The sequence below is a fragment of the Streptomyces sennicomposti genome (genome assembly GCF_019890635.1).
Lineage (GTDB): Bacteria > Actinomycetota > Actinomycetes > Streptomycetales > Streptomycetaceae > Streptomyces > Streptomyces sennicomposti.
In genome coordinates, this window is record NZ_JAIOAB010000004.1 from 55,818 (window position 1) to 166,715 (window position 110,898).

Genomic DNA, 110,898 nt, shown 5'->3' on the forward strand with positions numbered 1-110,898 from the left:
CCGCTGACGGAGAGCGACTCGGTGACGGTCGCCGCCATGGCGGCCATCTGCTTCTGCCGCTGGGTGGTGATCTTCTTGCGCTCGTTGCCGACGCGGCGGCTGATCCACACGAACACCGGGAGCAGGAGCAGCGAGACGACGGTCAGGCGCCAGTCGAGGGCGACCATCGCGACGATCGTGGCGACCACGCTGGTCAGGTTGGAGACCAGCGAGGTGGCGGTGGAGGTGACGGTGGCCTGCATGCCGCCGATGTCGTTGGCGATGCGCGACTGCACCTCGCCGGTGCGGGTGCGGGTGAAGAAGGCGAGCGACATGCGCTGCAGCCGGCCGTAGACGGCGGTGCGCAGGTCGTGCATGACGCGCTGGCCGACGGTCGTGGAGATCAGCGTCTGCAGGACGCCGAAGACGCTGGACAGGACGGCGCTGAGGATCATGCCCGCGGCGAGCAGGCTGAGCAGGCCGGTGCGGCCCTGCGGGATCGCGACGTCGAGCGTCTCCCTGAGCAGGAAGGGCGTGGCGACGGAGACCAGCGAGGAGGCTCCGACGAGCAGGCCGACGACGGCGAGGCGGCTGCGGTAGGGGCGGAACAGCCTCAGGATGCGCCGGACCTGCCGCGGCTGCTCCTTCGCGTCGGCGGGCGGGGTCCAGGAAGGTTGACGGTCGGGGTGCATGGGCTCCTACGAGGGGTGCGGGCGCCGTCCGGACAGCGCGGACGACGATGATTCACGGACTCTAGCTCATTGTTACCTATGCTCACAATGAACATGGTCCTGATATTGTTCCCGCATGAGCGACCCCGACGCCGACGGCCTCCTCGCCGAGCAGCTGCTCCGGCTCACCCGCCGGCTGCACCGCATCCAGAAGCGCCATCTGGAGGAGCACGCCCTGGGCATCACGCCGGCGCAGTCCCGGCTGCTGCGCACGCTGGCGCACTTCGGCGAGCCGCCGCGCATGGCGGATCTCGCCGAGGCCCTGGAGGTCGTGCCCCGCGCGGTCACGACACTGGTGGACGCCCTGGAGGCGGGCGGCAAGGTGCGCCGGGTCCCCGACCCGGCCAGCCGGCGGGTGATCCGCGTCGAACTCACCGACGACGGCCGCGGCGCACTGCGCCGGCTGCGCGGCGCCCGCCGGGCCGCCGCGGAGGAGATCCTGGCGCCTCTGACGGCCGAGCAGCGCGAGGCGCTCGGCGGACTCCTGGACACACTGGTGGGTACGGAGCCCGCACGGGAGCGTCGCTGCTGATCGCGGTGCTCGCGGGGCCGGGCCCCTGAGCCGCGGTGGCCGCGCGGGCCTCACTGCCGAGTCATAGCGCCTGCGGGGGCGTCACCGCTGAGTCACGCCCCTCGGTTCGGGCCACGCCGCTGAATCATGGCCGTCGGTTCGGGCCGCGCGGCCGAGTCACGGCTGCCGGCCCGTGCCTCGCCGCTGAGTCACGGGGGCGGGAAGGCGGGCGGTGCGGGACTCGGCTCCCGCGTCACGGCCGTCCGTGCCGGGAGCGCCGCCCGGTTCGCGCCCGGGAGGTCATGCCCGGAGGTTGACCTTGTCCCCCATCACCACCACGGGCTTGTCCTTGGGGTTCAGCGTGCGCAGCAGGTACTCCATCGCCGTCTCCGGAACGCTGACGCAGCCCAACGTGCCGTCGCCGTGGTCCAGATGCAGCCAGATGCCGCCGCCCTTGCTCTGCCCGAGGGGCCGGGTCGGGTCGTCGGGACGGGTGCCCCGCAGCCGGTTGTAGTCGATGGCGATCACGTAGTCGAAGTCGTGCCAGTGCGCCTCGTCCCAGTAGTACGGGGAGGCGAAGGCGTCCTCGTCCTGGGTGTACGGCAGCCGGGTGCCCGGGTCGTCGAGAATGCCGCCGGCGTCGGAGAGCGTGTACACGCCGACCGGGCTGCGCTCGTCGCCCTCGTGATGGTCGGTGGTCCAGCCGCGCTTGCCGTTGTGCGCGGGCCAGCTGCCGCTGCGCTGCCATGTCGTTCCCCGCTTCTCGTAGAGGACGAGCGTCGAGTCCGGGGAGTTCTCGCCGTCGCCGTAGACCGTCACGATCTGACGGGTGTCCGCCGGGATGCGCTGCCACAGCCGGTCACCGACACCGGGGACGTGGACCGGCTTCACGGTCGGACTCGGACTGGGTCGGGCGGTTCCCGAAGGACCGCCGGGTCTGGGCAGTTCCCGGTGCCGGACCTCTGCCCGCGTGTCACCGCACGCGGCCAGCGCCGTCAGAAGGAAACCGCAGGCCGCCACCGCGGCTGTCGCACGCCTTACACCACCTTTTCGCATGACCCCATGGTGGACACGCCGGACTCGGGTGATCTAGTCGAGATTGGACCAAATAGCCTTATCCGCTGCTTTTTGACTCTTTTGAAGTATGTCGTTCAGGCACTGAGGAGGGCTCACCTGCTAGGCGTGCCCACCGGACGGGAGGGCGCTCCGGCGCGGGCGCGTACTGCGGCGCAGGGGTGTGCGGGGCGCGGGCGGCACGTGCGCCGGCGCGGGTCGGCGACCACACCTGACGCCCCGTTCGAGCAGGGGCGTCCTGCGGGCCCGGGCAGGGCTGTCTCGCAGGTCCGGGCAGGGACGCCGTGCGGGTCCGGGCAGGGGGCGCCGTGCGGGGGCGGGCACGAGCGCCGCATGGCCGGCCCGGGTCCCTCGGCCCGGAAAACCGCTTGCTTTCCGCGACTGTGCGAAGCGAGGCTGTCACGGCTTGCCGCCGCCTTCTGCGGCCCGGCCCCCTTCCGCCCCTGACACGAGCCACTGGGACGTCATGCAGATTCAAGACCTTCCGTATCCCGACCCGGGCGTGCCCGACGCGCGCTCGGGTCCCCGATTCCTGTGGTGGCTGGGGCGGAACCAGCTCGGCGGCCAGCTGAAGGCACTGGCCTGGGGACTGCTGCACTTCGCCGCGGTCTCCGCCCTGCCCTTCTGCGTCGGCCTCGCCGTCCAGGCGGTCGTCGACCGCTCCGGCAAGCGCCTCGCCCTGACGGGGGGTCTGCTGTTGCTGGCCAGCGCCTGCAGCGCCCTCGGGGACGCCTTCCTGCACCGCGCCGCGGTCACCAACTGGATCACCGCGGCCGCCCGCGTCCAGCAGCTCCTCGCCCGCAAGGCGGCTCGGCTGGGCTCCGCCCTGACCCGGCGGGTCGCCGCCGGTGAGGTGGTGGCCGTCTCCACGGGTGACGTCGAGAAGATCGGCTGGTTCGTGGAGGCGGTGTCCCGGTTCACCGCCGCGGCCGTCACCATCGTGCTGGTCTGCGTCGCCCTCGTCGTCTACCAGCCGGCGCTCGGCGTCATCGTCGCCGTGGGACTGCCGGCGCTGGCGCTCGCGGTGCTGCCCCTGCTGCCCCGGGCCACCCGGCGCGCCGATCTGCAGCGCGAGAAGGCGGGCCGCGCCACCGAACTGGCTTCGGACACCGTCGCCGGTCTGCGGGTGCTGCGCGGCATCGGCGGCGAGGAACTGTTCCTCGACCGCTACCGCCGCGCCTCCCAGGAGGTACGGCGCGCCGCCGTCCACAGCGCCCGCATGTGGTCCCTGATCTCCGCGATCCAGGTGCTGCTGCCGGGCCTGCTGCTCATCGCCGTCGTCTGCTACGGCGTGCACCTGGCCCGCGAGGGCCGGATCACGGTCGGCGAACTCGTCACCGTCTACAGCTCGGTCATGGTCCTCACCTATCCGCTGCAGCACTTCCAGGAGATCGCCATGGCGTACTCCTTCTCCCGGCCGTCGGCCAAACGGGCCGCGCGGGTGCTGTCGCTGGAGCGCACCACGGGAGCGCAGGAGCCGGGGCAGCCACAGGAGCCGGAGAAAGCGCAGGAGCGGTCGCAGGAGACCACCGCGACCCGGGCGGCCGAGTCCGACGCCCCGTCAGGGGGCCTGTACGACCCGGCGAGCGGGCTGCACGTGCCCGCCGGGCTGCTGACCGCCGTGGTGTGCGGCGATCCCGACGCGGCGGGCCGACTGGCGGACCGGCTCGGCGGCCATCCCGCCGAGGCCCTGCCGGGCGCCTCGGTGCTGCTGGACGGCGCGCCTCTCGACGGACTCCCCCTGGACGCCGCGCGCACAGCGGTCCTGGTGCAGGACAAGGACCCGGTGCTGCTGTCGGGTTCGCTGCGCGAACTGCTCGACGTGCCCGCCTCGGGCGATGTCACCGTGAAGGCGGCGCTGGCGGCGGCGCAGTGCGGTGACGTACTGGACGCGCTCGCGCAGGCGTCGCTGGAGGCCGAGGACCCTATGGACGTCCGGATCACCGAGCGCGGCCGGTCCCTGTCCGGCGGCCAGCGCCAGCGTCTCGCCCTGGCCCGGTCCCTGGTCACCGATCCGGAGGTGCTCGTCCTGGACGAACCCACCTCGGCCGTCGACTCCCACACCGAGGCGCGGATCGCGGAGGGCCTGCGCACACTGCGGGCGGGCCGTACGACGGTCGTCCTCACCTCCTCGCCGCTGCTCCTGGAACGGGCCGACCGGGTGGTGCTCGTCCACGAGGGCGAGGTCGCGGCCGTGGGCGCGCACCGCGAGCTGCTGCGCACCGAGCCGCGGTACCGGTCCGTGGTGACGCGCGAGACGGACGAGGAACGCGCGAGGGTCGAGGCGCCGACCGACGAGGGGGCAGCGCGGTCCGCACCGGCCGCCGCGTCCGCACACGAGGCGGCCGCCCTGCGGGGCGTGCTGGAAGAGATCGAGGAGACCGCATGATCGGCGTGGCCCCGCCCGGCTACGACCCGGCGGCCCCGACGACGGCGAACACGCTGCCCGTCGGAGCCTCCGCCACCGTACGCGCGTACGTGCGTGAACTGCTGCGCCGGCACCGGCGTGCCTTCCTGCTCCTGATCACCGTCAACACGGTGGCCGTGCTGGCCTCCATGGTGGGTCCCTGGCTGCTGGGCGACCTGGTCGAGCGGGTCTCGGACGACGCCCGCGAGCTCCACCTGGGGCTCACCGCCGCGCTGTTCGTGCTCGCGCTGCTTCTCCAGGCCCTGTTCGTGCGTCAGGTGCGGCTGCGCGGCGCGGTGCTCGGCGAGCGGATGCTGGCGGACCTCAGGGAGGACTTCCTCGTGCGGTCGGTCGGCCTGCCGCCGGGTGTGGTGGAGCGGGCGGGCACCGGCGATCTGCTGTCCCGCATCACCACGGACATCGACCGGCTCGCCAACGCGATGCGCGAGGCCGTGCCGCAGCTGGCGATCGGCGTGGTGTGGGCGGCGCTGCTGCTGGGCGGTCTGGTCGTCGCCGCGCCGCCGCTCGCGGCGGCCGTGCTGCTCGCGCTGCCGCTGCTGGTGGCCGGCTGCCGCTGGTACTTCCGCAGGGCGCCGTCCGCCTACCGCTCGGAGGCCGCGGGCTACGCCGCCGTGGCCGCCGCGCTCGCCGAGACCGTCGACGCGGGCCGCACCGTGGAGGCGCACCGTCTCGGCGACCGCCGGATCGCCCTGTCGGAGCGACGGATCCGGGAGTGGACCGCGTGGGAGCGGTACACATTGTGGCTGCGGTCGGTGCTGATCCCGGTCATCAACCTCACCCATATGACGGTCCTCGCCTCGGTGCTGATGGTCGGCGGTGTGTTCGTCCTGCACGGCTGGGTGGGGGTCGGGCAGCTCACCACGGGCGCGCTCATCGCGCAGATGCTCGTCGACCCGGTGGGCCTGATCCTGCGCTGGTACGACGAGTTGCAGGTGGCGCAGGTGTCGCTGGCCCGGCTGGTGGGCGTCCGCGACATCGAGCCGGACGCCGGGGACCCCTCGATCGCTCCGGACGGCCGGGACGTGCGCGCGGACGAGGTGCGCTTCGGCTACCGCGAGGGCGTCGACGTCCTGCGCGAGGTCTCCCTGCGGGTGGCCCCGGGCACCCGGCTGGCCCTCGTCGGCCCCTCGGGCGCCGGCAAGTCCACCCTGGGGCGGCTGCTCGCCGGGATCTACGCGCCCCGGGCCGGCCAGGTCACCCTGGGCGGCGCCGAGCTGTCCCGGATGCCCACCGAGAAGGTCCGCTCCCATGTGGCCCTGGTCAACCAGGAGCACCACGTTTTCGTGGGCACCCTGCGCGACAACCTCCTGCTGGCCCGCGCCGACGCCGGCGACACGGAGCTGTGGTCCGCGCTGAGCGCGGTCGACGCCGACGACTGGGCCCGGGCCCTCGACAAGCAGCTCGACACCGAGGTCGGCTCGGGCGGGCTCGCGCTCACGCCCGCTCAGGCGCAGCAGATCGCGCTGGCCCGGCTGGTGCTGGCCGATCCGCACACACTGGTGCTGGACGAGGCGACCTCGCTCCTCGACCCGCGCGCGGCCCGGCATCTGGAACGATCGCTGGCCCGGGTCCTGGACGGCCGCACGGTCGTGGCCATCGCCCACCGGCTGCACACCGCCCACGACGCGGATCTCATCGCCGTGGTCGAGAACGGCCGGATCAGCGAACTGGGCGGTCACGACGAGCTGGTCGCGGCTAACGGTGCGTACGCGGCGCTGTGGCGGTCCTGGCACGGCTGACCGGCCGGCCGGGGCGGGTGACGGGCACCGGCCGGGGCCCCGCCGGGCCGGTCCTGCCGCCCCGGGCCGGGTGAGCGGTGGCAGACCCTGCCCGGCAGGACTCGGCCGGTGACGGCGCCCGGTGCTCGGCCCGGTGGCGCACGGCGGGCGCCGCCGGCCGGCCGGGGCGCGGGCGGGCCGCTCACGCCGTGCCGTTGCGCGGTGGCGAACAGGGGTGGAAGGCTGGGAAGCGGCAGCGGTTCGGGGAGCGCCCGGGAACCCCGTGGTTCCCACCGGGCGACGACCGTGCCCCGAGCACCGGCGGCCGGCCCCCGGCCGCGGTGAGAACGGGACCGTCCGCACCACCTGGAGGTATCCGTGGACAGCGCCGACGGATGGGGAGACGACGTCTACCAGCCCGACGACGACTCCGAGATCAAGGAAGACACCGGGGTCCTCGACTCGGAGGACACGCTGGAGTACGACGGTGTCGACGATCCCCTGGACCGCGGCTGGTCCCCTCCGGAGCGGCCGTGGGCGGTGGAGCACACCGGTGTGACCGCGGCGGAGGGCCGACAGGGTGAGACCCTGGACCAGCGCCTGGCCGAGGAGCTGCCCGACCTCGCCGCACCGGACGGCGACGGCATCGGCGACTACGACGGCGGGGACGGGGAACTCCTGGACGACGAGGTCGGCGCCGCCCGCTCCGGCCGGCTGGTCGCGCCCGACGAGGGCGCGCACGAGGACGAGGAGAGCGCCCTGGTCGCCACGGACGTGGGCATCGACGGCGCCGCCGCATCGGCCGAGGAGGCCGCGGTGCACGTCGTGGACGAGGACACCCTGTACGGCTGACCGAGGCCTCTGCGTGCCGCCGTCCCGGCCTCCCCCACCGCCGCACGAGGAGCACCCATGCAGCAGGACAAGCACCCCGACTACCACCCCGTGGTCTTCCGCGACCGCGCCGCCGGCTACGCGTTCCTGACCCGGTCCACCGCGACCAGCGAGCAGCGCATCGAGTGGGACGACGGGGAGACGTACCCGGTCGTGGACGTGGAGATCTCCTCGGAGAGCCATCCCTTCTACACCGGCAAGGCCCGCACGGTGGACACCGAGGGCCGTATCGCCCGGTTCGAGCGACGCTACGGCGGCGGAACGGGGCAGAACGCCGGCGACGCCCCCGCCTGACCGGCCGCCCGCGCGGGGGCCGGGCGCCCGGCCGGAGGCCGCGCGGCCACCGGGGCACGGTTCCTGGTGGGTCCGGTCCCGGCCGCCGGGCGGGCGCCTCAGATGAAGTTCAGCGCGGCCGCGCAGCCGATCCCGCCGAGCACCATGAAAACCGGCATCAGCACCTTCAGCTCGACCCAGCTGCCCGCCCGGAACCGCATGGCCTTCGGCGGGCCGATCGGGTACCAGCGCTTGCGGCCCACCGGTATCGGCCACAGGATCGGGCAGCCGGAGACGGTCAGGGCGTCCCCGATGTCGTGCACCAGCGCACCGAGCACGATCGGCAGCCCCAGCCAGAGGTACTCCTGGCCCGGTTCGGTGAACAGCCAGTCCGAGCCGTTGCCCGGCTTGTCCAGGATCCCGGCGAGGATCCAGGCGCTGGTCGCGGCCAGCAGCCACACCAGGATGTCGCTGCTGGAGCCGCGGGCCGCCCGCCACAGCAGGCCCTCGATGGCCAGCACCATATGGGCGAAGAGGATCGCGAGGACCGCCCACCGGCCTCCGGTGATCGCCGCCGCGGAGGCGCTCGCGCCGATCAGCACCGCCCACAGCCAGGTGTGCGTGAGCGTGCGGTGACCGCCGGAGCGGCGCGGGTCGCCCTTCTTGCGCGTCGCCTTGTAGACGGCGTAGGACAGCTTGTCGACGATCTCGCAGAGCCAGCGGGAGAGCGGTCCGAAGGCGCGCGAGATGGTGGCGGCCTTGTGGTCCAGGTCGGGGGCGAGTGCGGCGCCGGCGCAGATCAGCGCGCCGACGAGCAGCACCGGCCAGGGCATCGGGTGTCCTGCCGCCGCGGTCGCGGCTCCGACGCCGAGCCAGGCCGCTGCGCCCGACAGTGAGTGTGCTGGTCCCATCATGGCCGCTTCCCGCCCCATTCCTCGTGTGCCGCTGTCCAGTTGGCCCGCTGCGCTGTTCCCGCGTCGGCGACACAGCGTAGCGGTCGTGATCTTCGCTCCGGCATCCGATTCCCGCCCGGGCCGTGCGGCCAGGCAAGATGGGGGCGTGACCCTCATCGACCAGCTGCCGCCGACCGCCGACCCCGACGCCCTGTACGAAGCCTTCGAGTCGTGGGCCCAGGAGCGGGGCCTCACGCTCTACCCCCACCAGGAGGAGGCGCTGATCGAGGCGGTCTCCGGTGCGAACGTGATCGTGTCCACGCCCACCGGCTCCGGCAAGAGCATGATCGCCGCCGGCGCGCACTTCGCCGCCCTGGCCCGTGACGAGGTCACCTTCTACACGGCTCCGATCAAGGCGCTGGTGTCGGAGAAGTTCTTCGAGCTGTGCAAGATGTTCGGCACCGAGAACGTCGGCATGCTCACCGGCGACGCCTCGGTGAACGCCGACGCCCCGGTGATCTGCTGCACCGCCGAGGTGCTGGCGTCGATCGCGCTGCGCGACGGCAAGGACGCCGACGTCGGCCAGGTCGTGATGGACGAGTTCCACTTCTACGCGGAGCCGGACCGCGGCTGGGCGTGGCAGATCCCGCTGCTGGAGCTGCCGCAGGCGCAGTTCGTCCTGATGTCGGCGACGCTCGGCGACGTGTCCTTCTTCGAGAAGGACCTGACCCGCCGCACCGGCCGTCCGACGTCGGTGGTCCGCTCGGCGACCCGTCCGGTCCCGCTCTCCTACGAGTACCGGCGCACCCCCCTGACGGAGACGCTCACCGAACTGCTGCAGGCGCGGCAGGCGCCGGTGTACATCGTGCACTTCACCCAGGCCCAGGCCGTCGAGCGGGCGCAGGCGCTGATGAGCATCAACATGTGCTCGCGCGAGGAGAAGGACGAGATCGCCGAGCTGATCGGCAATTTCCGCTTCACCACGAAGTTCGGCCGCAACCTCTCCCGCTACGTGCGGCACGGCATCGGTGTGCACCACGCGGGGATGCTGCCGAAGTACCGGCGCCTGGTGGAGAAGCTGGCGCAGGCCGGTCTGCTGAAGGTGATCTGCGGTACGGACACGCTCGGCGTGGGCGTCAACGTCCCGATCCGCACGGTGCTGTTCACGGCGCTCACCAAGTACGACGGCAGCCGGGTGCGCACGCTGCGCGCCCGGGAGTTCCACCAGATCGCGGGCCGGGCCGGCCGGGCGGGCTTCGACACGGAGGGTTTCGTCGTCGCCCAGGCCCCCGAGCACGTCATCGAGAACGAGAAGGCGCTCGCCAAGGCGGGCGACGATCCGAAGAAGCGCCGCAAGGTGGTCCGCAAGAAGGCGCCGGAGGGTTTCGTCGCCTGGTCGGACACGACGTTCGACAAGCTCATCGCCTCCGAGCCGGAACCGCTGACCTCCCGGTTCCGGGTCACGCACACCATGCTGCTGTCGGTGATCGCCCGCCCGGGCAACGCCTTCGAGGCGATGCGGCACCTGCTGGAGGACAACCACGAGCCGCGCAAGCAGCAGTTGCGGCACATCCGGCGGGCGATCGCCATCTACCGCTCGCTGCTGGACGGCGGCATCGTCGAGAAGCTCGACCAGCCGGACGCGGAAGGCCGCATCGTCCGGCTGACGGTGGATCTGCAGCAGGACTTCGCCCTCAACCAGCCGCTGTCGACGTTCGCGCTGGCCGCGTTCGAGCTGCTGGACCCCGAGTCGCCGTCCTACGCGCTGGACATGGTCTCCGTGGTGGAGTCGACGCTGGACGACCCGCGGCAGATCCTGGTCGCCCAGCAGAACAAGGCGCGCGGTGAGGCGGTGGCCGCGATGAAGGCGGACGGCGTCGAGTACGAGGAGCGCATGGAGCGCCTCCAGGACGTCACCTACCCCAAGCCGCTGGAGGAGTTGCTCTTCCACGCCTACAACACGTACCGCAAGAGCCACCCGTGGGTGGGCGACCATCCGCTGTCGCCGAAGTCCGTGGTCCGGGACATGTACGAACGGGCGCTGACCTTCACGGAGTTGGTCTCCCACTACGAGCTGGCGCGCACGGAGGGCATCGTGCTGCGCTACCTGGCCAGCGCCTACAAGGCCCTGGAGCACACCGTCCCGGACGACCTGAAGTCGGAGGATCTGCAGGATCTGATCGCCTGGCTCGGTGAGATGGTGCGCCAGGTCGACTCCAGCCTGCTGGACGAGTGGGAGCAACTGGCCAACCCGGAGGTGATGACCGCCGAGGAGGCGCAGGAGAAGGCCGACCAGGTCAAGCCGGTCACCTCCAACGCGCGCGCCTTCCGCGTCCTGGTCCGCAACGCCATGTTCCGCCGGGTCGAGCTGGCCGCCCTCGACCAGGTGGAGGAGCTGGGCGAGATGGACGCCGAGTCCGGCTGGGACGCCGAGGCGTGGGGCCGGGCCATGGACGCGTACTGGGACGAGTACGAGGACCTCGGCACCGGTCCCGACGCCCGCGGCCCCAAGCTGCTGGTGATCACGGAGGAGCCGCAGCACGGGCTGTGGCGCGTGCGGCAGATCTTCGACGACCCCAACGGCGACCACGACTGGGGCATCAGCGCGGAGGTCGATCTCGCCGCCTCCGACGCCGAGGGCCGCGCGATCGTCCGGGTGACCGCCGTAGGACAGCTGTGAGCACAGGAGAATACCGCCCATGACGAACCCGGCCGACAGTCTCGTCGACCTGCTGGACCTCGAACAGATCGAGGTCGACATCTTCCGCGGCCGCAGCCCGCAGGAGTCCCTGCAACGGGTCTTCGGCGGGCAGGTGGCCGGCCAGGCGCTGGTCGCCGCCGGCCGCACCACGGACGGCGAGCGCCCGGTGCACTCGCTGCACGCGTACTTCCTGCGCCCCGGCCGGCCAGGGGTGCCGATCGTGTACCAGGTCGAACGGATACGGGACGGACGGTCCTTCACGACCCGCCGGGTCACCGCGGTGCAGCAGGGCCGCACGATCTTCAATCTGACCGCCTCCTTCCACAAGCCTGAACAGGGAAGTTTCGAGCACCAGTTGCCGCCGGCCCGCAAGGTCCCGGACCCGGAGTCCCTGCCGACGGTGGCGGAGGAGATCCAGGAGCATCTGGGCGCGCTGCCCGAGCAGCTGGAGCGCATGGCGCGCCGCCAGCCCTTCGACATCCGTTACGCGGACCGGCTGCGCTGGACCGCCGAGGAGGTGCGGGACGCCGAGCCGCGCAGCGCGGTGTGGATGCGTGCGGTGGGCCCGCTGGGCGACGACCCGCTGGTGCACACGTGCGCGTTGACCTACGCCAGCGACATGACTCTGCTCGACGCGGTGCGGCTGCCGGTCGAGCCGCTGTGGGGGCCGCGGGGCTTCGACATGGCGTCGCTGGACCACGCCATGTGGTTCCACCGGCCCTTCCGCGCGGACGAGTGGTTCCTGTACGACCAGGAGTCGCCGATCGCGACGGGCGGCCGGGGCCTGGCCCGCGGGCGGATCTACGACACGGAGGGTCGTCTGCTCGTGTCGGTGGTCCAGGAAGGACTGTTCCGCTCGCTGTAGCCACCGGCCCGCCGTCGGCCGGACGCGCACCGGTCGCGGGCGCCGGTCACCTGGGTGCGGCGCCTCTGCGGAAGATCCGGCCCAGCAGGCCGTGCGGTCGTCCCGGGACGTGTGCCGCTCGGGCCTGCGCGGGGCGATGCGCGCACCGGTCGGCGCGCTGACCGGGGGCGGCCCGGTCGGCCTCCGTGCTCGAGCTCCGGTGCGGGTGCGGCGCCCCCGCGGCGCCGCGGTCGCCGTGCCGGGGTGCCGGGCGGGGTGCGGGCCGGTGGGCTCGGGCCTCGGTCACCGCTCGTGCCAGCTCGGCCCGCAGCCAGTCGATCTCGTCGGCGTCCTGCGCCGTCGTGATCCGCTCCGTGAGGTGGGCCGCGGGTGATCCCGGCGCCCCGTGGGCTTCCGTGCGTGGCCGAAAGCGGTTCAGATGGGCGCGTTCATAGGGGTCGGTGACGATCTCAGAGACCTGGAACCGGTCCAGCAGGGAGGCCACCGCCGCCGCCCGCTCCCATGGGCCCTCGGCCCGGCGCAGCAGGAAGCCGAGGCGCCGGCACCGCCAGTTGCGCGGGCGCAGGTCCACCCTCGCGTCCAGCTGGTCGCGCAGGGTCTCGGGCAGCGGCTTGCTCAGCAGCTCGGCGTGTTCGGCGGCGGCCGCGAACTCGCGCAGGTCGTCGGCCAGATAGCGCCAGACCACGGCCCGGTACCGGTTGAGGTAGAAGGCCACCGGCACGACCAGGCCAAGGCGGGCCAGCCGTGTGAACCTCGCGGCGGTGATCTCCAGGATCGCCGCACCGTCCTTGGTCCCCACGGTCTCCACACGCTTCCGCAGCGCCTCCGGGAAGTCCTCCCGGCCGAGCAGCCTCTGGACCTCGGCCCGGGCGACCCGCCGCCCGCCCCCGCCCTCGTCGGGCAGGGTGCGGATGTGGCCGAGATCGACGGCCAGGTCGAACTCGCTCCGCTTCAGGCCGAGTTCGCGGGCCGCCCGGCTCTGGGTGAAGGGCGCCTCGCGCGGCCCGGCGGCCGGGCGCGCCGTGGTCGTGACCTTGGTCGTGATCTCGTGCGCGATGGTCTTGTTCTCGGGCGTGATGGTGTTGCCGGACATGTCCGTGCCCCCGTCGAGTGTGTGGCCGGCGCCGTCTGCGCTCGCCTGCGAAAAACCGTAGCCGGTGGCGAAGATCTGCGTGCGAGCCTGTGGATAACTCACGAGGTGCGACGAAAATGCAGGTCAGAGGCCTGACGGTGCATCGTCTCCCGGTCGGCGTGCGTCCACGTCGAGGTGCTCGCCGACTCGGTTCACCAGCAGAGTCATCTCGTATCCGATCTGGCCGATGTCGGCCTCGGCGCCGCTGAGGACGCACAGGCAGCTGCCGGCTCCCGCCGCCGTCACGAACAGCACGGCCTCGTCGAACTCGACCATCGTCTGCCGCACCGAGCCCGCCCCGAAGTGCCGCCCCGAGCCCTTGGCGAGGCTGTGCAGTCCGGACGAGACGGCGGCGAGATGCTCCGCGTCCTCGCGTCGCAGGCCAGTGCTCGCGCCCGTGACCAGTCCGTCGTTCGACAGCACCAGGGCGTGCCGTACGTGCTCCACCCGTTCGGTCAGATCGTCGAGCAGCCAGCCGAGTGTCTGGTTGTGCGCCATGCCGCGGTCTCCCCCCGTGGTCTCCTCCCCCGTGGCCCGGAGGAATCTCCCGCCAGCCTTCCCCACCGTCGCCGTGGCGGCAAGCAAGATGGGCACATGGCACAGAACATGACCGATGAGGAATGGCGGGCCTTCGTCTCGTCCGGCACGCGTACCGGCAAGCTGTCGACCGTCCGGGCCGACGGGAGCCCGCATGTCGCGCCGATCTGGTTCCTGCTCGACGGGGACGACGTGGTGTTCAACACCGGCAAGGAGACCGTGAAAGGCCGGAATCTGGCGCGCGACGACCGGGTCGCCCTGTGCGTGGACGACGACCGGCCGCCGTTCAGCTTCGTGGTGCTGCAGGGGCGTGCCCGGCTGTCCAAGGACCTGGACGAGCTGCGCCACTGGGCCGCCCGGATCGGTGGCCGGTACATGGGAGAGGGCCGGGCGGAGGAGTTCGGGGAGCGCAACGGCGTCCCGGGCGAGCTTCTGGTCCGGGTCAGGGTCGACAAGGTGGTCGCGGTCCGGGACCTGGCGGACTGAGGCGGGGCGGACACGCAGCCCGTGGTCCGGTGGGGAGGGCAGGCGAGGACCGGTTCGCACGGCAGCGGCGTCCGCGCCGATCCGGGTGACGCGGGTGCGACGTGCTCGTGATGACGACCGTGGCGCCGGTTCGGGCGGTCGGACCGGGTTTTCCCTCCATGTGACCGACTCGGCCGCCCGGACCGCCCGTACGGTCGCGCTTCGAGTGCCGAATGTGCGACCGCGCCGTGCGCTCCAATAAGGGATCATGCGGTCATGAGCGAGGATCACACCCACGTCCGGGAGTTCTTCACCGCACGCGCGGCCGACTGGGACAGCAAGTTCCCGGACGACGGCCCGGCCTACGCGGCGGCGGTCACAGAACTCGGGCTGCGCGAGGGCGATCGTGTGCTCGACGCGGGATGCGGCACCGGGCGCGCCCTGCCTCCGCTGCGCGCCGCGGTGGGCGCCTCGGGCGTCGTCGTGGGCGTCGATCTCACCCCGGCCATGCTGGACGCCGCCGTACGGGCCGGCCGGGACCGGGACGGGCGGCTGCTGCTCGCCGATGTCGGTGCGCTGCCGCTGAGGTCCCGGTCCCTCGACGCCGTGTTCGCCGCGGGCCTCGTCGCGCACCTTCCCGATCCCGCCCGCAATCTGCGGGAGTTGCGGCGTGTGGTGCGCCGCGGCGGCACGCTGGCGCTGTTCCACCCGATCGGGCGGGCGGCGCTCGCGGCACGGCAGGGACGCCGGCTCACGCCGGACGATCTGCGCGCCGAGCCCAATCTCCGTCCGCTGCTCGCCGCTTCCGGGTGGCGTATGACGTCCTACGCCGACGAGGACGCCCGTTTCCTGGCGCTGGCGGTGCGCGAGGACTGACGCCGGCTCGGCAGGAGGGTGCTCAGAGGCTTCCGGCGACGGCCGCCGTGAACACGTCGGGGTTGTCGAACATGATGTTGTGAGCGGCGCCGGGCACCGTCACCACACGCACTCCCGCGGCTTCGAGGCCGCCTGTGTCCGGCAACTCGCCACTGTGCTCGCCCTGCAGGTAGAGCCGGTCGACGGGGAGCGCTTCGAGGATCGCGCGCATCGTGGGGTCCGAGCCGCGCCGCAGGCCCACCGCGCTGCGGTGCAGGGCGCGCGGGTCGGTCAGCCGCATGGTCGCCGCCCACAGGGGGCCGACGCTGTGCAGCACGCGCGCGTAGCCGCCGTCGACGAACGACTCCTCCTCGAAGGAGGCGATGCCGCTGCTGCCCGCCGTGGGCGGCGGGGACGGGTCGAGGTTGGCCTCCGCGAGCACCAGCCGGGAGACGAGGTCGGGTCTGCGGTGGGCCAGCACGATCGCGACGGCGCCGCCCATGCTGTGCCCTATCAGTTCGCAGCCGGTCAGCTCCGCCGTGTCCAGCGCGGCGGCCAGGGCGTCCGCGTGGTCCTCCAGCGTGTAGCCGAAGTGTGCGGGCCGGTCGCTGATCCCGTGTCCCGGCAGGTCGACGAAGAGGCTGCGCCGGCCCGCAAGTTCGGGACGGGCCGCGATGTGCGCGTGGTACACGGAGGAGACCGAGCCCAGTCCGTGCACATAGACCCGCGCGGGTTGTTCCCCGGGCACCTCCGTCCAGCGGATTCGGCTGCCGCGGCCGTCGAACTCGGCCTGTCTCATGTGGTCCTCTCCCTCCCTGACGCGCCGCCGCTCCGATCAGCGCCCTCCTGAGGATACATCGGTAACGAGGTATTGCTCATGCGATACACACAGGAGTCGATGTACTTCGCTCGTGCGAGAGAATGCGGGCATGCTGGAACTGGCGATCCTCGGTTTCCTTTACGACACCCCGCTGCACGGGTACAAGCTGCGCAAACGCATCACGGCGCTGACAGGGCACGTGCGGCCCGTCGCCGAGAGCACCCTCTACCCGGCGATCAAGCGGCTGGAGAAGGCGGGGCTGCTGGAGCGGGCCACCGAGCCGGGAGCCGTGGCCGCGCCGCGCCACGTCCTCACGCTCACCGGGGACGGCCGAAGCGAGCTGCGCCGCCGGCTCGCCGAGCCGGTGCAGCGGGACATCACCGACGAGAACCGCTGGTTCACCGTCCTGGCCTTCCTCAGGCACCTCGCGGACCCCGCCGCCCAGACGGCCGTGCTGCGGCGCAGGCTGGCTTTTCTGGAGACGCCCGCCAGCTTCTTCTACGAGGGCGACCGGCCGCTGCGCGCCGAGGAACTGGACGACCCGTTCCGGCGCGGCATCCTCACCGTCGCGCGGGCCACGACGCAGGCCGAACTGGCGTGGCTGCGGGCCACGATCGACTCACTGGAGGGCGTCGCCCGCTGAACCGCCGGTGTGCCGCACGGGGCACCCCCTCAGGCCGGGGACCGGGTGGGTGCCGAGGTCGGCCACCCGGTAGCCGTCGGGGTAACTCTTGATCTCCCAGTTCTGCCGCGCGAAGTGCGGGGCCCGGCGCGGTGGCAGCAGGCGCACCGCCCGGCCCCGGGCGCGCACCGCGCGGTGCACGAAGGCGCGGGTGAGGGCGGTCGGCGGCTCGTAGCGGAAAGCGTTCAGCAGGGGTTCGTCGAGCAGCGCGAGGGTGGCCCGGCGCAGCAGGGGCGCGAGGGGGCGCGGGTACCAGGAGGTCATCAGGTCGAGGGTCGCGTCGGAGACCTTGCGGGACCTCTCGTCCCAGCCGAAGTTCAGTTCCTCGTAGGCGTCGAGGTGGGCTTCGAACTCCTCGTACGTCTCGGGGACGTCCTTGATGCCCATGTGCCGGCCGAGGGTGCGGTAGTGGACGGCGGACGCGACGATCTCGTGGCGGGAGAGCCTGCGCCATCCGTAGGCGTCGATCCAGCGCTTGGGCACCACGACGAAGGTGCAGAGGACGTAGCGCATGTCGTCGTTGCTGATGTCGTAGCTGCGGTGCATCTGGTTGATGCGCCGGATGGCGGTGCGGCCCGCATCGGTGGCGAAGCCGTGTTCGACGATGGTGTCGAGGAGCAGGGACGTGTCGTCGTAGCGCTTCTGCGTGCGGTCGGTCAGCTCCGCGGTCTCGGCGAGCAGCCGGCCGATGCTCGGGACTGCGTAGGTCCGGTAGAGGGCCAGTTCCAGGGCGCGGGTGATGTCCCAGGGGAACTCGTAGGCGACGGTGAGCCGGTAGATCTCCGAAGCGTCGGCCACCGGATCCATGCGGCGGATCTGCTCCAGCCGTTCGAACCGCTTCGTCACGCCGTGCCCCTTCTGCCGTCGGTGCTCCAACTCTACGTGCGGCAGCGGAAGATGCGCGGTCGGCGCGGGGAATCACATGCGGACCGGGGGCGGCTCGGCGAGGCAGCGGCCCGGGGTGTCTCCGCAGCCGCCGGTGTCCGGGGTCAGCGAGCCCGCCCGTCGCGCGCCGAACACCTCGGCATGGGAGCAAGGCGGGTCGCCGCGGGCGCTGCCGGGCCTTCCCGCGCCCTGACAGGATGCGGCGACGACGGCCGTTTCGCCCCCGTCCGGATGGAAAACTGCAGGTCCCGATGGTCGAGGAGTCGTGACAAGCGGCTTGCGGTCGCACTAGGGTGCGCGCCGTTGGACGAACCGAGGGAGGCCTGGATGGCCGGGACGGACGAGGAAGCCGTCGCCGCCGCGGACGACGCGCTCTATGTGCTCACGGCGGTACTGCTGACGCCCGCGCAGTTCCCGAGCGTGCTCGGCGACGACTACCCGGAGGCCTGCGCCGCCCTCGGGCTGGCGCCGTCGGCCGACGGGTACGGTCTGGTGCTGGGACAGGACGGCGCCGGGGCGCGGTGGACCGTCGTCGTCGACGACGTCTCGCTGGTCGCCGTCGCGATCGCCTCCTGGGACTGCGGCATGGAGTACGACCTGTCGCCCGACGAGCGCTCGGTCGTAGCCGCTCTGCCGGGCTGGCCCCTCGCCGTCGCTGTCGCGGCCCCCGGCGTGCCCGCGCCGCACGACCCGGACCCGAGTACGGCGGACGGGCCGCTGCTGACGCCGCCGGACACCGCCGTCTGGGGTTCGGCGCAGCGGCGTCTGGGCGCCGACGAGATCGCGCGGCAGTGGACGGTGTGGCGGGACCGGATCGCCGACGGCTCGGCTCCCGGGCCGGGGGCGGACCCGGCGGAGCGATCCGGCGCGGATGCGGCCCCGGAACCGGGGACAGCCCCGGATGCGGCACCGGAGCCGGGAGCGGCCCGAGAACAGGCTCCCGAGTCGGGCGACGGCTCCCCGGACGCGCCCGCCACGGGGGCCACGCCCCTGAGACACCTCGGCGTCCGGCGCGTCCTGGCGGAGGCCCGCGCCTACCTGGACTCACCGCCGCCGCTGGGCCGGGTCAGGTCGTCCTTCGCCCCGGGCGACGCCCGGACGCTGCGCGCCGACGGTCCGGGCTGGTCGCTGGTGGCCCGCACCGACGACATGGCCTTCGTGCTCCTGGACGAGGAGCCCGGGGAGGTCCTGCCGGTCGGCCGGGGCCCGGAGCTGCCCGGCCTGCTCGAAGCCCTGGACAAGCTCGCGGTCCGCCCGCACTGATCCGGCCGCCGGCGGCCCCTCAGCGTCCGAGTTCCTTGCGGGTGACCCGGCGCAGTCTCCGCCGCTGCGAGGGGTCCAGCGTGAGGTAGGCGGCGGTCGGGACTCCCAGGACGATCAGGAGGACGGCCCACAACGGCAGCCAGATCCACAGGATCAGCCCGACCGCCACACCGCCGACCGCGATCTTCGCTCTCTTCGACATCTGTCGCCTCCTTCGCGGCCACTGCCGCTCTCTGTCGTGGAAACGGCTCCGCGCTCCCGACGGTTCCGGACCCCACCCCTGAGAAGCCCCGGAGACATCCTGGCGCCGACCCCTACGGGTCACGGCCGGAACACCGTGGGCGCGCGGGGCCGGGCGTACCGCGGCCTACGGCGTCCTGAGGTCCGCGCCCACCTCGTGCAGGTGCCGCAGAGCCTGCCGGTAGGAGTCGAGGAGACCGGTCTCCGTGTAGGGGATTCCCACGTCACGGCAGTGGGCGCGCACGAGAGGCTGCGCCAGCCGCAGGTGCGGTCGCGGCATGCTGGGGAACAGGTGGTGCTCGATCTGGTAGTTCAGGCCGCCCAGGAACCAGTCCGTCACGACCCCGCCCCGGATGTTGCGCGAGGTGAGCACCTGGCGGCGCAGATGTCCCCAGCGCTCCCCGTCCGGGTCGGGCATCTCCATGCCCTTGTGGTTGGGCGCGAAGGCGAGACCGAGATGCAGGCCGAACAGCGCCTGGTGGAGTGCGGCGAAGGCCAGGGCCTTGCCGGGCGACAGGACGGTGAGCAGCAGCCCCGAGTAGGCCGCGACATGGGCCACGAGCAGTGCGCCCTCCACCAGGCGCTCGCGCGGCGGCTGCCGGCGCAGGTCCTGGAAGCTGTGCACCTTCAGGGCGACGCCCTCCAGGAGGGTGAGCGGGAAGAACAGCCAGGCCTGGTTGCGGGTGAGCCAGCGGCGCAGACCCTGGCGGTCGCCGGCCTGGTCGCCGGAGAACACCAGCACGTCGGCGGCGACGTCGGGGTCCTTGTCGACGTGGTTGGGATTGGCGTGGTGCCGGTTGTGCTTCGCGTTCCACCAGGCGTAGCTCAGCCCGAGCAGCAGGTTGCCGTGCACCAGCCCGATCAGCCGGCCGATGTCCTTGTCGCCGGTGATCTGCGCGTGGCCCGCGTCGTGGCCTATGAACGCGGTGCGGGCGAAGAGCACGGCGAGCGGCACGGCGAGGAGCAACGCCCACCAGGAGTCGCCGGCCAGCACCAGCCCGGTGACGACGGCGGCCAGGGCGAGCGCGTTGCCGGCGACGACACGCGCGTACCAGGCGTGACGTCGTTTCAGGAGCCCTCGGGCCTGGACCGTGCGCAGCAGGGGTGCGAACTCACTGCCGGCGGACGGTCCGCCGGTCCTTGCTTCAAAACCGTCCGCGACGGCGGCGGGCTGGGGCATGGTGAGGTCTCCGGCTCTCTCGGCAACGGCCTGACCTGGAGAAACGTACGGATCGGAGGCCGGTGACGGCCATGGCGCCAGCACCCCGGTGCGCGCGGGGGCCAGCCCCGCGCGCGTGAGGGGGGTTGACGGCACCCGTAGGGGTGTGGCCTCCCGCAGCGCCCTTCGGCGCGTTCCCGGTCGACCGTCGGAGTGCTGTACCCTCAGCGACTCCACCCCCACTAGTCAAATTTGAGGAATCGGCGTCTCCGTGCAGAGGACTTCCTTGACACCACCGAGCGAGACTTCCGAACTGGCCGACTGCTGTGCCGTGTTCGTGCCCGGCGATCCGGCGCGCACCGGCCGGGTCGCCTTCTGGCGCCCGGACGGCGGTGCGCCCGCGGCGACCGGTCGGACGGCCGCGGCCGAACTGACGGTGGCCCTGCCCCGGGACGGCGGCGTGGCGAGCGTGACCGTGCCTGCCGTCACGCTCCCCCTGTCGGCGGCCCTGCCGTTGCTCACGCGCACGCGTGCCACCGGGCGAGGCCATCGGGCGACCGTGTTCTGGGGCGCGGCGGCCCTGCTGGGCATGCATTTCACGGCGCGCGGCCTGCTGCTGCCGGGCCTGTCGGCCGAGGACCACGACGCCTGGCGCGCGGCTCCCCTGTGGGAGGGCGACGCCGAGCAGGTCCGGATGCTGGCCGCCGCGATGCCGCCGGAGGCGCACGCCGTCCCGCTCGACGGCGCCGGGGACATACGGCTGCCCGATCCGGAGCGTCTGCTGCGGGCCTTCTTGGACGCCGTAGCCGACACCCTGCCCCGCTCCCCCGCTGCTCCGCTCCTGGCGGGCGGGCCGGCGTACGCCGCGCGTGAGCCGCAGCGCGTGCCCGAGCAGCGGGCCTGGGCCGCCGAAGTGGCCGCGGGCCACGACGCGGGCGTACAGGTCTCGTTGCGCGTCGAGATGACGCATCCGGCGGAGACGGAGCGGGACCGCCCGGAGCCGCGGTTCCGGGCGGTGCTGCAGGTGCACGGCGTCAGCGGTCCCGCGCGGGTGGCCGACGCCGCCGAGGTCTGGGCCGGACAGAGCGCCCCGGGCGGTGCGGGGGCCTGGGGCGAACCGTTCGGTCCGCAGGCGCGGACGGACGTCCTGCTCGCGCTGCGGCGCGCGGCCCGGGCCTGGCCCGCCCTGTCACCGCTGCTGTCGGCGGCCGTGCCGGACGCCGTCGAACTCGCCGCCGACGAGGTCGCCGACCTCCTCGGCGAGGGCGTGCGCCGGCTCGCCGCAGCCGGTGTGGACGTGCACCGGCCGGCGGAGCTGGCCCTCGGGCTGACCTCGGGGGTGAGCATCGGGTCGCCGTCCGACGCCGCGGAGGGTCCCGGCGGCGCCCCGTCGACGCCCCGGACGGCCCTGTCCGCCGACCCCCTTCTGCCCTTGGACCAGTGGTTCTCGCTGGGCGGTCGGCGTCTGACGCGCGAGGAGGTGGACCGCCTGGCGGAGGCCGAGCGCCCCTTGGTGCGGCTGCGCGGCCGGTGGGTGCTCGTGGACCCCGACGAACTGCGCCGGGCGCAGAGGCTCCGGGACCGGAAGATCACCGCCGTGGAGGCGCTGGGCGCCGCTCTGACGGGCTCCGCCGAGATCGACGGCCGCACCGTCGAGGTCCGGTCCACGGGATGGCTGTCGGATCTGCGGGACCGGCTGACGGGGCCGCGGGCGCAGGAGCCCGTCGCGCAGCCCGCCGCGCTGCGGGCCCGGTTGCGCGACTACCAGCTGCGCGGGCTGGGCTGGCTGGTCCGGATGACGGAGTCGGGGCTGGGCTGCTGCCTGGCCGACGACATGGGGCTCGGCAAGACGATCACGCTGATCGCGCTGCATCTGCACCGGCAGGGCGATCCGGCGACCGCCGGGCCCACCCTCGTGGTGTGTCCGACGTCGCTGATGGGCAACTGGCAGCGGGAGATTGAGCGGTTCGCGCCAGGCACGCCGGTGCGGCGCTTCCACGGCGCCCGGCGCGACCTGGCCGACCTGGCCGACGGCGCGTTCGTGCTGACCACCTACGGGACGATGCGGCTGGACGCGCAGCGGCTCGCCGACGTGACGTGGGGCATGGTCGTGGCGGACGAGGCGCAGCATGTCAAGAACCCGTACTCGGCCACCGCCCGGCAGCTGCGCGCCATCGGCGCACGCGCGCGCGTGGCGCTCACCGGCACCCCGGTGGAGAACAATCTGTCGGAGCTGTGGGCGATCCTGGACTGGGCGACGCCGGGCCTGCTGGGCCGGCTCGGGGCCTTCCGCGCCCGCTACGCGCAGGCCGTGGAGAGCGGACGCGATCCGGTCGCCGCCGAGCGGCTCGCCCGGCTGGTCGGCCCGTTCCTGCTGCGCCGCCGCAAGTCCGACCCGGGCATCGCGCCCGAACTGCCGCCCAAGACCGAGACCGACCACGCCGTGTCCCTCACCGCGGAGCAGACGGGCCTGTACGAGGCGCTGGTGCGCGAGACGCTCGCGGAGATCTCCGGCGCGGGCGAAATGGCGCGGCGCGGCCTCGTGGTGAAGCTGCTGACCGGGCTGAAGCAGATCTGCAACCATCCGGCGCAGTTCCTCAAGGAGGACCGGCCGAGGATCGCCGGCCGCTCCGGGAAGCTCGAACTGCTGGACGAGTTGCTGAGCACCATTCTCGCCGAGGGCGCCGGTGTCCTGGTGTTCACGCAGTACGTGCGGATGGCGCGGCTGATCGAACGGCATCTGGCGGCACGCGGCGTGCCGTCGCAGTTCCTGCACGGCGGCACTCCGGTGGCCGAGCGGGAGGCCATGGTGCGGCGGTTCCAGGACGGTGAGGCGCCGGTGTTCCTGCTGTCGCTGAAGGCGGCCGGCACCGGGCTCAACCTCACGCGCGCGGAGCACGTCGTGCACTACGACCGCTGGTGGAACCCGGCGGTCGAGGCGCAGGCCACCGACCGGGCGTACCGGATCGGGCAGAGCCGGCCCGTGCAGGTGCACCGGCTGATCGCCGAGGGGACGGTCGAGGACCGTATCGCAGGCCTGTTGCGCCGCAAGCAGGACCTGGCCGAGACGGTCCTCGGGACGGGCGAGGCCGCGCTCACCGAACTGACCGATGCCGAGCTGGCCGAGCTGGTGCGGCTGCGAGGGGGAACCCGATGACGGAGCACGACACCGCCGTGGAGCGGACGTTCGAGGCGCTGCCGCCCGCGCACGGACGCGGTTTCGCCGAGACCTGGTGGGGTCTGGCGTGGCTGAAGGCGCTGGAGGAGACGGCCCTGGACGGCCGTCAGGTGCGGGCGGGCCGCCGGCTCGCCCGGGCCGGCGCCGTGGGCGCAGTGTCGGTGCGGCCGGGCCGGGTCACGGCCGTGGTGCGCGACCGTGACGGCACGGCGCACCGCGCGGACGTCCTGCTGGAACGGCTGTCGGACGAGCAGTGGTCGGGGTTCCTGGACGTGGCCGTCGAGCGCTCCGGGCATCTGGCGGCGCTGCTGGACCGTGAACTGCCGCCGCACCTCGTGGAGGACGCGGCGGCCGCCGGGATCGAGTTGCTGCCCGGGATCGGTGACCTCGAACCGGAGTGCGACTGCGGCGTCTGGGACCACTGCGGGCACACGGCGGCGCTCTGCCACCTGGTGGCGCGGCTGCTGGACCGCGATCCCTTCGTGCTGCTGCTGATGCGCGGGCGCGACGAGCGCGCCCTGCTCGGCGAGCTGCGTGCCCGTGACACCGCCGCCGCCACGGACACCGGCGAACCGCCCGCTCCGGACGGCGTGGACGCGGCGGACGCCTATGCGGCGGGACGCGCGCTGCCCGCGCTGCCGCCGCTGCCCGCCGTGCCCGGGACGCCGGGCCCGCCGCCCTCCTTGAGCACGGGGACGGCCCCGGCGCCCGGCGTCGATCCGGACGCGCTGGAGTCGCTGGCCGCGCAGGCCGTCGCGGCGGCGCACCGCTGCCTCGCCGTGGCGCTGGAGGGCTCGTCCGGAGAGGAGGCGCCGGACCGGTCCCCGCGCGCCGCCGGGCTCGGTCTCCACCTGACAGCGGCTCAGGACGCCGTGCGGCTGGCCGTGGGCGTGACCGACGCCGCGGCCCTGCGCCGGCTGGCCGAGGGGTCGGGGCGCGGCGGTGAGGAGCTGGCGCGGGCCGTGCGAGCCTGGCGGCTGGGCGGTGCGACGGGGCTGTCCGTGCTGGAGGAGGAGTGGACGGTGGAGGGCGAGGCGCGGGCACGCGCGCGTGCCGCCCTGGAGTCCGCCTGGGAGGAGGACGAGCGACCGTCCCTGCGCGCCAGGGGCAACCGGTGGACCGTCGTCGGCGCGGACCGCCAGCTCCGGCTGGACCGGGACGGCCTGTGGTGGCCGTACCGGAGGGAAGAGGGCCATTGGACGCCGGTCGGCGGCCCGGCCCGGGACCCGGCGACGGCCCTGGCCGTGGCGGAGGGCGACACGGGGCGGGAAGGCCAGGAAGGGCCGGAGAAGGCCTGAGGCGTGGGGCGTGGGGCGTGGGGCGTGGGGCCTGCCGGGGCCGTACCGGCAGGGATCGCTAGGGACAGAAGCAGTCCGACCGACGCAGGTCGCCCGCTGTTCACCGCTCCGACGCCGGGCGTTGCGCACGGGAGCCGACTCTGGCGGCTGTCAGCACACTTGTCTCTCAGGAGGCCCGATGTCCCCGCACGCCCCCGGCCGGCGCCGCGTCCACCGTCGTCTCGCGGCGGGAGTCCCGCTCGCCCTCGTCGCCGCCCTCACGGCCCAGAGCGCCGAGGCGGCCGCACCGGCCGGGACGGACCTTGCCGAAAGCGGCGGCCGAGGCGCTCATGTCGTCCGTACGGCGACGCTCGGCGACATACCGCTCGGCGCGTTCAGCAACGCCCTGCTGCCCGGCACCGTGAGCGACGACCGGGGCGTGGACCTCGGCGGCATCGGCAGCGACGTCTACCCGGCGGGCCGCAAGGGCGAGTTCTGGACGGTCACCGACCGCGGGCCCAACGGCCAGATCAAGGTCGACGGCAAGAAGCGCCGTACCTTCCCGGTGCCGGGCTTCGACCCGGCGATCGTGAAGATCCGGGTGACCGGGGACACGGTGCGGGTGCTCGACGCGATCCCCCTGACCACGTCCTCGGGCAAGCCGGTCACCGGCCTGTCCAACCAGGCGGGCCGCGACGAGGCGCCGTACTCCTACGACGCCTCGACGCCGCTGGCCTACGATCCGGACGGCCTGGACACGGAGGGCATCGTGCGGGCCGCGGACGGCACGTTCTGGCTCGTCGACGAGTACGGGCCCTCGCTCGTCCACGTCTCCGCGCGCGGGAGGGTGCTCGCGCGCTACGTGCCCAAGGGGCTCGGTCTCCAGGGCGCCGGCTATCCGGTCGTGGAGGCGCTGCCGTCCGTGCTGCTGCACCGGAAGATCAACCGGGGTTTCGAAGGGCTCGCCCTGCTGCCGGACGGCGACCTGGTGATGGCCCTGCAGAGCCCGCTGTCGCTGCCCGACGCGGACGCGGGGGACGCCTCGCGCACGACCCGGCTGCTGCGCTTCTCGCCGCGCAAGCGGGCGGTGACCGCCGAGTACGCCTACCGGTTCGACCCGGTGAACGTGGTCGATCCGAGCGAGGACGACACCTCCGAGCTGAAGATCTCCTCCGTGGTCGCCGTGGGCCGTGACCGGCTGCTGGTGGAGGAGCGCACCGACAAGGCGGCGCGGCTGCAGGTGGTGCGGCTGGAGCGCTCGGCGGACATCCTCGGGAGCCGCTGGGACGACGACACCGCCGCCCCGTCGCTGGAGCAGCTCGACGACCCCGCTGCCGCGGGCGTACCGGTGCTCGCCAAGCGCCTGGTCGTCGATCTGGGCACGGTGGCGGGCGTGCCGGGGAAGATCGAGGGCGTCGCGCGCGTGGACGACCGCACGCTCGCCCTGGTCAACGACAACGACTTCGGGATGACGGACGGGTCGGGCGCGTTCGACGCGCACGGCCGGCTGGTGGACAGCGGGGTCGAGACGACGGTGACCTACGTGCGGCTGCCGCACCGCATCTGACGACGCACCGGCGGGGAGGCCGTGGGGCACGCGCGCGTGCCCCACGGCCTTCGTGTGTCCGGGGTCAGCCCCGGGCGCCCAGCAGGTGGTCCATCGCCAACTGGTCCAGCCGCTCGAAGGCCATCCCGCGCGCGGCGGCGGCGTCGACGTCGAAGTCCTCGAAGGCCGAGCCGTCCGCGAGCAGCGCCTGCAGGCCGTCCGCGGCCGTGGGCTGCGCCAGTTCGTCCAGGCGCGAGGCGCGCAGGGCCTCCTGGACCTCCGGGTCGGCCCGGAAGGCGGCGGCGCGCTCCTTGAGGATGAGGTAGTTGCGCATGCAGCCGGCCGCCGACGCCCACACGCCGTCGAGGTCCTCGGTGCGCGGCGGCTTGAAGTCGAAGTGCCGCGGGCCCTCGTAGCCGGCGCTCTCCAGCAGGTCGACCAGCCAGAAGGCGGCGCGCAGGTCGCCGGCGCCGAAGCGCAGGTCCTGGTCGTACTTGATGCCGGACTGGCCGTTGAGGTCGATGTGGAAGAGCTTGCCGGCCCACAGGGCCTGGGCGATGCCGTGCGGGAAGTTGAGGCCGGCCATCTGCTCGTGGCCCACCTCGGGGTTGACGCCGTACAGCTCCGGGCGCTCCAGGCGCTCGATGAACGCCAGCGCGTGGCCGACGGTGGGCAGCAGGATGTCGCCGCGCGGCTCGTTGGGCTTGGGCTCGATGGCGAAGCGCAGGTCGTAGCCCTGGGCGGTGACGTACTCGCCGAGGAGGTCGAACGCCTCCTTCATGCGGTCGAGGGCGGCGCGGACGTCCTTGGCGGCGCCGGACTCGGCGCCCTCGCGGCCGCCCCAGGCCACGTACGTCTTCGCGCCCAGCTCGGCCGCCAGGTCGATGTTGCGGATCGTCTTGCGCAGTGCGTAGCGGCGCACGTCGCGGTCGTTGGCGGTGAACGCGCCGTCCTTGAAGACGGGGTGCGTGAAGAGGTTGGTGGTGGCCATCGGCACGGTCATGCCGGTCGCGTCGAGCGCCTGCCGGAAGCGCTTGATGTGCGACTCGCGCTCGGTCTCGGAGGCCCCGAAGGGGATCAGGTCGTCGTCGTGGAAGGTCACTCCGTGGGCGCCCAGCTCGGCCAGGCGCCGCACCGTCTCGACCGGGTCGAGGGCGCCGCGGGTGGCGTCGCCGAACGGGTCCCGTCCCTGCCAGCCGACGGTCCACAGGCCGAAGGTGAACCTGTCCTCGGGGGTGGGCTGGTAGTTCATGCCGCGGCTCCTTGCTCGCTTGCGACTATTTCGTCATGGCGATTTACAAATTAGTATGCCGACGCGTCCCTGGGAAGGGACAGGAGGGGCCCGACCTTGGATCCACCCCGTCGGCGGGACCCCCGCAATCCATAGAACCGCTGGTCAGATGCGGTGAGCCGCGAAAATGAGGGAGAGCCGATGTCAGCAGCCGAGGGTCCGCTCGTCGTCGGTGTGGACTCGTCCACCCAGTCCACCAAGGTGCTCGTCGTCGACGCGGCCACCGGTCGCGTCGTGGCGAGCGGCCAGGCGGCGCACACCGTCTCCGGCGGGGCCGGCCGCGAGAGCGACCCGCGCCAGTGGTGGGACGCGCTGCGCGCGGCGCTGCACCAGTGCGGGGAGGCGGCGCACGAGGCCGCCGCCGTGTCGGTCGCCGGCCAGCAGCACGGACTGGTCACCCTGGACGCGCAGGGCGACCCGGTACGGCCCGCGCTGCTGTGGAACGACGTGCGCTCGGCCCCGCAGGCCCGGCGGCTGGTGGCGGAGCTGGGCGGCGGGAAGGCGTGGGCGGAGCGCACCGGCAGTGTGCCGGGCGCCTCCTTCACGGTCACGAAGTGGGCCTGGCTCGCCGAGAACGAGCCAGAGGCGGCGCGGTCGACGGCGGCGGTGCGCCTGCCGCACGACTACCTCACCGAGCGGCTGACGGGGCAGGGCACCACCGACCGGGGCGACGCCTCGGGTACGGGCTGGTGGGCGTCGGCGACCGAGACCTACGACGAGGAGATCCTCGGCCGCGTCGGCCTCGACCCGGCGCTGCTGCCCCGTGTGGCACGGCCCGGCGAGGTGGCGGGCACCGTGCGCGACGGCCACGACCTGCCCTTCTCCAAGGGCACCCTGGTAGCGCCCGGCACCGGCGACAACGCCGCCGCCGCGCTCGGTCTCGGGCTGCGTCCCGGCACGCCGGTGCTCAGCCTCGGCACCTCCGGCACGGTGTACGCGGTGTCCGTGCACCGGCCCGCCGATCCGTCGGGCACCGTGGCGGGCTTCGCCGACGCGCGCGGCGACTGGCTGCCGCTGGCCTGCACCCTGAACTGCACGCTCGCCGTGGACCGGATCGCCGCCCTGCTCGGCCGGGACCGGGAGGCGGTGGAACCGGGCGGCGCCGTCACCCTGCTCCCCTTCCTGGACGGCGAGCGCACCCCGAACCTCCCGGACGCCTCCGGACTGCTGCACGGACTGCGCCACGACACCACGGCGGGCCAGCTGCTCCAGGCGGCCTACGACGGCGCCGTGCACTCCCTGCTGGGCGCGCTGGACCTGGTCCTCGACCAGGACGCCGACCGCACCACTCCCCTGCTGCTGATCGGCGGCGGCGCCCGCGGCACGGCCTGGCAGCAGACCGTACGGCGGCTGTCGGGCCGGCCGGTCCAGGTGCCGCAGGCCCGGGAGCTGGTCGCGCTGGGCGCGGCGGCACAGGCGGCGGGCCTGCTGACCGGCGAGGACCCGGCCGCGGTCGCCCGCCGCTGGAAGACGGCAGACGGCCCGGTGCTGGCGGCCGTGGAGCGGGACGAGGCGACGCTCGCGCGGATCTCCGGGGTACTCTCCGACGCGTCCCCGCTGCTGGAGCGGGCGGCGCGGACCCACTGACGGGCGCCGGCGGGCGCCCGCCGGCCGGACACCGACCGAGGACGACGGAGGCATGAGCGCACCGCTGCACGAACCCCACCCGGCCGGTCCCCGGCGCGCGCTGCCCGACACCCAGCAGGGCATGCGGCGGCGCAATCTGGCCCGGGTCATGCACACCGTCAGTGCCGAGGGGCCCCTGTCGAGGGCGGCGGTGGCCTCCCGCATCGGGCTGACGCGTGCGGCGGTCTCCACCCTGGTGGACGAGCTGATCCGGTCGGGGCTGCTGGAGGAGCTGGGTCCCGAGCGGCCCGGCCGGGTGGGCAGGCCGGGTTCGGCGCTCGCCGTCAGCGGACGCGGTCCGGCCGGGGTCGGCGCCGAGGTCGGTGTCGACCACCTGGCGGCCTGCGTGGTCGATCTGCGGGGCGAGGTGCGGGCGCGGGCCGTACGGCACGGCACGAACCGCGGCCGCTCCCCCGAGCCGGTGGCCGAGGAGCTCACCGCGCTGATATCCCAGGTCGTCGCCGAGGCGGAGGCGCAGGGCCTGTGGCCGGCGGGGCTCGCCGTCGCCGTGCCCGGTCTGATCGCGCGGGACGGCCGCACGGTCGTGCGGGCGCCCAACCTCGACTGGCACGACACCGATCTGAGCGCCCTGCTGCCGGACGAGTTCGGCCCGGCGGTGGACAACGAGGCGAACTTCGGCGCCCTGGCGGAACTGTGGCTCGGCGAGGGCACGCCGCAGGACTTCCTGCATGTGTCGGCGGAGATCGGCATCGGCGCGGCCGTGGTGGTCGACGGCCGGCTGCTGCGCGGAACGCGCGGTTTCGCGGGCGAACTGGGGCACGTCCCGGTCGAACCGGAGGGGCCCGCCTGCCCGTGCGGCGGACGCGGCTGCCTGGAGCAGTACGCGGGCGAGGAGGCCGTGCTGCGGGCGGCCGGCCTGACCGCGGGCGAGGGCCGGGTGGGCCTGCTCGCCACCCGCGCCGCCGAGGGCGACGAAGCGGTACGGCGGGCGCTGCGCGACGCCGGCCGGGCCCTCGGGATCGCTCTGACCGGCGCGGTCAACCTGCTCGACCCCGAGGCCGTCGTGCTGGGCGGCGCGCTGGCCGGACTCGCGCCCTGGCTCCTGCCGGCGCTGGAGGCCGAACTCGACCGGCGCACCGCCGGTCCCGCCTGCCCGGTGTCCGTCTCCCGGTTCGGCCCCGAAGGTCCGCTGCTGGGGGCCGCTCATTCGGTGATCCGGACCGTCCTCGACGACCCCGCGGCGGTCGCCGGACGCGCCTGACAGCGCGTCACTCACCCGTTCGGGTGGCCGAGTTGTCCACAAGTCGCGGCCTGTCCACCGATCTCCGCCGCGCTCTTCTGCCCAACCCCTGAGCGCCGTACCGTGATGCACGCGAGACGCCGCCCCCGGGCCCGGGACGGCGGCACGCGGCGCGGACGGACACGGCGTACGTACGTCGGCGCGAACCCGCCACACGCGTGCGGCCGGGCTCCGCGAGGAGCGGCCGGCCGTGCGCGACACTCGCCGCACCGACCGGCATCGCCACGCGCAGTCGAGCACCCGCACGCGCCCACGCAGTCGAGCACACCAAGAGGACGCCCACGAGAAAGGTGATCGCCCATGGACCGCGCCGGACCCCCGCCCAGCAGACGGCGGATCATCAAGGGCGCCGCCGCCCTGGCCGCCGTCCCCAGCGTCTTACTCCCCGCCGCCCACGCGGTCGCCCGTCCACGGCCGGCCGCACGCTCCGAGGCCACCGCCTACCCGCCCGTGGAGTGGCAGCCGGCGAGCACCGCCAACTACACGGCCTCCAACCGGCCCACCAGCTACTCCCTCGACCGAGTGATCATCCACATCACTCAGGAGACCTACGCCAACACGCTGGCCATCTTCCAGAACCCGCAGAAGAAAGTGTCCGCGCACTATCTCGTCCGGTCCGCCGACGGACACATCGCGCAGTGCGTGAGCGAGGCGAACATCGCCTGGCACGCGGGCAACTGGGACTACAACACGCGCAGCATCGGCATCGAGCACGAGGGCTGGGTGGACCAGCCCGCCTACTTCACCAACGCCCTGTACGCCGAGTCGGCCCGGCTCACCGCGGCCGTCTGCGACCGCTACGGCATCCCCAAGGACCGCGCCCACATCATCGGGCACTACGAGGTGCCGGGCACCGACCACACCGACCCCGGGCCGAACTGGGACTGGGTCCGCTACATAAGGATGGTCAACTTCTCCTGACGGCGCCCGCCCCCGGGCTGCGGGAACGGCCGCCCGGGGGCGCGGCGCGGGACCGGGCGACCGCATCCCGCGCCGCCCTGCCGGGCGCTGCGCGTGCGACGGACCTGCGGCTGGAGCACGCTGGAGAAGCGCCCTCGGTCCACGTGCCGCGGCGGCGCACCGGCTCGCGGCCCGAAGGAGGTCCCAGTGGTGCACGGCGATCCGGGCCGGCCCGTGGACGAGACCTCGGCGGCCATGCTGCAGGCCCTGTTCACCAGCTCGCCCGTCGGGCTCCACCTGCTCGACCCGGATCTGCGGGTGGTGCGGCTGAACACGGCGACGCCCGCCACCCGGGGCGTGGCCCCGGACGACGTCGTCGGCCGGCCGATCCGCGACGTCTACCGCATGGTCGAGGGCAACGAGGCGGAGATCGTCCTCCAGGACGTGCTGGAGACCGGCGAGCCGCTGTGGCAGCACATCATCCGCGCACGGATCAAGGGAGAGGAGCCGGAACACCGCTATTTCGAGATCACCGCACTGCGGCTGGAGGGCGGCGACCACAAGGTGCTCGGTCTGGCGGTCACCGTTATCGACGTCACCGAACGCGAGCTGAGCCGCTCCCGCGCCGAGGTGCTCGACGCCGTGCGGCGGCAGGTGGGGCGCACCCTCGATCCGGCGGTGACCGGGTCGGAGCTGGTCTCCGCACTGGTTCCGGAGTTCGCCGACGTCGCGATCGTCGAGGTGGTGGACTCGGTGATCCGCGGCGACGAACCGCCGCCGGCGCCCATGCCGCCGGGGACGCCGCTGATGCGCACCGCGTTCCGCAGCGGCGAGGCGCACCCGCCGCAGGCCTTCCCGGTGGGCGAGGTGCGCCGGCTGCCGGCGCCGACGCCGTTCACCCAGGCGCTGAGCGATCTGCGCCCCCGGGTGGTACCGCTGCGCCCGGGTGCGCCGTGGATGCCCGTCGATCCGGCCCGCACGGAGGCGATGCACTCCTCCCGCTCCCACACGCTGCTGGTGGTGCCGCTGGCGCTGCGCGACGCGGTGCTGGGTCTGGTCAGTCTGTACCGGGCCGGGGAGTCGCCGCCGTTCGACACGGGCGACCGGCAGCTGGCGGTGGAGCTGGCCGCGCACACCGCCCTGGGCATCGACAACGCGCGCCGCTTCATCCGCGAGCACACCGTGGCCGCCACCGTCCAGCGTCAGCTGCTGCCCCGCAGGCCCGAGGCCCACACCTCGCTGGAGACCTCGTACCTGTCGGTCACGGGCGCCGATCCGGGCGCCTGGTACGACTCGATCGCCCTGTCCGGGGCGCGGACCGCGCTGGTGGTCGGCAACGTCTCGGGGCGGGGGCTGAACGCGGCGGCCACCATGGGCCAGCTGCGCACGGTCGTACGGTCCCTGGCGGCGTTCGACCTCGCGCCGGACGAGTTGCTGGCCCGGCTGCACGACACGGCGCTCGAGCTGGCCTACGAGCGGGCGAACCTGCCGCTGGGCGATCCGCTGCGCCGGGAGGCGCTGACCGCGAACTGCGTGTACGCCGTGCACGACCCGCTGGCCGGGACCTGCGTGATGGCGACGGCCGGGCGGCTGGCGCCGGTCGTGGTCCGCCCCGGCCACCGCGTCACCGTGCCGGACACCCCGTCCGGGCCGTGTCTGGGCGCGACGGAGGACGCGCCGTTCGCGACGGCCGAGTTCGAGGTGCCGCCCGGCAGCGTGCTGGTCTTCACCAGCGACCCGGTGGTCACCGACTACCTGGCGGACTCCTCCCCGCAGCTGCGGTCAGCGGCCAAGTACGCGGAGCGGCCGCTGCGGGATTTGTGCGACGCCGTCGTGTACGCCCTTCCCGACGGGCTGGGCGCGGGCGACGCCGCGGTGATCATCGCGCGGACCCGGGCCTTCCCGGAGTCCGGCTTCGTCACCTGGCGGCTGGAGGCCGACCGCACCTCGGTCGCCACCGCACGGCGTCACGCCCGCCGGCAGCTCGCCGACTGGGGCGTGGACGAGGAGACGTCGTTCAACACCCAGCTGATCGTCAGCGAACTCGTCACCAACGCGGTCCGGTACGGGACGCCGCCCATCGAGGTGCGGCTGATCCACGACCGCACGCTCACCTGCGAGGTGCGCGACGCCAGTCCGGCGGCGCCGCACCTGCGGCACGCGCATGTGGCCGACGAGGGCGGACGCGGGCTGTTCCTCACCGCTCAGGTGGCGCAGTCGTGGGGCATCAGATACTCGCCCACGGGCAAGACCGTCTGGACCGAGCAGTCCCTCCCGGACCACGGCGAGCAGTCCCTCCCGGACCGTCACTGACACCGGGCGCGGCCGGGCCGCCCGGGATGCAGTCCCGCCCCGCGCCGGATCCCTTCGCCTCGCCGTACCTTGCATTCCTTCGCCCCCTTCCCCGTCCCCTCGCTACGCTGGCCCGGCCAGAGCCGCGTCCCCTGCCCGACCGACCACCGGAGCCGCCCCATGCACGTCCGCCGCGTCGTACCCAACGTCCGCTCGCGGGAGTTCGAGGAGAGCGCGCGGTTCTACGGGCTGCTGGGATTCGAGGAGGTCATGAACCACGGCTGGATCGTGACGCTCGCCCCGGCCGCCAACCCCGCCGCGCAGATCAGCTTCATGGACGAGGATCTGACCGCCCCCGTCGCGCCGGACCTGAGCGTCGAGGTGGACGACGTCGACGCGGCCTACGCGCTCCTGGTGGAACGCGGCGCGGAGATCGTGCATCCGCTCACCGACGAGGAGTGGGGCGTGCGCCGCTTCTTCGTCCGGGACCCGAACGGGCGTGTGGTCAACGTCCTCGGCCACCGCTGACGGCGGGAAAGACCCTCGCGGTCCGGTGCGGTTCAGGGGCGCAGGCTGCTGACGATCTGCGCGGTGGCCAGCAGGCCCTCGTGGATGGTGGGCGCCATGCTGGAGTCGGCCAGGAAGAAGCCGAGCATGCCGCAGACCAGGGCGTGCGAGAACTTCAGCGCGCAGTTGCGCACGAAGATGATCGCCAGGATCGCGAGCAACAGCACCACAGAGATGGAAATCGCCATCGTCAGCCTCCTCCGCCACGCCCACTTCGCGGCTTTCGGCGGCAAGTGTGACGTAGCGGGGGGTTCGTCCGGGCGGCTGACGTGTCGGCCGAACGTGTGGTTCTGGGCCCGGCCCGGCTCCCGCCGTATGACCGTCCCGGCCGGGGCGGCCACACGGTGGGGTGCGCGTCAGGGGGCCTGGAGGTCCACCAGGCCGGCCAGCGCCTCGCGGTGGGCGCCCGCGGTCCCGTAGGCGAGGGAATCGGCCTTGGCCCGCTTCAGATACAGATGGACCGGGTGTTCCCAGGTCATGCCGATGCCGCCGTGCAGTTGCAGCGCCTCCTCGGCGGCGTGGACGGCGACCGGGGCGGCGTAGGCCTGGGCGACGGCGGCGGCCACGTCGGCGTCCTCGTCGCGCGCGAGGGCGTCGGCGGCGTTGCGGGCGGCGGCGCGGAGGTTGACGACTTCCAGCCACAGCTGGGCGAGCCGGTGCTTGAGCGCCTGGAAGCCGCCGACCGGCCGGTTGAACTGCTTGCGTTCCTTCAGATAGCGCACGGTCTCGGTCAACGACCAGTCCGCGAGGCCGAACTGCTCGGAGGCGAGCAGTCCCGCGGCGGCGCGCAGCGCGCGGCGCACGGCGGGCCCGGCGTCGCCGACGCGGCGGCCGGCGGCGCCGTCGAGCCGTACGGCGGCCACCGGGCGGGTCAGGTCGAGGGACACCTGTCCGGTGACGGTCACCGCGTCGGAGTCCACCGCGTACAGGCCGCCGTCCTCGGCCGGGACCAGCAGAACGTCGGCGGCGGCCGCGTCCGCGATGCCGGTCAACTCCCCGTGCAGGACGCCGTCCTGGACGCGTACGGCGGGGAAAGCGGCGCCGGGGGCCAGGTGCAGGGCGACCGCGAGGACGCCGACGGTGCGGCCGGAGGCAAGCCGGGCGAGCAGTTCCTCCTCGCCGCAGGCCAGCAGCGCCTCGGTGGCGACGACGGCACTGGTGAGATACGGGACCGGAGCGACCGCACGGCCCAACTCCTCCAGGACGACGGCCGCTTCGCGGTGCGTGGCGCCCTGCCCACCCTGCTCCTCGGGCACCAGCAGACCGGCAAGACCCATGCCCTCGGCGAGCGACTTCCACAGCGCGAGATCGTGCGGCGCCTCCGACTCGGCGCGCGCCAGCACGCCCGCCGCGTCGCAGTGGTCCGTGAGCAGGTCGCGGACCGCGGCGCGCAGCGCCTCTTCCTCCTCGGAGTAGAGAAGATCGGTCATCGGGCCAGGTCCTTCCAGGCGACGTCCTTGTCGGTGCGCGGCTCGGCGGGCAGGCCCAGGACGCGTTCGGCGACGATGTTCAGCAGGATCTCGCTGGTGCCGCCCTCGATGCTGTTGCCCTTGGCGCGCAGATAGCGGTATCCGGCGTCGCGGCCGGTGAAGTCGACCAGTTCGGGGCGGCGCATGGTCCAGTCGTCGTACAACAGGCCTTCTTCGCCGCGCAGTTCGACCTCCAGGCCGCTGATCTCCTGGTTGAGGCGGGCGAAGGCGAGTTTCATGCCCGAGCCCTCGTAACCGGGCTGGCCGGCGGCGAGTTGCTGGCGCAGGCGTTCGGCGGTGAGCCGGGAGACCTCGGCCTCCACCCACAGCCTCAGCAGCCGCTGGTGCAGGTCGTGGGTGCGCAGTTCCGGGCGTTCGCGCCAGGTCTTCGCCACCGGGCCGATCATGCCGCCCTCACGGGGCAGCCGCATGCCGCCGATGGAGACCCGCTCGTTCATCAGCGTGGTCTGCGCGACCCGCCAGCCCTCGCCGACGCCGCCCAGGCGGTGGGAGTCGGGGATGCGGACGCCGGTGAGGAAGACCTCGTTGAACTCGGCCTCGCCGGTGATCTGGCGCAGCGGCCGGACCTCGACGCCGGGGTCGCTCATGTCGCACAGGAAGTAGGTGATGCCCTGGTGCTTGGGCAGATCCGGGTCGGTGCGCGCGATGAGGATGGCCCAGCGGGCGACATGGGCGCTGGAGGTCCACACCTTCTGCCCGTCGACCACCCAGTCGTCGCCGTCGCGGACGGCGCGGGTGCCGAGGGCGGCCAGGTCGGAGCCGGCGCCGGGCTCGCTGAACAGCTGGCACCACACCTCCTGGCCGGTCCACAGGGGCCGCAGGAAGCGCCGCTGCTGCTCCTCGGTGCCGTAGCGCAGGATGGTCGGGGCGGCCATGCCCAGGCCGATGCCGATGCGGCGCGGGTCGTTGTCGGGGGCGCCGGCCGCCTCCAGCTCGGCGTCCACGACGGCCTGGAGCGAGCGCGGGGCGCCGAGTCCGCCGAGGCCCTCCGGGTAGTGCACCCAGGCGAGGCCCGCGTCGAACCGGGCTTCGAGGAAGGTCTGCCGGTCGGTCGCGGCGGGTGGGTGGGCGGCCAGCAGTTCCTGGGTGCGGCGGCGCAGTCCGGCCGCGTCGAGGCGGCGTTCGGTCATCCGGCGGCTCCGTTCTCCAGCGCGGGCACCACGGCGATGCGGCCGGTGGTGACACCGTCGGCGACCCGCTGCACGGCACGCGCGGCGCCGGCCAGCGGCACCCGCTCGCTCACCAGCGGCCTGATCGCGCCCCGGGCGGCGAGTTCGGTGAGCTGCTCGTGGCAGTGCTGGACCAGCTTCGGGTTCTTGAAGTTGTACAGGCCCCAGTGCAGGCCGAGGATCGAGTAGTTCTTCACCAGCGCGTGGTTCAGGGCGGGGCTGGGGATGGTGCCGCTGGCGAAGCCCACGACGACGATCCGGCCCTCGAAGGCGACCGTCTTGGCGGACTGGGTGTAGGCCGCGCCGCCGACCGGGTCGTAGACCACGTCCGCGCCCCGGCCGCCGGTGGCCTCCTTGACGGCGGCGACGACGTCCTCGGCGTGCCGGTCGACGACCGCGTCACAGCCCAGTTCACGGGCCGCGGCGGCCTTGTCCGGGCCGCCGACGACACCGATGACGGTGGCGCCGGCCGCCTTGCCGAGTTGGACGGCCGCACTGCCGACGCCGCCCGCGGCGGCATGCACGAGCAGCGTCTCGCCGGCCTCCAGGCGCGCCCGGCGGTGCAGGCCGAACCAGCCCGTCTGGTAGCCGATGTGCAGGGCCGCCGCCTCGGCGTCGTCCAGGGCCTCGGGGGCGGGCAGCAGGGCCGCGGCGTCCGCGACGGCGTACTCGGCGAAACCGCCGTGCGGCAGCGCCGGGTTGGCGATCACCCGGCGGCCGTCCTCGGTCTCGCCGCAGATCTCCACGCCCGGGGTGAAGGGCAGCGGCGGGCGGACCTGGTACTGGCCGCGGCACAGCAGCGCGTCCGGGAAGTTGATGTTGGCGGCACGCACCTTCAGCAGGACCTGGCCGTCGCCGGGCGCGGGCCGCTCGGTCTCCTCCAGCCGCATCACCTCGCTCGGTTCGCCGTTCTCGTGCACTCGCCATGCCTGCATGCGCCGCCTCCACGGGTGACTGCTTCGTCGGACCGGGTCGTCCGCATACTAAGCGGTTGCTTGCCGATCGCGGAACCCATGACCCGGCCCGATCCCCGCGCCGGGTCAGTCGTTATCGGCAGGGCGGCTCGGTCGCGCCCGTACGTGCATGCGCTCGCCCTGCGGTCCGAACAGGCTCAGGAACTCCACCGGCCCCTCCCCCGTCGAGCCGAACCAGTGCGGCACACGTGTGTCGAACTCCGCCGCCTCGCCCGCCCCGAGCACCACGTCGTGCTCCCCCAGCACCAGCCGCAGCCTGCCGGAGAGCACGTACAGCCATTCGTAGCCCTCGTGGGTGCGCGGGTCGGGCTCCAGCTTGCGCTGGGGTTCGAGCACCTTGTACGCCTGCAGGCCGCCCGGCTGGCGGGTGAGCGGCCAGTGGGTGCGCCCGCCGCGCACGATCGGCTTCCGGGCGCGCACCCGGGGGTCGTCGACCGGCGGCGCGCCGACCAGTTCGTCGAGCGGCACCTGATGGGCCTGCGCGATCGGCAGCAGCAGTTCCAGGCTGGGTTTGCGCAGGCCGGACTCCAGCCGCGAGAGGGTCGAGACGGAGATGCCGGTCGTCTCCGAGAGGGCCGCGAGGGTCACCTCGCGCTCCTTGCGGAGCCGGCGGAGCCTCGCCCCCACACCCGCCAGTACGTCGTCGGTACTCATAGCGACATTGCAGGTTCGGCAAAGACGTTTGTCAATCCGGCAGCTCCTCGGCGACCGTCGTGCGCGGAGGTGGTCATCGTGAGCGAGAAGACCGGACAGAGCGGGAAGAGCGGGACCGAGAGGGCCGGGCAGGCGGCGGGAGCCGTGGAGACCGTGGGGGCCGCGGAGACCGATCGGGCCGGGGCGTACGAGGTGGTCGTGGTCGGTGGCGGGGCGGCCGGGCTGTCCGCCGCGCTGGTCCTGGGACGAGCCCGGCGTCGCACCCTGGTCGTGGACGCGGGCGAGCCGCGCAACGCACCCTCCGCGCACCTGCAGGGATTCCTGTCGCGCGACGGCATGCCCCCGGCCGAACTGCTGGCCGTGGGCCGCGAGGAGATCGCGCGGTACGGGGTCGAGCTGGTCCGGGACCAGGCGGTGGACGCCGTACGGGATGCCGGCGGGGAGTTCGACGTGACCCTGGCGGGCGGGCGCACGGTGCACGCCCGGCAGCTGGTCGTCGCGACCGGGCTGAAGGACGAGCTGCCGAAGGTGGTGGGGCTCGCCGAGCGCTTCGGCCGGGACGTGCTGCACTGCCCGTACTGCCATGGCTGGGAGGTGCGCGACCAGGCCTTCGGGGTGCTGGCCACGACGGCGCTGAGCGTGCACCAGGCGCTGATGGTGACCCAGTGGTCCAAGGACGTGACCCTGTTCCTGCACGAGGTGGACGAGGCCGAGCTGTCCGACGACGATCTGCGCCGGCTGGCCGCGGCGGGGGTCGCCGTGGTGCCGGGGAGGGTGACGGAGGTCGTGGTCGAGGACGACCGGCTGACCGGGGTCCGGCTCGCCGACGGGACGGCGCACGCCCGCGAGGCGCTGTTCGTCGCGCCGCGCGCCGTGCCGCGCAACGACCTGCTGCGGCGGCTCGGCGCCGAGCTGCGCGAGACGCCGTTCGGCGCGTACCCGGTGATCGACGAGCGCGGGCTGACCAGCGTGCCCGGGCTGTGGGCGGCGGGCAACGCGAGCGGCTTCGCCGAGCAGGTGATCAACGCGGCCAGCCGGGGCTACCGGGCCGGCGCGGCGATCAACGGCGAACTGCTGTTCGCCGACCTCGACACGGCGGTGGCCGCCCGGAGCGGGGCGGCGACGGGGGCGTAGCAGCCCGGGCACGGCGCGGGGGGCGCGGTCCGCGGGCGCCGGTCCGCGGACGCCGCGCCTCGGTGCCGGGCCGCCGTGCCGTACCGCCGTGCCAGGCCCCGCCGTGCACGGGCCGCAGGCCGCAGGCCGCAGGCCGGCCAGACGCGCCCCAGGCGCGGACCGCGCACCGGCCGGGCCGAGAGGCCGCGCACCGGCCGGGCCGAGACGCGCACCGAATCACCACGCCGCCCGCCCGCCCCAGCCGCCCCGCACGGGCTGCGGGGCGAAGCGCAGGCCGGGCGCGGTGCCCGTGCGCGCCGTGCGCGGAGGCCGCCTCGCACGGGGCGGACGGACGGCCGAGCGGACGGACGCGCAGGCAGACGGCCGGGCGGCCAGGCGGGCGGCCGAGCGGTCGGCCGGACCGACGAGTGGACGGCCGAGCAGGCAGACGAGCGAGCGGACGGACAGACGGACGGCCAAGCCGCCGGGCGGGCGGATAGGCAGGCGGACGGACAGGCAGCCGGGCGGACAGACGGCCGGGCGGGCGGACAAGCAGGAGGTCGGCCGGTCAGACGGACGGCCGAGTGGTCGGGTGGGCAGCCGGCGGCCGGACCGACGAGCAGGCGGTCCGACGGACGGCCTGGCAGGCCGACAGGCGAGGGTGCGGCAGCGGTGCGCAGGTGTGGGGTGTCCCTCTCCGGTGCACCATGACTGCATGTTGCTCGCCCGGCTGGCACAGGTGTCGCGGGAGGTCGCGGCCACCTCGGCGCGGTCCCGGAAGACCGCCCTGCTCGCGGAGTTGTTCCGGGAGGCGGAGGCGGACGACGTGCCGATCGTCATCCCGTATCTGGCGGGACGGCTGCCGCAGGGCCGGCTCGGCGTCGGCTGGAAGGTGCTTGGCCGCCGGGTCGCGCCGGCCGCCGAGCCGTCCCTCACCGTGGCCGAGGTGGACGCCCGGCTCAGCGAGCTGGGCAAGGTGTCGGGACCCGGCTCGCAGGCGGAACGCACCCGTATCGTGGGCGAGTTGATGGCGGCGGCCACCGAGGACGAGCAGCGGTTCCTGCTGGGGCTGCTCACCGGCGAGGTCCGGCAGGGCGCGCTGGACGCACTCGCCGTGGAGGGGCTGGCGCAGGCGACGGGCGCGCCGCCCGCGGACGTGCGCCGGGCGGTGATGCTGGCCGGGTCGCTGCAACCGGTGGCCCGGGCGCTGCTCGCGGACGGCCCGCCGGCCCTGGACCGCTTCCGGCTCACCGTGGGCCGCCCGGTGCTGCCGATGCTCGCGCACAGCGCCTCCTCGGTGGCCGAGGCGGTCGACAAGCTCGGCGCGTGCGCCGTGGAGGAGAAGCTGGACGGCATCCGCGTCCAGGTGCACCGCGACGGCGACACCGTCCGCGTCCACACCCGCACCCTGGACGACATCACCGACCGGCTGCCGGAGGTGACCGCGGCGGCGCTGGAGCTGGCCGGCGAGCGGTTCATCCTGGACGGCGAGGTGATCTCGTTCGGCGCGGACGGCCGCCCGCGTTCGTTCCAGGAGACCGCCGGCCGCGTCGGCTCCCGGCTGGACGTGGCGACGGCCGCCGCGGCGGTCCCCGTCTCGCCCGTCTTCTTCGACGTGCTGTCGGTCGGCGACCGCGACCTGCTGGACCTGCCGTTCACCGAGCGGCACGCCGAGCTGGCCCGGCTGGTCCCGGAGCCGATGCGGGCGCGGCGGACGCTGGTCGCCGGGCCTGAGGAGGTCCGGCGGGCCGAGGACTTCCTCGCCGAGACCCTGGAACGCGGCCACGAGGGCGTGGTCGTCAAGGCCCTGGACGCCCCCTACAGCGCGGGGCGGCGCGGCGCGTCCTGGCTGAAGGTCAAGCCCGTGCACACGCTCGACCTCGTGGTCCTGGCCGCCGAGTGGGGCCACGGCCGCCGTACCGGCAGGCTGTCCAACCTGCACCTGGGCGCCCGCGGCGCCGACGGCGGCTTCGTGATGCTCGGCAAGACGTTCAAGGGCATGACCGACACGATGCTGGCCTGGCAGACCGAGCGGCTGCGGGAGCTGGCGGTGGAGGAGCGGAGCTGGGGCGTGACCGTGCGCCCGGAGCTGGTCGTCGAGATCGCCTACGACGGCCTGCAGCGCTCCACGCGCTACCCGGCCGGCGTCACGCTCCGCTTCGCCCGGGTCGTGCGCTACCGGGAGGACAAACGCCCCGAGGAGGCGGACACCGTGGAGACGCTGCTGGCGGCACACCCGGAGGTACGGCCGTGACGGACCGGCGGGACGAGCGGCACGAGCACGACGAGCGGGACCGGCGAGACCAGAGCGGGAAGCCGGATGACGATGACACGGTCCAGCCGGACGGCCCGGACCGGCCCGACCGGCCCGACCAGCCCGATCAATCCGACCGGCCCGACCAATCCGACCGGCCCGACCGCCCGGAGGCCCCGCACCCCCCGGAGGCCCCGCACCGCCACCGCGACCAGCGCGGCAAACGCAGCGCCGGACTGCTGCTGTTCCGCCGCCCCGGCGACGGTCTGGAGGTCCTGCTCGGGCACATGGGCGGTCCGCTGTGGGCCCGGCGGGACGTGGGCGCCTGGACGGTGCCCAAGGGCGAGTACACCCCGGACGAGCCCGCCTGGACGGCCGCCCGGCGCGAGTTCCAGGAGGAACTGGGGCTCGCGCCGCCCGACGGCGAGGCGGTGCCGCTCGGCGAGGTCCGGCAGGCGAACGGCAAGATCGTGACCGCCTGGGCGGTGGAGGGCGACCTCGATCCGGCGGCGATCACTCCGGGTACGTTCTCCATGGAGTGGCCGCCGCGGTCCGGGCGCATCGCCCAGTTCCCGGAGATCGACCGGGTGGAGTGGCTCGGCCTCGACCGGGCGCGCGAGGTGATCGTGAAGGCGCAGGCCGCGTTTCTGGACCGGTTGGCTGAGCACTCGCGCTGAGGAGGGCCCACGCGTTGCGGCCGGCACCGCGGCGCGCGAAGGTCGAAGCACAGCCCGCTCCCAGGGAGGTCAGTCATGTCCATCGCCACGGTGAACCCGGCCAACGGCGAGACGCTCAAGACGTACGAGGCCATGGACGAGGAGGAGATCGAACGCCGGCTCCAGCTCGCCGAGGCCACCTTCCGCACGTACCGGACGACCTCCTTCGCCGAGCGGGCCCGGCTGCTGAACAGGGCCGCCGATCTGCTGGACGAGGACCGGCAGGAGATCGCCCGGGTCATGACGACGGAGATGGGCAAGCCGGTCAAGCAGGCCCGCGCCGAGGCGGCCAAGTGCGCCAAGGCGATGCGCTGGTACGCCGAGCGCGCCGAGGGGCTGCTCGCCGACGAGGAGCCCGCCGAGTCCGATGTGAAGGACTCCGGGGCCTCCCGGGCGCTGGTCCGCTACCGGCCGCTCGGCCCGGTGCTGGCCGTGATGCCGTGGAACTTCCCGCTGTGGCAGGTGGTGCGGTTCGCGGCGCCCGCGCTGATGGCCGGCAACGTCGGGCTGCTCAAGCACGCCTCCAACGTGCCGCAGACCGCGCTGTACCTGGAGGACCTGTTCCACCGGGCCGGTTTCACCGAGGGCTGCTTCCAGACCCTGCTGATCGGCTCCGGCGCGGTGGACGACATCCTGCGCGACGAGCGGGTCAGGGCGGCCACGCTCACCGGCAGCGAGCCGGCCGGGCGCGCGGTGGCTTCCACGGCCGGGGAGATGATCAAGAAGACGGTGCTGGAGCTGGGCGGCAGCGACCCGTTCGTCGTGATGCCGTCGGCCGACGTGGACCGGGCCGCCGAGGTGGCGGTGACCGCGCGGGTGCAGAACAACGGGCAGTCGTGCATCGCCGCGAAGCGGTTCATCGTGCACACGGACGTCTACGACGCCTTCGCCGAGCGGTTCACCGCCGGGATGGAGGCGCTGAAGGTGGGCGATCCGATGCGCGAGGAGACGGAGGTCGGGCCGCTCTCCAGCGAGCGCGGCCGGGCGGACCTGGAGGAGCTGGTGGACGACGCCCGGCGCAGCGGGGCGCGGGTGCTGTGCGGTGGCGAACGGCCCGAGGGCCCCGGCTGGTACTACCCGCCGACCGTGCTGGCCGGCGTCACCCGGGAGATGCGCATCCACCGCGAGGAGGCCTTCGGCCCGGTCGCCACGCTGTACCGGGCGGACGACTTGGACGAGGCGGTGCTGATCGCCAACGACTCGCCGTTCGGCCTGAGTTCGAACGTGTGGACGCGCGACGAGAGCGAGGTCGACCGGTTCGTGCGGGATCTGGAGGCCGGCGGCGTCTACGTCAACGGGATGACCGCCTCGCATCCGGCGCTGCCGTTCGGCGGGGTGAAGCGCTCGGGGTACGGGCGTGAGCTGTCCGGGCACGGAATCCGCGAGTTCTGCAACATCACCACGGTATGGCACGGGGCGTGAGGCTTCCGCGGCTACGATCGCCTTTGTGAACCGCGAAGTGACTCTCCCTCTGATCGTCGACGACCGCGGTACGCTCCAGGTGGCCGCGGCCGACGTGAGCAAGCTGCTGCGGACGGTGGGCGGCCGGTGGCTGCGTCTGGTGGAGGCCGGGCAGGAGGGCCTCGACGAGGACACGGTGGCCGCTCTCACCATCGAACTGGCCAAGCTGGCCGACCGGATCGACGTGGCGTGCATCGCCCACAGCAGCGGGACGACCCCCTAGGACCGCCGTCCTCGGCCGCCGGCTCCCTCCGCTCCCCCGCCGCCTCCGGCGGCGTACCGAAGCGGCAGCCGCCCCCGCGCGCCGGACGACGCCACACCGCCCCGGGGCGGGACACCACGCCCGCGGACGCCGCGCGCACGGAGCCGCACCGACACCGTACCGACGCCGTCCCCGCCGACTCCGCGCGCAGCGCACGCCCCCACCATCCCCGACCGGGCGGGCCGGACGGCCGCCGACGCCCCGCGGACCCGTCGGCGGCCGTTCGGCTGTGTGCGCTCGGCGGCGCGGGAAGCGGGGCCCGGCTCGCCGTGCATCGGCCACCGGTCGGCCGGACCGGACGGCCGCCGTCGGCCGGCCGGTCCGCGCAAGGGCTCTGACCTGCGGTTTCCTCGCGACTGAAGGACCCTCACCGTCCCGCCGCGCGGCCCCGCCGGCCCGCTCCGCGGCCGGACCTCCGTCGCCGGATTGGAGTAGTCCGGCGAGAGATCGTCGCTCTCCCGGGCGAAGGTGGGTGGACCACCCTTCTGGGTGCACAACCCTCTGACCGGGGGGCTACCGGCCTTCCGGAAGGCGAAAGCAGGCACGGCTCATGGCGACTTTGTGCAGACCTTCGGTGTCCGTTCCAGAGCACGTCATCACGATGGAGGAAACGCTCGACCTCGCGCGTTCCCGCCACGCGGACCACCCGCAACTCCCGCTGGCCCTCCGGCTGATCGAGAACACCGGTGTGCGCACCCGGCACATCGTGCAGCCCATCGAAGAGACCTTGAAGCACCCGGGCTTCGAGGCGCGCAACAAGCTCTACGAGCGGGAGGCGAAGTCCCGCGTCCCCGCCGTCATCCAGCGGGCGCTCGACGACGCCGAACTCCTGACCACCGACATCGACGTCATCATCTACGTCTCCTGCACGGGCTTCATGATGCCCTCGCTGACGGCGTGGCTGATCAACGAGATGGCGTTCGACTCGACCACCCGTCAGATACCCATAGCCCAGCTCGGTTGTGCGGCGGGCGGCGCGGCGATCAACCGGGCCCACGACTTCTGCACGGCCTACCCCGACGCCAACGCGCTCATCGTGGCCTGCGAGTTCTGCTCGCTGTGCTACCAGCCGACCGACCTCGGCGTCGGCTCGCTCCTGTCCAACGGGCTGTTCGGCGACGGCATCGCCGCCGCCGTGGTCCGCGGCACCGGCGGCACCGGCGTCCGGCTGGAGCGCAACGGCTCGTACCTGATCCCCAAGACCGAGGACTGGATCGCGTACGACGTCCGGGAGACGGGCTTCCACTTCCTGCTGGACAAGCGGGTGCCCACCACGATGGAGCCGCTCGCCCCGGCCCTCCAGGACCTCGCCGGGATGCACGCGTGGGACGCGTCCGACCTGGACTTCTACGTCATCCACGCGGGCGGCCCGCGGATCCTCGACGACCTCAGCAAGTTCCTGAAGGTCGAACCGCACGCGTTCCGGTTCAGCCGGGCCACGCTCACCGAGTACGGCAACATCGCCAGCGCCGTCGTGCTGGACGCGCTGCGCCGGCTCTTCGACGAGGGCGTGCCCGAGGACGGCGCGCGCGGTCTGCTCGCCGGGTTCGGCCCCGGCATCACCGCGGAGATGTCGCTGGGCAGCTGGCAGAACGGGGGCCGGGCATGAGCGAGAGCGTGCTCACCACGACCTCGACCGACGCGGCCCCGACGGGCACGGCCACGACGTGTCCGGCCACGGGCCTGCCCCCGGTCCGGCACTGGCCGGCCCGCGATCTGACCGGCGTCGACTTCGACCCGGTGCTGGCCGAGCTGATGGAGGAGGGCCCGGTCACCCGGATCGAGCTGCCCAACGGCGAGGGCTGGGCGTGGCTGGTGACCCGCATGGAGGATGTGCGGCTGGTCGCCAACGACCCCCGGTTCAGCCGGGAGGCGGTCATGGACCGGCAGGTCACCCGGCTGGCCCCGCACTTCATCCCGAGCCGGGGCGCGGTCGGCTTCCTGGACCCGCCCGACCACAACCGGCTGCGCCGCTCGGTCGCCCCCGCCTTCACGGCGCGGGGGGTGGAGCGGGTGCGGGACAGCTCCCGGCGGATGCTGGACGAGATGGTCACCGAACTCATCGCGGCCGGCCCGCCCGCCGACCTCACCAGCGCGGTGCTCAGCCCGTTCCCGATCGCGGTGATCTGCGAGCTGATGGGGGTGCCCGCCGCCGACCGGCACGGCATGCACACCTGGACGCAGCTGATCCTGTCCTCCGCGCACGGCGCCGAGGTCAGCGAGCGGGCCAAGGAGGAGATGGGCGCGTACTTCGCGGAGCTGATCGACGCGCGCGCCGACAGCACCGAGGAGGACGTGGCCTCGCTGCTCGGCGCCGCCGTCGGGCGCCGGGAGATCACCCTGGAGGAGGCCGTGGGTCTCGCGGTGCTGCTCCAGATCGGCGGCGAGGCGGTCACCAACAACAGCGGGCAGATGTTCTACCTCCTGCTGACCCGTCCCGAGCTGGCCGACCGGCTGCGCGCGGACCGGGCGATCCGCCCGCAGGCGATCGACGAGCTGCTGCGCTACATCCCGCACCGCAACGCGGTCGGGCTGTCCCGGATCGCGCTGGAGGACGTGGAGATCCAGGGGGTGCGGATCCGGGCGGGCGACGCGGTCTACGTGTCGTACCTGGCCGCCAACCGCGACCCGGAGGTCTTCGCCGACCCGGAGGAGATCGACTTCACGCGCAGTCCCAACCCGCACGTGGCCTTCGGCTTCGGCCCGCACTACTGCCCCGGCGGCCAGCTGGCCCGGATGGAGTCGGAGCTGCTGGTCGACGCCCTCCTGGACCGGCTGCCGGGGCTGCGCCTGTCGGTGCCGCCGGGTCAGGTGCCGTTCAAGAAGGGCGCGTTGATCCGCGGGCCCGAGGCCCTGCCCGTGACCTGGTGAGGTGCCCATGACGACCATCGAGCCACCGATCACCGCGATCGAGGTCCCCCCGGCCACCGGCGCCGACGGGCTGCTCGTGCCACCGGGGCACGGCCGGGTCGTCGAGACGGCCGCGCAGCGCGTGACGTACAAGGTGACCGGCTCGCACTCGCGGGCGGCCTCGACCTTCGAGGTGGAGGTCCCGCCGGGCTTCGACGTCGGCGCCCATGTGCACACGCGCAGCGAGGAGTTGTTCTACGTGCTGGAGGGCGAGCTGGACGTGCTCGCCTTCGAGCCGCGGGTGCGGACCCCGGACAACTGGCAGCGGTGGGAGTCCAGCTCCGGCCGGCGCGTGGTGCGGGCCACTCCGGGCACGGTCATCGTGGTGCCCCCGGGTTGCCCGCACGCGTTCGCCAACCCCACCCAGAGCCCGGCGAAGATGTTCTTCCAGGCCTCCCCGCCGCCGGACCACGAGCGGTACTTCGACGAACTGCTGGAGATCCTCGGCAGCGGCGGCCCGCCGGACCTGGAGGCCATCGAGGCGCTGCGCAAGCGGTACGACATCGAGCAGCTGACGCCGCTCAGGCACCGCTGACGCCCGGCCGGCGGTACGGCCGTGCGCCCCGCCCGTGTCCGACGGGCGGGGCGCACGCGCGTGCGGATCTCCTGGCGGACCGCTAGCGGATCGGCAGGCCCGAGATCGTGCGGGCGATCACCAGCCGCTGGATCTCGCTGGTGCCTTCGAAGATCGTGTAGATGGCGGCGTCGCGGTGCATCCGCTCCACCGGGTACTCGCGGGTGTAGCCGTTGCCGCCGAGGATCTGGATGGCCTGCGCGGTCACCTTCTTGGCGGTCTCGCTGGCGAACAGCTTGGACATCGAGCCCTCGGCGGCGGTGAACGGCTTGCCGTTGATCGCCATCCAGGAGGCCCGCCACACCATCAGACGCGCCGCGTCGACGGAGGTGGCCATGTCGGCGAGCTGGAAGGCGACGCCCTGGTTGTCGATGATCGGCCGGCCGAACTGCTCGCGGGTCCTGGCGTAGTCGAGGGCGACCTCGTAGGCGGCGCGGGCGGTGCCCACGGCCATGGCGCCGACGGCCGGGCGGGACGCCTCGAAGGTGGCCATCGCCGCGTTCTTGACGCGCTCGCCGCCCTTCTTGGCCTTCTCGCGGGCGCGGGCGAGGCGCTCGTCCAGCTTCTCCTTGCCGCCGAGCAGGCAGGAGCCGGGGACGCGCACGTTGTCGAGGATCACCTCGGCGGTGTGCGAGGCGCGGATGCCGTGCTTCTTGAACTTCTGCCCCTGGGAACAGCCCGGCGTGTTCGGCGGGATGATGAAGGAGGCGTGGCCCTTGGAGCCGAGTTCCGGGTCGACGGAGGCGACGACGACGTGGACGTTGGCGATGCCGCCGTTGGTCGCCCACGTCTTGGTGCCGTTGATCACCCACTCGTCCTTGGCCTCGTCGTAGACGGCGCGGGTGCGCATGGAGGCCACGTCGGAGCCGGCGTCGGGCTCGGAGGAGCAGAAGGCGGCGACCTTCACGTCGTTGGCGTCGCCGTACATCTGCGGGATCCAGGTGCCGATCTGCTCCTCGGTGCCGTTGGCGAGGACGCCGACGGCGGCCAGGCCGGTGCCGACGATCGACAGGGCGATACCGGCGTCGCCCCAGAACAGCTCCTCCATGGCCATCGGGATGCCGAGGCCGGTGGAGTCGAAGTACTGCTGGGCGTAGAAGTCCAGGGAGTAGATGCCGACCTTGGCGGCCTCCTGGATGACCGGCCAGGGAGTCTCCTCACGCTCGTCCCATTCGGCGGCCGCGGGCCGGATGACGTCGGCGGCGAAGCCGTGCAGCCAGTCCCGGACCTCCTTCTGTTCGTCGTTGAGCTCCATGGTGAACTCGGCCATGTCCCCTCCAGCGGCGCACAGGCTTGTTACTTGCGGTAACGCTACTGTGTTACCGACGAGTAGGAAAAGTCAAATCACCTAGTCTCGTCAGTAGCCCGTTCGAGGCGCCGAGGCCGGTCAGTGTTAGTTTGCGCAGGCGTCACCGAATCAGCACGGGTGGGGAGAGATCATGGACACCACGCAGCGGACCGATCAGCAGCGGTCCGCCGACCGCCGACGGCGCGAGCTGCTGGAAGCCGCCGACCGGGTGGTGCTGCGCGACGGCCCGCAGGCCTCGATGAACGCCATCGCGGCCGAGGCCGGCATCACCAAGCCGATCCTCTACCGCCACTTCGGCGACAAGGGCGGCCTGTACGCCGCCCTCGCCCAGCGGCACACCGACGCCCTGCTCGACTCGCTGCGGGCGGCGCTGGACGCCCCGGCCGAGCGGCGCGAGCGGGTCGAGTCGACGCTGGAGACCTATCTGGCGGCCATAGAGGCCCGCCCGCAGGTGTACCGGTTCCTGATGCATCCGGCGGAGGGCGGCCAGGGCGGCGACCAGGGCTTCGACGTCGGCAAGCACTCCGCGCCGCTGCTGCGCCGGATGGGCGAGGAGCTGGCGCAGGTGATCGAGGAGCGGCTCGACCTCGGACCGGGCAGCCAGCAGCTGGCCCGGGTCTGGGGCCACGGCATCGTCGGCATGATGCACGCGGCCGGCGACTGGTGGCTGGGCGAGCGCCCGTGCTCGCGCACGGAGCTGGTGTGCAGCCTCGCCGACCTGCTGTGGGGACGCCTCGCGGCGGCCGGCGACAAGGTCGGCGGCCCCGGCTTCTGAGCCCCCGCTCCCCCTCCCCCGGAGCCCCGCCCGACGGGCCGGACCCGCGTCCGCGCCCCGGCGGCCTTGACCCTGCGACCTCGCTCCCAAGGCGCTCACGCCCTGCGGCCTCTCTCCCGAGGTGCCCGCTCCCGGCGACCTGGCTCCCGAGATGCCCGCTCCCGGCTCAGCCTCGGCCTCCCGCCGTCGGCGGCCCTGCGGCGGCTCGCCGGACCCGCGGGCCCGGCGGAGGTTCAGCCCGACCGGACCGATTCCGGCATCTCACTTCACACGTGCTCAATTCCGGCGGCACGGCCCCGGTTCCACGGCGCCCGCGCCGCCTGTCGGAGCACCTTGCGCCGGCGCCATCCCGTGAGATGGTCCACATACAGGCGGCCGTCCAGATGGTCGCACTCGTGCTGGAGGCATCGGGCGAAGAAGCCGGTGCCCTCCACGGTGACCGGCTCCCCGGCGACCGTGAACCCCTCGACGACCGCGCGGTCGTGGCGCTCGACGCCCGCCTCCAGGCCGGGCAGGGACAGACAGCCCTCCGGGCCGCGGAAGAGCAGTCCGTCGGCGGCCACCAGCCGCGGGTTCACCAGGTGCCCCAGGTGCCGTACGTCCTCGTCGTCCGGGCAGTCGTAGACGAACACCCTGAGGTCGAGGCCCACCTGGTTCGCGGCCAGTCCGACGCCCCGGGCGGCGTACATCGTCGCGAACAAGTCCTCCACCAGCGCGGCCAGTTCGGGGCCGAATTCGGTGACCTCGCGGCAGGGCGCCGCCAGGGCCGCGTCGCCGAGGAGGGTGAGGGGCCGCACGCGCCCGCGGGCGCCCGGGATCGAGCCGTTTCGCATGGCGGCAAGGGTACGGTCCTGGTGAACGCGCGAAGGGCGCGCGGGCGCCGCGACCGTGCCGGGGTTCGGGAGCACGATCGGATCTCGATAGGCTGAGGTCCACACCACGTTGCCGGATGGCTCAGGCGCGGCGCGTACGCAAGGAGGATCGAGAACTGATGGCAGGCAACTCGGACCCGCTCACGCCGCGGGCCAAGCTGGCCGTGACCGCGGGCAAGGCGGTCGCGGCGGCATCGCGCGCCGCGGGGCGCGGCAGCGGTTCGGTGATCGGGGGCCGGGTGGCGCTCAAGCTCGATCCCGACCTGCTGGCCCGGCTCGCGCAGAACCTGGACGTCGTCCTGGTGTCGGCGACCAACGGCAAGACGACCACGACCCGGCTCATCGCGGAGGCGCTGCGGGCGGCCGGACCGGTGGTCTCCAACGCGCTCGGCGCGAACATGCCGGCGGGCATCACCTCGGCGCTGGCGGGCGGCTCGGACGCCAAGTTCGCGGTGATAGAGGTCGACGAGAAGTACCTCGCGGGCGTCGCCCGGGACACCGACCCCAAGTGCATCGCGCTGCTCAACCTCTCCCGCGACCAGTTGGACCGGGCCGCCGAGACCCGGATGCTCGCCGAGAACTGGCGCGAGGGCCTGGCCGGCTGCAAGGCCGTGGTGGTCGCCAACTGCGACGACCCGCTGGTCGTGTGGGCCGCGTCCTCCTCCCCCAACGTCATCTGGGTGGCGGCCGGGCAGATGTGGAAGGACGACGCCTGGTCGTGCCCGTCGTGCGGCGGCGTGATGCAGCGCCCCGGCGACGACTGGTACTGCAACGAGTGCGGTTTCCGCCGGCCCACCCCGAGCTGGGCCCTGTCCGGCGACCACGTGCTGGACCCGCACGGCTCGGCCTGGCCGATCCACCTCCAGCTGCCGGGCCGCGCCAACAAGGCCAACGCCGCCTCGTCCGCGGCCGTCGCCGCCGTCTTCGGGGTGCCGCCGCAGGTCGCCCTGGAGCGGATGTACCAGGTGCAGGCGGTGGCGGGCCGCTACGACGTGGTGCAGTTCATGAACCGCGACCTCAGGCTGCTGCTGGCGAAGAACCCGGCCGGCTGGCTGGAGACGTTCTCGCTGATCGACCCGCCGCCGGCCCCGGTGATCCTGTCGGTGAACGCGCGCGGCGCCGACGGCACCGACACCTCGTGGCTGTGGGACGTGGACTACACCCGGCTGACCGGCCACCCCCTCTTCGTGATCGGCGACCGCAAGCTGGACCTCGCGGTGCGGCTGGAGGTCGCGAACCAGCACTTCCAGGTCTGCGAGAACCTCGACCAGGCGGTGCAGCAGGCGCCGCCCGGCCGGATCGAGGTCATCGCCAACTACACCGCGTTCCAGGACCTGCGCCGCCGCGTCGGCAACTGACCACGAAGGACGATCACTTCATGAGCGACAACCAACTGCGGCTGGTGTGGATCTACCCGGACCTGCTCAGCACCTACGGCGACCAGGGCAACGCGCTCGTCGTGGAGCGCCGGGCCCGGCAGCGCGGCCTGGACGTGGCCCGGCTGGACGTGCGCAGCGACCAGCCGATCCCGACCTCCGGCGACATCTACCTGATCGGCGGCGGCGAGGACCGGCCGCAGCGGCTGGCGGCGGAGCGGCTGCGCCGCGACGGGCACCTGTACCAGGCCGTGCAGAACGGCGCGATCGTCTTCTCGGTCTGCGCCGGCTACCAGATCCTCGGCCACGAGTTCGTCAACGACCTCGGCCAGCGCGAGCCGGGTCTCGGCCTGCTCGACGTGGTGTCGGTGCGCGGTGAGGGCGAGCGCTGCGTGGGCGACGTGCTCGGGGACATCGACCCGCGGCTCGGGCTGCCGCCGCTGACCGGGTTCGAGAACCACCAGGGCGTCACCCACCTCGGCCCCACCGCCCGCCCGTTCGCCCAGGTCCGCATCGGCAGGGGCAACGGCACGGGCGACGGCACGGAGGGCGCGTACAACGACACCGTGTTCGGCACGTACATGCACGGGCCCGTGCTCGCCCGCAACCCGCAGATCGCGGACCTGCTGCTGAAGCTGGCGCTGGACGTCAACGCGCTGCCGCCGATCGACGACCACTGGTACGAGGCGCTCCGCGACGAGCGCATCGCGGCGGCGCAGCAGCCCGCGTGACCGGCGTCCCGCCGCGCGGCGGCCCGTCCGGGCGGTGACCCGGCGGCGATCCGCGCAGCAGGAAACGGTTCTTCTCCACGGCCCTCCCGGCCCGGTCCCGACCGTGCGTACACCGGCCCGTCAGCATGCGGCAACCAGCCCGTCTGACGGGCCGTACGCACAGGTGAGCGGCCCCGTCCAGCAGGCGGACGCATGCTGCGGCCCTCCCCCCTGCTGCCGTTAGGGTGGCGGGGATCGAGCCGGACAGCGCGGTCCGGTCCCGTGCCCATGTGGAGAAGGTTGTTCGGGCTATGCGCATTGGTGTCCTCACGTCCGGCGGCGACTGCCCCGGTCTGAACGCCGTCATCCGGTCCGTCGTGCACCGTGCGGTCGCCGACCACGGCGACGAGGTCATCGGCTTCCGGGACGGCTGGAAGGGCCTTCTGGAGTGCGACTACCTCAAGCTCGACCTCGACGCCGTCGGCGGCATCCTGGCCCGCGGCGGCACCATCCTCGGCTCCTCCCGGGTCCGCCCCGAGCATCTGCGCGACGGCGTGGAGCGGGCCAAGGGGCATGTGCGGGAGCTGGGGCTCGACGCGATCATCCCGATCGGCGGTGAGGGCACGCTCAAGGCGGCCCGGCTGCTGTCGGACAACGGCCTGCCCATCGTGGGCGTGCCGAAGACCATCGACAACGACATCGCCGTCACCGACGTCACCTTCGGCTTCGACACCGCCGTGACCGTCGCCACCGAGGCGCTGGACCGGCTGAAGACCACCGCCGAGTCGCACCAGCGGATGCTGATCGTGGAGGTCATGGGCCGCCACACCGGCTGGATCGCGCTCCAGTCCGGCATGGCGGCCGGCGCGCACGCCGTGGTCGTGCCCGAGCGGCCCTTCGACATCGAGGAGCTGGCGCGGAAGGTCGGCGAGCGCTTCGAGGCCGGCAAGCGGTTCGCGATCGTCGTCGCCGCGGAGGGCGCCAAGCCGCTGCCCGGCACCATGGACTTCGACGAGGGCGGCAAGGACGTCTACGGCCACGAGCGGTTCGCCGGCATCGCCCGGCAGCTCTCCATCGAGCTGGAGGAGCGCCTCGGCAAGGAGGCCCGGCCGGTCATCCTCGGGCACGTCCAGCGCGGCGGCACCCCGACGGCGTACGACCGGGTGCTGGCGACCCGGTTCGGCTGGCACGCGGTGGAGGCGGTGCACCGCGGGGAGTTCGGCCGGATGACCGCGCTGCGGGGCACCGACATCGTGATGGTGTCGCTGGCCGAGGCCGTGGAGACCCTGAAGACGGTCCCCGCGGACCGGTACGCCGAGGCGGAGTGCGTGCTGTAGGACACGTGCGGGCCCGAGCCGCCCCCGGTCGCGAGCGCGGCCGGGGGCGGTTCTAGTCTGGGTGCGGACAGACAGCTGGGGACAGACGGCTGCGGATGCGCACAGCTGTGGTTCAACAGCGCACAACCCCCACGAATCAGGAGCCGGCGGATGGATCACAGCGGGCACGGCATGACCATGGATCTGCCGCCGTTCACGCTGGGACGCGGCCTCGAGTGGTCCACGGACCCGTTCTTCCTCGTCGCCTGCCTGCTCGGGCTCGCCCTGTACGGGTGGGGCGTGGTGCGGCTGCGGCGCCGCGGCGACTCCTGGCCGGTGGGCCGGACCGTCGCGTACGTCGTCGGTGTGCTGACCGTGCTGCTGACGATGTGCACCGGGCTGAACGACTACGGCATGGTCATGTTCAGCGTGCACATGGTGCAGCACATGGTGATCAGCATGCTGTCGCCGATCCTGATCCTGCTGGGCGCGCCGGTCACCCTGGCGCTGCGGGCGCTGCCGGTGGCGGGGCGGGGCCGCAAGGGTCCGCGCGAGCTGCTGCTGGCCCTGCTGCACAGCCGCTACATGCGGATCGTGACGCACCCGGCGTTCACCATCCCGATGTTCATCGCGAGCCTGTACGCGCTCTACTTCACGCCGCTGTTCGACTTCCTGATGGGGTCGCGGGCGGGGCACATCGCGATGATGGTGCACTTCCTCGCGGTCGGTGTGGCGTTCTTCTGGCCGATCATGGGCGTGGACCCGGGGCCGCACCGGCCGGGCTATCTGATGCGGATGCTGGAGCTGTTCGCGGGCATGCCGTTCCACGCGTTCTTCGGCATCGCGCTGATGATGGGCTCCACCCCGATGGTGAAGACCTTCGAGAACCCGCCCGCCTCGCTCGGCATCGACGCCCTGTCCGACCAGAGCGCGGCCGGCGGCATCGCCTGGGCGTTCAGCGAGGTGCCCTCGGTGCTGGTGCTGCTGGCGCTGCTGTTCCAGTGGTACCGCTCCGAGCAGCGGCAGGCCAAGCGCACGGACCGGGCCGCGGACCGCGACGGCGACAAGGAGCTGGCGGCGTACAACGCCTATCTGGCGTCGCTCAACGCGCGCGGGAACTGACCTCCCCGCGCCCCGGCCCTCCCGCGCGCCTGCGCCGCCCCCGCCCCGCCCCGCCCCGCGCCCGCGCCTCTCCGGCCGCGCGTCCGCGCCGCGCCGCCCCGCGCCCCCGCGCTCCGTTCGCGCACTTGTGGCGCCCCGGAGGTGAAACGAGGGCACCATGGAGGGGAGGCGGACGTGAGGAGGGGTGTCGTGATGCCCGGTTCGACGGACGGTTCCACGAGAGCCATGGGGGCGCTCACGGTGGGCGCCCTGGTGGTGGTGTCGGCCTATTCGGTGGCGATGGGCGCCAACGGGTGGCTGTGGTTCGGGTGGGTCGTGCTGGGGCTGGTGACGCTGGGCATGGTGGTCACCCACGGCTCCTGAGGCGGGCCGGACGCGCGCGGTTCCCCGGGCCGTCGGTCACGGTCGTCCGGCCGCTCAGTCGCCCGTGAGGTTCCCGAGCCGGCCGGCCGAGTGGACGCCGGGCTGGTACTTGGGCAGCCGGACGGTGATCTTCATCCCGGCGCCGGGCGCGGTCTCCAGGACCAGGCCGTGGTCGTCGCCGTACACCTGGCGCAGCCGGTCGTCGACGTTGGACAGGCCGATGCCGCCGGAGGGGCTGTCCTCGCCGGCCAGGATGCGGTGCAACAGCCGCGGGTCCATGCCGGCGCCGTCGTCCTCGATGACGACCAGGGCCTCGGCGCCCGCGTCCCGTGCGGTGATGCGGATGCGGCAGGTGCCGGCCTTGCCCTCCAGACCGTGCTTGACGGCGTTCTCCACCAGCGGCTGCAGGCACAGGAACGGCAGGGCGACCGGCAGCACCTCGGGGGCGATCTGCAGCGTCACCGCGAGCCGGTCGCCGAAGCGGGCCCGCACCAGCGCCAGGTAGTGCTCGATGGCGTGCAGTTCGTCGGCGAGCGTGGTGAAGTCGCCGTGCCGGCGGAACGAGTAGCGGGTGAAGTCGGCGAACTCCAGCAGCAGCTCGCGGGCGCGCTCGGGGTCGGTGCGCACGAACGAGGCGATCACGGCGAGCGAGTTGTAGACGAAGTGCGGCGAGATCTGGGCGCGCAGGGCCTTGATCTCGGCCTCGATCAGCCGGGTGCGGGAGCGGTCGAGGTCGGCGAGTTCCAGCTGGACGGAGACGAACCGGGCGACCTCGGCGGCGGCGCGTACCAGGACGGCGGACTCGCCCGGCGCGCAGGCCACCAGGGCGCCGTGCACGCGGTCGTCCACGGTGAGCGGGGCGACGACCGCCCAGCGCACCGGGCAGTCGGGGGTGGCGCAGTCGAGGCGGAAGGCCTCGCCGCGCCCGGTGTCCAGGGGCCCGGCGAGGCGTTCCATGATCGCGTCGCGGTGGTGGGCGCCGACGCCGTCCCAGGCCAGGACGCGCCGGTCGTCGGTGAGGCAGAGGGCGTCGGTGCCGAGCAGGGTGCGCAGCCGCGGGGCCGACTTGCCGGCGGTCTCCTCGGTGAGTCCGGCGCGCAGCGGGGGCGCGGCGAGGGAGGCGGTGTGCAGGGTGCGGAAGGTGGCGTGCTCGACGGGGGTGCCGAGGCCGCCGAGGCCCGGCGGGCGGGCGGTGCGCCGGCCGAGCCAGAACCCGGCGGCCAGCAGCGGCAGCACGGCGACGCACAGTCCGGCGAGGAATCCGCTCATGCCTTCGCCTCCGCGCCGAGTTCCTCGGGCAGGTGGAACCGGGCCAGGACGGCCGCCGTCCCGGCGGGGACCCTGCCGGGGGTGGCGAGGGAGACCAGCACCATGGTGAGGAAGCCGAGGGGCACCGACCACAGGGCGGGCCAGGCGAGCAGCGCGTGCAGCGGTCCGCTCCCCGCGAGGCCGGCCATCGTCGCGGTGACGGCGACGAGCGCGGCGCCGCCGCCCACGAGCATGCCGGCGGCCGCGCCGGGCGGGGTGAGCCGCCGCCACCAGATGCCGAGGACGAGCAGCGGGCAGAAGGAGGAGGCGGAGACGGCGAAGGCGAGGCCGACCGCGTCGGCGACGGGCAGCGAGCCGACCAGGACGCTCGCGGCCAGCGGCACGGCCATCGCGAGCGCGGTGCCGAGCCGGAAGTGCCGTACGCCGCGTGCGGGCAGGTGGCCGCGCGAGGGCAGCACGTCCTGGGTGAGCACTCCGGCCACCGCCATGGTGAGGCCGGAGGCGGTGGACAGGAACGCGGCGAAGGCGCCGCCGGCGACGAGCGCGCCCAGCAGGTCGCCGCCGAGGCCGCCGAGCACGCGGTCGGGCAGCAGCAGGACGGCGGCGTCGGCGTTGCCGGTGAGGGTCAGCTCGGGGGCGTAGAGGCGGCCGAGGGCGCCGTAGAGGGGCGGCAGCAGGTAGAAGGCGCCGAGCAGGCCGAGGACGGCGACGGTGGTGCGGCGGGCGGCGACGCCGTGCGGGCTGGTGTAGAAGCGGACGACGACGTGGGGCAGGCCCATGGTGCCGAGGAAGGTGGCGAGGATCAGGCCGTAGGTGGCGTACAGCGGGCGTTCCTCGCGGCCGGTGGCGAGCGAGGCGGACATGCCGCCGGTGCCGGGGCGGCCGGCCTCGGGGACGGTGGTGCCGGCGGCGAAGGTGAGGCGGGTGCCGCGTTCGACGTGGTGGGGGCCGGCGGGCAGGGTGACCGGACGGTCGTGCAGGGCGCGGCCGTCGACGGCGCCGCTGACGGTGACGGTCAGCGGGCGCTCCAGCCGCAGGTCGAGGGTGGAGTCGACGCGGACGGTGCGCTGTTCGCGGAAGGCGGCCGGTTCGGCGAAGGCGCGCCGGGGCGCGCCGTCGTGCTGCCAGGCGACGGCGAGGAAGAGGACGGGGACCAGCAGGGCGGTCAGTTTCAGCCAGTACTGGAAGGCCTGGACGAAGGTGATGCTGCGCATGCCGCCGGCGGCGACCGTGGCGACCACGACGACGGCGACGATGACCCCGCCGAGCGCGGCGGGCGCCCCGGTGAGCACGGCGAGGGTCAGTCCGGCGCCCTGGAGCTGGGGCAGCAGGTAGAGCCAGCCGACGCCGACGACGAAGCCGCCCGCGAGCCGGCGCACGCCCTGGGAGGCGAGCCGGGCCTCGGCGAAGTCGGGCAGCGTGTAGGCGCCGGAGCGGCGCAGCGGGGCGGCGACGAACAGCAGCAGGACGAGGTAGCCGGCGGTGTAGCCGACCGGGTACCAGAGCATGTCGGGGCCCTGGACGAGGACCAGTCCGGCGATGCCGAGGAAGGAGGCGGCGGAGAGGTACTCGCCGCTGATGGCGGCGGCGTTCAGGCGCGGGCCGACGGTGCGGGAGGCGACGTAGAAGTCGGAGGTGGTGCGGGAGATGCGCAGGCCGAACGCGCCGACGAGGACGGTGGCGACGACGACGAGGGCGACGGCGGGGACGGTGTAGGCGGAGTTCACGTGCGGGCGGCCTCAGCGGTCCTCGACGAGCCGGACGAAGTCGCGTTCGTTGCGTTCGGCGCGGCGCACGTACCAGCGGGCGAGCAGGACGAGGGGGGCGTAGAGGCAGAAGCCGAGGACCGCCCACTTCAGGCGGCGGGCCTCGGGGGCGGCGGCGAAGACCAGCGGCAGCGGGCCGACGAGCAGCACGAGGACCGCGAACACCGCGAGGGCGGTGCGCAGTTGGCTGCGCATGAGGGAGCGGACGTAGGTGTGGCCGAGGGTGGTCTGCTCGTCGATCTCGGTGCGCGGCCGGTAGTGGCCCGGGGCCCGGCGGGTGCGGCGGGGCGGCCCGGTGACGACGACCCGGCGTTCGCCGGCGTCCTGCGGCATGGCGTACGTCCCCCTAGCGCGCGGTGCCGCGCATCAGCAGGTCCCGCAGCTCGCGTGCGTGGCGGCGGCTGACCTGGAGTTCCTCGCCGCCGACCAGCACGCTCACCGAGCCGGCGTCCAGGCGGAGTTCGCCGATGTGGCGCAGGGCGACCAGATGGCGGCGGTGGATGCGGACGAAGCCGCGCCCGCGCCAGCGTTCCTCCAGGGTGGACAGCGGGATGCGGACGAGGTGGGCGCCCTGGGGGGTGTGCAGACGGGCGTAGTCGCCGCGGGCCTCGACGTGGGTGATGTCGTCCACGGCGACGAACCGGGTGACGCCGCCGAGTTCGACGGGCAGGTGGTCCGGGTCGCCTTCGCTCACCGGTATCCGGGGCGCGGCGGCGCGCAGCTGGTCGGCGCGGCGCACGGCCTCGGCCAGGCGTTCGCGGCGGACGGGTTTGAGCACGTAGTCGACGGCCTTGAGGTCGAAGGCCTGCACGGCGAAGTCCTCGTGGGCGGTGACGAACACGATCAGCGGCGGGGCGGCGAAGCCGGTGAGCAGCCGGGCCAGGTCGAGGCCGTCGAGGCCGGGCATCTGGATGTCGAGGAAGACGACGTCGACGGCGTCGGGTCCGTCCGGGCCGCTCTCGAGCGCCCGGTTGATGCGGCGCAGCGCCTCGGTGGCGTCGCCGGCCCCTTCGGCGGCGGCGATGCGGGGGTCGGCGTTGAGCAGGTAGAGCAGTTCCTCGAGCGAGGGGCGTTCGTCGTCGACGGCGAGGGCGCGCAGCATGAACGTGGAGTGTAGGGGTCAGAGCGCGGCCTGGACATGTGCCGGGCACGGGCGTTCGCGCTGGATACAGTGCCGACATGAACAGCAGGCCCGCGCCGTTCGACGACCTCGACCGGAAGATCCTCACCGCCCTGATGGCGAACGCCCGTACGAGTTTCGCGGAGATCGGGGCGGGCGTCGGGCTGTCGGCGACGGCCGTGAAGCGGCGGGTGGACCGGCTGCGCGAGGCGGGCGTGATCACCGGGTTCACGGCCACGGTGAAGCCGTCGGCGATGGGCTGGCGCACGGAGGCGTACGTCGAGGTGTACTGCGAGGGCGCGGCGCCGCCGAGGCGGCTGGCGGAGGTGGTGCGCAACCATCCGGAGATCACGGCGGCGATGACGGTGACCGGCGGCGCGGACGCGCTGCTGCATGTGCGGGCGCGGGACGTGGAGCACTTCGAGGAGGTGCTGGAGCGGATCCGCACGGAGCCGTTCATCCGCAAGACGATCAGCGTGATGGTGCTCTCCCATCTGCTGCCGGACAGTCCGGAGGCCGGTGCCAGCCATCCCGCGCCGCAGTGACGCAACGCTCGTGCGCGGGAGCGGGTGAAGACGCAGCGATGCTGCACGGACACGCAGGGTTCGTTTCTTGTCGTCCGTGACGGCCGCTTCCTACCTTGGTGTCACCCCTCAGTCGACACCCGGAAGCGGAGGAACCCCTCTGTGTCCACACCGCGTGTGCCGCGCCGGCGGCGCTTCCTCGTCTGCGAACCCAGACACTTCGCCGTGCAGTACGCGATCAACCCCTGGATGCGTCCGGACCGTCCCGTGGACGTCCCACTCGCCCAGGCCCAGTGGCGGGCGCTGATCGACGCCTACCGCGCCCACGGTCACACCGTCCAGACCGTGGAACCCGTGCCCGGCCTGCCGGACATGGTCTTCGCCGCCAACGCGGCCGTCGTCGTCGGCGGGCGCGTCTTCGGCTCCCTGTTCAAGGCGCCCGAACGGCGCCCGGAGTCGGCGCCCTACGACACCTGGTTCAAGTCGGCCGGCTTCGACGTCTATCGCCCCGAGTCGGTGTGCGAGGGCGAGGGCGACTTCGTCCCGGCGGGCCGCTGGGTGCTGGCCGGCACCGGCTTCCGCACCACCCGGGAGGCCCATCGCGAGGCACAGGAATTCCTGGGCGTCCCGGTGATCGGCCTGACCCTGGTGGACCCGTACTTCTACCACCTGGACACGGCGCTGTTCGTCCTCGACGACGAGAACATCGCCTACTACCCGGAGGCCTTCTCGCCCGGCAGCCGCGAGGTGCTGGCCCGGCTCTACCCGGACGCGGTGATCGCCACCCGCGAGGACGCGATGGCCTTCGGGCTGAACTCCGTCTCCGACGGCCGCCACGTGTTCGTCTCCCCCGGTGCGACGGCGCTCGCCGAGCAACTGGCGCACCATGGATATCTGCCCGTCCCCGTCGACCTGTCCGAGTTCCACAAGGCGGGCGGCGGCATCAAGTGCTGCACCCAGGAGATCCGCTCATGACCGCACCCGCACGCGCCCGCACCTCCGACGAGCTGATCCGCGCCGAGGAGCCGGTGCTCGCGCACAACTATCACCCGCTGCCGGTGGTCGTCGCCCACGCGGAGGGCGCCTGGGTGGAGGACGTGGAGGGCCGCCGCTACCTGGACATGCTGGCCGGCTACTCGGCGCTGAACTTCGGCCACCGCCACCCCGCGCTGATCGAGGCGGCGTACCGCCAGCTCGACCGGCTCACCCTCACCTCGCGCGCCTTCCACAACGACAAGCTCGCCGGCTTCGCCGAGCGGCTGGCGCGGCTGACCGGCCAGGACATGGTGCTGCCGATGAACACCGGCGCGGAGGCGGTGGAGAGCGGCATCAAGGTCGCCCGCAAGTGGGCGTACGAGGTCAAGGGGGTGCCCGCCGACCGGGCGACGATCGTGGTCGCGGCGGACAACTTCCACGGCCGTACGACGACGATCGTCAGCTTCTCGACCGACGAGACGGCGCGGTCCGGGTTCGGGCCGTTCACGCCGGGCTTCCGGATCGTGCCCTACAACGACCTGGCGGCCCTGGAGGCCGCGATCGACGAGACGACGGCGGCGGTGCTGATCGAGCCCGTCCAGGGCGAGGCCGGCGTGATCGTCCCGGACGACGGCTATCTGACCGGGGTGCGGGAGCTGACCCGCCGGGCGGGCTGCCTCTTCGTCGCGGACGAGATCCAGTCGGGCCTCGGCCGCACCGGGCGCACCCTCGCCGTCGAGCACGAGAACGTCGTCCCGGACGTGGTGCTGCTCGGCAAGGCGCTGGGCGGCGGCATCGTGCCGGTGTCCGCGGTGGTCGGCAGCCGTGAGGCGCTCGGCGTGCTGCGGCCGGGCGAGCACGGCTCGACGTTCGGCGGCAACCCGCTGGCCGCCGCCGTCGGCACGGCGGTGGTCGAGCTGCTGGAGACCGGCGAGTTCCAGCGCCGGGCCGCCGAGCTGGGGGCCGTGCTGCGCGAGGGGCTGACCGATCTGGTCGGCCGGGGCGTGGTCGGGTTCCGCTCGCGCGGGCTGTGGGCGGGCGTCGACGTGGACCCGGCCATCGGCACCGGCCGGGAGATCAGCGAGCGTCTGATGCGCGAGGGCATCCTCGCCAAGGACACCCACGGCTCCACGATCCGCCTGGCCCCGCCGCTGACGATCACGGAGACCGAACTGCGCTCGGCCCTCGGCACGTTGGCGAAGGTGCTCGCCGCCTGAGCACCGGCCGCACCGGGGCCGCGAGAGCGGTGGCCCGGTACGCCGGCCGGGAGTGACCCGGTACGCCGGCCGGGGGCGTCCCGACGCGGGGCGCCCCCTTCGACGTGCCGGCCTACTGGTTGGACCTGGCCGCGCTGATGTCCCCGAGCGCCGAGTCGGGGTCCCGCTCGATGGCCAGGTCCCCGATGGAGAGGATGCCCACAGCGTGTCCGTGGTCGACGACCGGGACCCGGCGCACGGAGTGCTCGCGCATCAGCCGTACCGCCTGGTCGACGTCCTCGTCGGGGGTGATGGTGACGATGTCGCCGCTGCACGCCGAGGCCACGGTGCGCTGCTCCTGGTCGCCGCCCTCGGCGAGCGAACGCACCACCAGGTCGCGGTCGCTGACCAGGCCGCGCAGCTCGTCGCCCTCGGTCACCAGGACGATGCCGATGTCCTCGTCGCGCATCTTCTGGGCGACCGCCGTCACCGAGGTCTGGGGCTCCACCGTCACCAGTCGGCTGGTCATGATGTCGCGTACGTGCTGAGCCATGGCGCCTCCCTTCGTCAGGTCATGCGGTGCCGTTCACCGCGTGGCCCGACGCCGGGTACCCGGGCCGGGCCACGCCGCACCCGATATCCGGAAGGGAACGTTCCGTTCGCCCGGCCGGATGCGGGTACCCGGCGGCGAGACGGCACTTCCTGAGGAGATGAACTTCCATGCTGCTCATCGGCCTGCTGCTCCTCGCGGCCACCGCCGCGTTCGTCGTTCTGGCCATCGCGGGCAACATGTCCGGCGGGCCCGGTTACCCGGTGTCGGTGCTGGGCAACCACATCGCCACCATGAGCCCTCTCGCCCTCTTCAGCGCCGGACTCGCCCTCGCCCTGATCTTCTGTCTGGGGATGCTGCTCTTCCTGGGCACCGCGAACCACCGCCGGCGCAGCCACAAGGTGGCGCGGAACTACGGCCGGACGGGCGGCAGCACGATGGACGACACGACGCGCCCGGACGACCGGCGCTACCCCTGACTACCGGTCCCGCCCGGTCGGCCCCGGCCTCTTCCGGCCGGGGCTGCGGGAAGCCTTCGGTCAGTGGTAGGCGTGCACCACCGCGTGGCCCTTGCCCCGGCCGATCATCCACCGGTTGACCGGAGTGGTCAGCACGAAGGCCAGGGCGAGGGAGAGCACCAGCGACACCCAGAACAGGGCGTCGGAGAGTCCCGCGTCCATCGCGCCCGGGACGCCCACCATCACCGTGTTGTCGATCAGTTCCATCACCGCGATGGACACCGTGTCGGCGGCGAGGGCGACCTTGAGGGCCTGCCGCAGGGGGACCCCGGCGCGCAGCACTCCGCGCATGGTCAGCGCGTAGCCGAAGACGAAGGCCAGCGCGATCGAGACGACGACCGTGGCCGCGTTGTGCAGTCCGGCGGCCGCGCCCACGACCATGCCGAGCACCTCGCCGATCGCACAGCCGGTCAGGCAGTGCAACGTGGCCTGCGCGGCCGTGCGCCAGGAGGCGCCCGCCGGTGCGTGATGGTGTCCCTCGTGACGAGGTCCCTCGTGGTGGTGCGCCCCGTGATCGTGTGCCGGGTGTGTCATCGTCATCCTCCCCTTGCCGATGAGGTCTCTCCGGACGCAACAAGGTACCCCCTGGGGGTATTCCGGGCCAGGGTGTCAAGGCGGCGGAGCCCCTCCGGGGCAGCCCGGTCGTACGGCTGCCCCGGAGGGTGCGGCGGGAAGGGGACGGAGCGGGAGGGGGCGGTGGGACTACCGCTCGCCGAGCATCTTCCTCATGCCGGCGATCTCGGCCGACTGCGAGACGACGATCGACTTCGCCAGTGCCGTGGCCGGTCCGTAGGCCCCCTTGGCCTGCTCGGTGCGCGCCATGTCGAGCGCGCCCTCGTGGTGGCCGATCATCATCCGCAGGAACGCCCGGTCGAAGACGTCGCCGGACATCTTCTCCAGCCCGCTCATCTCGGCGTCCGACATCATGCCGGGCATCGCGGGCATCGCGGGCATCGACGCGGCGGAGTGGCCCGAGCCCGAGTGGTCCATGCCCGGCATGTCCGCCGTCCCGGAGGCGTCGGCCTCGGGGACGCTCGCGCCCCAGGCCTTCAGCCAGCCGGTCATGGTGGCGATCTCCGGGTCCTGGGCTTTCTCGATCCGCGCGGCGAGGTCCTTGACCTGCTGCGACCTCGCCCGGGTGGGCGCGAGGCCGGCCATCGCGACGGCCTGGCGGTGGTGCGGGATCATCTGCTGCGCGAAGGTGACGTCCTGCGCGTTGTGGCCGGTGCGCCCGGCGGAGGGGGCGGCACTGGCGGTCGTGCCGTGGCCCGAGTGGGCCGATCGGCTCGGGGGCGTGGAGTCGCCGCCGCAGGCGGTCAGCACGAGCGCGGCGGTCGTCGCCGCGGCCAGCGCGGCGCTGCGGCGGAGAAGGGAACGGCGAAGCGGGGAACGGCGGATGGCCATGAGTGGGATTGCTCCTTGTGCGGCCCGCGTGCGGGCACGCGGGGACGACGGATCATGAGACGGGACCGGAGCACGTCACCCCTGGTGGGGCGGCGTGCGGGCGTCTCTAGATCCGCAGGAGCTGGAGTTCGGCCAGATCGGGCGGCGCCCGTCCGCCGGCCGGTTCGGCCGCCGGACCGGTGCGGGCCACGGCCGGCGCCGGGGCGGTGAGGCCCGGCGCGGGCAGCGGCGCGGGCGGCGCGTACGACGCGGAGGTTCCGGCCGCCGCGCAGGTGCCGCCGGCGTGCGTCATCGCCGTACCGCCGGAGTCCGACGCGCCGGACGACGGCCGGCAGGTCTCGTCCCGAAGCATCGGCGCACGGCCGGCGCCGGCCGGGTGGCGCATGGGCGCGGTGGCGTGGCCGGAGGCGGCCAGGGCCGTCATCGCGCCGTGTTCGCCCGAGGCGGGCATCCCTGCGGGCGACAACGCGTGCATCGCGAACACCCCGGCCAGCACGGCCAGGACGAGCAGCGCCCGTCCGGCGCGGCTCGTCGCGGAGCGGATGCGGGCGCCGGACGACACGCGCCCATCGTACGGAGTGCGCCGCGCCGTCCTTCGGACACCCCCGCGCGCGTCCCCGGACTCCCCCGGTGACACGTCCCGCTCTCCCCGGTGGCACCGGGCGGTCAGGACTCCTGCCGCCGACGCCGCCGTCGCAGCAGATGCCGGGCCACCAGCGCGGCGACGAGGACGCCGAGCCCGGTGAGCACGTACACCTCGTACCGGCTGATGGTGTCGTAGACGGCGCCGATGTTGCTGCCGGCGAAGTAGGCGAGGGTCACCCACATGCCCACCCACAGCGCCGCGCCGAGCGCGTTGAAGGCCAGGAAGCGCAGCCAGTGCATCCCGGTGGTGCCGGCGATGATGCCGTTGGCCTGGCGCAGTCCCTCGACGAAGCGGGCCACGGTGACGACCTTGCCGCCGTGCCGGGTGAAGAAGCGCTCGGCCGACGCGAACCGCTCCGGCGTCAGGAAGACGTACTTCCCCCAGCGGTGCACGAACGCGCGGCCCCCGAAGTGGCCGATCAGATAGCCGATGTTGTCGCCGATCACGGCGGCGGCGAACGCGATCAGCCCCACCGCCACGACGTTCAGCTCGCCCGCCCCCGCGTACACGCCCGCCGCGATCAGGATCGTCTCGCCGGGCGCGGGGATGCCGAAGTCCTCGACGAAGACGACGCCGCCGACGGCCCAGTAGCCGTAGTGGGCGAGCAGCGGTGCCAGGTGCTCCAGCGGACCCGGAAGCGGAGGGGCCATGGTCACCACCGTACGTCGCCGGGTGCGCGGGTTCCGGCAGCCGCCGCGCGCCCGGTTCCGCGCGCCCCGGCCCGCCCTTACACTTGCACCCCGCAACACAGAGGTTGACCTGCGAGAACGCGGCAGTCGGGCGGACCCCGCGCGAGTGAGGAGCGACCCTCTTGTTCTACTACTTGCTCAAATACGTCCTGCTGGGGCCGCTGCTGCGGGTCGTCTTCCGGCCCCGGATCGAAGGACTGGAGCATGTGCCGGCGTCCGGTCCGGCCATCGTCGCGGGCAACCATCTCTCGTTCTCGGACCACTTCCTGATGCCCGCGATCCTCAGACGGCGCATCACCTTCCTGGCGAAGGCGGAGTACTTCACGGGTCCCGGCCTCAAGGGCAGGCTCACCGCGGCCTTCTTCCGCAGCGCCGGGCAGATCCCGGTCGACCGGTCCGGCAAGGAGGCGGGCCGGGCCGCGATCCGGGAGGGGCTCGGGGTGCTGCGCCGGGGCGAACTCCTCGGCATCTATCCCGAGGGCACGCGCTCGCCCGACGGCCGGCTCTACAAGGGCAAGGTCGGGGTCGCGGTGATGGCGATCGAGGCGGGGGTGCCGGTCGTGCCGTGCGCGATGATCGGCACGTTCGAGGCGCAGCCGCCGGGCCGGGTCGTGCCGCGCATCAGGCCGGTGGTGATCCGCTTCGGCGAGCCCCTGGACTTCTCCCGGTTCGCCGGGATGACGGAGCAGAAGGCGGTCCTGCGCGCCGTCACGGACGAGATCATGTACGCGATCCTGTCGCTGTCGGGGCAGGAGTACGTCGACCGGTACGCGGCCGTGGCCAAGGCCGAGCGGCCGGACCGGGAGGCCGCGGCGAAGGCCGAACGGAGACGCGGACTCCCGCGCCCGCCGCGGGGGTGACGCCACCGCGGTGCGGCTCGTCCGGTGCGCACCGCCCGTCCGGTGCGCACCGCTCGCACGCCGGACACGGCTCGTACGGCCGGATACGTGTCGTGCCCGGACACGGCTCCTGCCCGGACACGCCGAAGGGGCGGCCGGAGTCACCGGCCGCCCCTCGGCGGACGCGCGTCGCGGCGGGTGCCGTTACGGCTTCGGCGTGACGTGCGGGGCGCAGGTCACGTCCGCGCGGTCCACCTTGCCGCTGAGCAGATAGGCGTCGACCCGCTCGTTGATGCACGGGTTGACCAGACCGGTGACGCCGTGGGAGCCGGCGTCCTTCTCGGTGATCAGACGCGAGCCCTTGAAGCGCTGGTGCAGTTCGACGGCGCCCTCGTAGGGGGTGGCCGCGTCCCGCGTGGACTGCACGATCAGCACCGGCGGCAGGCCCTTGCCGGTCTTGACGTTCACCGGGGTCTGCTGTTTGACCGGCCAGGTGGCGCAGGGCAGGTTCATCCAGGCGTTGGCCCAGGTCATGAACGGGTACTTGGCGTTCAGCCGCGTGTTGTCCCGGTCCCACTTGTTCCAGCTGGTGGGCCACTTGGCGTCGGTGCACTCGACGGCCGTGTAGACGGCGTTGCCGTTCTCCGAGGAGATGTTGCCCGCGGTGTCGGACATGTCCGGGGCGGCGGCGTCGACGAGGGCCTGGGTGTCGCCGGCGAAGTACTTGCTGAACACCGTGGCGACCGGGACCCACGAGGAGTCGTAGTACGGGGCGCTCTGGAAGAAGGAGAGCAGCTCGGCCGGGCCGACCACGCCGCCGATCGGGTTCTTCTTCGCGGCGGCGCGCAGCTGGAGCCACTTGGCCTGGACGGCGGCGCGGGTGGTGCCCAGGTGGAAGGCGGCGTCGTTCTTGGCGACCCAGTCCTCCCAGTCCTGCCAGCGGCCGTCGAAGGCGATGTCCTGGTTGAGGTTGGCCTCGTACCAGATGTTGTCGCGGTCCGGGTTGACGACGCTGTCCACGATCATCCGGCGGACGTGGCCCGGGAACAGGGTGCCGTAGACGGCGCCGAGGTAGGTGCCGTAGGAGACGCCGAGGTAGTTGATCTTCTTCTCGCCGAGCGCGGCCCGGATGACGTCCAGGTCACGGGCGGTGTTCGGGGTCGTCATCTGCTGGAGCATCGCCTTGCCGGTGCGCTCCAGGCAGCCGTCGGCGTACTCGCGGGCCAGCTTGCGCTGGGCGCGCTTGTCGGCCTCGGAGTCCGGGACCGGGTCCATCTTGGGCGCCTTGACGAACTCCTGCGGGTCGATGCAGGAGATCGGCGTGGAGTGGCCGACGCCGCGCGGGTCGAAGCCGACGAAGTCGTAGGCCTTGGCGACGTTGGTCCACAGGGGGTTCTTGGCCGTGACGCGGGTCGGGAAGCGCAGGCCCGAGCCGCCCGGACCGCCCGGGTTGTAGACGAGGGCGCCCTGGCGCTCCTGCTTCGTGCCGGTGTTGCCGATGCGGTCGACGGCGAGCTTGATCTGCTTGCCGTAGGGGTGGGCGTAGTCGAGCGGCACCGAGACGTAGCCGCACTGGATGGGCTTGGCGAGCCCCCAGTCGGCGGGACAGTCCTGCCAGTCGATGCCGGCCTTGGCGGCGCGGTCCGCGGCGACGGCGGCGCCGCGGGCCTCGCGGTCCTGGCCGTGGCGGCTGTCCGCACTGGCCGCGGGGGCCGCCACGGCGCCCGCTATCAGGGTCGCCGTGACGAGCGCGCCGGCCGAACCGAGCGCCAGGACCCGGTTCTTCGGTCTGATGTCCCTCAAGTGGGACCTCCCCGTACATCGTTGCGAATGGGTACGGGGATCCTTCCGGCTGTGAGGTGGCTGAGAACAGGGGTCGTTGACCTTCTTTGCCAATCCGATAACCGGCGCGGCGTGTTCCGCTCAGCGGAGATCCCCCGGCGGCCCGGCGCAGGCCCTGTCCAGCTCGGTCAGCGCCTCGTCCAGCAGGCGGCGCAGCCGCAGCGCGTCGGGGGCGACCGCGCTGACCAGAGCGGCCGGTCCGGCCAGCGGGACCAGGGCGGCGCCCTCGCCCAGAACGCGCGCCGCGACCGGGGCGCGGGCGAACTCGGGCCGTACGAGGACGAGTTGCCCCATGGCGCGGTGGCCCGCCAGGACCGCGGGTCCGTCCCAGCCGCCCGGTGCGCCCGGACCGCAGGCCAACTCCTGGTCCAGCACGGTCCGTCCGCCGATCCGGACGGCAAGACGGCTGGTGAGCCTGCCGGGTTGCTCGGCGGCGCGGCCCAGCACCTGTTCCTCGCGCAGGACGAGCCGGGCGGTGGGGGCCAGGTCGGCGCGCGTGGTGACATACAGGTCGCTGCCGTGGGCGGAGATCAACTGCTCGGGCAGCCAGTGCAGTTCGCCGCCGTCGGCGACGGTGAGCCGGACGTCGTAGCGGGCCGGGCCCGGCACCTGGCCGGGCAGGGCGATGGTGGCCGCCGCCGATCCGATCCGCAGCCGGGCCCCGGCCTCCACGCGCGCGTCCACGGTGAGGCGGTCGCCGCCGAGGGGGCCGCTCATCGCGCCGACCAGCAGGACCCGCGCCTCGGCGCCGCTTCCCCGGGTGCGGCGCGGCGCGAGCGGCCCCTCGCCCGCCAGCACGGGCAGGGCGGTGCCGCCCCGGCCGTCGTGGCGGGCGACGATCCGCGCGGTGGCGCGGACCCCCGCGGAGGTGGTCGGCTGGGGGGCGTCGGCCGCGGGGGCCGCCCGCACGGCGGTCGTGGTGGCCGCCCGCGCGGCGCTCGCCGCCTCCGGGGGCAGCGTCGCAGTCGGTGAAGTGGCCGGTGCGACCGCTGCGGCCTGGGGGCTCGCGGCCGTCGTCATGCCTGCGCCGTCCACGCCGCGTGCCGCTGCCGTACCCAGCCGGCGACCTCCGCGACCCCGCTCTCGCCGCGCAACGACTGGAACACGACCGGCAGTTCGCCGCGGGCGGCCTTGGCGTCGGCGGCCATCCGCGCCAGGTCGGAGCCGACGTACGGCGCGAGGTCGGTCTTGTTGACGACGAGCAGGTCGGCGGTGGTGACGCCGGGGCCGCCCTTGCGCGGGATGTCGTCGCCGCCGGCCACGTCGATCACGAAGATCTGCGCGTCCACAAGTCCCTTGGAGAAGGTCGCGGTGAGGTTGTCCCCGCCGGACTCCAGGAGGATCAGGTCCAGCGGTCCGACCGCGTCCTCCAGGTCCTCGACCGCCTCCAGGTTGGCGGAGATGTCGTCCCGGATCGCCGTGTGCGGGCAGGCGCCCGTCTCCACGGCGGTGATCCGCTCGGGCGGCAGCACCGCCTCGCGCAGCAGGAACTCGGCGTCCTCGCGCGTGTAGATGTCGTTGGTGACGACGGCGAGCGACAGTTCGTCGCGCAGCGCCCGGCACAGGGCGGCGACGGTCGCGGTCTTCCCGGACCCGACGGGCCCGCCGAGACCGATCCGGACGGCCCGGCGGGTGCCGTCGGGCCGGTGCGCGTCGGCGCTCACGGCGGGGGTGGCGGGGTGGGAGTGATCGAGATGCATGACACGGCTCCAGTGGTCGGCCCGGAGGGGCCCGGCGCTCTGTCCGGCCCGTCGGCGGACGGGACGGAGGGCGGCGGCCGGGCTCCGGGGTACGGAGGGGGCACAGGCCCGGGGTCGGAAGGAAGAGGGACGGCGGGCGCACGTCCCCGGGACGAGGAAGGACGAAGCGGTGGGGCGTGGGCCCCTGGGGCGATGAGGGGACGGACAGCGGGACAGCGGGGCGTGAGTGAGCCCTTGGAGACAGGGCGGGACGGTGCGCGCGGTCTAGGACGCGAACAGCCGTACCGGCCAGGCGGCATGCGCCTCCGCTGCGATCTCCAGCAGCGGCGCGGAGCACGCGGGCAGCGCGTCCACGCCCTCGGCGGCGACCCGCCGGGCCGCCGCGACCGCCCGCTCGACGACCTGGTCCAGCTCGGGTGCCAGCCGGGCCAGTACGGCCGTCGCGTCGAACGGGTCCAGGCTGAGCAGGCGTACGGTCGCCGTGGCCGGTCCGCTCACGCTCTCGTACGCCGCGCAGTACGCCGCCTCCTCGGGCCCGAGTCCGGCGGCCCGCGCCGTGAGCCCGAGCACCACCGGCTGGTGGGCGCCCTTGGGGAACTCCCGTGCCAGTGCGTCGAGTTCGGGCGCGGGCCAGGTCGCCCGGGCGGCCCGCATCAGCTGCCGCCCGAGCTTGCGGGCGGCCAGCCGCAGTGCGGGCGACGGGGTCCGCGCGTCGGCCGCCGCGTCCAGTTCCACCGGGTCGCGGCCGAGGGCTGCGGCGCCGGCGAGGGCGGCCGCGACCAGCCCCGCCGTGTGCAACCGCCCCCGGCAGAAGTCCGCGAGGTCCGCCACGCCGGTGATCCGCCCGGCCCGGACCGCCGCCTCGGCCCCGCCGGAGTGCGCGTGCCCGCCGGCGGGGAAGCGGCCGTCGGCCAGGACGAGAAGTGCTGCCCTTGACATCGGCGCCGCCCTCAGAAGAGGAAGTAACGCTGGGCCATGGGCAGTTCGGCGGCCGGCACGGACTCGATCAGCTCGCCGTCGACGCGCACGGCGAAGCTGTCGGGATCGATGGCGACATCGGGCCGCGCGTCGTTCTCGCGCATGTCCGCCTTGGTCACCGCGCGCGTCGAGGCGATGGCGACGAAGCGCTTGCCGAGGCCCAGCCGGTCCGGCAGCCCGTCCTCGATGGCCAGCGGGGCCACGAAGTTGACCGAGTTGGCCGCGGGCGCCCGGCCGACCGCCCCGTACATCGGACGCGGCAGGACAGGCTGCGGGGTCGGGATGGAGGCGTTGGCGTCGCCCATCTGCGCGTACGCGATCTGGCCGCCCTTGATGACGAGGAGCGGCTTGACCCCGAAGAACGCGGGCTCCCACAGCACCAGGTCGGCGAGCTTGCCGGTCCGCACGGAGCCGATCTCGCGGTCCAGGCCCTGCGCGACGGCCGGGTTGATCGTGTACTTGGCGACATAGCGCCGTACCCGGTGGTTGTCGGCGCGCCCGTCGCCCGGCAGCGCGCCGCGCCGCCGCTTCATGACGTGCGCGGTCTGCCAGGTCCGCAGGATCACCTCGCCGACCCGGCCCATGGCCTGGGAGTCGGAGGAGATGATCGAGATCGCGCCCAGGTCGTGCAGCACGTCCTCGGCGCCGATGGTGGAGGGCCGGATCCGCGACTCGGCGAACGCCAGGTCCTCGGGCACCGCCGGGTTGAGGTGGTGGCACACCATCAGCATGTCGAGGTGTTCCTCGGCGGTGTTGACGGTGAAGGGCCGGGTCGGGTTGGTGGAGCTCGGCAGCACGTTGGGCTCGGAGACCACGGTCATGATGTCCGGGGCGTGCCCGCCGCCCGCGCCCTCGGTGTGGTAGCTGTGGATGCCGCGGCCGGCGATCGCGGCCAGCGTGTCGCCCACGAACCCGGCCTCGTTGAGGGTGTCGGTGTGGATGGCGACCTGGACGCCGGTCCGGTCGGCGACGGTGAGCGAGGCGTCGATGGCCGCGGGCGTGCAGCCCCAGTCCTCGTGCAGCTTCAGGCCCAGGGCGCCGCCGCGGATCTGGGACAGCATCGCCTCGTGCGAGACGGTGTTGCCCTTGCCGAGCAGACCGATGTTGAGCGGGTACGCCTCCAGCGCCTCCAGGGTCCGGGCCAGGTGCCAGGGGCCGGGGGTGACGGTGGTCGCCTTGGAGCCCTCGGCCGGTCCGGTGCCGCCGCCCACGAGGGTGGTGATGCCGGAGGCGAGCGCCTCGTCGGCGATCTGGGGGCAGATGAAGTGGACGTGGGCGTCGATGGCGCCGGCGGTGAGGATGCGGCCGTTGCCCGCGATGATCTCGGTCTCCGGGCCGAGGATCAGGTCCGGGTGGACGCCGTCCATGGTGTCGGGGTTGCCCGCCTTGCCGATGCCGGTGATCCGGCCGTCGCGGATGCCGACGTCGGCCTTGACGATCCCCCAGTGGTCGATGACCACCACGCCGGTGATCACGGTGTCGGGGGCGCCCTCCGCGCGGGTGACGCGCGACTGGCCCATGGACTCGCGGACGACCTTGCCGCCGCCGAAGACGGCCTCATCGCCGGCGAGCCCGGGGCCGCCGCTGCGGTCCTCCTCGATCTCGATAATCAGGTCGGTGTCGGCGAGCCGGATGCGGTCGCCGGTGGTGGGGCCGAACAGGTCGGCGTAGGCGGGGCGCGAGATCTCAGGCATCGAGGGCGCCTCCGGTCTCGCCGCGCAGTCCGGGCACGATACGGGCGCCGGCGATCGGCACGAGGGCGACCTCGACGGGGATGCCGGGCTCGAAGCGCACGGCGGTCCCGGCGGCGATGTCCAGCCGCTTGCCGCGCGCGGCGGCGCGGTCGAACTCCAGGCCGGGGTTGGCCTCGGCGAAGTGGTAGTGCGAGCCGACCTGGACGGGGCGGTCGGCGGCGTTGAGCACGGTCAGCCAGGTGACCTCGCGGCCCTCGTTGCAGACGATCGGGCCGTCGGCGAACAGGATCTCTCCGGGAATCACTGCCCTCTCCCCTCAGACGATCGGCTCGTGGACGGTGACGAGCTTGGTGCCGTCCGGGAAGGTGGCCTCCACCTGGACGTCGTGGATCAGCTCGGGGATGCCCTCCATGACGTCGTCCCTGGTCAGCACCTTGCGTCCGGAGGCCATCAGCTCGGCGACGGTACGGCCGTCGCGGGCGCCCTCGAGGATGTGCGACGTGATGAGGGCGATCGCCTCGGGGTGGTTCAGCTTCAGTCCACGGGCCCTGCGCCGCTCGGCCACGTCGGCCGCCACATGGATGAGCAGTCTCTCTTGTTCGTGCGGGGTCAGTTGCATGGGCCCACCTCACAGTCCTCGCTCCGGACCGTGCGGGGTCCGGTTGCCGCAGCCACCGCGACGGGACAGGTCTAACACAGGGACGGATCGCCCGATCTTCGACAATCCGGACGGAAAAACCGCAGGTGGCGTGGATCGGCAGGCTAGTTCGTCGGAGTTTCAACGACGTTAACCAGACCTTGGACGTTCCATGACCGGGAGCTGGGACGCGGCATACCGACGGCCCGCGCTGCTCCGTCCGTGGCACCGCCGCCGGGCGAGGCGCACGGGGAGCACGGCACCACGGCGCGCACCCTCCCCCCGGACGGAGCCACCGGCTCTACGGAGCCCGCTGTTCCGCCGCGAGGCCGAGGCTCCCCGGCTCGGCGTGCGCCGACGGCACGTCCCCGGCGCCGGAGACCGCTTCGAGCGTCTGCCCGGCGGGCTCCCGGCACCCCTCCAGACGGCGCAGATCGGCCGCGGAGACCAGGGCGACCAGCGGCTTGCCGTGCCGGGTCACCACGACGCGCTCACCGGCGTAGACCACCCGGTTGATCAGGTCGGCGAGTTCGGCCCGGGCGCGCGTCACCGGAATCTCGTAGGCCATGTCCCCACTTTACGGACCGGACACTGCACGGACACGTCAACTCCACCGGCGCGGCCGTACGGCGCTCAGGACCGCGCGCGACCCGTGGAGCAGTGTGCCGAGCAGCGGTCGAGCGCCCGCCTCAGCTCCTCCAGCTCGGTGTCGGACAGGGCGCCGCCCTGCGCGAACTTCAGGACGTGCTCGGCGACCGTGCGCACCTTCGTGTTGGTGTGCTGAGAGACCTCGCGCAGGACCCGCCAGGCGTCGTCGGGCGGGATCCGGCCGAAGGCCACCACGGCGCCGATGGCCTGGTCGATGACGGCGTGCGAGGTCAGGGCACGCTGCAACTGGTCGATCTCCTCATGCAGCCGTTCGTGTTCCAGCACCAGATCGGTGGTGGACAGCAGCTGGAGGGGGTGCCGCCTGGACATCGCGAAGAACACCATTGCAGATCCCCTGGGTCGTCGAGCGGCCGGAGTTCCACCTCCAGCTTGCTCCAGGAGAGCGACGCGCACGACCGGAAGCCGACCGGCGCAAGGGTGCCGCCGGGTTGTGTACGTCCTGTACGTTCTCGACACGCGCGCCCCCGCGCGGGGGCGCGCGAGGACCGAGGACCGTCGCACGGAGGGCTGCGCCATGGACCGACCGTCCGCCCGCCGGATCACTCCGGAGGCCGCGGAGCGCGTGAGCGGGACCGTTCGGACGCCCGCGCCCCGGACGCCCGCGCCCAGGACGCCCGCCGCGGGCGTGGACGCGGGGTGAGCCGCCGATGCCGCCGCTCGACCCTCCCGATCCGCCCGGACCGCCCGGACCGCCCGCCGGGCCGCCCTCGGAACCGCCGTTGCCGGCGCTGACCCGCGCCGAGTCGGAGCTGATCGACCGTTACCTCGCCGCGGTGGATCTGCTGGGCCGGATCAATCCGGGGCGCCACGAGGACACCTACAGCGGCCTGAGGGCCGCTCAGGCGCTCGTCCGCGCGGCGGCCGAACTGCGGGACGCGCTCGCGCTGATGCACCGGCGGGGCGAGACCGAACTGCACACCGCCACCCTGGCGCGGGCGCTGCGCGCGCTCGACGGCGAGCGGCGGGCGGCCCGCGTCACCCTGCCTCCCGCGGAGGCGAGTTGACGTGTCGACAGCCGTGCCCCCGTCGTGCCCGCGGACGCGCCCCGGACGCTCCCCCGGTGCGCTCGCACCGCCGACGGAGCCGACACTCGCGGGCGGGCGCCGAAACGGACCAAATGACGTACCGCCTTTCGGCGTAGATACACACCCTTTTTCGGCGTCTCCGCGGTTGCGCAACGCGCTTGCACGGATGGCGGAATGAGCTGTTCCGCCGCTGGTCCGGGCCTCGTCGCGGGAGGACACAGTCGTTCGAGCGCGCGAGTGTCCACCCGAACGGGTGAGTGGTGAGTAACAACACAAATCCTCGGTTCCGTTGGGATTTTCGGACATCCGTAGGTGAAGATCCCTGTCTGACGACAAGCCCCCGCCACAGCGGCGGGGCGGTCCGGGCGGACGCCGAGTCCTGCCGCCGCACGGACGACCGGTCGACGGGAGTGGATCGGCAGGAGTGGAGGACCCAAGCACGACGGGTCGCCGGAACGGTCACGCCATGGCCGGGCCGAGCAGCCCTTGGGGTGAAGCCGCAGCGATGCGGCCGGGCAACTTCGCCAGCCCGAATCCGACAGGTCATCCTTCACAGGCGGCTGACGAAGGGTTGCGCATGACTGCGCTCAATCGTGTCCCGTCGTTCATGGCCCGGGCCGGCACGGCCTCGGCCCTGACCATCGCCGCCGTCGGCGGTTCGATCGTGGTGCCCGGCGCCGCCTCCGACGCCTCGGCCGCGACTCTCGCGACGAAGGCGCTCCAGATCGCCGCGTCCAAGAAGGGCTCGCCCTACCAGTGGGGCGCCACGGGCCCGCGGCGGTTCGACTGCTCCGGACTCACGCTGTACTCGTTCAAGCGGGCCGGCAAGAAGCTGCCCCGCACGGCCGAGCAGCAGTACAACAGGACCCGCCACATCTCGGCGGGCAGCCGCCGCGCCGGCGACCTGGTGTTCTTCCACTCGGGCTCGTACGTCTACCACGTCGGCATCTACGCCGGCGCGGGCAAGATCTGGCACGCGCCGAAGACCGGGGACGTGGTGCGGCTGCAGAAGATCTGGACGAAGAGCGTGTGGTACGGGCGGGTCAGCTGACCCGCCCGAGGGCGGCGACGGCCCCGGTGACCGCCCGTCACCACCCTCGGGATGGCCCGCCGCCGCGCCCTCGCACTCTGCCGCTCCGGGCCGGTCCGGCCGCCGGTGCGGCGCGCCGACCGGCGCGTCGGCCGCAGGCTCGCGTCCGACGCGGTCCACCGGCCGACGCGGCCGAGGACCGTGGGCGGGGACGGCCGCGGACCGCCCACCGGCCGGGACACGGCCCGCCCGGGCCCGTCCCGGCGGCCGGGACGGCCCGCACCCGAGCAGGGGTCCGCTCCGGCCGTACGCCGACCGGCGTCGCGGCCACGAGGCTCCGGCCGGGATGGTCACGAACCGGGATTGGTCACGGGCCGGGATGGTCACGAACCGTCAGCGGCCACGCCCGCCCACCGCCCACCGTCTGCCGTCTGCCGTCTGCCGTCTGCCGTCTGCCGTCTGCCGTCTGCCGACCGTCGCGGACCGTCCGGCCACTCGTGCTGCCACGGCCGCCGACCGTCCCGCCAGGGTGACCGGAGCCGACCCGGCGTCCCGGTCACCGGCCCCGGCCCCAGGCCGACGCGGTCGCGGACTGCCCTGCCGCCACGGCCCCTGCGGCACCCGGGCCGCCACTCGGGCCGCAAGGGTCCCCGGTCGGCTCCCCGGCCGCCGCCGCCCTCCACATCTGCCCCAGCCCCCGCCGTACTTCGCCCGCGGAGCGCCCCAAGCGCCCGCCCTCCGTGGGTCCGCGCCCCCGAAACGCGCGCCTCCCAAAACGCGCGCCCCTGAAACGCGCCTCCGACGCGCCCCCGAGGGCCGAGCACCGGCCCCGAAGCGTCCGCCTCCGCAGGAAGCCCAGGACGCCCCCGCCCCGCCCCGGCAGGCCCCGCCCGGGCGCGCGCCCGCCGGCGCGGCTCAGCTAGCCGTCGCCGGGCGGTGGTCCCGTGGGGTCCACGGGAGTTCGATGCAGACCGTCTTGCCGCCCTCGCGGGTGGCTCTCACGCTCAGTCTGCCGCCGCACTCCGCGGCGAGCCACCGGATGATCACCATGCCCCGGCCGTTGTCCTGCTGGACGGCGGCCGGCAGCCGCTTGGGGAACCGGGGGTGGCTGTCGGTCACCCCGATGCGCAGCAGCTCGTCCCGCTCCAGGGCGAGGTCGACCGTGAAGGTGGGCGACTGCCCGAGGGTGTGCTGGACGGCGTTGGTGGCGAGTTCCGAGACGATGAGCCGCACGGTGTCGGCGGTCTCCGTCTGCGCCGGCAGACCCCACTCCGACAGGGTGTCCACCGCGTAGGAGCGGGCGGCGGAGACCGAGGCGGGCTCGCTCGGCAGAGTGACGGATGCTTCCAGAAGGTCTGCCATGGCGATGTCGTCCCTTTCCCACGGGGCCGTGGTCCGACACGGAGCGGATGGTTCGAGTACGGTCCCGGACTGGTGCTTCGCCGTCAGACTGCCATCACCGCGCGGGTCCTGGTGGCGATCCACCGAGATATGCATATATCTGTCGCTCGAAGCGGTGAACTCTGCGACGGCCGACCGTATGCGGCAGGGCTCGCTTCGCACCCGCGGGAGCCGGTCCCGCCCGGCGCGGCGCGGGCCGTCGCGGTCCGTCGCGGGGAGCCGGAGGGGAAGGAGAGCCCATGCAGCACGGTCCCGTGGTGCGCCGCCGCAAACTGGGCGCCGAACTGCGCGCACTGCGCACCGGCGCGGGTCTCACCAGCGGGCAGGCGGCCCGGCTGGTGGGCTGGCACCAGTCGAAGGTGAGCCGGATCGAGACCGGCACCAGCGGTGCGAAGCCGGCCGACGTGCGGCTGCTGCTGGACGCCTACGACGTCCACGACGCGCAGCTGCGCCGCCTGCTGCTGGCCCTGGCCGGCTCCGAGGACGGCGACGGCCGGCACCGCTGGTGGCACGCCTACCGCGGGGTCCTGCCGCCGACCTACCGGGACTTCATCAGCCTGGAGTCGCAGGCGACCGCGATGCGCACCCTGGAGACCACGGTCGTGCCGGGACTGCTGCAGACGCCCGAGTACGCCCGTGCGGTGACCCGGGCCGCCGTGGACGGGCTCGACGAGGAGCGGCTGGACGCGCTGGTCGAGGTCCGCCTCGCCCGCCAGCACGTCCTGCGGGCCGATCCGCCGCTGGAGCTGAACGCGGTGCTCGACGAGGCCGTACTGCATCGTGAGGTGGGCGGCCCTGAGGTCATGGCGCGCCAGCTGGAGCGGCTGGAGGAGGCGGCGCGGCTCCCGCAGGTGCGGTTGCAGGTACTGCCGTTCTCCGCCGGGGCGCACATCGGCGTCACCGGCCCTTTCGTCATCTTCTCCTTTTCTCACACTACTGATCTGGATGTGGTCGTTCTCGACCACTTGACGAGTAGCCACCATCTCGATCGGAAAGAAGACCTAGAGGCCTACACCGAGGCCTTCGACGCTCTTCGGTTCCACGCTCTGTCGGCCGAGGACTCGTCGGACTTCATCGCCGGGATGCGCCAGACCATGTGACGGCGCGCGACCGAACAAGGAGGCATCATGTCCGCTCCGCCGCGGCACGTACCTTCCAGCGCCGATCTCCACGGTGTGCGGTGGCTGCGCAGCAGCTACAGCACGGGAGCGAACAACTGTGTGGAGACCGCCCGACCGGCCTCGGGGCCGGGCGCCGGACTGCTCGCCGTGCGCGACTCCAAGGCCCCCGCCGGGCCCGCGCTGCTCTTCTCCCCGGGCAGCTGGGCGGACTTCACGGCCGCGGCGCACCGGTTCTGACGGCTATTCCGCCGAAGGCGACGCACGGCCGTGTCACGCCGACTCATGGTCGCGTTTCGCCGATCACCCGCACAGCGCGTTCGATCTGCGCCCCGGAGAGGTCCGCACGGGCGGTCAGTCTGAGCCGTGAGATGCCGTCGGGCACGGACGGCGGGCGGAAGCAGCCCACCGCCAGGCCCGCCGCACGGCAGTCGGCCGCCCATCGCACGGCCGCCTCCGGGGACGGCGCGCGCACCGAGACCACCGCGGCGTCCGGGCGTACCGCCTCCAGACCCGCGGTGGTCAGGCGCGCGTGCAGGTCGGCCGCCACCGCGCGGGCCCGTTCCGCGCGTTCCGGCTCGTGGCGCAGCAGCCGCAGCGCGGCCAGGGCCGCGCCCGCCGCCGCGGGGGCGAGCCCGGTGTCGAAGATGAACGTCCGGGCCGCGTTGACCAGGTGTTCGATCACCCGGGCGGGTCCGAGGACGGCTCCGCCCTGGCTGCCGAGGGACTTGGACAAGGTGGCCGTCACGACCACGTCGTCCGCGCCGGCGAGTCCCGCCGCGTGGGCCGCGCCGCGGCCGCCCGTGCCGAGGACGCCCAGGCCGTGCGCGTCGTCGACCACCACTCCCGCGCCCCGCTCCCGGCAGACCTCCGCGAACCGCGCCAGCGGGGCCGCGTCGCCGTCAACCGAGAAGACCGTGTCGGAGACCAGGACCGCCGCTCCCTCGTGGGTGCCGAGCGCCTTGCGCACGGCCTCGGGGTCCGCGTGCGCGACGACCTGGGTGGTGGCGCGCGCCAGCCGGCAGCCGTCGATGAGGGAGGCGTGGTTGCCCGCGTCGGAGACGATCAGCGAGCCGTGCGGGGCGAGCGCGGTGACGGCGGCGAGGTTGGCGGCGTAGCCGGAGGAGAACACGAGCGCCGCCTCGAAGCCGCAGAACTCCGCGAGTTCGCGCTCCAGTTCGGTGTGCAGTTCGGTGGTGCCGGTGACCAGGCGGGAGCCGGTGGCGCCGCCGCCCCAGGTGCGCGCCGCGCGTGCCGCGCCCTCGGTCACCTCGGGGTGCCGGGCCAGGCCGAGGTAGTCGTTGCTGGCGAGGTCCAGCAGGGGCGAGTCGGCGGGGCGGGGGCGCAGGGTCCGTACCAGCCCGGCGCGGCGGCGTGCGTCCGCCTGCTCGTCGATCCAGCCGAACGCCATGGTTCCTCCGGGGGCTTTTGTAGGCAGTGGACAGACCCTAGCGGCACGACCCGCTGCCCATGGTGTGGCGATACCCACACGTCGATCCGTCTCTGTTGTGCAAACTCTCCTTGGCCGCGGGCCGTCCGGTAGGCCAGGATCGGCTTTCATGGACCTGCTGAACACGCTGGTGGACAAGGGGCTTCGGCGCGAACTGCCGACCCGCGAGGAAGCTCTGGCCGTGCTGGCCACCTCCGACGACGACCTGCTCGATGTGGTGGCGGCGGCCGGCAAGGTGCGCCGCCACTGGTTCGGGCGGCGGGTGAAACTCAACTATCTCGTCAACCTCAAGTCCGGCCTGTGCCCCGAGGACTGCTCCTACTGCTCCCAGCGGCTCGGCTCGAAGGCGGACATCCTCAAGTACACGTGGCTCAAGCCCGACCAGGCCTCCGAGGCCGCGGCGGCGGGGCTGGCCGGCGGCGCCAAGCGCGTCTGCCTGGTGGCCAGCGGGCGCGGTCCGACGGACCGGGACGTGGACCGGGTCTCGGAGACCATCAGGACCATCAAGGAGCAGAACGAGGGCGTCGAGGTGTGCGCCTGTCTCGGGCTGCTCTCCGACGGCCAGGCGGAGCGGCTGCGCGCGGCCGGCGCCGACGCGTACAACCACAACCTGAACACCTCCGAGTCGACGTACGGCGACATCACCACCACCCACACGTACGCCGATCGGGTGGACACGGTGCACAAGGCGCACGCGGCCGGGCTGTCGGCCTGCTCGGGTCTCATCGCCGGCATGGGCGAGAGCGACGAGGACCTGGTGGACGTGGTCTACTCGCTGCGCGAGCTGGACCCGGACTCCGTTCCGGTGAACTTCCTGATCCCGTTCGAGGGGACCCCGCTCGCCAAGGAGTGGAACCTGACCCCGCAGCGCTGCCTGCGGATCCTCGCGATGGTCCGGTTCGTCTGCCCGGACGTGGAGGTCCGGATCGCGGGCGGCCGCGAGGTGCATCTGCGCTCGATGCAGCCGCTCGCGCTGCACCTGGCCAACTCCATCTTCCTGGGCGACTACCTGACCAGCGAGGGCCAGGCCGGCAAGGCGGACCTGGAGATGATCGCGGACGCCGGGTTCGAGGTGGAGGGCGCCGACCAGGTGACCCTGCCTCAGCACCGGGCGGCGGGCGGCGGTTGCGGCTCGCACGCGGTGGCGGCCGACAGCGGGGCGCCGGAAGGCGCCGCCGGGTGCGGCTCGCACGAGGGCGCGGGCTGCGGCTCGCACGAGGGCGCCGGGTGCGGGTCGCACGGGGGCGGCGGGGTGTGCGGTTCGGTCCCCGCCACGGCCGCCGAGCCGAAGGCCAACGAGCCCCGCACGGACCTGGTGGCGGTCCGCCGCCGGGGCGCCGGAACGGACCTCGCGCCCAATGCCTGAGGGGTCCGATCCGTACGGTCCGGGCGTGGCCGGGCTGCTCGACCTGGACCGGCGGCACGTGTGGCATCCGTACGGTCCGATGCCCGGCCGGCAGGAACCGCTCGTCGTGGAGTCGGCGAGCGGGGTGCGGCTCAGGCTCGCGGACGGTTCGGGCGAGCTGGTCGACGGCATGTCCTCCTGGTGGGCCGCGATCCACGGCTACAACCACCCGGTGCTCAACGAGGCGGTCCGCGAGCAGTTGGAGCGGATGAGTCATGTGATGTTCGGCGGGCTCACCCACGAGCCCGCCGTCCGCCTGGCGAAGCTCCTTGTCGACATGTCGCCCGATGGTCTCGAGCACGTGTTCCTCGCCGACTCCGGCTCGGTGTCGGTCGAGGTCGCCGTCAAGATGTGCCTGCAGTACTGGCGTTCGCTCGGCCGCCCGGCCAAGCGGCGGCTGCTGACCTGGCGGGGCGGCTACCACGGGGACACCTGGCAGCCGATGTCCGTGTGCGACCCCGAGGGCGGGATGCACGAGCTGTGGGCCGGGGTGCTGCCGCGCCAGATCTTCGCGGACGCCCCGCCGGCCGGGTACGAGGAGGCGTACGCCGCCCACCTGCGCGAGCTGGTCGAACGGCACGCGGACGAACTGGCCGCCGTGATCGTCGAACCGGTGGTGCAGGGCGCGGGCGGCATGCGGTTCCACTCCCCCGCGTATCTGCGCGTGCTGCGCGAGGTGTGCGACGCGCACGACGTGCTGCTGGTGTTCGACGAGATCGCGACCGGGTTCGGCCGCACCGGCGCGCTGTTCGCGGCGGAGCACGCGGCGGTGACTCCGGACGTGATGTGCGTGGGCAAGGCGCTGACCGGCGGTTATCTGACGATGGCGGCGACGCTGTGCACCGCGCGGGTGGCCGAGGGGATCTCGCGCGGCGAGGTGCCGGTGCTGGCGCACGGCCCGACGTTCATGGGCAACCCGCTGGCGGCGGCCGTGGCCTGCGCCTCGATCGAACTGCTGCTCGGCCAGGACTGGCGTACGGAGGTCAAGCGGATCGAGGCGGGTCTGCGCGAGGGCCTGGCGCTGGCGGCGGAGCTGCCTGGGGTCCGGGACGTACGGGTCCTCGGCGCGATCGGCGTGGTCCAGCTCGACCACCCGGTGGACATGGCGGCGGCGACCCGGGCCGCCGTGCGCGAGGGCGTATGGCTGCGGCCGTTCCGGGACCTGGTGTACACGATGCCGCCGTACGTCACGGGCGACGTGGACGTGGCACGGATCGCGCGCGCGGTGTGCGCGGCGGCGCGGGAGGGATGAGATGCCGGTACTGGTGATCACGGGCACGGGCACGGAGGTCGGCAAGACCGTCACCACGGCCGCCGTCGCGGCGGCGGCCGTGGCGGCCGGCCGGTCGGTGGCCGTGCTGAAGGCCGCGCAGACGGGCGTGGGCCCGCACGAGCGCGGGGACGGCGCGGAGGTGGAGCGGCTGGCCGGCGCCGTGACCTGGGCCGAAGTCGCCCGCTACCCGGAGCCGCTGGCGCCCGGCACGGCCGCGCTGCGGGCCGGACGCCCTCCGGTGCGCCCGCAGGAGGTGGCCGAGGCCGCGGCCAAGCTGGCCACCGGGCACGATCTGGTGCTGGTGGAGGGCGCGGGCGGGCTGCTCGTGCGGTTCGACGACGCGGGCGGGACCCTCGCGGACGCGGCGCAGTTGCTGCGGGCGCCGGTGCTGGTGGTCGCCTCCGCCGGTCTGGGCACCCTGAACGTCACCGAGCTGACCGCCCGTGAGCTGCGCTCGCGCGAGCTGGACCTGCTCGGTGTGGTGATCGGCAGCTGGCCCGCCGAGCCCGGTCTCGCCGACCGCTGCAACGTCGCCGACCTGCCGCAGGTGGCCGGCGCGCCGCTCCTGGGCGCGCTGCCCGAGGGAGCCGGGGGCCTGGCGCCCGACGCCTTCCGGGCGGCCGCCCCCGGCTGGCTGGCGCCGCGGCTGAACGGCCGGTGGGACGCGGCGGCGTTCACCGTGCGGGAGGCTCCGCCGCCGTTCGCGTGACCGGACGTCTCCCGGGGGCTTCCGCGTGTGGCCGGGCCGTGCGCGGGGAGACTTCCCCGTAGGCCCGTCCTGTCTCGGGAGGCAGCCATGCCGCTACGGTCCACCGGCTTCGGCGAGGTGACGCGGGACCCCGTCCGCCATCCGCTGTTCGCGCGCTGCTACGACCGGTTCAGCGTGGCGGCGGAGACCCGGGTGGGCATGGCGGGCATACGGGAGCGGCTGCTGGCCGGACTGTCCGGGCGGGTGATCGAGATCGGCGCCGGGAACGGGCTGAACTTCGCGCACTACCCGGGCGCGGTCTCGGAGGTCGTCGCGGTCGAGCCCGAGCGGCTGCTGCGCCACAAGGCGGTGGCGGCGGCGCTGCGCGCCGAGGTGCCGGTCGATGTGGTGCCGGGCTGCGCGGAGGCGCTGCCGGTCAAGAGCGAGGCCTTCGACGGGGTGGTGCTGTCGCTGGTGCTGTGCAGCGTGCGCGATCTGCCGCGGGCCCTCGCCGAGGTGCGGCGGGTACTGCGGCCGGGCGGCGAGGTGCGGTTCTTCGAGCACGGCAGGGGCGGCGGCCCGGCGATGGCCCTCACCCAGCGGGCCCTGGACCGCACGGTGTGGCCGCTGCTGACCGGCGGCTGCCATCTGTCCCGGGACCCGGTCGCCGCCCTGCGCGACGCCGGGTTCACGCTCGGGCCCTACCGGCGGGTGCTGATGCCGGAGACGGGACCGGTCCTGCCGGCCTCCTACTGCTCGCTCGGCACGGCCTGGCGGCCGCCGGCGGAGGACGAGCCGGCCGCGGCCACCGGCCGCTGATCAGGCAGTCGGCCGCCCGACCGGACCATCCACTGCCGCGCCGAAGCCCGCACCGCCCGGCTCCCAGCCGCTGATCACGCAGTCGGCCGCCCGGCCGGACCGCCCACCGCCGTGCCGAAGCGCCGAACCGCCCGGCTCCCGGCCGGTTCGCGCAACACCTCGGGCTTCCGGACGGTTCGCGGAACCGCCCGGCGCTCGGCCGGGCCACGCGGTCTTCGGTCGGCTCGCCGAGCGTCTCGGGCCTCCGGCCGACCCGCTGAACACCCCGGCGTCGGGTCGGCTCGCCGAACACCTCGGCCCTCCGGCCCGGTCACAGGCTCCACTGGCGCAGTGCGCGGGCGATGTCGTCCACCGACGCCTCGCCGCTCTTGACCAGACGGGCCAGATCGCGCACCTGTTCGGGCGAGGTGACGACCTTCAGTCCGCTGGCGACCAGATAGGCGTAGGCGACCGCGGAGGCGAACAGGGCGTTGGACCGCTCCAGCGCCGGGACGTGCACGAGGAGCTGGAGCAGCGCGGCGGCCCGGGCGTGCGGGGTGTCGTAGACGGGGACGTCGAAGATCTCGGCCCGGTGCCGCGCCACCGCGGCGACGAGGGCGCCCCAGTCGGTGACCTGCGGGTCTCCGGGCGTCATCCGCTCCGCGAGCATGAGCAGCCATGCGAGGTCGATGCTGAGATCGCTCAAGGGATCAGTGACGGCCTTCGCTCCGGCGGACGCGGTGGCCCTCGCGGTCCGCCCCGAACTCCTCCGCGAAGACGCTCTCGTAACTCTTCATGAAGTCGGCCGCGGCCTCCACGAAGGTGTGGCCGACCTCGCCCGTGTCCTGGCGGACCAGCTCCTCGATGTAGCGGTTGACGCTCATGCCGCGGGCGAGCGCGCGTTCCCGGGCGGCGCGGGCGGTGCCCTCGTCCACCCTCACGTTCAACTGGGTCTTGGCCATACCTCGACGCTAGCGCCGGACCGCTAGCACCGGCAAGGGCGCACGGTGCGCGCACCGGGAGCACCGACCGGGCGGGCGGAGCGCCCCCGTGCCGTGCGACGCGCCCGGCCCGCGGCGCGGCGGAGGCTCGGCCCAACGGGGGATACCGGGCGCGCGGGCGCTGACCCTACGCTCGACGGGGGACAAAGGAGTCATGAGCCAGGACGTTCAGGGTCGCGGAAGCACCGAGGAGACCGCCGTGTCCGCACGCGCCGCGGCGCCGGACCGGGCACGGCCCGGCGGACCCGCGGCCCGTGCCCGCGGGCTGACCAAGGCGTACGGGTCGGGCGAGACGGCCGTGCTGGCCCTGGACTCGGTGGACGTGGACATCGCGCGCGGCCGGTTCACCGCGGTCATGGGCCCCTCGGGCTCCGGGAAGTCCACGCTGATGCACTGCCTGGCGGGGCTGGACACCGTCTCGGCCGGTCAGGTGTGGCTCGGCGGCACCGAGATCACGGGACTGAGGGACCGCGAGCTGACCCGGCTGCGCCGGGACCGGATCGGCTTCATGTTCCAGTCGTTCAATCTGATCCCCACGCTCGACGCGCTGGAGAACATCACCCTGCCGATGGACATCGCCGGACGCGCCCCCGACCGGGAGTGGCTGGAGGAGGTGATCGACACGCTGGGCCTGAGGAACCGGCTGAAGCACCGCCCTGCCCAGCTCTCCGGCGGCCAGCAGCAGCGCGTGGCCTGTGCGCGGGCGCTCGCCTCGCGGCCCGAACTGGTCTTCGCCGACGAGCCGACCGGGAACCTGGACTCGCGGGCCGGTGCGGAGGTGCTCGGCTTCCTGCGGGACGCCGTAGACCGCCTCGGCCAGACGGTCGTCATGGTCACCCACGACCCGAACGCCGCGGCCCGTTCCGACGTGGTGCTCTTCCTCGCGGACGGCCGGATCGTGGACCGGATGACGCACCCGACGGCGGAGGCGGTGCTCGAACGCATGCGCCTGTTCGCCACGGGCGGCGACGGGGCGACCGGCCCGGCGGGCCGTGCCGGCGACGGCGTCGCCGTGGAGCGCCGGGGCGACGGCGTCGCCGAAGACCGCGAGGGCGACGGCGTCGTCGCAGAGGAGGCCTGACCCGCGTGCTCAGGGCGACCCTGCGGAGCTTCCTCGCGCACAAGGGACGGCTGCTGCTGTCGGCCCTGGCCGTCGTGCTGTCGGTCGCCTTCGTCGCGGGCAGTCTGATCTTCTCCGACACCGTCACCCGCACCTTCGACCGCCTCTTCGCCTCCACCGCCGCCGATGTGACGGTCGCCCCGAAGCAGGACCTCGCCTCGCCGGTGCGGACCGGCGCCGTACGGACCCTGCCCGCCTCGCTCGCCGCCCGGCTGGCGAAGGTGCCCGGCGTCGCGGCCACCCATGTGGACGCGACCGTCGAGAACGTGGTGGTCGTCGACGACCGCGGCGCACCCGTCGGCCCGACCACCGGCGCCCCCACCATCGCCCGCAACTGGGAGGCCACCGGCCGCAGCGGGGTGCGGCTGACCTCCGGGCACGCCCCGCGCGGCGACGGCGAGGCCGTCCTGGACGCGGACACCGCCGGGCGCCGCCGCGTCCGGATCGGCGACGTGCTGGCGGTGCAGGCGCCGACGGGCACCTTCCGGGTCCACGTCCGCGGCATCGCCGCGTTCACCACCACCAACCCGGGCTCCGCGCTGGTCTTCCTCGACACGCCGACGGCGCAGCGCCGGCTCCTCGGCTCGACCGCCCGCGCCACCGCCGTCTCCGTCGACGCGGCCGGCGGCGTCACGGACGCCGAGCTGAAGCGGCGGGTCGCCGTCGCGGTGGGCGCCGGGGCGTACGACGTGCGGACGGCCGCCGAGCAGGCCGAGTCGGCCGCCGCGAACCTGGGCGGGTTCCTGAAGGTCATCAAGTACGTGATGCTCGGCTTCGCCGGGATCGCGGTCCTGGTCGGCGTCTTCCTGATCGTCAACACCTTCTCGATGCTGATCGCCCAGCGCACCCGCGAGCTGGGGCTGCTGCGCGCCCTGGGCGCCGACCGCGAGCAGGTGCGGCGGTCGGTGCTGGCCGAGGCGCTGCTGCTCGGCCTGGCCGGCTCGACGGCGGGTCTGGCGGCCGGGATCGGGCTCGCGGCCGGGCTCATGCGCCTCGTGGGCGCCTTCGGGGTGCGGCTGGCGACGGCGGGGATGGTCATCGGCTGGGTCACGCCCGTCGCGGCGTACGCCGTCGGGATCGGGGTCACCTTCCTGGCCGCCTGGCTCCCGGCCCGGCGCGCCGCGGCCGTCTCCCCGATGGCGGCGCTGGCGGACACCGAGGCCGCGGTCGCGGGACGGCCACTGCGGGCGCGGGTGGTGGCGGGCGCCGCCGTCGGCGCCGTCGGCGCGGGCGCGCTCGCGGGCTGCGCCGTCGCCGACCGCACCGCGACCGCCGTGGCGCTGCTGGGGGCCGGTGTCGTCCTCACCCTGGTCGCGACCGTCGTCGCCGGGCCGCTGCTGGTGCGCCCGCTGATCGGGCTGCTGGGCGGGGCCTTCCCGGCGCTGTTCGGCTCCGTCGGGCGGATGAGCCGGCGCAACGCCCTGCGCAATCCGCGCCGGACCGGGGCGACGGCGGCGGCGCTGATGGTGGGGCTGGCCCTGGTCGGCGGGATGTCGGTGGCCGGCGCCTCCATCACCCGGTCGGTGGACCGCCGCATCGACCAGACGCTCGGCGCGGACTACATCGTGCAGAACCGCACCTACATCCCCTTCTCGCCGGAGATCACGGACCGGGTGCGCGCCACCGAGGGCGCGGGCGTGGTGGTACGGCAGCGGCTGGCGGCGATCGCGCTCCGGCTGCCGGACGGCAAGCGGGTCGAGACGGCCGCCTCCGGCTACGACCCCCGGCTGGACGCGGTCGCCCATCTGAAGTACGCGGCCGGGAACACGGCGGCGGCGCTGGCCGACGGGCGCCTGGCCATGGACGCGGGCTTCGCCGCGCAGCACGGCGTCCGCATCGGCAGCGTGCTGCCCGCCGAGTTCCAGGGCGGCCGCCGGGCCGTGCTGACGGTGGCCGCGCTGACCGACCAGGAGCAGGCCGAGGGGTTCGGGTTCAAGGGCGGGCTGCTGCTCGGCATCGGCACGCTCGACCGGTACGCCCCCGGCAGCCTGGACGCCGCCCTGTACGTGAACGCGGCTCCCGGCACCGGCGCCGGCCCGTTGCGCGCCCGGCTGGAGAAGACCCTCGCGCCCTATCCGAACGTGCAGGTGCGCGACCAGGCCGACTACAAGAAGCTGGTGCACGACCAGATCGCGGTGCTGCTCCGGCTCGTCTACGCGCTGCTCGCGCTGGCCATCGTCATCGCGGTGCTCGGCGTGGTGAACACGCTCGCCCTGTCGGTGGTGGAGCGGACCCGGGAGATCGGCCTGCTGCGCGCGATCGGGCTGTCCCGCCGGCAACTGCGCCGGATGATCCGGCTGGAGTCGGTGGTGATCGCGGTGTTCGGCGCGGTCCTCGGGCTGGCGCTGGGGCTGGTGTGGGGGGTGTGCGTCCAGCGGGTGCTGGCGCTGCAGGGCATGACGGCGCTGGCGATCCCCTGGGGCACGGTCGTCGCGGTGGTGGCCGGTTCGGCGGCCGTGGGGGTGGCGGCGGCCCTGCTGCCGGCGTTGCGCGCGTCGCGCATGAACGTGCTGGCGGCGATCGCGCACGAGTGATGGAATCGCGGCAGGTCTTCAACTGATGTCATCACGGGGAGAGTTCATGCCGCGACCGTTCCGCTTCGGGGTCAATCTACTCAATCCCGGTCCCGCCGCCGAGTGGCGCGCCAAGTGCCGCCGGGCCGAGGACCTCGGCTACGACGTGATCCTCGTGCCCGACCACCTCGGCTGGGTCGCGCCGTTCCCCGCGCTGGTGGCGGCGGCGCAGGCCACCGAGCGGCCCCGGCTCGGCACGTTCGTGCTGAACGCCGGCTTCTGCAACCCCGCGCTGCTGGCCCGCGAGGCGGCGACGACGGACGCGCTCACCGACGGCCGCCTGGAACTGGGGCTCGGCACCGGGTACGTACGGGAGGAGCACGAGAGGGCGGGGCTGCCCTTCGGCTCGCCGGCCGAACGCGTGGACCGTCTGCGGGCCACGGTGGTGGAGCTGGAGCGGCTGCTCGGCTCCCCCGAGCACCGGCCCCGACCGGTACAGCCGCAGATCCCGGTGCTGATCGGCGCCAACGGCGACCGGATGCTGCGGCTGACCGCCGAGCACGCGGACATCGCCGCGTTCACCGGGGCCCGCGCGTCGGCCGCGAGCCCGACGGGACTCGCCCCGCTGACGGCGGACGAGCTGGCGGACCGGGTGGCCCGGTACCACGAGTACGCGGCGGGCCGTACCGAGCCGGCCGAGCTGAACCTGCTGATCCAGACCGTCGCCGTCACCGGCGACCCCGCCGCCGCGCTGGCGCCGCTGCTGGAACGGCAGCAGCAGCTCACCCTGGAGCAGGCGCTGGCCCTGCCCATCGTGCTCGTCGGCACGCTGGAGGAGATCGTCGCGCGGGTGCGGGCCCAGCGCGAGCGGTTCGGCTTCTCCTACCTCACCGTCCTGGAGCCGGACATGGAGGCGTTCGCACCGGTGATGGAGGCGCTGCGCGGGGAGTGAGGGGCGCCGCGCGCGGCTGCGGAGGCGTGCCGTGACCGGGCGCTCCCGGAGGCGCCGTGCGGTGCGTGGCGGTCCCCAGTGGGCGCCGTGCAGTGCGTGGCGGCCGGTGAGGCACCGGGGCGTCCGGATGCCGGAATTCCCGTTCCGCGCCCGGACCCGCGTGGTGGGATTCCCGCATGACGGACTTGCGCATACGCCCCGCGACCGCCGACGACATCGACGCCGTGCTCGCCTTCTGGCGGACGGCCGCGGAGGGCACCAGCATCAGCGACGACCGGGACGGGGTGGCACGGCTGGTGACCCGCGACCCCGACGCCCTGCTGCTGGCGGAGCACACCGGCGAACTCGTCGGCACGGTCATCGCGGGCTTCGACGGGTGGCGCTGCCATCTGTACCGGCTGGCGGTGCGTCCCGGCCGCCGCCGGCAGGGCATCGGCACGGCGCTGCTGGCCGCCGCCGAGGAGCGGTTCGCACGGCTCGGCGGGCGGCGCGGCGACGCGATGGTGCTCACCGGCAACGAGGGGGCGCACCACGCCTGGCGGGCCGCCGGATACGCGCCCGAGGAGCACTGGCGGCGCTGGGTGAAGCCGCTCACGGCCCGCGCGGACTGAAATTTCCGGACTCCTTTGCCGATCCTTTACCCTTGGTGGAGCACTCGGCCCTCCATGAAAGGTTGTGAGCGTCCGCCCATGGGCGAGCCTCCCGGCGAACACCGTCGCGCGATCCCCTTTGTCCTGACCGACCATGGGAGGGGGGTGACCCGATGACCGAAGTGCTCCTCCTGCTCGTGGCGGTGCTGCTCTCCCTGGCCTGCGGCGCCTTCGTCGCGGCCGAGTTCTCCCTGACCACGGTCGAGCGCGGCGCCCTGGAGCGCGCCGCGGAGCGCGGCGAGCGCGGCGCCTCCGGCGCGCTGAAGGCCGTACGGAACCTGACGTTCCAGCTCTCCGGCGCGCAGCTCGGCATCACCGTCACCAATCTGGTGGTCGGCATGCTCGCCGAGCCGTCGATCTCCAAGCTGATCTCCGGCCCGCTCCAGGCGCTCGGCATGTCCCGGTCCGCCGCGTCCTCGCTGGCGCTGGTGCTCGGCACCGCTCTGTCCACGGTGTTCCTGATGGTCGTCGGCGAGCTGGTGCCCAAGAACTGGGCGATCTCCTCGCCGCTGGCGATCGCCCGGCGGGTGGCCACTCCGCAGCGCTGGTTCAGCGCGGCGTTCCGCCCCTTCATCACCCATCTGAACAACACGGCCAACCGCGTGGTGCGCCGGCTCGGGGTGGAGCCCGCCGAGGAACTGGCCTCCGCGCGCGGCCCCCAGGAGCTGGCGGCGCTGGCCCGGCACTCCGCCAGGGAGGGCGCCCTGGAGGCGGACACCGCCGAGCTGTTCGTGCGGACCCTCAACCTCGCCGACCTGACCGCGGAGAACGTGATGACGCCGCGGGTGCAGGTGGTGGCCCTGGACGCCCAGGCCACCTGCGAGGACGTGGCGAACGCGACCCGGGCGACCGGACTGTCCCGGTTCCCCGTCTACCGCGGCAGCCTCGACTCCGTGGTGGGGACGGCCCACGTCAAGGACGTGCTGGCGGTGCCCGCCGGGCGGCGGCTGCACCTGCGCGTCTCGGAGATCATGCGCGAGCCGCTGCTCGTGCCCGAGTCGCTGACCGTGGACCGGCTGCTGGACCGGCTCTCGGGCCGGCGCACGATGGCCGTCGTCATCGACGAGTACGGCGGCACGGCGGGCGTGGCGACCCTGGAGGACATCGTCGAGGAGGTCGTCGGCGAGGTGCGCGACGAGCACGACCCGCACGAGACGCCCGATCTGGCCCCGGCCGGTGCGGACGCGGAGGGGCGCGCCCTGTACTCGGCCGACGGGTCCGCGCGCGTGGACCAGCTGGCGCGCGTCGGCCTGAAGGTCCCGGACGGCCCGTACGAGACGCTCGCCGGGCTGATCGCCGCCGAGCTGGGCCGGATACCGGCGACCGGCGACGTCCTGGAGGTCGCCGGGTGGCGGCTGGACGTGGTGGACGCGGGCGGCCGCCGCGCCGCGCGCGTGCTGCTGCACGCGCCGCTGGACGACGCCCACGTAGCCGAGGTCCCCACGCGGCGCGGCAGGCGCCGGATCGCGGCCCGCGGGGAGTCCCCCGCCCCTGACGAACACCTGAGCGACGAAAAGAGGGCCGGCCGGTGACCGCCGTACAGATCCTGATCGGTCTGGCGACCCTGGTCGTCAACGCCTTCTTCGTGGGCGCCGAGTTCGCGCTGATCTCGGTGCGCCGCAGCCAGGTGGAGCCGTACGCCGAGGAGGGCGACCGGCGCGCGAAGAGCGTGCTGTGGGGCCTGGAGCACGTGTCCGCGCTGCTGGCGGCGGCGCAGCTCGGCATCACCCTGTGCACGCTGGTCCTCGGCGTGGTCGCCGAGCCCGCGATCGCCCATCTGCTGGAGCCGGTCTTCCACGCGGTGGGCGTGCCCTCGGGCGCGGGGCACGCGGTGTCGTTCGTGATCGCGCTGGCCCTGGCGACGTATCTGCACATGCTGCTCGGCGAGATGGTGCCCAAGAACATCGCGCTGGCGGAGCCGGTGCGCAGCGCGCTGCTGCTCGGGCCGCCGCTGGTCGCGCTGTCCCGGGCCCTGCGCCCGGTGATCTTCACGGTGAACGCGTTCGCCAACGGCCTGCTCAAGCTGTTGCGGGTGGAGGCGAAGGACGAGGTCTCGGCGACCTTCACGGACGCGGAGCTGGCGGAGATCGTGAAGGACGCCAGCGAGGCCGGGCTGATCGACGACCGGGCGCAGGAGCGGCTGCACGACGCGCTGGAGCTGGGCAGCCGGCCGGTGCGCGACGTGGTGCTCCCACTGGAGCGGGTCGTCTACGCCCGGCTCGGGGTCACCCCGGAACAGCTGGAGCGGCTGTCGGCCGAGTCCGGCTTCTCCCGCTTCCCCGTGGTGGACGAGGGCCGCCGGATCATCGGCTACCTGCATGTGAAGGACGCGCTGGACGCCTCGCCGCGCACCGAGCCGTTCCGGCTGCGGGACATGCGGCCCATCGCCCGGGTCCGCGAGGGCACGCCGCTGGACGACGTGCTCACGGCGATGCGCGGCAGCCGAACTCACCTGGCGGCCGTACTGGGCGCGGACGGCCGGCTGGCGGGCCTGGTCACCATGGAGGACGTGCTGCGGGAACTGTTCGGGCAGCGGGTCTGAACGAGTCGGGCGGCCGGGTCGCGCGGAGGCCGGTGGCCGGGGGGCGGCCAGGCCGCGTGGGTTCGGCGGCCGGGGGGCTGCCAGCCCGTGTGGATCGTGTGGCGGGGACCGGCCGGATCAGCGGCCCGGTCCCGCTGGACCGACCGCTTGGTATGCGGATCGCGCGACGGGTTACCATCGCTCACGCCATGCAGACGAATCCCACATACAGCAGCCTGGTCGCGGTCGGCGACTCGTTCACCGAGGGCATGTCGGACCTGCTGCCCGACGGCTCCTACCGCGGCTGGGCCGATGTCCTGGCCGGGCGGATGGCCGCCCGCACACCCGGTTTCCGGTACGCCAACCTCGCCGTGCGCGGCAAGCTCATCGGGCAGATCGTCGACGAGCAGGTCGAGGTGGCCGCGGCCATGAAGGCCGATGTGATCACGCTGGTGGGCGGGCTCAACGACACCCTGCGGCCCAAGTGCGACATGGGCAGGGTGCGCGGGCTGCTGACGGAGGCGGTGGAGCGGCTGGCTCCGTCGTGCGAGCGGCTGGTGCTGATGCGCAGCCCCGGCCGGCAGGGGCCCGTCCTTGAGCGGTTCCGGCCGCGCATGGAGGAGCTGTACGCCTGCGTGGACGACCTCGCGGGCAAGCACGGGGCGGTCGTCGTGGACCTGTACGGCGCGCCGTCGCTGGCGGACCCGCGCCTGTGGGACGTGGACCGGCTGCACCTGACGGCCGACGGGCACCGCCGGGTCGCCGAGGCGGTGTGGCAGGCGCTCGGCTACGAGCCCGAGGACCCCGAGTGGCGGACGCCGCCGCCCGCGACCGCGCGGCCGGGCTGGGTCAGCCGCCGGGCCGCCGACGTCAGCTTCGCCCGGCAGCACCTGCTGCCCTGGATAGGCCGGCGCCTGACCGGCCGCTCCTCCGGCGACGGCCGGCCGGCCAAGCGGCCCGAACTGCTGCCCTACGAGGACCTGGTGCGCCCGGCGGCCGACGCGGAGCCGGCGTGACGGCGCGGCGGCGCCCGCGTCTCCCCCGCCCTTGAGGCCGGCCGGACCGGCCGCCTCCGCCGGGGCCCGGCCGCCCGGCCGGTCCCTCGTAGGTTCCGACGAACACCCCCGCGGCGCTGGCCTGCACGAATCGCCAGTAGACTCTGGTCACGTGACTTCTGCGCCCGCCAAGCCCCGCATCCCCAACGTCCTCGCCGGACGCTACGCCTCCACCGAGCTCGCCACGCTCTGGTCGCCCGAGCAGAAGGTGAGGCTGGAGCGGCAGCTCTGGCTCGCCGTGCTGCGCGCCCAGAAGGACCTCGGCATCGAGGTGCCGGACGCGGCGATCGCCGACTACGAGCGCGTCCTGGACCAGGTCGACCTGGCCTCGATCGCCGAGCGCGAGAAGGTCACGCGGCACGACGTGAAGGCCCGTATCGAGGAGTTCAACGACCTCGCCGGGCACGAGCAGGTCCACAAGGGCATGACCTCCCGCGACCTGACGGAGAACGTCGAGCAGCTGCAGATCCGGCTCTCGCTGGAGCTGGTGCGCGACCGTACGGTGGCGGTGCTGGCCCGGCTGGGGAAGCTGGCCGCGGAGTACGGCGAGCTGGTCATGGCCGGCCGCTCGCACAACGTGGCCGCGCAGGCCACCACCCTGGGCAAGCGTTTCGCCACCGCCGCCGACGAGCTGCTGGTGGCCTACGGCCGCGTCGAGGAACTGCTCGGCCGCTACCCGCTGCGCGGCGTCAAGGGCCCGGTCGGCACCGCGCAGGACATGCTGGACCTGCTCGGCGGCGACGCGGCGAAGCTGGCCGAGCTGGAGGGGCGCGTCGCCCACCACCTCGGCTTCTCGCAGGCCTTCACCTCGGTCGGCCAGGTCTACCCGCGCTCCCTGGACTACGAGGTCGTCACCGCGCTGGTGCAGCTCGCGGCGGCGCCCTCCTCGCTGGCCAAGACGATCCGGCTGATGGCCGGGCACGAGCTGGTCACCGAGGGCTTCAAGCCGGGCCAGGTGGGCTCCTCGGCGATGCCGCACAAGATGAACACCCGCTCCTGCGAGCGCGTCAACGGCCTCATGGTGATCCTGCGCGGCTACGCCTCGATGACGGGCGAGCTGGCGGGCGACCAGTGGAACGAGGGCGACGTGTCCTGCTCGGTGGTGCGCCGGGTCGCGCTGCCGGACGCGTTCTTCGCGCTGGACGGTCTGCTGGAGACGTTCCTGACGGTGCTCGACGAGTTCGGCGCCTTCCCCGCGGTGATCGCCCGGGAGCTGGACCGCTACCTGCCGTTCCTGGCGACGACCAAGGTGCTCATGGGCGCGGTGCGGGCCGGTGTCGGCCGCGAGGTGGCCCACGAGGCGATCAAGGAGAACGCCGTGGCCACCGCGCTCGCGATGCGCGAGCAGGGCGCCGAGCGCAACGACCTGCTCGACAAGCTCGCCGCCGACGAGCGCCTGCCGCTGGACCGCGCGCAGTTGGACGCACTGATGGCGGACAAGCTGTCCTTCACCGGTGCCGCCGCCGACCAGGTCGGCGTGGTGGTCGGCCGGATCGAGGAGATCATCAAGCAGCGCCCGGAGGCCGCGGCCTACGCGCCGGGGGCGATCCTCTGACCCGCTTCACCCCGGCCCAACTGGAGGCCGCCCGCGACCGGCTGGTGCCGGACCTGGTCGCGGACGGCCTCAGGGTGCTGTTCTGCGGGATCAACCCCGGTCTGATGACGGCCGCGACGGGCCACCACTTCGCCCGGCCCGGCAACCGGTTCTGGCCGGTGCTGCACCGGTCGGGCTTCACCCCGCGGCTGCTGAAGCCCGCGGAGCAGGGCGAGTTGCTGTCGTACGGGCTCGGCATCACCAACGTCGTGGCCCGGGCCTCGGCGCGCGCCGACGAGCTGACCCGCGAGGAGTACCAGGAAGGCGGCCGGCTGCTGGCGCTGAAGGTGGCGCGGCTGCGGCCCCGCTGGCTGGCGGTCGTCGGCGTCACCGCGTACCGGGCCGCCTTCGACGACCGCAAGGCCCAGGTGGGGCCGCAGGAGCGGGTGATCGGCGACACGCGCGTGTGGGTGCTGCCCAACCCGAGCGGGCTGAACGCGCACTGGACGACCGAGACGATGGCACAGGAGTTCGCCCGGCTGCGGGTGGCGGCCGAGGACGGCCCCGCAGTGCCCGCAGCGCGCCGGGGCGAGTGACGGCGCGGCGGCGGCGCGGCTCGGTACGGGAGCGCCGGCCGACCGAGCGATCGTGACCGGCCGCGGGGCGGGGCACGATGGGTTCACGTCGGCGCGGGTCACGGCGGGTCCACCTCGGGCGCGGGTCATGGCGGGTCCACGTCGGTGGCGACCGCGAGCAGTTGGAACGGCAGCTCCTTGTCGTGCTGGGAGACGCCCAGGGCTATCCACCGGCCGGTCCCGGGCGCCCGCCACAGCTGGACGTCCGGCACATGCCCGCTGAGGGAACCCCACGGCTCCGGCACCTCCTCCCCCTCCACGGTCCGGACGCACACGCTGTACAGGCTGAACTCCTGGGGCGGACCCCAGCGTTCGGTCAGGCGCTCCGCCAGCCCGTCGCGGTAGCACGCGTACTGGTCGGCCGCCTCCTCCCGTCGGCTGCCGTCGTCCTCCCAGAAGTCGTCGCCGGTCGCCAGCGCGGCCGTCCGGTGACCGGGGCCGGCCGAGCCGGTGTCCGTCCAGGTGTGCTCGGCGGGGAACGGCCCCGCGCACAGCCGGTCGATCTCGGCGAGCGCCTTGGCGATGTCCATGGGTTCCAGTAAAGCGGCGACCACTGACAATTGGCGGTGCGTCAGGGTCCGGGCAGGGCCCGCACACGGTCCGGGCGGTGTTCCGTACGAGCCCGCGTGGGACGGCCGCGGGCCGGCGGGCGCACCGGAGGTCCGGCGTCGCCGTGGAGCCCTCCGGACCCGGCGCCCGATCGGCGGCCGCCCCGCCGGTCCCCCGGCGCTCGCCGCCCCGGCCCGTGCCGAGTAGCATCCGCCCCACACGCGCACGAGCTGGGAGGACGGACGTTGGGGCGGCTGACCGGCGGGGACCCCTCGCTGCTGCGGAGGATCAATTCCGCGGTGGTGCTGCACGCGCTGCGCGCCACGGACTGTGCGACGCTCACCGAGATCACCCGGGTGACCGGGCTGTCCCGGCCCACGGTCGAGGGTGTCGTGGACGATCTGATCGGGGCGGGCCTCGTCATGGAGACGGCAGCCGAGGAGGGCGCCGCCCGGCGTCAGGGGCGGCCCGCGCGGCGGTTCCGCTTCCGCGCCGAGGCCGGTCATCTGCTGGGCCTGGAGATCGGCGCGCACCGGGTCGCCGCCCTGCTGGCCGATCTGGACGGCCGGGTGGTCGGCGCGCAGGCCAAGGAGGTGGCCGAGACGGCCGACGCGGACGAGCGGCTGGAGCGGCTGCGCACCGCGGTCGCCGAGCTGCTGCGCCGGGCCGGGGTGCCGCGCAGCTCGCTGCGCGCCGTCGGCGTCGGCACCCCGGGCATCGTGGACGCGGGCGGCACCGTACGGCTGGGCACCGCGCTGCCCGGGTGGACCGGCCTGAATCTGGGCGAGCGGCTGGGCCGGTCGTTCAAGTGCCCGGTCCTGGTGGAGAACGACGCCAACGCGGCGGCGGTCGCCGAGCACTGGAAAGGCGCCGCGACCGAGTCCGACGACGTGGTGTTCGTGCTGGCCGGGCTGAGTCCGGGCGCGGGTTCGCTGATCGGCGGGCGGCTGCACCGGGGGTACGGCGGGGCGGCCGGCGAGATCGGCGCGCTGCATCTGCTGGGCCGGGAGGAGACTCCGGAGACGCTGCTGTCCACCACGGACGAGCCGCTGCACCCGCTGGACGAGCAGGCGGTGGCGAAGGTCTTCGCGCTGGCCCGGCAGGGCGACCAGCGGGCCATGGCGGCCGTGGACCGCTTCATCCAGCGGCTCGTGCACGACGTGGCGGCGCTGGTGCTGGCGCTGGACCCCGAGTTGGTGGTCATCGGCGGCTGGGCGGCCGGTCTGGACGGCGTGCTGGAGCCGCTGCGCCGCGAGCTGGCCCGCTACTGCCTGCGGCCCCCTCAGGTCACCCTCTCGCTGCTGGGCGAGGCGGTCGTCGCGACGGGCGCCGTACGGCTGGCCCTCGACCATGTGGAGGAGCAGCTCTTCGCGGTGGAGGGCACGGTCACGGCCCGGCGCTGAGAGCGGGTCCGCCGCGCCGGAGGGCCTCCGCACGGTCGGGCGGACCGGCGCACTCCGTGCCCCGCCGTGGGGCGGACACCCCGCGCACGACGGCAGCCGCCGTGCCCCGGTGGTTCGGGGGCACGGCGGCTGCCGTGTGCGAGCGGGCGGGCCCGGCGTCAGGAGGCCTGGCGCTCGGGGCCGTGGTGGATCTCCACGTTCCCGGAGTCCCCGAAGGTCAGCCGGCAGGTGTCCGCGCGGTAGGTGGCCACCGACAGCGCGGCGACGCGGCCGGCGGCCACGAAGCGGGTGGTGACGACGAGGACGGGCGCGCCGGGCAGCCGGTCCAGTTCCTTGGCGTCGTCCGCGCGGGCCGAGCCGAGTTCCACGGCGCGCTCCTGGCCCTCCAGCTCCAGGTGCTGCAGTTCGCGCAGCACGGCACGCGCGCGTGCCGGTCCGGACGGCGCGTCGATCGCGGTCAGGTCGGGCACCGACGACGCCGGGATGTACAGCAGCTCGGCCGCGACCGGCTGGCCGTGGCTCATCCGGGACCGGCGCACGGTGTGCACGGGCTCGCTCCGGTCGCTGTCCAGGACGGCGGCGACGGCGGCCGGCGGTGCGGCCAGTACGCAGTCCACGGGCTGCCAGGCGTCCCCGGCCGCGCCCGGCCAGGCGTCCTGCTCGGTGCCGACGGCGACCCCCACGCGCGGCGGCGCGACGGTGGTGCCGACGCCGCGGCGGCGCTGCAGCCTGCCCTCCAGCTCCAGCTGCTCCAGCGCCTGGCGCAGCGTGGCGCGGGCCACGCCGAAGCGGGCGGCCAGTTCCCGCTCGTTGGGCAGGATCTCGCCGACCGCGAACTCGGAGTCCAGTGCCTCACTGAGCACGGTCTTGAGATGCCAGTACTTCGGCTCCGGCACCGTTTCCAGCTGAGTCCCCACCCTGTCCTCCGCAATCGCCGTAGTCCGGCGGCGTTTAGCGCCCTTGTTTATTAAAGGTTGTTGTACTTCTCTGCGACCATAGGGCCGCCCCCACCCTTGGTCAAGACCAATCCTCGGCTCTTGCGTCCCGTGCGGCCGTGCCGCCGCGCAGCGTTCACGGGGCGTTCGCACGGCGTCGCACGCGTGACATCGCGGCGAAGCCCCCGCCGCGGTGCGGTCGGGGGCTTCGGCGGGATCGGGCGCGGCGGGGGGCTACCCGTCGGTAGCAATTGTTGACAAGCTGTCTATCCGGCATCCGTCAGCGATCGACGAGGAGCATGCACCCATGTCCGCCACCGTCTCCTTCAAGGTTCCCTCCGCGCACGGCCCGCAGACCGTGACGCTCTCCTACGCGCGCGAGGGCGCCGGCGAGCCCCTGCTCCTGCTGCACGGCATCGGTCACCACCGGCAGGCCTGGGACCCGGTGCTCCACCTCGTCGCGGGCGAACGCGACGTGATCAGCGTGGACCTGCCCGGCTTCGGCGCCTCGCCCGCGCTGCCCGGCGGGCTCCGGCACGACCTGCCGACGATGAACGCCGCGCTGGGCGCCCTGTGCGAGACCCTGGAGATCGACCGGCCCCATGTCGCCGGCAACTCCCTGGGCGGTCTGCTCGCCCTGGAGATGGGCCGCGTGGGGCTCGCCCGGTCGGTCACCGCCCTGTCCCCGGCCGGGTTCTGGACCGAGGCCGAGCGGCGTTACGCGTTCGGCGTGCTGCAGGCGATGCGCGGGATCGCGGTGCGCACCCCGCTGCCGCTGGTCGAGCGGCTCTCCCGCACGGCGACCGGCAGGACCCTGCTCACCAGCACCATCTACGCCCGCCCCGCCCGCCGTTCACCCGAGGCAGTGGTCGCCGAGACGCTGGCCCTGGCCGGCGCCACCGGGTTCGAGGAGACCCTCCGCGCGGGCATCGACGTCCGGTTCACGGACGACGTCCCCGGCATCCCAGTCACGGTGGCCTGGGGCGTGAAGGACCGGCTGCTGGTGCGCCGGCAGGGGGTGCGCGCCAAGCGGCTCATCCCGCACGCCCGGCTGGTGCGGCTGCCCGGCTGCGGGCACGTCCCCATGAACGACGACCCGGCGCTCGTCGCGCGCGTGCTCCTGGACGGCAGCCGCTGAGCGGCGGCGCCCGGCCCGGGCCGCCGCGCCCGAGCCGAGGGCCACTCCGGCCCCCACCAGGGCGCTGCCCGCCGCCTGCGCGAGACCGTACGTACCGGTGCCGACCAGGGGCGCGGTGCAGGCGGCGGCGACGGGGATGAGCCCGGAGAAGAGGGTGGCGCGTTCGGCGCCGATCCGCTGCATGCCCATGTACCAGCACACGAAGCCGATCACAGTGACGACCGCCGCCTGCCACAGCAGCGCGGCGGCCTCGTGGGCGGTGGGCGGCCGCAGCCAGGCGCCGCCGTCCCGGAGGACGCCGACGACCGCCGACTCCGCGGCCGCCACCGCGCACACCACGGCGGACAGCAGCCGCGGCCCCAGCGGGCGCAGCACCGGCACCGCGAGGACCGCGAAGCCGACCTCGCCGGCCAGCGCGCAGGCGGAGAAGGCGATGCCCGCGCCGTCGGTCCGCCCCCAGCCCTGCACGGTCAGCGCCCCGGCCGCGACCAGGGCCGCCCCCTGGAGCACGGCCCGCTGCGGCCGGCGGCCCTCCAGCAGCGGGACGAGGACCGCCACGGCCACCGGCGCGCAGCCCACGAAGACGCCCGGCACCGCCGGTTCGGCGCTGCGCTCGGCGGCGAGGACCGCCAGGTTGAAGCCGACCATGCCCACCGCCGCCAGCAGCGCCAGCCGGCCCCACCGGCGGGGCCCGAGTCCTCTCAGCCGTCGTCCCGCGTCCCGCCCGGCCAGCGGCAGGAGCAGCAGACAGGCCAGGCCGTAGCGCAGGAACTGGCCGCCCGCGTAGGGGTAGTCGCCGAGGACGCTGTTGGCGGTGAAGGATCCTCCGACGAGGACGCAGGCGAGCGCGGCGAGCAGGGCGCCGCGTGAGGTGGTGGTGTTCATGGCGGCGACGCTAGGGAGCGCGGCGGCCCGGTTTAAGGTCCACTTCCATGGCGTCATCGGGGACCAATCCGCAGGGGCGGCCCGGCGCGGCCGCCTGGGAGCTGCTGCTGCCGGCCGTGTCGGCGCCGGCCCGTGCGCGGGGCCGTTCGCTGCAGGCCGCATTGCGCGAGGCGGTGCGCTCGGGGCGGCTCGCGCCGGGCACCCGGCTGCCCTCCAGCCGGGACCTCGCCGCCGACCTCCGGGTCTCGCGCGGGCTGATCACGGAGGCGTACGAGCAGCTCACGGCGGAGGGGTATCTGCGCAGCGGGCGCGGCGCGGGGACCTGGGTGGGCGGCGCGGTGCGGGCGGCCCGCACGCGCACGCGTGACCTCGCCCCCCGCTCCCCGGGCGCCCGTGCGGACTTCGTTCCCGGCACGCCCGATCTGTCGCTGTTCCCGCGCGCCGCGTGGGCGGGTGCGCACCGCGCGGTGCTGGCCGGCCTCCCGCACCAGGACCTCGGCTATCCCGACCCGCGCGGACTGCCCCGGCTGCGCACGGCCCTGGCCGAGCTGCTCGCCCGCCGCCGGGGCGCCGTGGTGGACCCCGAGCGCCTGGTCGTCGTCTCCGGCGTGGCGCAGGGCACCGCCCTGCTGGGCGCCGTGCTGCACGCGCGCGGGATACCCGCCGTCGGGGTCGAGGACCCGGGAAGCCCGCAGCACAGCGCCCTGTACGCCGCGGCGGGCGTCGGCACCGTCGCGCTGCCGCTGGACGAGGAGGGCCCGGCCCTCGCCCCGCTGCGCCGGTCGGGCGTGCGGGTGGTGGTGACGACGCCGGCGCACCAGTTCCCCACGGGGATCGCCTGCTCCGCGCGGCGCCGCGCCGAACTGCTGGACTGGGCGCGGTCGGTGGACGGCTTCGTCTTCGAGGACGACTACGACGGCGACTTCCGCTACGACCGGGCCCCGGTGGGCGCGCTGCAGGGCCTCGATCCGGAGCGCGTGGTCTACGCGGGCTCGGTCAGCAAGTCGCTGGCCCCGGGACTGCGGCTGGGCTGGCTGCTGGTGCCCGACGCTCTGGCCGACGAGATCGTGGCGCGCAAGCGGACCACGGACCTCGGTCATCCGACCGTCGACCAGGCGGCGTTCGCCCACTTCGTGGAGCGCGGCGACTACGACCGGCAGCTGCGCCGCTGTCAGCGCGCCTACCGGGAGCGCCGGGACGCGCTCGTCGCCGCGCTGACCGGGCACTTCCCCGGTGTGCGGGTGTCCGGGATCGCCGCGGGCCTGCACCTGATCGCCGATCTGCCCGGCCGGTACGGCCCCGAGGAGCGGTTCCTCGCGCGCGTGACGGCGGCCGGCGTCGCGGTGCGCACGCTGACGGCGTACCGGCACGCGCGCGTGGACGACGGTGCGGGACTGGAGGGCGTCGTGGACTCGGAGGACGGCGGCGGGAGCGCCGGTCCGGACGAGGACCGGGACGCGGGCGGAGGCGGCGAGGACCGGGGCGCGGGCGGAGGCGACGAAGGCCGGGGCGGGGGCGTGCGGTTGGTCCTCGGGTACGCGCACGTGCCGCCCGCGCGGATCCGCGAAGAGGTGCGTCTGATGGCGGAGGCCGCCGCCGGGTGACGGCGCTCGGGCGCGTGTCCGCCGGCCGACGCGGGCCGTGCCGGACAGTTGTTCACCCGCGGTTTCCGTGCCCGCCGTACCGCCCCAGTAGGTGTGGGCCCGAACACTGGCCGGATTCCGTTCCTGGAGGCGCAGTCATGTCCCACCCCCACCTTCCGGGCCGCCGCAGCGTCCTGCGCGGTTCGCTGGCCGCGTCGGCGGCCCTCACCCTGCCCGGCGCACTCGGCGCGGCCCCGGCGCTCGCCCTGTCGGGCCGTCCCCGGGCGGACTGGGGCGTGCAGGCGGGCGACGTCACCTCGGACTCGGGTCTGGTGTGGGCGCGCGCCGACCGGCCGGCCCGGATGATCGTCGAGACCTCGGCCACCGAGTCGTTCCGCGACCCGCACCGGTGGCACGGCCCGCTGCTCGGCCCGGACACGGACTTCACGGGCACGGCCCGGCTACACGGCCTGCCGGCGGGCGAGCAGATCCACTACCGGGTGCTCCTGGCCGACCCGGACGACCCGCGCCGCACCGGCGAGCCGGTCCACGGCACCTTCCGGACGGCGCCCGCCCGCCGCCGCCAGGGCGTGCGGTTCGTGTGGTCCGGCGACCTGGCCGGGCAGGGCTGGGGCATCAACGAGTCCATCGGCGGCTACCGGATCTTCGACGCCATGGCGAAGCTGGACCCGGACTTCTTCCTGTGCAGCGGCGACAACATCTACGCCGACGGGCCGATCCAGGCCACGGCCGCGCTCCCGGACGGGAGCGTGTACCGCAGCGTCACCACCGAGGAGAAGTCGCACGTCGCCGTCTCCCTGGCCGACTTCCGGGGCAACTTCCGCTACAACCTGCTGGACGCGGCGCTGCGCCGGTTCAACGCGCAGGTGCCCGGCATCATCCAGTGGGACGACCACGAGGTCCGCAACAACTGGTACCCCGGTGAGGTCATCGGCGCCGGCACCCCCTATCCGGCTGGGACGCGCCTGGACGACCTGGCGCTGCGCGCCCGCCGGGCCTTCTCGGAGTACTTCCCGATCTCCACCGTCAGCGGGCGGCCGGACGGGCGGATCTACCGCGTCCACCACCACGGCCCGCTGCTCGACGTGTTCGTGCTCGACATGCGCACGTACCGCAACGCCAACTCGCCCGACGACCAGAGGACCGACCCGCAGGGCATCCTGGGGCGCGCGCAGCTGGAGTGGCTCAAGCGGGAACTGTCCCGGTCGCGGGCGGTGTGGAAGGTCATCGCCGCGGACATGCCGCTCGGCCTGGTCGTGCCCGACGGGGTCGAGGGGAAGGCGAACTTCGAGGCCGTCGCGCAGGGCGACCCGGGCGCGCCGCTCGGCCGCGAGCTGCAGATCGCCGAGCTGCTGCGGTTCGTCAAGCACCGGCGGATCACCGGCACGGTGTGGCTGACGGCCGACGTCCACCACACCTCGGCCCAGCACTACGACCCGGCGCGGGCGGCGTTCAAGGACTTCGCGCCGTTCTGGGAGTTCGTGTCCGGGCCGCTCAACGCGGGCGCGTTCCCGGCCAGCGCGCTGGACGGGACGTTCGGACCGGACCGGGTGTTCGTGAAGGCGCCGACGGCCTCGAACGTCTCGCCGGCCGAGGGCTACCAGTTCTTCGGCGAGGTCGACATCGACGGCGACAGCGGGGAGTTGACGGTCCGTCTGCGCGAGCAGGACGGCACCGTCCTCTTCACACAGCGGCTGCAGCCGGGGCGGGTGGGGCAGTAACTCCCGATACCCTTCACCTGGGCCGCGCACCGGCGTCATCCCCCGGTGCGCGGCACCGCCCCGGGCTGCCGACTCCCCCGGAAGACCGCCGCAACCTGGAGCCGCATCGGTCGGCCATGCACCCCGATCGGCGTGGACTCGTGGCCGTACGGCTGCCGCCCGCCCCGTCCGGCCTCGCCGTGGACGATGAGCGGGGATCGGCCCTCGTGCTGCCGGCGCCGCCAGGCGCCGGTCGTCAGCCGCCGGACACCGGTCACCAGCCGTCAGCCGCCGAGCAAAAGAAGCACAAAGAGGGGCAAATCAATGCTTTACCAGTAAGTCACAGGACGTTCGCGACCGCGCAACACCGTTCCTTCACAGTGGTCCGTATGACTGGAGAACTGTCTGATGTGACGCGGACGAAGCACGGCCGGCCGGTGCACCACTGGCGGCGGGACGTGGTCGAACTCGCCGCGCTGTTCACGGCGGTGGCCGTCGCCGACGGCGTGGCGAACCTGATCGGCCACGGGCCCGACGGACCGGCGCTGCTGCTGATCTCGGCGCTGGCGCTGATCGGGACGGCGGCGTTCCACACCTGGTGGGCACGACGCCACGGGCACGCTCCCCCGGCGCACGATACCGGCGCCCGGCCGCTCCCCGCCGCACGGCGGCCGGCCGGGCAGTCCGCGCCCGCCCCGGAGGCGGACGACGGGATGACGCCGAGCACCCTGTGGCGGCTGCGGACGACGGTGAAGGACGAGCCGGGCTCGCTGGCCGTGCTCTGCGCGGCGCTGGCCACCCGGCACGTGGACATCCTCAGCCTGCAGACGCATCCGCTCGCCGACGGCACGGTGGACGAGTTCCTGCTGCGCGCGCCCGGCCGGGTCGAGGCGCCGGAGATCACCGGGGCGGTCGCGTCGGCCGGCGGCGCCGACACCTGGATCGAGCGGGCCGACGCGCACGATCTGGTGGACGCCCCGACCCGGGTCCTGGGCCTGGCCACGCGCACCGCGCTGGACGCGGCGGAACTTCCGCTGGCTCTGCGGCAGTTGCTGGGCCGGTGCACCATCCGTTCGCTGCCCGCCCGCTCGGCGGGCGGCGGCCGGGGCCCCGAGGAGGTGCCGGCCGAGGGGGTGCTGGAGGACACGGTGCTGCGGCTGCGCGCGCCGGAGGGCGGAGTGATCACCGTCGAGCGGCCGTATCTGCCCTTCACGCCCACCGAGTTCGCCCGGGCCCGCGCGTTGGTGGAGCTGGACACGCTGCTCGGACCGCGCATCCCGGCGGGCCGGGACGTGCTGACCCTGCCCGAGGGCAACGCGATCACCGTGCGCCGGGCCGACGCGACCGACCTCCCCGAGGCGCGCCGGATGCACGAGCGGTGCTCGGCGCGGACGCTGAGCCGGCGCTATCACGGGCCGGTCGGGGACGCGGACCGGTATCTGAACCACCTGCTCAGCCCGCGTTTCGGGCGGACCCTCGCCGCGCAGACCGCGTCGGGGCGGATCGTCGGCCTCGGCCATCTGCTGTGGGACGGCGACGAGACGGAGGTCGCGCTGCTGGTCGAGGACGAGTGGCAGCGGCGCGGCATCGGCGCCGAACTGCTCGGCCGTCTGGTGGCGATGGCCGCCGAGGCGGGCTGCGCGAGCGTGTACGCGGTGACGCAGGCGTCCAACACCGGCATGGTCACCGCGATGCGCGGCCTCGGCCTCCCCCTCGACTACCAGATCGAGGAGGGCACCCTGGTGATCACCGCCCGCCTGCACAAGTCCCCGGTCCCCGCCCGGCTGCCCCACGAGGGCGTCAGCCGGGAGTACGACGACTCCCGCCTCGCCGACTGACCCCGGGCCCGACCCGCCGGCTCGCTCCCGGCCGCGCCGGGACTCCCGCGCGAAGTCCGTCCCCCGAACCGGGCAGGCGCGAACCGGGCAGGCGCGTGAACCGGGCAGGCGGCCGAGCCCTCCCCCGGGACCAAGGGCTCGGGTCGCCTGCCCGGCGTTCGTTCCGTTCAGTTCAGCGCCTCGTGCAGGCCCTTCACGTCCGGGGTCTCGGTGCGGCCGCGGCCCAGGGCCCGGTCCAGGTCGGACCAGAGGTCGTCCACGTCCTCCAGACCCACCGACATCCGCAGCAGCCGGTCGCTGACGCCGGCGCCCCGCCGGTCCTCCGCGTCCACGATGCGGTGGCTGATGGAGGCCGGGTGCTGGATCAGCGTGTCCACGCTGCCGAGGCTCACCGCGGGCGTGATCAGGCGGACCGCGCCGATGACGGCGTGCGGGTCGCCGTGCACCTCGAAGGCGACCATCGCGCCGCCGATCCGCGGGTAGTGCACGCGGGCGACGCGCGGGTCGGCCGCGAGCCGGGCGGCCAGTTCGGCGGCGGTGGCGGAGGCGGCCCGCACCCGTACCGGCAGGGTGGACAGCCCGCGCAGCAGCAGATAGCCGGCGAGCGGGTGCAGCACCCCGCCGGTGGCGAACCGCACCTGCCGCAGCCGCCCGGCGAGTTCCTCGTCGCAGGCCACCACGCCGGCCATCACGTCGCCGTGCCCGCCGAGGTACTTGGTGGCGCTGTGCAGCACCAGCCGGGCGCCCTGCTCGGCGGGCCGCTGGAGCACGGGCGTGGCGAAGGTGTTGTCGGCGAGCAGCGGGACCGAGCCGCAGGCGTGCGCGACGGCCCGCAGATCCACCTCGGCGAGCGTGGGGTTGGCCGGGGTCTCCACCATGACCAGCCCGGTGTCCGGGCGCAGCGCGTCGGCGATCCCGGCCGGGTCGGTCCACGTCACCTCGCTGCCGAGCAGTCCGGCGGTCAGCAGGTGGTCGCTGCAGCCGTACAGCGGGCGGACGGCGACGACGTGCCGCAGGCCGAGGGCGGAGCGCACGAGGAGGACCGCGCTGAGCGCGGCCATGCCGCTGGCGAAGGCGACCGCGGACTCGGTGCCCTCCAGCCGGGCCAGCGCGGTCTCGAACCGGGCGACGGTCGGGTTGCCGAGCCGTCCGTAGACCGGCGGTCCGTCCAGTTCGGCGCCGTCGGCGGCGAAGGCGTCGATGCGGGCGGCCTCGGCCCGGCTGTCGTAGGAGGGGTAGGTGGTGGACAGGTCGATCGGCGGGGCGTGCAGTCCCTGCCGGGCGAGGTCCTCCCGGCCGGCGTGCACGGCCTCGGTGGCCAGTGCTCGGCAAGGGGCGGTGCGTACGTCCTCGTACGCGGACGTGCTCGCTGGGTCCAAGGGCGTGTCCATGCCCGAAGGGTGAACAGCGGGCGGGGTGGCCGACGAGAACTCCGTGCTACGTTCGGCACATGGCCGAATCCGTCGTACTGGACCCGGTGGATCTCCATCTGCTGCGGCTGCTGCAGAACGACGCCCGGACCACCTACCGCGATCTCGCCGCGCTGGTCGGGGTGGCTCCGTCGACGTGTCTGGACCGGGTCAACCGGCTGCGCCGCTCGGGGGTGATCCTCGGCCATCAGCTGCGGCTCGACCCGGCCCGGCTCGGCCGGGGTCTGGAGGCGCTGCTGTCGGTGCAGGTGCGGCCGCACCGGCGGGAGCTGGTGGGGCCGTTCGTGGAGCGGATCAGGGCGCTGCCGGAGTCGCGGACCGTGTTCCATCTGACCGGTCCGGACGACTATCTCGTCCATGTGGCCGTCGCCGACATGGCCGACCTGCAACGACTGGTGCTGGACGAGTTCACGTCCCGGCGCGAGGTGGCGCGGGTGGAGACCCGGCTGATCTTCCAGCAGTGGGACTGCGGTCCGCTGCTGCCGCCCGGCGCGGAGCAGGACACGCTGTCGGCGAAATGGGACCGCATATCGGACGGAACGCCGCCCGCGGTCCGGTAACCGGGCTGACGCGGACGGTGTGGTCGTACGAGGATGGGCGGCATGTCTCAGACCAAGAGCCCGCTGCCCCGTCAGGTCGCCGACGCCTACGTCGACGAACTCATCGCCCTCGACCCGCTCACCGGTACGTACCTCGGCGTGAAGGAGTGTTCCAGCAGGCTGCCCGACACCTCGCCCGCCGGTCAGGAGGCGCTGGCGGAGCTGGCGCGCACCACGCTGGCCCGGCTGGCGGAGGCCGAGAGCCGGCCCGGCGCGGACAGCGACATCGAGCGGCGGTGCGCCCGGCTGCTGCGCGAGCGCCTGACCGCCGAACTCGCCGTGCACGAGGCCGACGAGGCGCTGCGGGCGGTGAGCAACATCCACAGCCCGGTGCACTCGGTGCGCGAGGCGTTCACGATCACCCCCACCGACACGGACGAGGACTGGGCGGCGGTCGCCGAGCGGCTGCGCGCCGTGCCGGAGGCGCTGCGCGGCTACCGCGCGTCGCTGGCGCTCGGCCTGGAGCGCAAGCTGTACGCGGGCCCGCGGCCGACGGCCACCTTCGTCGAGCAGCTCACCGAGTGGTCGGACACCGGCCAGGGGCGCGGCTGGTTCGAGGACTTCGCCGCCGACGGCCCTAAGTCGCTGCGCGGGGAGCTGGACGAGGCGGGCCGGGCGGCGACCGCGGCCGTCGTGGAGCTGCGCGACTGGATGCGCGACGTGTACGCGCCGGCGGTCGAGGGCTCGCCGGACACGGTCGGCCGTGAGCGCTACGCCCGCTTCTCCCGCTACTACAACGGCACCGACCTGGACCTGGACGAGGCGTACGCGTACGGCTGGTCGGAGTTCCACCGGCTGCTCGGCGAGATGAAGAAGGAGGCCGAGAAGGTCCTGCCGGGCGCCGAGACCCCGTGGGTGGCCCTCGCCCACCTCGACGAGCACGGCGCCCACATCGAGGGCGTGGACGAGGTCCGCACCTGGCTCCAGGCTCTGATGGACGAGGCGATCGACGCGCTGGACGGCACCCACTTCGAACTCGCCGAGCGGGTGCGGAAGGTGGAGTCCTGCATCGCGCCGCCCGGCGGCGCCGCCGCCCCGTACTACACGGCGCCGTCCGCCGACTTCTCCCGGCCGGGCCGCACCTGGCTGCCCACCATGGGGCAGACCCGGTTCCCGGTGTACGACCTGGTCTCGACCTGGTACCACGAGGGCGTCCCCGGCCACCACCTCCAGCTGGCGCAGTGGGCGCACGTGGCGGAGGACCTGTCGCGCTACCAGGCGACGGTGGGCATCGTCAGCGCCAACGCCGAGGGCTGGGCGCTGTACGCGGAGCGTCTGATGGACGAGCTGGGCTTCCTCACCGACCCGGAGCGGCGGCTCGGCTACCTGGACGCGCAGATGATGCGCGCGGTCCGCGTCATCATCGACATCGGCATGCACCTGGAGCTGGAGATCCCGGCGGACTCGCCGTTCCACCCGGGTGAGCGCTGGACGCCGGAGCTGGCGCTGGAGTTCTTCGGCGCGCACAGCAGCCGTCCGCGGGACTTCGTGGCGAGCGAGCTGATCCGCTATCTGTCCATGCCCGGCCAGGCGATCGGCTACAAGCTCGGCGAGCGGGCCTGGCTGCTGGGCCGGGAGAACGCCCGCAAGCGGCACGGCGACGCGTTCGACGCCAAGGCCTGGCACATGGCGGCCCTGTCGCAGGGCTCGCTGGGCCTGGACGACCTGGTGGACGAGCTGTCGCAGCTGTGACCCCGGCGGGAGGGTGCGGCCGGATTCCGGCCGCACCCTCCCGGCGCGGCGGCGCGGGCCGCCGGGCCCCCGGTCGCCGGATTCCCGCGTTCCCGGACCCCCGGACCCTCGGATTCCCGGACCCCGGATTCCCGGACCCCGGGTTCCCGGACCCCCGGATTTCCCGGTTCCCTGGTCAGCAGCCGCAGGCGTCACCCTCGGCCGGGGCCGTCAGCGGGTCCGCCGTGCGGCGCTCCACGCCCTGCCGGGTCTCGTAAGCGAAACCCTCGCGCACCCAGTACTCGAAGCCGCCGAGCATCTCCTTGACCCGGTAGCCGAGTTCGGCGAGGGCGAGCGCCGCGCGGGTGGCGCCGTCGCAGCCGGGCCCCCAGCAGTGGACGACGACCGGGACGGACCGGTCCAGCAGCGCTTCGGCCCGCTCGGGGACGAGCGCCGTCGGCAGGTGGACCGCGCCGGGGATGTGGCCCTGGTCCCAGGCCT

Annotated in this window: 104 protein-coding genes, 2 pseudogenes and 1 riboswitch (2 of these 107 running past the window's edge); of the genes and pseudogenes, 62 read left to right on the forward strand and 44 right to left on the reverse strand. The window is 73.9% G+C overall.

Annotated elements, in window-relative coordinates; translation table 11 throughout:
• Positions 1–671, reverse strand: partial view of an ABC transporter ATP-binding protein gene (locus K7787_RS03500; RefSeq protein ID WP_223000460.1) — the 5' portion only. Its footprint begins 1,132 nt before the window's first position; the window shows 671 of its 1,803 coding nt (coding positions 1–671); it begins with the start codon at positions 669–671; its stop codon lies off the left edge, out of view.
• Between the two features lie 115 nt (positions 672–786).
• Here K7787_RS03500 and K7787_RS03505 point away from each other — a divergent pair, with 115 nt between their 5' ends.
• Positions 787–1,242 carry a MarR family winged helix-turn-helix transcriptional regulator gene (locus K7787_RS03505; RefSeq protein ID WP_223000461.1) on the forward strand — a complete coding sequence of 152 codons (456 nt, stop codon included), beginning with the start codon at positions 787–789 and terminating at the stop codon, positions 1,240–1,242.
• A 279-nt stretch (positions 1,243–1,521) separates the two neighbouring features.
• Here K7787_RS03505 and K7787_RS03510 read toward each other — a convergent pair whose 3' ends face one another.
• Complete coding sequence (locus K7787_RS03510; RefSeq protein WP_164387735.1) at positions 1,522–2,277, reverse strand: L,D-transpeptidase family protein; 756 nt, start codon at positions 2,275–2,277, stop codon at positions 1,522–1,524.
• Between the two features lie 484 nt (positions 2,278–2,761).
• Between K7787_RS03510 and K7787_RS03515 the strand changes: the two genes are divergently transcribed.
• The 4 genes from K7787_RS03515 (at position 2,762) to K7787_RS03530 (ending at position 7,626) form a co-directional block, all read left to right on the forward strand.
• Positions 2,762–4,684, forward strand: coding sequence for an ABC transporter transmembrane domain-containing protein (locus K7787_RS03515; protein ID WP_223000462.1), 1,923 nt, complete (start codon positions 2,762–2,764; stop codon positions 4,682–4,684).
• Positions 4,681–6,462, forward strand: a complete 1,782-nt coding sequence (locus K7787_RS03520) for an ABC transporter ATP-binding protein (protein ID WP_223000463.1) — start codon at positions 4,681–4,683, stop codon at positions 6,460–6,462. The genes K7787_RS03515 and K7787_RS03520 overlap by 4 nt, the downstream gene beginning before the upstream one ends.
• Before the next feature lie 357 nt (positions 6,463–6,819).
• On the forward strand, positions 6,820–7,293 hold the full coding sequence (locus tag K7787_RS03525) for a DUF5709 domain-containing protein (RefSeq protein WP_009187351.1): 474 nt from the start codon (positions 6,820–6,822) through the stop codon (positions 7,291–7,293).
• A gap of 57 nt (positions 7,294–7,350) precedes the next feature.
• On the forward strand, positions 7,351–7,626 hold the full coding sequence (locus tag K7787_RS03530; protein ID WP_223000464.1) for a type B 50S ribosomal protein L31: 276 nt from the start codon (positions 7,351–7,353) through the stop codon (positions 7,624–7,626).
• A gap of 98 nt (positions 7,627–7,724) precedes the next feature.
• Here the strand turns inward: K7787_RS03530 and K7787_RS03535 are convergent, their stop codons facing one another.
• On the reverse strand, positions 7,725–8,519 hold the full coding sequence (locus K7787_RS03535; RefSeq protein ID WP_223000465.1) for a metal-dependent hydrolase: 795 nt from the start codon (positions 8,517–8,519) through the stop codon (positions 7,725–7,727).
• A 145-nt stretch (positions 8,520–8,664) separates the two neighbouring features.
• On the opposite strand from K7787_RS03535, the gene K7787_RS03540 reads away from it, so the two are divergent.
• Together K7787_RS03540 and K7787_RS03545 are read left to right on the forward strand one after the other, a co-directional pair.
• Positions 8,665–11,178 carry a DEAD/DEAH box helicase gene (locus tag K7787_RS03540; protein ID WP_043260536.1) on the forward strand — a complete coding sequence of 838 codons (2,514 nt, stop codon included), beginning with the start codon at positions 8,665–8,667 and terminating at the stop codon, positions 11,176–11,178.
• A 19-nt stretch (positions 11,179–11,197) separates the two neighbouring features.
• Positions 11,198–12,064: an acyl-CoA thioesterase gene (locus K7787_RS03545; RefSeq protein WP_009187354.1), complete on the forward strand. Its 867-nt coding sequence runs from the start codon at positions 11,198–11,200 to the stop codon at positions 12,062–12,064.
• 46 nt (positions 12,065–12,110) lie between these two features.
• On the opposite strand, the gene K7787_RS03550 is transcribed toward K7787_RS03545, so the two are convergent.
• Together K7787_RS03550 and K7787_RS03555 are read right to left on the reverse strand one after the other, a co-directional pair.
• Positions 12,111–13,157 (reverse strand): DUF6397 family protein, encoded by a 1,047-nt coding sequence (locus K7787_RS03550; protein WP_223000466.1) that lies wholly within the window; start codon positions 13,155–13,157, stop codon positions 12,111–12,113.
• A gap of 123 nt (positions 13,158–13,280) precedes the next feature.
• Positions 13,281–13,694 carry a roadblock/LC7 domain-containing protein gene (locus tag K7787_RS03555; RefSeq protein WP_009187356.1) on the reverse strand — a complete coding sequence of 138 codons (414 nt, stop codon included), beginning with the start codon at positions 13,692–13,694 and terminating at the stop codon, positions 13,281–13,283.
• Positions 13,695–13,790: 96 nt separating this feature from the next.
• Between K7787_RS03555 and K7787_RS03560 the strand changes: the two genes are divergently transcribed.
• Both K7787_RS03560 and K7787_RS03565 read left to right on the forward strand, forming a co-directional pair.
• Entirely contained in the window at positions 13,791–14,219 is a 429-nt protein-coding gene (locus tag K7787_RS03560; protein WP_223000467.1) for a PPOX class F420-dependent oxidoreductase, read from the forward strand.
• 255 nt (positions 14,220–14,474) lie between these two features.
• On the forward strand, positions 14,475–15,074 hold the full coding sequence (locus K7787_RS03565) for a class I SAM-dependent methyltransferase (protein WP_009187358.1): 600 nt from the start codon (positions 14,475–14,477) through the stop codon (positions 15,072–15,074).
• Between the two features lie 22 nt (positions 15,075–15,096).
• On the opposite strand, the gene K7787_RS03570 is transcribed toward K7787_RS03565, so the two are convergent.
• Positions 15,097–15,852 carry an alpha/beta fold hydrolase gene (locus K7787_RS03570; protein ID WP_009187359.1) on the reverse strand — a complete coding sequence of 252 codons (756 nt, stop codon included), beginning with the start codon at positions 15,850–15,852 and terminating at the stop codon, positions 15,097–15,099.
• 130 nt (positions 15,853–15,982) lie between these two features.
• On the opposite strand from K7787_RS03570, the gene K7787_RS03575 reads away from it, so the two are divergent.
• The gene (locus K7787_RS03575; RefSeq protein WP_223000546.1) at positions 15,983–16,516 is read left to right on the forward strand and encodes a PadR family transcriptional regulator; all 534 of its coding nucleotides are present in this window, start codon (positions 15,983–15,985) and stop codon (positions 16,514–16,516) included.
• Here the strand turns inward: K7787_RS03575 and K7787_RS03580 are convergent.
• On the reverse strand, positions 16,493–17,362 hold the full coding sequence (locus K7787_RS03580) for an oxygenase MpaB family protein (RefSeq protein ID WP_223000547.1): 870 nt from the start codon (positions 17,360–17,362) through the stop codon (positions 16,493–16,495). The two genes, K7787_RS03575 and K7787_RS03580, sit on opposite strands and share 24 nt — an antisense overlap.
• Before the next feature lie 405 nt (positions 17,363–17,767).
• Between K7787_RS03580 and K7787_RS03585 the strand changes: the two genes are divergently transcribed.
• Complete coding sequence (locus tag K7787_RS03585; RefSeq protein WP_223000548.1) at positions 17,768–18,703, forward strand: hypothetical protein; 936 nt, start codon at positions 17,768–17,770, stop codon at positions 18,701–18,703.
• 19 nt (positions 18,704–18,722) lie between these two features.
• On the opposite strand, the gene K7787_RS03590 is transcribed toward K7787_RS03585, so the two are convergent.
• Positions 18,723–18,905, reverse strand: coding sequence for a tail-anchor membrane protein (locus K7787_RS03590; protein ID WP_223000468.1), 183 nt, complete (start codon positions 18,903–18,905; stop codon positions 18,723–18,725).
• Positions 18,906–19,070: 165 nt separating this feature from the next.
• Entirely contained in the window at positions 19,071–20,123 is a 1,053-nt protein-coding gene (locus K7787_RS03595; RefSeq protein WP_223000469.1) for a fatty acid desaturase family protein, read from the reverse strand.
• A gap of 250 nt (positions 20,124–20,373) precedes the next feature.
• On the opposite strand from K7787_RS03595, the gene K7787_RS03600 reads away from it, so the two are divergent.
• From K7787_RS03600 to K7787_RS03610, 3 genes are all read left to right on the forward strand, one after another.
• Positions 20,374–23,259 carry an SCO1167/SCO6262 family helicase gene (locus tag K7787_RS03600; protein WP_223000470.1) on the forward strand — a complete coding sequence of 962 codons (2,886 nt, stop codon included), beginning with the start codon at positions 20,374–20,376 and terminating at the stop codon, positions 23,257–23,259.
• Entirely contained in the window at positions 23,256–24,578 is a 1,323-nt protein-coding gene (locus K7787_RS03605; RefSeq protein WP_223000471.1) for an SWIM zinc finger family protein, read from the forward strand. The genes K7787_RS03600 and K7787_RS03605 overlap by 4 nt, the downstream gene beginning before the upstream one ends.
• A gap of 178 nt (positions 24,579–24,756) precedes the next feature.
• Positions 24,757–26,124 carry an esterase-like activity of phytase family protein gene (locus K7787_RS03610; RefSeq protein ID WP_223000472.1) on the forward strand — a complete coding sequence of 456 codons (1,368 nt, stop codon included), beginning with the start codon at positions 24,757–24,759 and terminating at the stop codon, positions 26,122–26,124.
• Between the two features lie 64 nt (positions 26,125–26,188).
• Here the strand turns inward: K7787_RS03610 and xylA are convergent, their stop codons facing one another.
• Positions 26,189–27,355, reverse strand: a complete 1,167-nt coding sequence (gene xylA, locus K7787_RS03615) for a xylose isomerase (RefSeq protein WP_223000473.1) — start codon at positions 27,353–27,355, stop codon at positions 26,189–26,191.
• A 180-nt stretch (positions 27,356–27,535) separates the two neighbouring features.
• Between xylA and xylB the strand changes: the two genes are divergently transcribed.
• From xylB to K7787_RS03640, 5 genes are all read left to right on the forward strand, one after another.
• Complete coding sequence (xylB, locus tag K7787_RS03620) at positions 27,536–28,981, forward strand: xylulokinase (RefSeq protein WP_169435976.1); 1,446 nt, start codon at positions 27,536–27,538, stop codon at positions 28,979–28,981.
• A 52-nt stretch (positions 28,982–29,033) separates the two neighbouring features.
• The gene (locus K7787_RS03625) at positions 29,034–30,242 is read left to right on the forward strand and encodes an ROK family transcriptional regulator (protein ID WP_164391099.1); all 1,209 of its coding nucleotides are present in this window, start codon (positions 29,034–29,036) and stop codon (positions 30,240–30,242) included.
• Between the two features lie 339 nt (positions 30,243–30,581).
• Positions 30,582–31,202 carry an N-acetylmuramoyl-L-alanine amidase gene (locus K7787_RS03630; protein WP_009187371.1) on the forward strand — a complete coding sequence of 207 codons (621 nt, stop codon included), beginning with the start codon at positions 30,582–30,584 and terminating at the stop codon, positions 31,200–31,202.
• Positions 31,203–31,388: 186 nt separating this feature from the next.
• Positions 31,389–33,494, forward strand: coding sequence for a SpoIIE family protein phosphatase (locus K7787_RS03635; RefSeq protein WP_223000474.1), 2,106 nt, complete (start codon positions 31,389–31,391; stop codon positions 33,492–33,494).
• Positions 33,495–33,653: 159 nt separating this feature from the next.
• Entirely contained in the window at positions 33,654–34,001 is a 348-nt protein-coding gene (locus K7787_RS03640) for a VOC family protein (protein WP_019981548.1), read from the forward strand.
• Positions 34,002–34,033: 32 nt separating this feature from the next.
• Here the strand turns inward: K7787_RS03640 and K7787_RS03645 are convergent, their stop codons facing one another.
• The 5 genes from K7787_RS03645 to K7787_RS03665 all read right to left on the reverse strand — a co-directional run bounded on the left by K7787_RS03645 (position 34,034) and on the right by K7787_RS03665 (position 38,327).
• Entirely contained in the window at positions 34,034–34,228 is a 195-nt protein-coding gene (locus K7787_RS03645; RefSeq protein ID WP_027757985.1) for a hypothetical protein, read from the reverse strand.
• A gap of 168 nt (positions 34,229–34,396) precedes the next feature.
• Complete coding sequence (locus tag K7787_RS03650; protein WP_223000475.1) at positions 34,397–35,470, reverse strand: acyl-CoA dehydrogenase family protein; 1,074 nt, start codon at positions 35,468–35,470, stop codon at positions 34,397–34,399.
• Positions 35,467–36,660, reverse strand: coding sequence for an acyl-CoA dehydrogenase family protein (locus K7787_RS03655; protein WP_223000476.1), 1,194 nt, complete (start codon positions 36,658–36,660; stop codon positions 35,467–35,469). Before K7787_RS03655 ends, K7787_RS03650 begins: the two co-directional genes overlap by 4 nt.
• Entirely contained in the window at positions 36,657–37,634 is a 978-nt protein-coding gene (locus K7787_RS03660) for an NADPH:quinone oxidoreductase family protein (protein ID WP_223000477.1), read from the reverse strand. Before K7787_RS03660 ends, K7787_RS03655 begins: the two co-directional genes overlap by 4 nt.
• A gap of 105 nt (positions 37,635–37,739) precedes the next feature.
• A complete protein-coding gene (locus K7787_RS03665) occupies positions 37,740–38,327 on the reverse strand; it encodes an XRE family transcriptional regulator (RefSeq protein WP_223000478.1) in 588 nt (195 codons plus the stop codon).
• A gap of 144 nt (positions 38,328–38,471) precedes the next feature.
• Here K7787_RS03665 and K7787_RS03670 point away from each other — a divergent pair, with 144 nt between their 5' ends.
• The 8 genes and pseudogenes from K7787_RS03670 to K7787_RS03705 all read left to right on the forward strand — a co-directional run bounded on the left by K7787_RS03670 (position 38,472) and on the right by K7787_RS03705 (position 47,578).
• A complete protein-coding gene (locus K7787_RS03670) occupies positions 38,472–39,461 on the forward strand; it encodes an NAD(P)/FAD-dependent oxidoreductase (RefSeq protein ID WP_372456599.1) in 990 nt (329 codons plus the stop codon).
• A gap of 694 nt (positions 39,462–40,155) precedes the next feature.
• Positions 40,156–41,694, forward strand: a complete 1,539-nt coding sequence (locus K7787_RS03675; protein ID WP_223000479.1) for an ATP-dependent DNA ligase — start codon at positions 40,156–40,158, stop codon at positions 41,692–41,694.
• Between the two features lie 236 nt (positions 41,695–41,930).
• A complete protein-coding gene (locus K7787_RS03680; protein WP_223000550.1) occupies positions 41,931–42,371 on the forward strand; it encodes an NUDIX hydrolase in 441 nt (146 codons plus the stop codon).
• A 75-nt stretch (positions 42,372–42,446) separates the two neighbouring features.
• Positions 42,447–43,832: an NADP-dependent succinic semialdehyde dehydrogenase gene (locus K7787_RS03685; protein ID WP_223000480.1), complete on the forward strand. Its 1,386-nt coding sequence runs from the start codon at positions 42,447–42,449 to the stop codon at positions 43,830–43,832.
• Between the two features lie 25 nt (positions 43,833–43,857).
• Positions 43,858–44,094, forward strand: coding sequence for a DUF6213 family protein (locus K7787_RS03690; RefSeq protein WP_009187382.1), 237 nt, complete (start codon positions 43,858–43,860; stop codon positions 44,092–44,094).
• Positions 44,095–44,674: 580 nt separating this feature from the next.
• Positions 44,675–45,742: pseudogene (locus K7787_RS03695) on the forward strand (type III polyketide synthase); the annotation flags it as partial.
• Positions 45,739–47,004, forward strand: coding sequence for a cytochrome P450 (locus tag K7787_RS03700; protein ID WP_247720516.1), 1,266 nt, complete (start codon positions 45,739–45,741; stop codon positions 47,002–47,004). The pseudogene K7787_RS03695 and the gene K7787_RS03700, both read left to right, overlap by 4 nt.
• A gap of 7 nt (positions 47,005–47,011) precedes the next feature.
• Entirely contained in the window at positions 47,012–47,578 is a 567-nt protein-coding gene (locus K7787_RS03705) for a cupin domain-containing protein (protein ID WP_009187385.1), read from the forward strand.
• Between the two features lie 82 nt (positions 47,579–47,660).
• On the opposite strand, the gene K7787_RS03710 is transcribed toward K7787_RS03705, so the two are convergent.
• Positions 47,661–48,887, reverse strand: a complete 1,227-nt coding sequence (locus K7787_RS03710) for an acyl-CoA dehydrogenase family protein (protein WP_009187386.1) — start codon at positions 48,885–48,887, stop codon at positions 47,661–47,663.
• A 169-nt stretch (positions 48,888–49,056) separates the two neighbouring features.
• Here K7787_RS03710 and K7787_RS03715 point away from each other — a divergent pair, with 169 nt between their 5' ends.
• Positions 49,057–49,701 (forward strand): TetR/AcrR family transcriptional regulator, encoded by a 645-nt coding sequence (locus K7787_RS03715; RefSeq protein ID WP_223000482.1) that lies wholly within the window; start codon positions 49,057–49,059, stop codon positions 49,699–49,701.
• Positions 49,702–49,967: 266 nt separating this feature from the next.
• On the opposite strand, the gene def is transcribed toward K7787_RS03715, so the two are convergent.
• Positions 49,968–50,534, reverse strand: coding sequence for a peptide deformylase (gene def, locus K7787_RS03720; RefSeq protein ID WP_223000483.1), 567 nt, complete (start codon positions 50,532–50,534; stop codon positions 49,968–49,970).
• Positions 50,535–50,692: 158 nt separating this feature from the next.
• Between def and K7787_RS03725 the strand changes: the two genes are divergently transcribed.
• From K7787_RS03725 to K7787_RS03745, 5 genes are all read left to right on the forward strand, one after another.
• Positions 50,693–51,931 carry a MurT ligase domain-containing protein gene (locus K7787_RS03725; protein ID WP_009187389.1) on the forward strand — a complete coding sequence of 413 codons (1,239 nt, stop codon included), beginning with the start codon at positions 50,693–50,695 and terminating at the stop codon, positions 51,929–51,931.
• Between the two features lie 20 nt (positions 51,932–51,951).
• Entirely contained in the window at positions 51,952–52,680 is a 729-nt protein-coding gene (locus tag K7787_RS03730; protein WP_009187390.1) for a type 1 glutamine amidotransferase, read from the forward strand.
• A 290-nt stretch (positions 52,681–52,970) separates the two neighbouring features.
• The gene (locus K7787_RS03735; RefSeq protein ID WP_009187391.1) at positions 52,971–53,996 is read left to right on the forward strand and encodes a 6-phosphofructokinase; all 1,026 of its coding nucleotides are present in this window, start codon (positions 52,971–52,973) and stop codon (positions 53,994–53,996) included.
• 150 nt (positions 53,997–54,146) lie between these two features.
• Positions 54,147–55,097: a cytochrome c oxidase assembly protein gene (locus K7787_RS03740; protein ID WP_009187392.1), complete on the forward strand. Its 951-nt coding sequence runs from the start codon at positions 54,147–54,149 to the stop codon at positions 55,095–55,097.
• A gap of 192 nt (positions 55,098–55,289) precedes the next feature.
• Positions 55,290–55,460, forward strand: coding sequence for a hypothetical protein (locus K7787_RS03745; protein ID WP_043261627.1), 171 nt, complete (start codon positions 55,290–55,292; stop codon positions 55,458–55,460).
• Between the two features lie 54 nt (positions 55,461–55,514).
• Here the strand turns inward: K7787_RS03745 and K7787_RS03750 are convergent, their stop codons facing one another.
• Genes K7787_RS03750 through K7787_RS03765 form a run of 4 tightly spaced genes read right to left on the reverse strand, consistent with a single transcriptional unit; the run spans position 55,515 to position 59,597 of the window.
• Positions 55,515–56,729, reverse strand: coding sequence for a sensor histidine kinase (locus K7787_RS03750; protein ID WP_223000484.1), 1,215 nt, complete (start codon positions 56,727–56,729; stop codon positions 55,515–55,517).
• Positions 56,726–58,456 carry a sodium/solute symporter gene (locus K7787_RS03755; RefSeq protein WP_223000485.1) on the reverse strand — a complete coding sequence of 577 codons (1,731 nt, stop codon included), beginning with the start codon at positions 58,454–58,456 and terminating at the stop codon, positions 56,726–56,728. Before K7787_RS03755 ends, K7787_RS03750 begins: the two co-directional genes overlap by 4 nt.
• 12 nt (positions 58,457–58,468) lie before the next feature.
• A complete protein-coding gene (locus tag K7787_RS03760) occupies positions 58,469–58,828 on the reverse strand; it encodes a hypothetical protein (protein ID WP_009187395.1) in 360 nt (119 codons plus the stop codon).
• Between the two features lie 13 nt (positions 58,829–58,841).
• The gene (locus K7787_RS03765; protein WP_164388656.1) at positions 58,842–59,597 is read right to left on the reverse strand and encodes a LytR/AlgR family response regulator transcription factor; all 756 of its coding nucleotides are present in this window, start codon (positions 59,595–59,597) and stop codon (positions 58,842–58,844) included.
• Positions 59,598–59,674: 77 nt separating this feature from the next.
• Between K7787_RS03765 and K7787_RS03770 the strand changes: the two genes are divergently transcribed.
• From K7787_RS03770 to rocD, 3 genes are all read left to right on the forward strand, one after another.
• Complete coding sequence (locus tag K7787_RS03770; RefSeq protein ID WP_009187397.1) at positions 59,675–60,160, forward strand: Lrp/AsnC family transcriptional regulator; 486 nt, start codon at positions 59,675–59,677, stop codon at positions 60,158–60,160.
• Between the two features lie 141 nt (positions 60,161–60,301).
• On the forward strand, positions 60,302–61,114 hold the full coding sequence (gene ddaH, locus K7787_RS03775; protein ID WP_009187398.1) for a dimethylargininase: 813 nt from the start codon (positions 60,302–60,304) through the stop codon (positions 61,112–61,114).
• Complete coding sequence (rocD, locus tag K7787_RS03780) at positions 61,111–62,331, forward strand: ornithine--oxo-acid transaminase (protein ID WP_223000486.1); 1,221 nt, start codon at positions 61,111–61,113, stop codon at positions 62,329–62,331. Before ddaH ends, rocD begins: the two co-directional genes overlap by 4 nt.
• Before the next feature lie 112 nt (positions 62,332–62,443).
• Here rocD and K7787_RS03785 read toward each other — a convergent pair whose 3' ends face one another.
• Positions 62,444–62,863 carry a CBS domain-containing protein gene (locus K7787_RS03785; RefSeq protein ID WP_043260542.1) on the reverse strand — a complete coding sequence of 140 codons (420 nt, stop codon included), beginning with the start codon at positions 62,861–62,863 and terminating at the stop codon, positions 62,444–62,446.
• A gap of 167 nt (positions 62,864–63,030) precedes the next feature.
• Between K7787_RS03785 and K7787_RS03790 the strand changes: the two genes are divergently transcribed.
• A complete protein-coding gene (locus tag K7787_RS03790; RefSeq protein WP_164388654.1) occupies positions 63,031–63,339 on the forward strand; it encodes a hypothetical protein in 309 nt (102 codons plus the stop codon).
• Positions 63,340–63,399: 60 nt separating this feature from the next.
• Here K7787_RS03790 and K7787_RS03795 read toward each other — a convergent pair whose 3' ends face one another.
• The 4 genes from K7787_RS03795 to K7787_RS03810 form a co-directional block, all read right to left on the reverse strand.
• Positions 63,400–63,912, reverse strand: coding sequence for a DUF4396 domain-containing protein (locus tag K7787_RS03795; protein ID WP_223000487.1), 513 nt, complete (start codon positions 63,910–63,912; stop codon positions 63,400–63,402).
• A 168-nt stretch (positions 63,913–64,080) separates the two neighbouring features.
• Complete coding sequence (locus K7787_RS03800; protein WP_223000488.1) at positions 64,081–64,782, reverse strand: DUF305 domain-containing protein; 702 nt, start codon at positions 64,780–64,782, stop codon at positions 64,081–64,083.
• Positions 64,783–64,888: 106 nt separating this feature from the next.
• Positions 64,889–65,344 carry a DUF6153 family protein gene (locus K7787_RS03805; RefSeq protein WP_019981521.1) on the reverse strand — a complete coding sequence of 152 codons (456 nt, stop codon included), beginning with the start codon at positions 65,342–65,344 and terminating at the stop codon, positions 64,889–64,891.
• A gap of 104 nt (positions 65,345–65,448) precedes the next feature.
• Positions 65,449–66,078, reverse strand: coding sequence for a DedA family protein (locus K7787_RS03810; protein WP_027757978.1), 630 nt, complete (start codon positions 66,076–66,078; stop codon positions 65,449–65,451).
• A 161-nt stretch (positions 66,079–66,239) separates the two neighbouring features.
• Here K7787_RS03810 and K7787_RS03815 point away from each other — a divergent pair, with 161 nt between their 5' ends.
• Positions 66,240–66,977 carry a lysophospholipid acyltransferase family protein gene (locus K7787_RS03815; RefSeq protein ID WP_223000489.1) on the forward strand — a complete coding sequence of 246 codons (738 nt, stop codon included), beginning with the start codon at positions 66,240–66,242 and terminating at the stop codon, positions 66,975–66,977.
• A 183-nt stretch (positions 66,978–67,160) separates the two neighbouring features.
• On the opposite strand, the gene K7787_RS03820 is transcribed toward K7787_RS03815, so the two are convergent.
• The 9 genes from K7787_RS03820 to K7787_RS03860 form a co-directional block, all read right to left on the reverse strand.
• Positions 67,161–68,759: an alpha/beta hydrolase gene (locus K7787_RS03820; protein ID WP_223000490.1), complete on the reverse strand. Its 1,599-nt coding sequence runs from the start codon at positions 68,757–68,759 to the stop codon at positions 67,161–67,163.
• Between the two features lie 120 nt (positions 68,760–68,879).
• Positions 68,880–69,818, reverse strand: coding sequence for an urease accessory protein UreD (locus K7787_RS03825; protein ID WP_247720517.1), 939 nt, complete (start codon positions 69,816–69,818; stop codon positions 68,880–68,882).
• Positions 69,815–70,498, reverse strand: coding sequence for an urease accessory protein UreG (ureG, locus tag K7787_RS03830; RefSeq protein ID WP_009187408.1), 684 nt, complete (start codon positions 70,496–70,498; stop codon positions 69,815–69,817). Before ureG ends, K7787_RS03825 begins: the two co-directional genes overlap by 4 nt.
• Before the next feature lie 264 nt (positions 70,499–70,762).
• Positions 70,763–71,437: an urease accessory protein UreF gene (locus K7787_RS03835; RefSeq protein WP_223000491.1), complete on the reverse strand. Its 675-nt coding sequence runs from the start codon at positions 71,435–71,437 to the stop codon at positions 70,763–70,765.
• Positions 71,438–71,448: 11 nt separating this feature from the next.
• Positions 71,449–73,170 carry an urease subunit alpha gene (locus K7787_RS03840; RefSeq protein WP_164390137.1) on the reverse strand — a complete coding sequence of 574 codons (1,722 nt, stop codon included), beginning with the start codon at positions 73,168–73,170 and terminating at the stop codon, positions 71,449–71,451.
• Complete coding sequence (locus K7787_RS03845; protein ID WP_223000492.1) at positions 73,163–73,474, reverse strand: urease subunit beta; 312 nt, start codon at positions 73,472–73,474, stop codon at positions 73,163–73,165. The genes K7787_RS03840 and K7787_RS03845 overlap by 8 nt, the downstream gene beginning before the upstream one ends.
• A gap of 12 nt (positions 73,475–73,486) precedes the next feature.
• Positions 73,487–73,789: an urease subunit gamma gene (locus tag K7787_RS03850; protein ID WP_009187411.1), complete on the reverse strand. Its 303-nt coding sequence runs from the start codon at positions 73,787–73,789 to the stop codon at positions 73,487–73,489.
• Between the two features lie 319 nt (positions 73,790–74,108).
• Complete coding sequence (locus K7787_RS03855; protein ID WP_223000493.1) at positions 74,109–74,375, reverse strand: type II toxin-antitoxin system Phd/YefM family antitoxin; 267 nt, start codon at positions 74,373–74,375, stop codon at positions 74,109–74,111.
• Between the two features lie 65 nt (positions 74,376–74,440).
• Positions 74,441–74,800, reverse strand: a complete 360-nt coding sequence (locus K7787_RS03860; protein ID WP_223000494.1) for an ANTAR domain-containing protein — start codon at positions 74,798–74,800, stop codon at positions 74,441–74,443.
• 323 nt (positions 74,801–75,123) lie between these two features.
• On the opposite strand from K7787_RS03860, the gene K7787_RS03865 reads away from it, so the two are divergent.
• A complete protein-coding gene (locus tag K7787_RS03865) occupies positions 75,124–75,480 on the forward strand; it encodes a hypothetical protein (RefSeq protein ID WP_223000495.1) in 357 nt (118 codons plus the stop codon).
• 459 nt (positions 75,481–75,939) lie between these two features.
• Positions 75,940–76,075: riboswitch (cyclic di-AMP (ydaO/yuaA leader) on the forward strand.
• Between the two features lie 3 nt (positions 76,076–76,078).
• Complete coding sequence (locus K7787_RS03870) at positions 76,079–76,552, forward strand: C40 family peptidase (protein WP_009187415.1); 474 nt, start codon at positions 76,079–76,081, stop codon at positions 76,550–76,552.
• A gap of 894 nt (positions 76,553–77,446) precedes the next feature.
• Here the strand turns inward: K7787_RS03870 and K7787_RS03875 are convergent.
• Entirely contained in the window at positions 77,447–77,893 is a 447-nt protein-coding gene (locus K7787_RS03875; RefSeq protein WP_223000496.1) for an ATP-binding protein, read from the reverse strand.
• 278 nt (positions 77,894–78,171) lie between these two features.
• Between K7787_RS03875 and K7787_RS03880 the strand changes: the two genes are divergently transcribed.
• Together K7787_RS03880 and K7787_RS03885 are read left to right on the forward strand one after the other, a co-directional pair.
• Complete coding sequence (locus tag K7787_RS03880) at positions 78,172–79,032, forward strand: helix-turn-helix domain-containing protein (RefSeq protein WP_164387527.1); 861 nt, start codon at positions 78,172–78,174, stop codon at positions 79,030–79,032.
• 27 nt (positions 79,033–79,059) lie between these two features.
• Positions 79,060–79,290 carry a DUF397 domain-containing protein gene (locus tag K7787_RS03885; protein ID WP_009187418.1) on the forward strand — a complete coding sequence of 77 codons (231 nt, stop codon included), beginning with the start codon at positions 79,060–79,062 and terminating at the stop codon, positions 79,288–79,290.
• A gap of 43 nt (positions 79,291–79,333) precedes the next feature.
• Here K7787_RS03885 and K7787_RS03890 read toward each other — a convergent pair whose 3' ends face one another.
• Positions 79,334–80,461 carry an 8-amino-7-oxononanoate synthase gene (locus K7787_RS03890; protein ID WP_223000497.1) on the reverse strand — a complete coding sequence of 376 codons (1,128 nt, stop codon included), beginning with the start codon at positions 80,459–80,461 and terminating at the stop codon, positions 79,334–79,336.
• 148 nt (positions 80,462–80,609) lie between these two features.
• Between K7787_RS03890 and bioB the strand changes: the two genes are divergently transcribed.
• The 4 genes from bioB (at position 80,610) to K7787_RS03910 (ending at position 84,685) form a co-directional block, all read left to right on the forward strand.
• Positions 80,610–81,866, forward strand: coding sequence for a biotin synthase BioB (gene bioB / locus K7787_RS03895; RefSeq protein ID WP_223000498.1), 1,257 nt, complete (start codon positions 80,610–80,612; stop codon positions 81,864–81,866).
• Complete coding sequence (locus K7787_RS03900) at positions 81,859–83,157, forward strand: adenosylmethionine--8-amino-7-oxononanoate transaminase (RefSeq protein ID WP_223000499.1); 1,299 nt, start codon at positions 81,859–81,861, stop codon at positions 83,155–83,157. The genes bioB and K7787_RS03900 overlap by 8 nt, the downstream gene beginning before the upstream one ends.
• A gap of 1 nt (position 83,158) precedes the next feature.
• Positions 83,159–83,887, forward strand: a complete 729-nt coding sequence (gene bioD / locus K7787_RS03905) for a dethiobiotin synthase (protein ID WP_043260549.1) — start codon at positions 83,159–83,161, stop codon at positions 83,885–83,887.
• A gap of 87 nt (positions 83,888–83,974) precedes the next feature.
• Positions 83,975–84,685 (forward strand): class I SAM-dependent methyltransferase, encoded by a 711-nt coding sequence (locus K7787_RS03910; protein WP_223000500.1) that lies wholly within the window; start codon positions 83,975–83,977, stop codon positions 84,683–84,685.
• Between the two features lie 310 nt (positions 84,686–84,995).
• Here the strand turns inward: K7787_RS03910 and K7787_RS03915 are convergent, their stop codons facing one another.
• Positions 84,996–85,370 carry a hypothetical protein gene (locus K7787_RS03915; RefSeq protein WP_009187425.1) on the reverse strand — a complete coding sequence of 125 codons (375 nt, stop codon included), beginning with the start codon at positions 85,368–85,370 and terminating at the stop codon, positions 84,996–84,998.
• A gap of 4 nt (positions 85,371–85,374) precedes the next feature.
• Positions 85,375–85,626 carry a hypothetical protein gene (locus K7787_RS03920; RefSeq protein ID WP_009187426.1) on the reverse strand — a complete coding sequence of 84 codons (252 nt, stop codon included), beginning with the start codon at positions 85,624–85,626 and terminating at the stop codon, positions 85,375–85,377.
• Between the two features lie 193 nt (positions 85,627–85,819).
• On the opposite strand from K7787_RS03920, the gene K7787_RS03925 reads away from it, so the two are divergent.
• The 9 genes from K7787_RS03925 to mug all read left to right on the forward strand — a co-directional run bounded on the left by K7787_RS03925 (position 85,820) and on the right by mug (position 96,606).
• On the forward strand, positions 85,820–86,746 hold the full coding sequence (locus tag K7787_RS03925) for an ABC transporter ATP-binding protein (protein ID WP_223000501.1): 927 nt from the start codon (positions 85,820–85,822) through the stop codon (positions 86,744–86,746).
• Positions 86,747–86,751: 5 nt separating this feature from the next.
• The gene (locus K7787_RS03930) at positions 86,752–89,319 is read left to right on the forward strand and encodes an ABC transporter permease (protein WP_223000502.1); all 2,568 of its coding nucleotides are present in this window, start codon (positions 86,752–86,754) and stop codon (positions 89,317–89,319) included.
• Between the two features lie 46 nt (positions 89,320–89,365).
• The gene (locus K7787_RS03935) at positions 89,366–90,250 is read left to right on the forward strand and encodes an LLM class F420-dependent oxidoreductase (RefSeq protein WP_223000503.1); all 885 of its coding nucleotides are present in this window, start codon (positions 89,366–89,368) and stop codon (positions 90,248–90,250) included.
• 176 nt (positions 90,251–90,426) lie between these two features.
• On the forward strand, positions 90,427–90,861 hold the full coding sequence (locus K7787_RS03940) for a GNAT family N-acetyltransferase (protein ID WP_223000504.1): 435 nt from the start codon (positions 90,427–90,429) through the stop codon (positions 90,859–90,861).
• Between the two features lie 152 nt (positions 90,862–91,013).
• The gene (locus tag K7787_RS03945; RefSeq protein WP_223000505.1) at positions 91,014–92,432 is read left to right on the forward strand and encodes a hemolysin family protein; all 1,419 of its coding nucleotides are present in this window, start codon (positions 91,014–91,016) and stop codon (positions 92,430–92,432) included.
• Entirely contained in the window at positions 92,429–93,442 is a 1,014-nt protein-coding gene (locus K7787_RS03950) for a hemolysin family protein (protein ID WP_009187432.1), read from the forward strand. Before K7787_RS03945 ends, K7787_RS03950 begins: the two co-directional genes overlap by 4 nt.
• Positions 93,443–93,630: 188 nt before the next feature.
• Positions 93,631–94,437 carry an SGNH/GDSL hydrolase family protein gene (locus K7787_RS03955; protein ID WP_169435948.1) on the forward strand — a complete coding sequence of 269 codons (807 nt, stop codon included), beginning with the start codon at positions 93,631–93,633 and terminating at the stop codon, positions 94,435–94,437.
• A 151-nt stretch (positions 94,438–94,588) separates the two neighbouring features.
• The gene (purB, locus tag K7787_RS03960) at positions 94,589–96,031 is read left to right on the forward strand and encodes an adenylosuccinate lyase (RefSeq protein WP_223000506.1); all 1,443 of its coding nucleotides are present in this window, start codon (positions 94,589–94,591) and stop codon (positions 96,029–96,031) included.
• Positions 96,032–96,075: 44 nt separating this feature from the next.
• Positions 96,076–96,606, forward strand: coding sequence for a G/U mismatch-specific DNA glycosylase (gene mug / locus K7787_RS03965; RefSeq protein WP_308036281.1), 531 nt, complete (start codon positions 96,076–96,078; stop codon positions 96,604–96,606).
• A gap of 125 nt (positions 96,607–96,731) precedes the next feature.
• Here mug and K7787_RS03970 read toward each other — a convergent pair whose 3' ends face one another.
• Positions 96,732–97,175: a hypothetical protein gene (locus K7787_RS03970; RefSeq protein WP_009187436.1), complete on the reverse strand. Its 444-nt coding sequence runs from the start codon at positions 97,173–97,175 to the stop codon at positions 96,732–96,734.
• A gap of 264 nt (positions 97,176–97,439) precedes the next feature.
• Between K7787_RS03970 and K7787_RS03975 the strand changes: the two genes are divergently transcribed.
• Entirely contained in the window at positions 97,440–98,597 is a 1,158-nt protein-coding gene (locus tag K7787_RS03975; RefSeq protein WP_019981491.1) for an ROK family transcriptional regulator, read from the forward strand.
• A gap of 158 nt (positions 98,598–98,755) precedes the next feature.
• Here K7787_RS03975 and K7787_RS03980 read toward each other — a convergent pair whose 3' ends face one another.
• Positions 98,756–99,514, reverse strand: a complete 759-nt coding sequence (locus K7787_RS03980; protein WP_169435942.1) for a GntR family transcriptional regulator — start codon at positions 99,512–99,514, stop codon at positions 98,756–98,758.
• A gap of 325 nt (positions 99,515–99,839) precedes the next feature.
• Here K7787_RS03980 and K7787_RS03985 point away from each other — a divergent pair, with 325 nt between their 5' ends.
• Positions 99,840–100,670, forward strand: a complete 831-nt coding sequence (locus K7787_RS03985; RefSeq protein ID WP_169435941.1) for an alpha/beta fold hydrolase — start codon at positions 99,840–99,842, stop codon at positions 100,668–100,670.
• 96 nt (positions 100,671–100,766) lie between these two features.
• Here K7787_RS03985 and K7787_RS03990 read toward each other — a convergent pair.
• Positions 100,767–101,717: pseudogene (locus K7787_RS03990) on the reverse strand (EamA family transporter); the annotation flags it as partial.
• On the opposite strand from K7787_RS03990, the gene pdxR reads away from it, so the two are divergent.
• The 3 genes from pdxR (at position 101,603) to K7787_RS04005 (ending at position 106,697) form a co-directional block, all read left to right on the forward strand.
• The gene (pdxR, locus tag K7787_RS03995; RefSeq protein ID WP_223000507.1) at positions 101,603–103,159 is read left to right on the forward strand and encodes a MocR-like pyridoxine biosynthesis transcription factor PdxR; all 1,557 of its coding nucleotides are present in this window, start codon (positions 101,603–101,605) and stop codon (positions 103,157–103,159) included. The pseudogene K7787_RS03990 and the gene pdxR sit on opposite strands and share 115 nt — an antisense overlap.
• A 137-nt stretch (positions 103,160–103,296) precedes the next feature.
• Entirely contained in the window at positions 103,297–104,880 is a 1,584-nt protein-coding gene (locus K7787_RS04000) for an alkaline phosphatase D family protein (protein WP_223000508.1), read from the forward strand.
• A gap of 368 nt (positions 104,881–105,248) precedes the next feature.
• Positions 105,249–106,697 carry a GNAT family N-acetyltransferase gene (locus tag K7787_RS04005; protein ID WP_223000509.1) on the forward strand — a complete coding sequence of 483 codons (1,449 nt, stop codon included), beginning with the start codon at positions 105,249–105,251 and terminating at the stop codon, positions 106,695–106,697.
• 167 nt (positions 106,698–106,864) lie between these two features.
• Here the strand turns inward: K7787_RS04005 and K7787_RS04010 are convergent, their stop codons facing one another.
• Positions 106,865–108,088, reverse strand: a complete 1,224-nt coding sequence (locus K7787_RS04010) for a trans-sulfuration enzyme family protein (protein ID WP_199293084.1) — start codon at positions 108,086–108,088, stop codon at positions 106,865–106,867.
• 59 nt (positions 108,089–108,147) lie between these two features.
• On the opposite strand from K7787_RS04010, the gene K7787_RS04015 reads away from it, so the two are divergent.
• Both K7787_RS04015 and K7787_RS04020 read left to right on the forward strand, forming a co-directional pair.
• The gene (locus tag K7787_RS04015) at positions 108,148–108,687 is read left to right on the forward strand and encodes an Lrp/AsnC family transcriptional regulator (protein WP_019981484.1); all 540 of its coding nucleotides are present in this window, start codon (positions 108,148–108,150) and stop codon (positions 108,685–108,687) included.
• A gap of 42 nt (positions 108,688–108,729) precedes the next feature.
• Positions 108,730–110,418 carry a DUF885 domain-containing protein gene (locus tag K7787_RS04020; protein WP_223000510.1) on the forward strand — a complete coding sequence of 563 codons (1,689 nt, stop codon included), beginning with the start codon at positions 108,730–108,732 and terminating at the stop codon, positions 110,416–110,418.
• 175 nt (positions 110,419–110,593) lie between these two features.
• Here K7787_RS04020 and K7787_RS04025 read toward each other — a convergent pair whose 3' ends face one another.
• Positions 110,594–110,898, reverse strand: the 3' portion of a protein-coding gene (locus K7787_RS04025; protein WP_019981482.1) for a rhodanese-like domain-containing protein. 214 nt of this gene lie beyond the right edge of the window; 305 of the gene's 519 nt are visible here — the last part of the coding sequence; the start codon falls outside the window, past its right edge; the stop codon is at positions 110,594–110,596.

Bases quoted from the DNA above. Each gene is read 5' to 3' on its own strand.
- K7787_RS03940 (WP_223000504.1), top strand. From the start codon at position 90,427: ATGACGGACTTGCGCATACGCCCCGCGACCGCCGACGACATCGACGCC.
- K7787_RS03575 (WP_223000546.1), top strand. From the start codon at position 15,983: ATGCTGGAACTGGCGATCCTCGGTTTCCTTTACGACACCCCGCTGCAC.
- K7787_RS03625 (WP_164391099.1), top strand. From the start codon at position 29,034: ATGAGCGCACCGCTGCACGAACCCCACCCGGCCGGTCCCCGGCGCGCG.
- K7787_RS03790 (WP_164388654.1), top strand. From the start codon at position 63,031: ATGCTGCTCATCGGCCTGCTGCTCCTCGCGGCCACCGCCGCGTTCGTC.
- K7787_RS03580 (WP_223000547.1), bottom strand. From the start codon at position 17,362: ATGGATCCGGTGGCCGACGCTTCGGAGATCTACCGGCTCACCGTCGCC.
- K7787_RS03710 (WP_009187386.1), bottom strand. From the start codon at position 48,887: ATGGCCGAGTTCACCATGGAGCTCAACGACGAACAGAAGGAGGTCCGG.
- K7787_RS03840 (WP_164390137.1), bottom strand. From the start codon at position 73,170: ATGCCTGAGATCTCGCGCCCCGCCTACGCCGACCTGTTCGGCCCCACC.
- K7787_RS04010 (WP_199293084.1), bottom strand. From the start codon at position 108,088: ATGGACACGCCCTTGGACCCAGCGAGCACGTCCGCGTACGAGGACGTA.
- K7787_RS03770 (WP_009187397.1), top strand. From the start codon at position 59,675: ATGAACAGCAGGCCCGCGCCGTTCGACGACCTCGACCGGAAGATCCTC.
- K7787_RS03825 (WP_247720517.1), bottom strand. From the start codon at position 69,818: ATGACGACGGCCGCGAGCCCCCAGGCCGCAGCGGTCGCACCGGCCACT.
- xylA (WP_223000473.1), bottom strand. From the start codon at position 27,355: ATGAACTACCAGCCCACCCCCGAGGACAGGTTCACCTTCGGCCTGTGG.
- K7787_RS03660 (WP_223000477.1), bottom strand. From the start codon at position 37,634: ATGCAGGCATGGCGAGTGCACGAGAACGGCGAACCGAGCGAGGTGATG.
- K7787_RS03545 (WP_009187354.1), top strand. From the start codon at position 11,198: ATGACGAACCCGGCCGACAGTCTCGTCGACCTGCTGGACCTCGAACAG.
- K7787_RS03645 (WP_027757985.1), bottom strand. From the start codon at position 34,228: ATGGCGATTTCCATCTCTGTGGTGCTGTTGCTCGCGATCCTGGCGATC.
- K7787_RS03920 (WP_009187426.1), bottom strand. From the start codon at position 85,626: ATGGCCAAGACCCAGTTGAACGTGAGGGTGGACGAGGGCACCGCCCGC.
- K7787_RS04000 (WP_223000508.1), top strand. From the start codon at position 103,297: ATGTCCCACCCCCACCTTCCGGGCCGCCGCAGCGTCCTGCGCGGTTCG.
- K7787_RS03595 (WP_223000469.1), bottom strand. From the start codon at position 20,123: ATGCCCCAGCCCGCCGCCGTCGCGGACGGTTTTGAAGCAAGGACCGGC.
- K7787_RS03655 (WP_223000476.1), bottom strand. From the start codon at position 36,660: ATGACCGAACGCCGCCTCGACGCGGCCGGACTGCGCCGCCGCACCCAG.
- K7787_RS04015 (WP_019981484.1), top strand. From the start codon at position 108,148: ATGGCCGAATCCGTCGTACTGGACCCGGTGGATCTCCATCTGCTGCGG.
- K7787_RS03505 (WP_223000461.1), top strand. From the start codon at position 787: ATGAGCGACCCCGACGCCGACGGCCTCCTCGCCGAGCAGCTGCTCCGG.
- K7787_RS03875 (WP_223000496.1), bottom strand. From the start codon at position 77,893: ATGGCAGACCTTCTGGAAGCATCCGTCACTCTGCCGAGCGAGCCCGCC.
- K7787_RS04005 (WP_223000509.1), top strand. From the start codon at position 105,249: ATGACTGGAGAACTGTCTGATGTGACGCGGACGAAGCACGGCCGGCCG.
- bioB (WP_223000498.1), top strand. From the start codon at position 80,610: ATGGACCTGCTGAACACGCTGGTGGACAAGGGGCTTCGGCGCGAACTG.
- K7787_RS03765 (WP_164388656.1), bottom strand. From the start codon at position 59,597: ATGCTGCGCGCCCTCGCCGTCGACGACGAACGCCCCTCGCTCGAGGAA.
- bioD (WP_043260549.1), top strand. From the start codon at position 83,159: ATGCCGGTACTGGTGATCACGGGCACGGGCACGGAGGTCGGCAAGACC.
- def (WP_223000483.1), bottom strand. From the start codon at position 50,534: ATGCGAAACGGCTCGATCCCGGGCGCCCGCGGGCGCGTGCGGCCCCTC.
- K7787_RS03610 (WP_223000472.1), top strand. From the start codon at position 24,757: ATGTCCCCGCACGCCCCCGGCCGGCGCCGCGTCCACCGTCGTCTCGCG.
- K7787_RS03795 (WP_223000487.1), bottom strand. From the start codon at position 63,912: ATGACACACCCGGCACACGATCACGGGGCGCACCACCACGAGGGACCT.
- K7787_RS03520 (WP_223000463.1), top strand. From the start codon at position 4,681: ATGATCGGCGTGGCCCCGCCCGGCTACGACCCGGCGGCCCCGACGACG.
- K7787_RS03565 (WP_009187358.1), top strand. From the start codon at position 14,475: ATGAGCGAGGATCACACCCACGTCCGGGAGTTCTTCACCGCACGCGCG.
- K7787_RS03570 (WP_009187359.1), bottom strand. From the start codon at position 15,852: ATGAGACAGGCCGAGTTCGACGGCCGCGGCAGCCGAATCCGCTGGACG.
- K7787_RS03810 (WP_027757978.1), bottom strand. From the start codon at position 66,078: ATGGCCCCTCCGCTTCCGGGTCCGCTGGAGCACCTGGCACCGCTGCTC.
- K7787_RS03735 (WP_009187391.1), top strand. From the start codon at position 52,971: ATGCGCATTGGTGTCCTCACGTCCGGCGGCGACTGCCCCGGTCTGAAC.
- K7787_RS03890 (WP_223000497.1), bottom strand. From the start codon at position 80,461: ATGGCGTTCGGCTGGATCGACGAGCAGGCGGACGCACGCCGCCGCGCC.
- K7787_RS03925 (WP_223000501.1), top strand. From the start codon at position 85,820: ATGAGCCAGGACGTTCAGGGTCGCGGAAGCACCGAGGAGACCGCCGTG.
- K7787_RS03745 (WP_043261627.1), top strand. From the start codon at position 55,290: ATGCCCGGTTCGACGGACGGTTCCACGAGAGCCATGGGGGCGCTCACG.
- K7787_RS03510 (WP_164387735.1), bottom strand. From the start codon at position 2,277: ATGCGAAAAGGTGGTGTAAGGCGTGCGACAGCCGCGGTGGCGGCCTGC.
- K7787_RS03605 (WP_223000471.1), top strand. From the start codon at position 23,256: ATGACGGAGCACGACACCGCCGTGGAGCGGACGTTCGAGGCGCTGCCG.
- K7787_RS03750 (WP_223000484.1), bottom strand. From the start codon at position 56,729: ATGAGCGGATTCCTCGCCGGACTGTGCGTCGCCGTGCTGCCGCTGCTG.
- K7787_RS03590 (WP_223000468.1), bottom strand. From the start codon at position 18,905: ATGTCGAAGAGAGCGAAGATCGCGGTCGGCGGTGTGGCGGTCGGGCTG.
- K7787_RS03970 (WP_009187436.1), bottom strand. From the start codon at position 97,175: ATGGACATCGCCAAGGCGCTCGCCGAGATCGACCGGCTGTGCGCGGGG.
- K7787_RS03880 (WP_164387527.1), top strand. From the start codon at position 78,172: ATGCAGCACGGTCCCGTGGTGCGCCGCCGCAAACTGGGCGCCGAACTG.
- K7787_RS03530 (WP_223000464.1), top strand. From the start codon at position 7,351: ATGCAGCAGGACAAGCACCCCGACTACCACCCCGTGGTCTTCCGCGAC.
- K7787_RS03945 (WP_223000505.1), top strand. From the start codon at position 91,014: ATGACCGAAGTGCTCCTCCTGCTCGTGGCGGTGCTGCTCTCCCTGGCC.
- K7787_RS03555 (WP_009187356.1), bottom strand. From the start codon at position 13,694: ATGGCGCACAACCAGACACTCGGCTGGCTGCTCGACGATCTGACCGAA.
- K7787_RS03800 (WP_223000488.1), bottom strand. From the start codon at position 64,782: ATGGCCATCCGCCGTTCCCCGCTTCGCCGTTCCCTTCTCCGCCGCAGC.
- K7787_RS03910 (WP_223000500.1), top strand. From the start codon at position 83,975: ATGCCGCTACGGTCCACCGGCTTCGGCGAGGTGACGCGGGACCCCGTC.
- K7787_RS03535 (WP_223000465.1), bottom strand. From the start codon at position 8,519: ATGATGGGACCAGCACACTCACTGTCGGGCGCAGCGGCCTGGCTCGGC.
- K7787_RS03630 (WP_009187371.1), top strand. From the start codon at position 30,582: ATGGACCGCGCCGGACCCCCGCCCAGCAGACGGCGGATCATCAAGGGC.
- K7787_RS03515 (WP_223000462.1), top strand. From the start codon at position 2,762: ATGCAGATTCAAGACCTTCCGTATCCCGACCCGGGCGTGCCCGACGCG.
- K7787_RS03730 (WP_009187390.1), top strand. From the start codon at position 51,952: ATGAGCGACAACCAACTGCGGCTGGTGTGGATCTACCCGGACCTGCTC.
- K7787_RS03585 (WP_223000548.1), top strand. From the start codon at position 17,768: ATGGCCGGGACGGACGAGGAAGCCGTCGCCGCCGCGGACGACGCGCTC.
- K7787_RS03855 (WP_223000493.1), bottom strand. From the start codon at position 74,375: ATGGCCTACGAGATTCCGGTGACGCGCGCCCGGGCCGAACTCGCCGAC.
- K7787_RS03985 (WP_169435941.1), top strand. From the start codon at position 99,840: ATGTCCGCCACCGTCTCCTTCAAGGTTCCCTCCGCGCACGGCCCGCAG.
- K7787_RS03785 (WP_043260542.1), bottom strand. From the start codon at position 62,863: ATGGCTCAGCACGTACGCGACATCATGACCAGCCGACTGGTGACGGTG.
- K7787_RS03935 (WP_223000503.1), top strand. From the start codon at position 89,366: ATGCCGCGACCGTTCCGCTTCGGGGTCAATCTACTCAATCCCGGTCCC.
- K7787_RS03560 (WP_223000467.1), top strand. From the start codon at position 13,791: ATGGCACAGAACATGACCGATGAGGAATGGCGGGCCTTCGTCTCGTCC.
- K7787_RS03640 (WP_019981548.1), top strand. From the start codon at position 33,654: ATGCACGTCCGCCGCGTCGTACCCAACGTCCGCTCGCGGGAGTTCGAG.
- K7787_RS04020 (WP_223000510.1), top strand. From the start codon at position 108,730: ATGTCTCAGACCAAGAGCCCGCTGCCCCGTCAGGTCGCCGACGCCTAC.
- ureG (WP_009187408.1), bottom strand. From the start codon at position 70,498: ATGCATCTCGATCACTCCCACCCCGCCACCCCCGCCGTGAGCGCCGAC.
- K7787_RS03955 (WP_169435948.1), top strand. From the start codon at position 93,631: ATGCAGACGAATCCCACATACAGCAGCCTGGTCGCGGTCGGCGACTCG.
- rocD (WP_223000486.1), top strand. From the start codon at position 61,111: ATGACCGCACCCGCACGCGCCCGCACCTCCGACGAGCTGATCCGCGCC.
- K7787_RS03675 (WP_223000479.1), top strand. From the start codon at position 40,156: ATGTTGCTCGCCCGGCTGGCACAGGTGTCGCGGGAGGTCGCGGCCACC.
- K7787_RS03715 (WP_223000482.1), top strand. From the start codon at position 49,057: ATGGACACCACGCAGCGGACCGATCAGCAGCGGTCCGCCGACCGCCGA.
- K7787_RS03835 (WP_223000491.1), bottom strand. From the start codon at position 71,437: ATGTCAAGGGCAGCACTTCTCGTCCTGGCCGACGGCCGCTTCCCCGCC.
- K7787_RS03885 (WP_009187418.1), top strand. From the start codon at position 79,060: ATGTCCGCTCCGCCGCGGCACGTACCTTCCAGCGCCGATCTCCACGGT.
- K7787_RS03650 (WP_223000475.1), bottom strand. From the start codon at position 35,470: ATGACCGATCTTCTCTACTCCGAGGAGGAAGAGGCGCTGCGCGCCGCG.
- K7787_RS03725 (WP_009187389.1), top strand. From the start codon at position 50,693: ATGGCAGGCAACTCGGACCCGCTCACGCCGCGGGCCAAGCTGGCCGTG.
- K7787_RS03665 (WP_223000478.1), bottom strand. From the start codon at position 38,327: ATGAGTACCGACGACGTACTGGCGGGTGTGGGGGCGAGGCTCCGCCGG.
- K7787_RS03870 (WP_009187415.1), top strand. From the start codon at position 76,079: ATGACTGCGCTCAATCGTGTCCCGTCGTTCATGGCCCGGGCCGGCACG.
- K7787_RS03685 (WP_223000480.1), top strand. From the start codon at position 42,447: ATGTCCATCGCCACGGTGAACCCGGCCAACGGCGAGACGCTCAAGACG.
- K7787_RS03760 (WP_009187395.1), bottom strand. From the start codon at position 58,828: ATGCCGCAGGACGCCGGCGAACGCCGGGTCGTCGTCACCGGGCCGCCC.
- xylB (WP_169435976.1), top strand. From the start codon at position 27,536: ATGTCAGCAGCCGAGGGTCCGCTCGTCGTCGGTGTGGACTCGTCCACC.
- K7787_RS03865 (WP_223000495.1), top strand. From the start codon at position 75,124: ATGCCGCCGCTCGACCCTCCCGATCCGCCCGGACCGCCCGGACCGCCC.
- K7787_RS03700 (WP_247720516.1), top strand. From the start codon at position 45,739: ATGAGCGAGAGCGTGCTCACCACGACCTCGACCGACGCGGCCCCGACG.
- K7787_RS03550 (WP_223000466.1), bottom strand. From the start codon at position 13,157: ATGTCCGGCAACACCATCACGCCCGAGAACAAGACCATCGCGCACGAG.
- K7787_RS03740 (WP_009187392.1), top strand. From the start codon at position 54,147: ATGGATCACAGCGGGCACGGCATGACCATGGATCTGCCGCCGTTCACG.
- K7787_RS03900 (WP_223000499.1), top strand. From the start codon at position 81,859: ATGCCTGAGGGGTCCGATCCGTACGGTCCGGGCGTGGCCGGGCTGCTC.
- K7787_RS03850 (WP_009187411.1), bottom strand. From the start codon at position 73,789: ATGCAACTGACCCCGCACGAACAAGAGAGACTGCTCATCCATGTGGCG.
- K7787_RS03860 (WP_223000494.1), bottom strand. From the start codon at position 74,800: ATGGTGTTCTTCGCGATGTCCAGGCGGCACCCCCTCCAGCTGCTGTCC.
- K7787_RS03705 (WP_009187385.1), top strand. From the start codon at position 47,012: ATGACGACCATCGAGCCACCGATCACCGCGATCGAGGTCCCCCCGGCC.
- pdxR (WP_223000507.1), top strand. From the start codon at position 101,603: ATGGCGTCATCGGGGACCAATCCGCAGGGGCGGCCCGGCGCGGCCGCC.